This window comes from Nitrospira moscoviensis (assembly GCF_001273775.1).
GTDB classification, from domain to species: domain Bacteria; phylum Nitrospirota; class Nitrospiria; order Nitrospirales; family Nitrospiraceae; genus Nitrospira_D; species Nitrospira_D moscoviensis.
Map to the genome: position 1 here is coordinate 1280001 of NZ_CP011801.1, position 112327 is coordinate 1392327.

Annotated in this window: 107 protein-coding genes, 2 rRNA genes and 2 pseudogenes (2 of these 111 only partly in view); 57 read left to right on the forward strand and 54 right to left on the reverse strand. The window is 61.4% G+C overall.

The window, feature by feature from the left end:
- The 7 genes from NITMOv2_RS06295 to NITMOv2_RS24915 form a co-directional block, all read left to right on the forward strand.
- Positions 1-234 (forward strand): 23S ribosomal RNA (locus NITMOv2_RS06295) (it extends 2773 nt beyond the left edge of the window).
- A 113-nt stretch (positions 235-347) separates the two neighbouring features.
- Positions 348-464: ribosomal RNA gene (rrf, locus tag NITMOv2_RS06300) — 5S ribosomal RNA — on the forward strand.
- Positions 465-478: 14 nt separating this feature from the next.
- The gene (locus tag NITMOv2_RS23810) at positions 479-640 is read left to right on the forward strand and encodes a hypothetical protein (protein WP_187299376.1); all 162 of its coding nucleotides are present in this window, start codon (positions 479-481) and stop codon (positions 638-640) included.
- Between the two features lie 16 nt (positions 641-656).
- On the forward strand, positions 657-1454 hold the full coding sequence (locus tag NITMOv2_RS23305; RefSeq protein WP_145976194.1) for a hypothetical protein: 798 nt from the start codon (positions 657-659) through the stop codon (positions 1452-1454).
- A gap of 551 nt (positions 1455-2005) precedes the next feature.
- On the forward strand, positions 2006-3544 hold the full coding sequence (gene istA / locus NITMOv2_RS06305; RefSeq protein WP_145976116.1) for an IS21 family transposase: 1539 nt from the start codon (positions 2006-2008) through the stop codon (positions 3542-3544).
- Positions 3544-4308, forward strand: a complete 765-nt coding sequence (istB, locus tag NITMOv2_RS06310; protein ID WP_053378012.1) for an IS21-like element helper ATPase IstB — start codon at positions 3544-3546, stop codon at positions 4306-4308. The genes istA and istB overlap by 1 nt, the downstream gene beginning before the upstream one ends.
- A 26-nt stretch (positions 4309-4334) precedes the next feature.
- On the forward strand, positions 4335-4937 hold the full coding sequence (locus tag NITMOv2_RS24915) for a DUF5677 domain-containing protein (protein ID WP_420799881.1): 603 nt from the start codon (positions 4335-4337) through the stop codon (positions 4935-4937).
- 16 nt (positions 4938-4953) lie between these two features.
- On the opposite strand, the gene NITMOv2_RS23315 is transcribed toward NITMOv2_RS24915, so the two are convergent.
- The 9 genes and pseudogenes from NITMOv2_RS23315 to NITMOv2_RS06350 all read right to left on the reverse strand — a co-directional run bounded on the left by NITMOv2_RS23315 (position 4954) and on the right by NITMOv2_RS06350 (position 14187).
- On the reverse strand, positions 4954-5652 hold the full coding sequence (locus tag NITMOv2_RS23315) for a hypothetical protein (protein WP_145976196.1): 699 nt from the start codon (positions 5650-5652) through the stop codon (positions 4954-4956).
- 221 nt (positions 5653-5873) lie between these two features.
- A pseudogene (locus NITMOv2_RS22555) lies at positions 5874-6946 on the reverse strand (IS3 family transposase); the annotation flags it as partial.
- Between the two features lie 121 nt (positions 6947-7067).
- The gene (locus tag NITMOv2_RS06330) at positions 7068-9848 is read right to left on the reverse strand and encodes an iron-containing redox enzyme family protein (protein WP_420799892.1); all 2781 of its coding nucleotides are present in this window, start codon (positions 9846-9848) and stop codon (positions 7068-7070) included.
- Between the two features lie 12 nt (positions 9849-9860).
- Positions 9861-10175 (reverse strand): annotated as a pseudogene (locus NITMOv2_RS24920) (WD40/YVTN/BNR-like repeat-containing protein); the annotation flags it as partial.
- A gap of 275 nt (positions 10176-10450) precedes the next feature.
- Entirely contained in the window at positions 10451-11596 is a 1146-nt protein-coding gene (locus tag NITMOv2_RS22560) for a cytidine/deoxycytidylate deaminase family protein (RefSeq protein ID WP_083447803.1), read from the reverse strand.
- Between the two features lie 678 nt (positions 11597-12274).
- On the reverse strand, positions 12275-12586 hold the full coding sequence (locus tag NITMOv2_RS23815) for a hypothetical protein (protein WP_053379062.1): 312 nt from the start codon (positions 12584-12586) through the stop codon (positions 12275-12277).
- Positions 12492-12809: a helix-turn-helix domain-containing protein gene (locus NITMOv2_RS24925; RefSeq protein WP_083447805.1), complete on the reverse strand. Its 318-nt coding sequence runs from the start codon at positions 12807-12809 to the stop codon at positions 12492-12494. The genes NITMOv2_RS23815 and NITMOv2_RS24925 overlap by 95 nt, the downstream gene beginning before the upstream one ends.
- Positions 12806-13147: a type II toxin-antitoxin system RelE/ParE family toxin gene (locus NITMOv2_RS06345; RefSeq protein ID WP_053379063.1), complete on the reverse strand. Its 342-nt coding sequence runs from the start codon at positions 13145-13147 to the stop codon at positions 12806-12808. The genes NITMOv2_RS24925 and NITMOv2_RS06345 overlap by 4 nt, the downstream gene beginning before the upstream one ends.
- Positions 13148-13311: 164 nt before the next feature.
- On the reverse strand, positions 13312-14187 hold the full coding sequence (locus tag NITMOv2_RS06350; protein ID WP_083447807.1) for an exodeoxyribonuclease III: 876 nt from the start codon (positions 14185-14187) through the stop codon (positions 13312-13314).
- Between the two features lie 152 nt (positions 14188-14339).
- Here NITMOv2_RS06350 and NITMOv2_RS06355 point away from each other — a divergent pair, with 152 nt between their 5' ends.
- A complete protein-coding gene (locus NITMOv2_RS06355; RefSeq protein ID WP_053382016.1) occupies positions 14340-14786 on the forward strand; it encodes an SRPBCC family protein in 447 nt (148 codons plus the stop codon).
- Between the two features lie 167 nt (positions 14787-14953).
- On the opposite strand, the gene NITMOv2_RS06360 is transcribed toward NITMOv2_RS06355, so the two are convergent.
- The 4 genes from NITMOv2_RS06360 to NITMOv2_RS06375 all read right to left on the reverse strand — a co-directional run bounded on the left by NITMOv2_RS06360 (position 14954) and on the right by NITMOv2_RS06375 (position 19313).
- On the reverse strand, positions 14954-15574 hold the full coding sequence (locus NITMOv2_RS06360) for a hypothetical protein (RefSeq protein ID WP_053379064.1): 621 nt from the start codon (positions 15572-15574) through the stop codon (positions 14954-14956).
- Positions 15571-16599 carry a hypothetical protein gene (locus NITMOv2_RS06365; RefSeq protein WP_053379065.1) on the reverse strand — a complete coding sequence of 343 codons (1029 nt, stop codon included), beginning with the start codon at positions 16597-16599 and terminating at the stop codon, positions 15571-15573. The genes NITMOv2_RS06360 and NITMOv2_RS06365 overlap by 4 nt, the downstream gene beginning before the upstream one ends.
- 28 nt (positions 16600-16627) lie before the next feature.
- Positions 16628-17362 carry a hypothetical protein gene (locus NITMOv2_RS06370; RefSeq protein ID WP_145976198.1) on the reverse strand — a complete coding sequence of 245 codons (735 nt, stop codon included), beginning with the start codon at positions 17360-17362 and terminating at the stop codon, positions 16628-16630.
- Between the two features lie 391 nt (positions 17363-17753).
- Entirely contained in the window at positions 17754-19313 is a 1560-nt protein-coding gene (locus tag NITMOv2_RS06375; RefSeq protein ID WP_053379067.1) for an FAD-dependent oxidoreductase, read from the reverse strand.
- A gap of 158 nt (positions 19314-19471) precedes the next feature.
- On the opposite strand from NITMOv2_RS06375, the gene NITMOv2_RS06380 reads away from it, so the two are divergent.
- A complete protein-coding gene (locus NITMOv2_RS06380) occupies positions 19472-19693 on the forward strand; it encodes a KTSC domain-containing protein (RefSeq protein ID WP_053379068.1) in 222 nt (73 codons plus the stop codon).
- Positions 19694-19749: 56 nt separating this feature from the next.
- Here NITMOv2_RS06380 and NITMOv2_RS06385 read toward each other — a convergent pair whose 3' ends face one another.
- The 3 genes from NITMOv2_RS06385 to NITMOv2_RS06395 form a co-directional block, all read right to left on the reverse strand.
- Entirely contained in the window at positions 19750-20499 is a 750-nt protein-coding gene (locus tag NITMOv2_RS06385; RefSeq protein WP_053379069.1) for a Tll0287-like domain-containing protein, read from the reverse strand.
- A gap of 124 nt (positions 20500-20623) precedes the next feature.
- On the reverse strand, positions 20624-22858 hold the full coding sequence (locus NITMOv2_RS06390; protein WP_238590524.1) for an ATP-binding protein: 2235 nt from the start codon (positions 22856-22858) through the stop codon (positions 20624-20626).
- A 5-nt stretch (positions 22859-22863) separates the two neighbouring features.
- Complete coding sequence (locus NITMOv2_RS06395) at positions 22864-24606, reverse strand: hypothetical protein (RefSeq protein ID WP_053379071.1); 1743 nt, start codon at positions 24604-24606, stop codon at positions 22864-22866.
- A 414-nt stretch (positions 24607-25020) separates the two neighbouring features.
- Here NITMOv2_RS06395 and NITMOv2_RS06400 point away from each other — a divergent pair, with 414 nt between their 5' ends.
- Entirely contained in the window at positions 25021-26388 is a 1368-nt protein-coding gene (locus NITMOv2_RS06400; protein WP_053379072.1) for an OmpP1/FadL family transporter, read from the forward strand.
- 58 nt (positions 26389-26446) lie between these two features.
- On the opposite strand, the gene NITMOv2_RS06405 is transcribed toward NITMOv2_RS06400, so the two are convergent.
- Positions 26447-26743 (reverse strand): hypothetical protein, encoded by a 297-nt coding sequence (locus NITMOv2_RS06405; protein WP_053379073.1) that lies wholly within the window; start codon positions 26741-26743, stop codon positions 26447-26449.
- A 123-nt stretch (positions 26744-26866) separates the two neighbouring features.
- On the opposite strand from NITMOv2_RS06405, the gene NITMOv2_RS06410 reads away from it, so the two are divergent.
- The gene (locus NITMOv2_RS06410; RefSeq protein ID WP_238590482.1) at positions 26867-27310 is read left to right on the forward strand and encodes a DUF1284 domain-containing protein; all 444 of its coding nucleotides are present in this window, start codon (positions 26867-26869) and stop codon (positions 27308-27310) included.
- 100 nt (positions 27311-27410) lie between these two features.
- On the opposite strand, the gene NITMOv2_RS06415 is transcribed toward NITMOv2_RS06410, so the two are convergent.
- Entirely contained in the window at positions 27411-27884 is a 474-nt protein-coding gene (locus tag NITMOv2_RS06415) for a helix-turn-helix domain-containing protein (RefSeq protein ID WP_053379075.1), read from the reverse strand.
- A 102-nt stretch (positions 27885-27986) separates the two neighbouring features.
- On the opposite strand from NITMOv2_RS06415, the gene NITMOv2_RS06420 reads away from it, so the two are divergent.
- Positions 27987-28457, forward strand: coding sequence for a helix-turn-helix domain-containing protein (locus NITMOv2_RS06420; RefSeq protein ID WP_053379076.1), 471 nt, complete (start codon positions 27987-27989; stop codon positions 28455-28457).
- Between the two features lie 276 nt (positions 28458-28733).
- The gene (locus tag NITMOv2_RS06425; RefSeq protein WP_053379077.1) at positions 28734-29753 is read left to right on the forward strand and encodes a DUF2235 domain-containing protein; all 1020 of its coding nucleotides are present in this window, start codon (positions 28734-28736) and stop codon (positions 29751-29753) included.
- A gap of 7 nt (positions 29754-29760) precedes the next feature.
- Here NITMOv2_RS06425 and NITMOv2_RS24620 read toward each other — a convergent pair whose 3' ends face one another.
- The 4 genes from NITMOv2_RS24620 to NITMOv2_RS06440 form a co-directional block, all read right to left on the reverse strand.
- Positions 29761-29892: a hypothetical protein gene (locus NITMOv2_RS24620; protein WP_274519506.1), complete on the reverse strand. Its 132-nt coding sequence runs from the start codon at positions 29890-29892 to the stop codon at positions 29761-29763.
- A 602-nt stretch (positions 29893-30494) separates the two neighbouring features.
- On the reverse strand, positions 30495-31070 hold the full coding sequence (locus NITMOv2_RS06430) for an acyloxyacyl hydrolase (protein WP_053379078.1): 576 nt from the start codon (positions 31068-31070) through the stop codon (positions 30495-30497).
- A 271-nt stretch (positions 31071-31341) separates the two neighbouring features.
- A complete protein-coding gene (locus tag NITMOv2_RS06435) occupies positions 31342-31671 on the reverse strand; it encodes a hypothetical protein (RefSeq protein WP_053379079.1) in 330 nt (109 codons plus the stop codon).
- Between the two features lie 150 nt (positions 31672-31821).
- Positions 31822-32703: an acyl-CoA desaturase gene (locus NITMOv2_RS06440; RefSeq protein WP_053379080.1), complete on the reverse strand. Its 882-nt coding sequence runs from the start codon at positions 32701-32703 to the stop codon at positions 31822-31824.
- A 329-nt stretch (positions 32704-33032) separates the two neighbouring features.
- On the opposite strand from NITMOv2_RS06440, the gene NITMOv2_RS06445 reads away from it, so the two are divergent.
- A complete protein-coding gene (locus NITMOv2_RS06445; RefSeq protein WP_083447811.1) occupies positions 33033-34325 on the forward strand; it encodes a DEAD/DEAH box helicase in 1293 nt (430 codons plus the stop codon).
- A 52-nt stretch (positions 34326-34377) separates the two neighbouring features.
- Complete coding sequence (locus tag NITMOv2_RS06450) at positions 34378-34758, forward strand: PilZ domain-containing protein (RefSeq protein ID WP_053379081.1); 381 nt, start codon at positions 34378-34380, stop codon at positions 34756-34758.
- A 59-nt stretch (positions 34759-34817) separates the two neighbouring features.
- Here NITMOv2_RS06450 and NITMOv2_RS06455 read toward each other — a convergent pair whose 3' ends face one another.
- The 7 genes from NITMOv2_RS06455 to NITMOv2_RS06485 all read right to left on the reverse strand — a co-directional run bounded on the left by NITMOv2_RS06455 (position 34818) and on the right by NITMOv2_RS06485 (position 44836).
- Entirely contained in the window at positions 34818-36050 is a 1233-nt protein-coding gene (locus NITMOv2_RS06455; RefSeq protein ID WP_053379082.1) for a murein transglycosylase domain-containing protein, read from the reverse strand.
- Between the two features lie 148 nt (positions 36051-36198).
- Positions 36199-38517, reverse strand: a complete 2319-nt coding sequence (locus tag NITMOv2_RS06460) for a GspE/PulE family protein (protein WP_053379083.1) — start codon at positions 38515-38517, stop codon at positions 36199-36201.
- Between the two features lie 183 nt (positions 38518-38700).
- Positions 38701-40404: a proline--tRNA ligase gene (locus tag NITMOv2_RS06465; protein ID WP_053379084.1), complete on the reverse strand. Its 1704-nt coding sequence runs from the start codon at positions 40402-40404 to the stop codon at positions 38701-38703.
- A gap of 105 nt (positions 40405-40509) precedes the next feature.
- Entirely contained in the window at positions 40510-41901 is a 1392-nt protein-coding gene (gene rseP / locus NITMOv2_RS06470) for an RIP metalloprotease RseP (RefSeq protein WP_083447812.1), read from the reverse strand.
- Between the two features lie 81 nt (positions 41902-41982).
- A complete protein-coding gene (locus NITMOv2_RS06475) occupies positions 41983-43143 on the reverse strand; it encodes a 1-deoxy-D-xylulose-5-phosphate reductoisomerase (protein ID WP_053379086.1) in 1161 nt (386 codons plus the stop codon).
- 12 nt (positions 43144-43155) lie between these two features.
- The gene (locus NITMOv2_RS06480) at positions 43156-44046 is read right to left on the reverse strand and encodes a phosphatidate cytidylyltransferase (protein WP_053379087.1); all 891 of its coding nucleotides are present in this window, start codon (positions 44044-44046) and stop codon (positions 43156-43158) included.
- A gap of 4 nt (positions 44047-44050) precedes the next feature.
- Positions 44051-44836 carry an isoprenyl transferase gene (locus tag NITMOv2_RS06485; protein ID WP_053379088.1) on the reverse strand — a complete coding sequence of 262 codons (786 nt, stop codon included), beginning with the start codon at positions 44834-44836 and terminating at the stop codon, positions 44051-44053.
- 193 nt (positions 44837-45029) lie between these two features.
- On the opposite strand from NITMOv2_RS06485, the gene tldD reads away from it, so the two are divergent.
- The 4 genes from tldD (at position 45030) to NITMOv2_RS06505 (ending at position 49140) form a co-directional block, all read left to right on the forward strand.
- On the forward strand, positions 45030-46463 hold the full coding sequence (tldD, locus tag NITMOv2_RS06490) for a metalloprotease TldD (RefSeq protein ID WP_053382017.1): 1434 nt from the start codon (positions 45030-45032) through the stop codon (positions 46461-46463).
- Positions 46464-46532: 69 nt separating this feature from the next.
- Positions 46533-47918 (forward strand): TldD/PmbA family protein, encoded by a 1386-nt coding sequence (locus NITMOv2_RS06495; protein WP_238590483.1) that lies wholly within the window; start codon positions 46533-46535, stop codon positions 47916-47918.
- Positions 47919-47949: 31 nt separating this feature from the next.
- On the forward strand, positions 47950-48657 hold the full coding sequence (locus NITMOv2_RS06500) for a dienelactone hydrolase family protein (RefSeq protein WP_053379089.1): 708 nt from the start codon (positions 47950-47952) through the stop codon (positions 48655-48657).
- Between the two features lie 24 nt (positions 48658-48681).
- Positions 48682-49140 (forward strand): hypothetical protein, encoded by a 459-nt coding sequence (locus NITMOv2_RS06505; RefSeq protein ID WP_053379090.1) that lies wholly within the window; start codon positions 48682-48684, stop codon positions 49138-49140.
- Between the two features lie 120 nt (positions 49141-49260).
- Here NITMOv2_RS06505 and NITMOv2_RS06510 read toward each other — a convergent pair whose 3' ends face one another.
- Together NITMOv2_RS06510 and NITMOv2_RS24625 are read right to left on the reverse strand one after the other, a co-directional pair.
- Complete coding sequence (locus tag NITMOv2_RS06510) at positions 49261-49584, reverse strand: DUF5615 family PIN-like protein (RefSeq protein ID WP_053379091.1); 324 nt, start codon at positions 49582-49584, stop codon at positions 49261-49263.
- Positions 49581-49802, reverse strand: a complete 222-nt coding sequence (locus tag NITMOv2_RS24625) for a DUF433 domain-containing protein (protein WP_053379092.1) — start codon at positions 49800-49802, stop codon at positions 49581-49583. Before NITMOv2_RS24625 ends, NITMOv2_RS06510 begins: the two co-directional genes overlap by 4 nt.
- Positions 49803-49881: 79 nt before the next feature.
- Here NITMOv2_RS24625 and NITMOv2_RS23820 point away from each other — a divergent pair, with 79 nt between their 5' ends.
- Together NITMOv2_RS23820 and NITMOv2_RS23825 are read left to right on the forward strand one after the other, a co-directional pair.
- Positions 49882-50031: a hypothetical protein gene (locus NITMOv2_RS23820; RefSeq protein ID WP_187299380.1), complete on the forward strand. Its 150-nt coding sequence runs from the start codon at positions 49882-49884 to the stop codon at positions 50029-50031.
- Positions 50021-50176, forward strand: a complete 156-nt coding sequence (locus NITMOv2_RS23825; RefSeq protein ID WP_187299381.1) for a hypothetical protein — start codon at positions 50021-50023, stop codon at positions 50174-50176. Before NITMOv2_RS23820 ends, NITMOv2_RS23825 begins: the two co-directional genes overlap by 11 nt.
- A 33-nt stretch (positions 50177-50209) precedes the next feature.
- Here the strand turns inward: NITMOv2_RS23825 and NITMOv2_RS06520 are convergent, their stop codons facing one another.
- The 3 genes from NITMOv2_RS06520 to NITMOv2_RS06530 all read right to left on the reverse strand — a co-directional run bounded on the left by NITMOv2_RS06520 (position 50210) and on the right by NITMOv2_RS06530 (position 51425).
- Positions 50210-50506, reverse strand: coding sequence for a type II toxin-antitoxin system RelE/ParE family toxin (locus tag NITMOv2_RS06520; protein ID WP_053379093.1), 297 nt, complete (start codon positions 50504-50506; stop codon positions 50210-50212).
- Positions 50494-50679, reverse strand: a complete 186-nt coding sequence (locus tag NITMOv2_RS06525) for a hypothetical protein (RefSeq protein WP_053379094.1) — start codon at positions 50677-50679, stop codon at positions 50494-50496. Before NITMOv2_RS06525 ends, NITMOv2_RS06520 begins: the two co-directional genes overlap by 13 nt.
- Before the next feature lie 95 nt (positions 50680-50774).
- A complete protein-coding gene (locus NITMOv2_RS06530; RefSeq protein WP_053379095.1) occupies positions 50775-51425 on the reverse strand; it encodes a uracil-DNA glycosylase in 651 nt (216 codons plus the stop codon).
- Between the two features lie 58 nt (positions 51426-51483).
- Here NITMOv2_RS06530 and NITMOv2_RS06535 point away from each other — a divergent pair, with 58 nt between their 5' ends.
- Positions 51484-52116 (forward strand): hypothetical protein, encoded by a 633-nt coding sequence (locus tag NITMOv2_RS06535; RefSeq protein ID WP_053379096.1) that lies wholly within the window; start codon positions 51484-51486, stop codon positions 52114-52116.
- Between the two features lie 20 nt (positions 52117-52136).
- Here NITMOv2_RS06535 and NITMOv2_RS06540 read toward each other — a convergent pair whose 3' ends face one another.
- The 6 genes from NITMOv2_RS06540 to NITMOv2_RS06565 all read right to left on the reverse strand — a co-directional run bounded on the left by NITMOv2_RS06540 (position 52137) and on the right by NITMOv2_RS06565 (position 58846).
- The gene (locus NITMOv2_RS06540) at positions 52137-53462 is read right to left on the reverse strand and encodes an FAD-dependent oxidoreductase (RefSeq protein ID WP_145976199.1); all 1326 of its coding nucleotides are present in this window, start codon (positions 53460-53462) and stop codon (positions 52137-52139) included.
- Positions 53459-54319 (reverse strand): presqualene diphosphate synthase HpnD, encoded by an 861-nt coding sequence (gene hpnD / locus NITMOv2_RS06545; protein WP_053379098.1) that lies wholly within the window; start codon positions 54317-54319, stop codon positions 53459-53461. Before hpnD ends, NITMOv2_RS06540 begins: the two co-directional genes overlap by 4 nt.
- Positions 54316-55254, reverse strand: a complete 939-nt coding sequence (locus tag NITMOv2_RS06550; protein ID WP_053379099.1) for a cobalamin-binding protein — start codon at positions 55252-55254, stop codon at positions 54316-54318. Before NITMOv2_RS06550 ends, hpnD begins: the two co-directional genes overlap by 4 nt.
- A complete protein-coding gene (locus NITMOv2_RS06555; RefSeq protein ID WP_053379100.1) occupies positions 55251-55937 on the reverse strand; it encodes an HAD family hydrolase in 687 nt (228 codons plus the stop codon). The genes NITMOv2_RS06550 and NITMOv2_RS06555 overlap by 4 nt, the downstream gene beginning before the upstream one ends.
- Positions 55938-56052: 115 nt before the next feature.
- Positions 56053-56793 (reverse strand): hypothetical protein, encoded by a 741-nt coding sequence (locus NITMOv2_RS06560; protein WP_145976200.1) that lies wholly within the window; start codon positions 56791-56793, stop codon positions 56053-56055.
- Between the two features lie 319 nt (positions 56794-57112).
- The gene (locus NITMOv2_RS06565) at positions 57113-58846 is read right to left on the reverse strand and encodes an adenosylcobalamin-dependent ribonucleoside-diphosphate reductase (protein ID WP_053379102.1); all 1734 of its coding nucleotides are present in this window, start codon (positions 58844-58846) and stop codon (positions 57113-57115) included.
- Positions 58847-58947: 101 nt separating this feature from the next.
- Between NITMOv2_RS06565 and NITMOv2_RS06570 the strand changes: the two genes are divergently transcribed.
- From NITMOv2_RS06570 to NITMOv2_RS06580, 3 genes are all read left to right on the forward strand, one after another.
- A complete protein-coding gene (locus tag NITMOv2_RS06570) occupies positions 58948-59361 on the forward strand; it encodes a secondary thiamine-phosphate synthase enzyme YjbQ (protein ID WP_053379103.1) in 414 nt (137 codons plus the stop codon).
- Between the two features lie 102 nt (positions 59362-59463).
- Positions 59464-60477 carry a hypothetical protein gene (locus NITMOv2_RS06575; protein ID WP_053379104.1) on the forward strand — a complete coding sequence of 338 codons (1014 nt, stop codon included), beginning with the start codon at positions 59464-59466 and terminating at the stop codon, positions 60475-60477.
- 85 nt (positions 60478-60562) lie between these two features.
- Complete coding sequence (locus NITMOv2_RS06580) at positions 60563-61180, forward strand: cysteine rich repeat-containing protein (RefSeq protein ID WP_083447816.1); 618 nt, start codon at positions 60563-60565, stop codon at positions 61178-61180.
- A 38-nt stretch (positions 61181-61218) separates the two neighbouring features.
- On the opposite strand, the gene NITMOv2_RS06585 is transcribed toward NITMOv2_RS06580, so the two are convergent.
- From NITMOv2_RS06585 to folB, 3 genes are all read right to left on the reverse strand, one after another.
- A complete protein-coding gene (locus tag NITMOv2_RS06585; protein ID WP_053379106.1) occupies positions 61219-62610 on the reverse strand; it encodes a serine/threonine-protein kinase in 1392 nt (463 codons plus the stop codon).
- A gap of 138 nt (positions 62611-62748) precedes the next feature.
- The gene (locus tag NITMOv2_RS06590; RefSeq protein ID WP_053379107.1) at positions 62749-63600 is read right to left on the reverse strand and encodes a PHP domain-containing protein; all 852 of its coding nucleotides are present in this window, start codon (positions 63598-63600) and stop codon (positions 62749-62751) included.
- Positions 63597-64529: a dihydroneopterin aldolase gene (gene folB / locus NITMOv2_RS06595; RefSeq protein WP_053379108.1), complete on the reverse strand. Its 933-nt coding sequence runs from the start codon at positions 64527-64529 to the stop codon at positions 63597-63599. Before folB ends, NITMOv2_RS06590 begins: the two co-directional genes overlap by 4 nt.
- A gap of 274 nt (positions 64530-64803) precedes the next feature.
- On the opposite strand from folB, the gene moaC reads away from it, so the two are divergent.
- The 10 genes from moaC to recN all read left to right on the forward strand — a co-directional run bounded on the left by moaC (position 64804) and on the right by recN (position 75356).
- Positions 64804-65316, forward strand: coding sequence for a cyclic pyranopterin monophosphate synthase MoaC (gene moaC, locus NITMOv2_RS06605; protein WP_053379110.1), 513 nt, complete (start codon positions 64804-64806; stop codon positions 65314-65316).
- A 7-nt stretch (positions 65317-65323) separates the two neighbouring features.
- Positions 65324-66016 (forward strand): molybdenum cofactor biosynthesis protein, encoded by a 693-nt coding sequence (locus NITMOv2_RS22575; protein ID WP_187299382.1) that lies wholly within the window; start codon positions 65324-65326, stop codon positions 66014-66016.
- A 79-nt stretch (positions 66017-66095) separates the two neighbouring features.
- Complete coding sequence (moaA, locus tag NITMOv2_RS06615) at positions 66096-67160, forward strand: GTP 3',8-cyclase MoaA (protein WP_053379111.1); 1065 nt, start codon at positions 66096-66098, stop codon at positions 67158-67160.
- 62 nt (positions 67161-67222) lie between these two features.
- Entirely contained in the window at positions 67223-67927 is a 705-nt protein-coding gene (locus tag NITMOv2_RS06620; RefSeq protein WP_187299383.1) for a HoxN/HupN/NixA family nickel/cobalt transporter, read from the forward strand.
- A 121-nt stretch (positions 67928-68048) separates the two neighbouring features.
- Positions 68049-68885 (forward strand): acetyl-CoA carboxylase, carboxyltransferase subunit beta, encoded by an 837-nt coding sequence (accD, locus tag NITMOv2_RS06625; protein ID WP_053379113.1) that lies wholly within the window; start codon positions 68049-68051, stop codon positions 68883-68885.
- A gap of 26 nt (positions 68886-68911) precedes the next feature.
- Positions 68912-70207 (forward strand): bifunctional folylpolyglutamate synthase/dihydrofolate synthase, encoded by a 1296-nt coding sequence (locus NITMOv2_RS06630; protein ID WP_187299384.1) that lies wholly within the window; start codon positions 68912-68914, stop codon positions 70205-70207.
- A 1-nt stretch (position 70208) separates the two neighbouring features.
- Positions 70209-72650 (forward strand): LPS-assembly protein LptD, encoded by a 2442-nt coding sequence (locus tag NITMOv2_RS06635; protein ID WP_053379115.1) that lies wholly within the window; start codon positions 70209-70211, stop codon positions 72648-72650.
- Between the two features lie 11 nt (positions 72651-72661).
- A complete protein-coding gene (locus tag NITMOv2_RS06640) occupies positions 72662-73198 on the forward strand; it encodes a hypothetical protein (RefSeq protein WP_053379116.1) in 537 nt (178 codons plus the stop codon).
- Between the two features lie 110 nt (positions 73199-73308).
- Positions 73309-73656 (forward strand): thioredoxin, encoded by a 348-nt coding sequence (trxA, locus tag NITMOv2_RS06645; RefSeq protein WP_202967321.1) that lies wholly within the window; start codon positions 73309-73311, stop codon positions 73654-73656.
- A gap of 20 nt (positions 73657-73676) precedes the next feature.
- A complete protein-coding gene (gene recN, locus NITMOv2_RS06650; RefSeq protein ID WP_053379117.1) occupies positions 73677-75356 on the forward strand; it encodes a DNA repair protein RecN in 1680 nt (559 codons plus the stop codon).
- A gap of 8 nt (positions 75357-75364) precedes the next feature.
- On the opposite strand, the gene NITMOv2_RS06655 is transcribed toward recN, so the two are convergent.
- From NITMOv2_RS06655 to NITMOv2_RS06680, 6 genes are all read right to left on the reverse strand, one after another.
- Positions 75365-76507, reverse strand: a complete 1143-nt coding sequence (locus tag NITMOv2_RS06655; RefSeq protein ID WP_187299385.1) for an HD domain-containing phosphohydrolase — start codon at positions 76505-76507, stop codon at positions 75365-75367.
- Between the two features lie 207 nt (positions 76508-76714).
- On the reverse strand, positions 76715-81754 hold the full coding sequence (locus tag NITMOv2_RS22580; protein WP_083447819.1) for a sigma 54-interacting transcriptional regulator: 5040 nt from the start codon (positions 81752-81754) through the stop codon (positions 76715-76717).
- 368 nt (positions 81755-82122) lie between these two features.
- Positions 82123-83118, reverse strand: coding sequence for a hypothetical protein (locus tag NITMOv2_RS06665; RefSeq protein WP_053379119.1), 996 nt, complete (start codon positions 83116-83118; stop codon positions 82123-82125).
- Between the two features lie 43 nt (positions 83119-83161).
- Positions 83162-84040, reverse strand: coding sequence for a nuclear transport factor 2 family protein (locus NITMOv2_RS06670; protein WP_083447820.1), 879 nt, complete (start codon positions 84038-84040; stop codon positions 83162-83164).
- Positions 84041-84127: 87 nt separating this feature from the next.
- Positions 84128-84877 carry a PP2C family protein-serine/threonine phosphatase gene (locus NITMOv2_RS06675; protein WP_053379121.1) on the reverse strand — a complete coding sequence of 250 codons (750 nt, stop codon included), beginning with the start codon at positions 84875-84877 and terminating at the stop codon, positions 84128-84130.
- Positions 84874-85680, reverse strand: a complete 807-nt coding sequence (locus tag NITMOv2_RS06680) for a ribonuclease H-like domain-containing protein (protein ID WP_053379122.1) — start codon at positions 85678-85680, stop codon at positions 84874-84876. Before NITMOv2_RS06680 ends, NITMOv2_RS06675 begins: the two co-directional genes overlap by 4 nt.
- Positions 85681-85779: 99 nt before the next feature.
- Between NITMOv2_RS06680 and NITMOv2_RS06685 the strand changes: the two genes are divergently transcribed.
- The 21 genes from NITMOv2_RS06685 (at position 85780) to NITMOv2_RS06780 (ending at position 104927) form a co-directional block, all read left to right on the forward strand.
- Positions 85780-86178, forward strand: coding sequence for a cyclophilin-like fold protein (locus NITMOv2_RS06685; RefSeq protein ID WP_053379123.1), 399 nt, complete (start codon positions 85780-85782; stop codon positions 86176-86178).
- Between the two features lie 4 nt (positions 86179-86182).
- Positions 86183-86464 carry a DUF507 family protein gene (locus NITMOv2_RS24630; protein ID WP_083447821.1) on the forward strand — a complete coding sequence of 94 codons (282 nt, stop codon included), beginning with the start codon at positions 86183-86185 and terminating at the stop codon, positions 86462-86464.
- An 88-nt stretch (positions 86465-86552) separates the two neighbouring features.
- A complete protein-coding gene (locus NITMOv2_RS24635) occupies positions 86553-86828 on the forward strand; it encodes a DUF507 family protein (protein WP_053379125.1) in 276 nt (91 codons plus the stop codon).
- A gap of 25 nt (positions 86829-86853) precedes the next feature.
- Positions 86854-87297 (forward strand): tetratricopeptide repeat protein, encoded by a 444-nt coding sequence (locus NITMOv2_RS06700; protein WP_053379126.1) that lies wholly within the window; start codon positions 86854-86856, stop codon positions 87295-87297.
- Positions 87298-87319: 22 nt separating this feature from the next.
- Positions 87320-87787 carry a thioredoxin-dependent thiol peroxidase gene (gene bcp, locus NITMOv2_RS06705; protein WP_053379127.1) on the forward strand — a complete coding sequence of 156 codons (468 nt, stop codon included), beginning with the start codon at positions 87320-87322 and terminating at the stop codon, positions 87785-87787.
- 49 nt (positions 87788-87836) lie between these two features.
- Positions 87837-88700, forward strand: coding sequence for a hypothetical protein (locus tag NITMOv2_RS06710; RefSeq protein ID WP_053379128.1), 864 nt, complete (start codon positions 87837-87839; stop codon positions 88698-88700).
- Between the two features lie 340 nt (positions 88701-89040).
- Entirely contained in the window at positions 89041-90687 is a 1647-nt protein-coding gene (locus NITMOv2_RS06715) for a type I restriction-modification system subunit M (protein WP_053379129.1), read from the forward strand.
- Positions 90684-91940: a restriction endonuclease subunit S gene (locus NITMOv2_RS06720; RefSeq protein ID WP_053379130.1), complete on the forward strand. Its 1257-nt coding sequence runs from the start codon at positions 90684-90686 to the stop codon at positions 91938-91940. The genes NITMOv2_RS06715 and NITMOv2_RS06720 overlap by 4 nt, the downstream gene beginning before the upstream one ends.
- A gap of 196 nt (positions 91941-92136) precedes the next feature.
- On the forward strand, positions 92137-92625 hold the full coding sequence (locus NITMOv2_RS23320) for a hypothetical protein (protein WP_145976201.1): 489 nt from the start codon (positions 92137-92139) through the stop codon (positions 92623-92625).
- A 346-nt stretch (positions 92626-92971) separates the two neighbouring features.
- Positions 92972-93895, forward strand: coding sequence for a HipA domain-containing protein (locus NITMOv2_RS06725; RefSeq protein WP_145976202.1), 924 nt, complete (start codon positions 92972-92974; stop codon positions 93893-93895).
- On the forward strand, positions 93892-94662 hold the full coding sequence (locus NITMOv2_RS06730; RefSeq protein ID WP_053379132.1) for a hypothetical protein: 771 nt from the start codon (positions 93892-93894) through the stop codon (positions 94660-94662). The genes NITMOv2_RS06725 and NITMOv2_RS06730 overlap by 4 nt, the downstream gene beginning before the upstream one ends.
- A complete protein-coding gene (locus NITMOv2_RS06735) occupies positions 94663-97845 on the forward strand; it encodes a type I restriction endonuclease subunit R (protein WP_053379133.1) in 3183 nt (1060 codons plus the stop codon).
- Between the two features lie 116 nt (positions 97846-97961).
- Positions 97962-99323 carry a DNA repair protein RadA gene (radA, locus tag NITMOv2_RS06740; protein ID WP_053379134.1) on the forward strand — a complete coding sequence of 454 codons (1362 nt, stop codon included), beginning with the start codon at positions 97962-97964 and terminating at the stop codon, positions 99321-99323.
- 127 nt (positions 99324-99450) lie between these two features.
- Complete coding sequence (locus NITMOv2_RS06745) at positions 99451-100191, forward strand: hypothetical protein (RefSeq protein ID WP_053379135.1); 741 nt, start codon at positions 99451-99453, stop codon at positions 100189-100191.
- A gap of 6 nt (positions 100192-100197) precedes the next feature.
- Positions 100198-100977, forward strand: a complete 780-nt coding sequence (gene tsaB, locus NITMOv2_RS06750) for a tRNA (adenosine(37)-N6)-threonylcarbamoyltransferase complex dimerization subunit type 1 TsaB (protein WP_187299386.1) — start codon at positions 100198-100200, stop codon at positions 100975-100977.
- Positions 100974-101510: a ribosomal protein S18-alanine N-acetyltransferase gene (gene rimI / locus NITMOv2_RS06755; RefSeq protein ID WP_053379137.1), complete on the forward strand. Its 537-nt coding sequence runs from the start codon at positions 100974-100976 to the stop codon at positions 101508-101510. The genes tsaB and rimI overlap by 4 nt, the downstream gene beginning before the upstream one ends.
- Positions 101511-101531: 21 nt before the next feature.
- On the forward strand, positions 101532-101774 hold the full coding sequence (locus tag NITMOv2_RS06760) for a DUF465 domain-containing protein (RefSeq protein WP_053379138.1): 243 nt from the start codon (positions 101532-101534) through the stop codon (positions 101772-101774).
- Between the two features lie 51 nt (positions 101775-101825).
- Positions 101826-102602 carry a twin-arginine translocase subunit TatC gene (tatC, locus tag NITMOv2_RS06765; protein ID WP_053379139.1) on the forward strand — a complete coding sequence of 259 codons (777 nt, stop codon included), beginning with the start codon at positions 101826-101828 and terminating at the stop codon, positions 102600-102602.
- A 17-nt stretch (positions 102603-102619) separates the two neighbouring features.
- Positions 102620-103684: a ligand-binding sensor domain-containing protein gene (locus NITMOv2_RS06770; protein WP_053379140.1), complete on the forward strand. Its 1065-nt coding sequence runs from the start codon at positions 102620-102622 to the stop codon at positions 103682-103684.
- A gap of 18 nt (positions 103685-103702) precedes the next feature.
- Positions 103703-104212, forward strand: coding sequence for a peptidylprolyl isomerase (locus NITMOv2_RS06775; RefSeq protein ID WP_053379141.1), 510 nt, complete (start codon positions 103703-103705; stop codon positions 104210-104212).
- 10 nt (positions 104213-104222) lie between these two features.
- A complete protein-coding gene (locus NITMOv2_RS06780; RefSeq protein WP_145976203.1) occupies positions 104223-104927 on the forward strand; it encodes a hypothetical protein in 705 nt (234 codons plus the stop codon).
- A gap of 142 nt (positions 104928-105069) precedes the next feature.
- Here NITMOv2_RS06780 and NITMOv2_RS06785 read toward each other — a convergent pair whose 3' ends face one another.
- The 5 genes from NITMOv2_RS06785 to NITMOv2_RS06805 all read right to left on the reverse strand — a co-directional run bounded on the left by NITMOv2_RS06785 (position 105070) and on the right by NITMOv2_RS06805 (position 112059).
- The gene (locus NITMOv2_RS06785) at positions 105070-106431 is read right to left on the reverse strand and encodes a TolC family protein (protein WP_053379143.1); all 1362 of its coding nucleotides are present in this window, start codon (positions 106429-106431) and stop codon (positions 105070-105072) included.
- Positions 106428-107666 carry an efflux RND transporter periplasmic adaptor subunit gene (locus tag NITMOv2_RS06790; protein ID WP_083447823.1) on the reverse strand — a complete coding sequence of 413 codons (1239 nt, stop codon included), beginning with the start codon at positions 107664-107666 and terminating at the stop codon, positions 106428-106430. Before NITMOv2_RS06790 ends, NITMOv2_RS06785 begins: the two co-directional genes overlap by 4 nt.
- Positions 107667-107670: 4 nt before the next feature.
- A complete protein-coding gene (locus NITMOv2_RS06795) occupies positions 107671-110940 on the reverse strand; it encodes an efflux RND transporter permease subunit (RefSeq protein ID WP_053379145.1) in 3270 nt (1089 codons plus the stop codon).
- Complete coding sequence (locus NITMOv2_RS06800) at positions 110934-111374, reverse strand: response regulator (RefSeq protein ID WP_053379146.1); 441 nt, start codon at positions 111372-111374, stop codon at positions 110934-110936. Before NITMOv2_RS06800 ends, NITMOv2_RS06795 begins: the two co-directional genes overlap by 7 nt.
- A 193-nt stretch (positions 111375-111567) precedes the next feature.
- Positions 111568-112059, reverse strand: a complete 492-nt coding sequence (locus tag NITMOv2_RS06805; RefSeq protein WP_187299387.1) for a tetratricopeptide repeat protein — start codon at positions 112057-112059, stop codon at positions 111568-111570.
- Between the two features lie 204 nt (positions 112060-112263).
- Between NITMOv2_RS06805 and NITMOv2_RS06810 the strand changes: the two genes are divergently transcribed.
- Positions 112264-112327, forward strand: partial view of a hypothetical protein gene (locus tag NITMOv2_RS06810; protein ID WP_053379148.1) — the 5' end (the start) only. Its footprint extends 326 nt past the window's final position; the window shows 64 of its 390 coding nt (coding positions 1-64); it begins with the start codon at positions 112264-112266; its stop codon lies beyond the right edge, outside the window.

The following is a 112327-nucleotide window of genomic DNA, read 5'->3' on the forward strand; positions in this document are numbered from 1 at the left end:
GAAGGACGGACCTCTAGTGTGCCGGTTGTCGCGCCAGCGGCAGCGCCGGGTAGCTATGTCCGGTGGCGATAATCGCTGAAAGCATCTAAGCGAGAAGCGTGCCTCAAGATAAGCTCTCCCGGGGCTTAATGCCCCCTAAAGACCACTCGTAGACTACGAGTTTGATAGGCTGGGTGTGGAAGGCCTGTAAAGGCTGTAGCTAACCAGTACTAATCGGTCGTGCGGTTTAACATCCTTTGCTCCTGATAGACATGGTCTCAAATACCCGCGAGATCGCGGGACATGCGCGAAGCGCGGGACGAGTCTCGCAAGTCGCGCCAGTCTCGCCCATCTCGCGGAAGACTGTTCCCGGTGGCCTTGCCGGAGGGGCCACACCCGTTCCCATACCGAACACGGAAGTTAAGCCCTCCAAGGCCGATGATACTGCTGCCGAGAGGCAGTGGGAAAGTAGGACGCTGCCGGGTTTCAAAAGGGCCTGTTGGATCGCGAGATCCAGCAGGCCTTTTTCTTTTATAACCCGTTCGCGTCCGCGCTGGAGGTATTGAATATCCGCCGTGAGTTGATCGAACGCGGCGGCGTGAGCAAGCTCGGTTTGGACCTCTGCCGGGTTACAATGAACGTTCTCTTGGCTGATAAATAACGGAGCTAATGGGTTTATGATTGAGCCAACTCGCTTTGAAGAATTCAATATTGTTGTTGTCTCGGAAGGTCGACAACACAGAATCGCTAAGGTTGTGTTTCACAAGCGCGACGGAAGCATATTTGTCATGTTTCCGTCGTTTGCTCACAACGAAGGGCTGGTTGGCGAGCTGTCGATGAAAGCTGGGGCGCAGACTGCAAGCTATGGATTTGCCAATCATGGGAAAGTGGCCGGTCATCTCGTGAAGTATTCCCATCATCCGGACGGCAGAGCGCACTTTTCCCAAGATGGTTTGGTTAAGACGGAGGTCAAGAGGCAATCTGTTCCCTTAGATCGATGGCAACCTCACTTGTTTACAATTCAAGTAGAGGGTCTTGAGAGTTTTGGTGCTCCGCGCGTAAATGATGGGATTCCAGCTTTACACTTGAGGACAGAGGGAAATCCAAGAGGACTAAAAATAGTGGGGCGTTGGTATCCGCTTGATAGATTGAACACTTTAGATGAAACTCAGTCTCTTCCTGCAGCCATCCCCATTGCATTTCCAGACGGACGGCAGTTCATGGGCTGGCTTGTTGCACCGCCGTTGGGCAGCCGATACAGTCAGTTCGGCCTTTTTATGGTTCCAGAGGAAGTGGCTCCGTTATCTACAGTCGACGATCCATGTTTGGTCTTTCTTGGCGGATTTGATCCGGCAGATATGGCCTTAGACCATTCCAAAGACACCTCTTTTCTAATTCTCAAATACCCATGTTCCAATCCTGCTGAACTCAGAACGTCTATTGGCTCCATTGATTTCACAACAACAGGAAAATAGCGACGTTCTGAAGGTTTCCATCGTGTCTTCTGGTGAAAACATGGAAGCGATTGACTCGATTAAGCGGATTTGGGAAGCCAATGGTGTCTTGTGGCATCGGCGAGTTGTACCACTAATTCTCGAACCGTTAGAGAAAAGGGGAGGATTAGATACTAGTGGGCTTTGGGATCATGTTCTTGCCACCGCGTTTGGGCGTTCACAGAAGACATTTGAGTCGATTCAGCTGCTATGCGATCCAGCACTTCCTAGACGGTTTTGGGACGATGCATTTGTGCTGACCAGGTCTCATGCGTATTCCGACCCAAGCCGGCCACTGATTCCGACGCAAGTCGGCCACCCATTCCGACGGAACGCGGCCACTGATTCCGACCGGAAGTCGGCCACTGTTTCGAGTCTCCTCGGAATCGGTGGCCGACATCCCTCGGAATAAGCCGGCGATCCGCCACGGGCTCCTGTCGGAGCCGCCCGCGACACAGGTCCTCCTCAACCTGGGTATCGTGTCCCCTCCATTTACTAGGGGGGAGGGACTGATGCCAGCGGAGCGAGTGACCATGCGAAAAATCAAAGACCTATTGCGACTCAAATGGGCTTGCGGGCTCAGCAACCGACAAGTCGCGGCCAGTTGTGGGGTGGCGCGCAGCACGGTGGCGGAAACGCTCTATCGCGCCACGGCGGCTGGGCTGTCCTGGCCGTTGCCGGAAGAGCTGGATGACGCGCAGCTGGAAACCCGGCTGTATCCGGCGGCCCCCTCGCCGACCAGCCCGCCGCGGGCCATGCCGGACTGGGCCACGGTGCATCAGGAATTGACGCGCAAGGGCGTGACCCTGGCGCTGCTGTGGCAGGAATACAAAGCGCAGCACCCCGACGGCTATCAGTACAGCCGCTTTTGTGATCTCTACGGGGCCTGGCGCGCCACCCTGGATCGGTGTCTGCGGCAGGAGCATCGGGCGGGCGAGAAACTCTTCGTCGATTATGCCGGCCAGACCGTGCCGGTCCAGGATCGGCAGACCGGGACGATTCGACAGGCCCAGATCTTTGTCGCGGTTCTTGGTGCATCGAGCTACACCTATGCCGAGGCGACCTGGACCCAAACGCTCCCCGATTGGACCGGCTCGCATGTCCGGGCCTTCGCCTTCTTGGGCGGTGTGCCGGAAATCCTCGTGCCCGATAATTTACGCAGCGGCGTCACCAAGGCCTGCCGGTATGAACCGGAGCTGAACCCCACCTACGCCGATCTGGCCCGGCACTACGGCGTCGCGGTAATCCCGGCGCGGGTGCGCAAACCGCGGGACAAGGCCAAGGTCGAAGCGGGCGTGCTGCTCGTCGAACGCTGGATCCTGGCCTGCCTGCGGCATCACCCCTTCTTCAGTCTGGCGGAGCTCAATACGGCCATCGCCGCCTGTTTGGACCGGCTGAATCGCCGGCCCTTCAAAAAGCTCCCTGGCTGTCGGCAGTCCCAGTTCGAGGCCGTGGATCGGCCGGCCTTGCAGCCGCTGCCGACCGAGCCCTACGTCTATGCCGAGTGGCGGATCGCCCGAGTGAATATCGATTCGCATCTTGAGGTCGAGGGCCACTACTACAGCGTCCCCTCCGCCTTGGTCCATCAGGCCCTGGATGTCCGGCTCACGGCGGCCACCATCGAGTGTTTCTACAAGGGGCAGCGGGTGGCCAGCCATATGCGGAGTGCCGAGCGCGGCCGCCACACCACGGTCACCGCGCATCTCCCCTCGGCGCACCAACGCTATCTGGCGTGGTCGCCCTCCCGGCTGATCCAGTGGGCGGAGACCGTCGGGCCCGCGACCGGCACCGTCGTGGCCGAACTCCTGGCGCGGCGGCCGCATCCCGAACAAGGCTATCGCTCCTGTCTGGGGATTCTCCGCCTGGAGCGGACGTACAGCGCAGCGCGGTTGGAGGCCGCCTGTCGGCGGGCGCAGGTGCTGGAGGCGTTCACCTATAAGAGCGTGCAGTCCATTTTACAGACCGGCCTCGACCAGCAGCCGCTCCCCGAGCCGGTTCCGACGGTCCCACTCCCGCATGCGCACGACCATCTGCGCGGCACCACCTATTATCAACAGGAAGGAGGGTTCTGATGTTACGTCATCCCACACTCACGGCGCTGGAGGCGATGAAGCTCACCGGCATGGCCACCGCTTTGGCGGAACAACTGGAGATGCCTGAGGTGCAGCGGCTCAGCTTCGAGGAACGACTGGGGCTGCTCGTCGATCGCGAGTGCACGGTCCGGGACAATCACCGGTTGGCGCGGCGGCTGGCCCAGGCCCGGTTCCCCGGCAGTGCCACCTTGGAAGATCTCGATTATCGCCATCCGCGGGGGCTGGAGAAAAGCGTCATCGCGTCCCTGGCTACGGGGCAGTGGATTCGTCAGCATGACAATGTGTTGATTGTGGGGCCCACCGGCGCGGGCAAGACGTATCTGGCCTGTGCGTTGGCCCAGATGGCTTGCCGGCTGGGCTGCTCCGCCTTGTATTTGCGACTGCCGCGGTTCTTCCGGGAGCTGGCGGTGGCCAAAGGCGATGGCCGCTATGGGCGCCTGCTCCGGAGTCTCGCGAAGACGGACCTCGTGGTCCTCGATGATTGGGGGCTGGCTCCCTTAACTGACGAACAGCGCCGCGATCTGTTGGAACTCCTTGATGATCGCCACGGGCGGCGGGCCACCCTCGTGGCCAGTCAACTCCCGATCGATCACTGGCATACGGCGATCGGGGAGCCGACGCTGGCCGATGCCATTCTTGACCGGCTCGTGCACAACGCCTATAAGATCACGCTCAAAGGAGAATCGATGCGCAAACGGCTGGCAAAATCGGACGGAAGTCGGCCACTGAAGACAGACCACTGAGGCCCTGCGTCGCGGGGCTCCGAGGGGTGGCCGGATTCGCTCGGAATCGGTGGCCGGATTCAGCGGAATACACGTCTCACTATGAAACTTTTATCACAATGGAGTGGATAGCTCAGGATACAGATTTAAGGTCGCAGTTATTCTGGGATGAGTTTGCTCTTAAGCAAGCCCACTTTCTTGAAGCACTAGGCCCGGATCGTAATGATGTGCGTCCGGAAAGGCGAGAGGAAATAATTCGTGAGCGAGACGAAGCTCTGAAACGACACAAGAGAGGGCCTGGAACACTCCAGTTGCTACCTTCATTGCAGGAGAGGGTGCGTTCTTTGGCTGAACCATTGAAGGAAACTGTACCAAATCTTGAGTGGGAATATGAGTTTTATTATAGAGACGTTTCTGGGTTTGCGCATCCCAGTGGGTGGGGGACAGCGTTATCGCTCAGCGGCTCAGACGATTCAATTCCGACTGTGGAATGTTCCCCACGTGTTGGATATAACGCCGTGATGCTAAACGGAGGTTGGTTGTTCAGGATATTGAGATGTTGGAATAGGAAATTTCGGATTGTATCTGAGGATACGGTTAACGAATGGCACAGAGAGTGGGCTGCGCGGTCACGTGTTGCAGAGCTATAACAAGCAACAATTCGAATTACTGGACCTTCAACGCCGTTATGCCTATTCCCTCCGCAAACATTTTTGATTCATCTGTGAACCATTTTCCAGTCAGGTTCACTTCCCAGCACTTTTCTGTTGGAGGGCAATTGGCTGCAGCGACTTTTACATACAGACGGTAGTCTCCCTCTACAATTAAATGACTTAAGGTATTTGGTTCGACTTCAAGATCCAATTCAAGGATGGTTCTGCCCTGAGAAGATCCTGATGGCACAGGTTGCATAAGGCTATTCCTGAAATTCGGCTCAATGATGTGACCAAAATCACAGTGTTTTCCCATTCCGGGCGATATCCCTTCTGTAAAAATTTCGGGCGGAGAGGTGTGTGACCATCTTAGGTTCATCGGCAAGAATGAATCGACATCCTTAAAGAACCCATCGGCGTGTTTCTTTTGGAGGCGAGAAACAAATACTTGAACTTTCTCGGCCCTCTGTCGTCCCTCGTTCTGGACCCAAATTCTGAAATAGTAGCAATCCCCTCGCTGAGCCAGTTGAGCAATAGGATTATTTGTCGTCTGTTGTGTCTTGTGACAATCGGGAGGGGACAAACGAATCCGGGCGGTCAGGACCGGACGATACCACTTGGTCCGTATCTCTTCGCGAAACAATGCTACGAGAGCTGCAAGGAGTGTGGCGACGGCTGAAGCAAATACCCCATAGATTGCTAGACTGTTCACACCTTACCTTGTGCAGGTCCAAGAATTGTAACGCAAGGCGATACAATAGCACTTATCGTCGAACGTCTGCAAAGGCTAGCCGAGGCACTGGTGATGTCGTAAGCTCCCCCGTCAAGGCGACACTGCCAATGGAGAACTTCGGGCTTCATGACGTTGGTCCCGTTCCGAGACAACCCACAACTGGAGCACACCGCCTCTTCGGCACCCATGCTGACCTGATGTTGTTGCGCAAACTCCTCCGGGGTCAGGTCTCCGAGGGAGCTGTGAGGTCGGCGTTCATTATAATAATCCCGGCGCCAGGCCTCGATGATGATCTGCGCGTCGACCAGCGATGCAAACTGATGCACGTTCAAGCACTCGTCGCGCAGCCGTCCACTAAATGATTCAATAAAGGCATTTTCCACGGGTTTTCCCGGCCGGATGAAGTCCAGTTGGATGCTCCGCCAATATATCCAGTCTTCCAGCGCCCGCGACTGAAATTCGGTTCCATGATCAACGGTGATGGAGCGGGGCGCCGGGCCATTGCCGAGCACTCGATCGAGAGCCGCACCCACCGAGAGACTTGACATCCGAAAGCCGGCCTCTAGCACTGGACTCTGGCGACTCCAGTTATCCACCACGGTCAAAATCCGAAACGGCCGCCCATCGGCTAACGTATCCTGCACGAAATCCATGCTCCACCGTTCCCAAGGGCCGGCCGGTGCTGGCGCTGGCCCGCGATGCAACGCGATGTGTTTCCGCCGGCGAACACGCATGCGCAGTTGCAAGCCATCGAGGCGATAGAGCCGACGGACCCGTTTGCGATTGACCCGCCAGCCTTCTCGCCGCAGCAGGACCCACATCCGCTGATAGCCGAACCGCGGCCGCGCATGGGCCAGATCGCGAATACGCACCCGCAAGGCGGTTTGATCCTTCGCCCGGCTCTTGCGGTACCATGACGCGCGACCGAACTGTGCCAGTCGGCGCGCACAACTCACCTGAAACGTCCCCTGAAACCACTGGGCCAGTTCCCGGCGCCGGACGGGCCTTAGACTTTTTTTCTGAGCGCCTCCGTGAGCATGTGCTTGTCGAGCGAGAGATCCGCGACCAATCGCTTCAGCCGGGCGTTCTCCTCTTCGAGCTGCCGCAAGCGTCGGAGCTCGCTTACACCCAGATGCGCATATTTCTTCTTCCACGCATAGAACGTCGCTTCGGCCACGCCCAGTTGCCGACAGACGTCTGCCACTGGCGTCCCGCTCTCCGCTTGGCGGAGCGCGTAGACCACCTGTTCTTCGGTGAACTTCGACCGCTTCATGGGGCCCCTCCTGTTCCCATGGCACCGGCGAAGCGGCATTGTAGTCTAGTTTTGAACGGCCGTCGTTTTCGCGGGAGACGTCACTCTGCCGAGCCGTGAACGCGAGGCTCATATGATCGAATCAGTGGACTGCGCCTTGCCCGATGAAGGTGCGATTGTCGAGCAGCGTCAAAGCAAGGTCATCGGTGCCGCCTCTACTGTCGAGGGCGAGCAGCGTTCCAGTGGATTTGGATGGGGTGGCGCCCGCTATAATCCACTGCCTGACCGTCTCAACGTCGTCGGCTGCAAACACTCCCTCCATGGGGCCGCCGTTTTCCATGATCCGGGTCAAGAACATGCTACGTTCGGGCTCCCCCGGGACCACCCACCCGCCACGGACGAGGGCCTGCATTACTTCGGCCGGGTCGTCAAGGAGGTCAACCAAGGGCACGGGGCGGCCATGAGCGTCGGGCAGCACTAGTTTGTCGTGGGCACGCTTCGCCACGCGTGCGTAGTTCGCAATTAGCTGGGCCATTTTCTCAGGCCACGGTTGACCAGCCGGGTTGTCTAGAACTGGCTCGATGCACGGCTGTGGCTTCGTGGATAGCGACTCCAGCCAGTCGAGGATGACGTCCTTCTCTCCCTCAGTGAAGACACGGTACATCGGTCCCTCAAAAGACATTAGCTCAAAGAGCCTGCTACGCCGAGGGTTATCCACGTCGACGGTCTTCGTGGCAATAAGCCTATCGAGCAACTCCTCGGGCTTCGCGAAGAGATCGTTCAGCAGAACGCCTCCGAGCATCTTTCGGCCGTGGGCTTGTGCCGCGACCTGGGCTTTTGTTTGGATAAGCCGGATCATCCGATCGCGATAGAATGTGCTCCACTTCGGGAAGCAGTCGGAAGCCTCAGGGGTTCCGATATTGATCGATTTCCTGTCGATTAGCAGCCGACGCTCTTCGAGACCCTCACCGTTGAAGCCGGCCGTCGCCCATGTCACGTACCCATTCCAGATCCGCCGCCAGTTCTCTTCCACGGCTTGGTCGCCACCCTCCTCGAGTTTATCCTCCAAGAACATCTTCACCGCCTCTTTGGCGATTGCGCCGTGCCCTTCACTGATGTTGTCAATTGCGACGTGCAGCGAATAGAAGAGCGGATTCATTCCGCGATTGCGCAGCATGCGCACCATGGGTTGCAGTGTCGGGGTCGCTTCCCACTCTAGAAACAGAGTCATCCCGATTAGCTCAGGGAAGAACATCTGAGGGAACAGGCCGATGGCGGCCTGGAACACCGGACTTCGCCACGCACCTGGAGCTAGATCAAGCTGTAAGAAGGCGCGCGATGTAACCGGCGGAAGGTACATGCCTTGGCTGCGCAGCAAGTCCTGGTAGACGTTCGAATGATTCTGGCGTGTCTCGCCGTTGCCAACCTCGTCGGCCCAGATATCGAATAGGCGCGACCGGACTTCGTCTGAGGGCCCTGCCTGCATAATGCCTTGGAGCCAAACGCCATCCATGAGATTGAATGGTGCTAGCTGCAGGAGGCGGTCTCTTACGACGCCATCGGAAGCACGTCCGATTCTGTAACGCTTGCCGTTGCGCCAGGTGATAACATCACGGTCGTAGCGGTGCGGCTGATGCATGCCAGGCACGACGGCCTCGTAGATGGCCCGCATCCGCTCATCAAATGCCTCCGGCGTATAGTGGAACGGCTTATAAAGGCTATCCGCGTCGTAATCCGCGTTTGCGAGGTAAGCCCTGGCGAGCTTCAGTGCCGTCGGGCGAAACTCTGGATAGTCCTCAATATTTGCGAGCCGGAAGAACGCCTCTTTCTCTTCTTCCACAGTCGGAAGTGGGAGCTTTGCCTGGTTTCCGGCGGGCAGCGCCATGAGCCGCAACTCTAGCGACGCCAGAGCGTTATGAGAATGAGCACCGACGGATATTCTTGTCTGGCCGCGGCTAGGCGAGCGCAGAAAGACACGGCTTTCGACTAGATCGTCGGCATTAACTCGGTAAATGAAGTGCCCTTCCGCGTCGGGGAGGCCGGGCCGAACCTGGAAGTTCCAGTATACATGCCTTGGACCTGCAGCCGGCGCGGTCTCCTCAACGAGCGTAGCCACATGCGAGCCGAATCGGTCCCACACGTTGACAGACAATTGCTGAGTGCCTTCTGGCACATCAAGCAAAATTCCCAGTTCCTTCGTCACCACTTCCGCATGCTCGTTCAAGACCAGCCGCGTCGCACCTGTCAAAGGCTGGATCAGCACCGACTGTGTGGACTTATCGTACTTATAGACAGTATCGCCTGAGGCATAGCCGACGCGCATTGGACTACCGATGAAGCGAAAGCGATTAATGAACTTGCCCACATGGTTCGCGTTGCGCCAAGTGCCACCACCGTTGGATGTCTCGCTACTGTATCCGCCCTGGAATTGACGATCTCCCCAGCCGCCGACCCAGCCATGGTTCGCATCAATAAATCCGATGCCTTCGAGGTTCGCGTTGCGCTGAGCGTCGTTCACCGGGATGCGGGTCCAAGTCCTCCCGCCATCGACCGATTTGAGGATTGCGCCCTCATTGAAATTTTCAAGCGAAATGAAACCCGTGCCGTCCTCAAGGAACTGGATCTTCCAGCCCCATTCGCCAAATGGGAAGTTGGCGCTTTGATCCGCGAGCTGATTAACCCACGTCTGTCCGCCGTCTTCCGTATACAGGACGACAGGCTTGACCTTCGGACGAGTCGTACCACCCGTGCCTCCGACGACCCAGCCATGTAGTTCGTCACGGAAGTAAACATCGACGAGCAGCGAGGCGTGGGCTTGCATTTCGACGTTGGTCCAGGTCATACCGCCATCGTCCGACTTGATCAGCGCCGGAGGGCGGTCCGGATAGTTGGTGCCCGATGCGTACAGCAGCGTGCCGCTCACGGCCCAGATGCCACAGATCGCATTGGGCGTCGGCGGCAGGTTCGTGATCGGCGTCCAAGTCGTTCCTCCGTCCACTGTCCGGTAGAGTCGATGCGGCCCCGAGAGCGCCCCGATCCATCCGTGGCTCGGCGAAGCAAATGTGATGCAGCGGAGGTACGTCTTCGGGGGGAAGATATGCTTGATGGCCCAGGTACTGCCGCCATCGGCCGTGTACAGCGCCTGACCGTTACTATTTACGGCCCACCCATGGCCCTCATCCAGGAACCAAATGTCGTCGGTGCGGCTCGAAGCATGAGGAGCGCTCGTGGGCTTCCATGTAAACGGCATACGTCCTCCTAGAGGCTCGCTTGTCAAGTGTCCGCCTCACTATGTTTCACATAGAACCGGACCTGCGATATTTGTATAACGTTGCTAGGGAAATCTAGCCCATCCCTTGCAGGAAAGCGCGACCAGTTATAGCCCAACTCAATGTCTCGGGACTCGGACCCATAAGGGCATGGGGAGCCGGGACACCGCGCATATTTCTACCAGCTACGCCTGAGAGAACGTCACTGCCAGCAAGTTCTTCCCATTGGATACCGCGCTTTCGGTAAGCTCGCCCTTTACAGCTTATGAGGAGATCCACGGAATCCTTGTATATCTGCATATTCAAAGAAGCACTTGGCATGGTCCAAGCACATTTGATTGGTCCACCCCCCTGGTGAGCATGCTACATTCGGGTGTTCCAGTTCCATTACAGCAATCTCATCACCCCCCTTCTTGAAGATGTCCATTGCCTCGTCTGTGCATAGAAAAGATGTTATCGAATCAGTACTTTTCTTAATCTTGTGATCGCTAGAGGTAAAGAACGTTTGAGGGGGTGTTGAAAGAAACCGTTGGTAGCTGTCATTAAGCTGAGTAAAGTACTTTATACCCACTCTATCTGCGGGTATTGGAAGAGGAGACATGGATGTGCTTTTGGCAGTTTTCCTGGCCAAGTTGTACATAATGTTGCCGATTCTGTAGGCACCAGGGTCAAATTGGAGAAACACCACTTCCTTGACTCGTGCTAGAGACATCATGCCTGAACATTGGGCACACGACTCAAGCGAGGTGTAAATTGTGATATCTGTGAGGTCTAACTCCCGAGCCTTATCGCGCAACCCTTTGAAAGAGGTTCTGGGGGTTTTCCAGTGGTCGAATATCTCTGTTAAGTCAAAAAGTCTCCGGACCAATCGGGCTTCAGCATGCTCTGATGAGCTTCGAAAGAGTTCGTTGTGGTTAAATTCAAAATCTATTATTTCTCCATTTCTATCGACAGCCATGGCAGCTATGTTGTGTCCTAGATAGCGGTCCCAGATAGTTAGGTTTGGACCAGCGTATAGGTCACCCTTGTACCGGGTATAACTATTATGCTTATATTCGATTTGTTTATTTCTCTGAGGATATGTTCCGAATGGTCCATACTTATTCCCATTCCAAAACCGATGGATTAGTTTCATTAGTAAGAGACAATAAATCTTGTGGCGTTCCAGACAGCTAGGAGCGCCCAGAGAGTCTGCTACGTTAGATTCTATTGTCGCGATCATATGCAAAGGATTCTCCCAGTTCTTGGCAATTGGAGAATCTGGTTGAAGGTCGCCTGGCACAGGGGAAGCAGCATTTGCAGAAGAGAAATGGCCCCCAGCCAAGGTCAAACCCGCGCCCCCAGCAATCGTCGCTGTTCTCGCAAGAAAACTGCGCCTTGTTATTCTCGTAATAGCATCCATTATTTCTCCTTTAACATTTGTTGGTTATCCGAGCTCTTACTGCAACCTAATTGTGGATAGGTGCAGTCCTGTTCTGACTAACCATCGCCGCTTAGCGCTCGCTGTCACGTGGCCAGTCGGGAGATCTTTGCGTTTATCGAAGGGTTCTATAATCGCCAGCGGCTCCATCAGAGCCTCGGCTATTCCAGTCCGCTGGCGTTTGAGCGTCAGGTGAGCGACTCTTAACCTGGTGTCCAAGAAAACCGGGGCCAGCTCAGGAGTCTTTGTTCGATATGAGGAGAGATATTCCTCATTAGCGATGGTGCGGCGTGATAGGCGCCTCGGCACGTAGGTTGTTCCATCGCTCAGGTGTGGATGAAACATGCGCCCTCGTTTTGGAATGGCAGGGGACGCTAGCACTGCCAGATGGTTTGCTTCGATTCCTCTTTGGATTAGGTAAGCTCGCATCTATCTTAAATAGATACGTTTGGTGCAACTCCATTCCGCTTCAATTCTCAGAGAAGCGGACAGGCCGGAGTCTTCAGCAAAGAACGGGCCGCGGTGGCGCGACGGATAATTCCGTGAGTTCCAGGGCAATTGTGATGTTTGATGATGAGAGGAAGCCGCAGTAGGTGAATCTATTTGGGTTGTTGAAGGATCAAAATAGATTCAGTAAAGAGGAGATAATGTGGCTCATCGCTATTTTCTCAGGCGTGCCGCGATTCGCGATTCCGCCGAGGTCCAGCCGGCGTCGAAGGGAGTGCCGGGGTTGTCGAGGTCGATGACCAGCGGGGCGTGATCCGAGGGGATCGGTTGTCCCTTCCGCGCCTCTCGGTCGATCTCGGCCCAGACCACGCGATGTTGTAACGGCGCCGTCACGAGCAGGTGGTCGATCCGCATGCCGACGCGGTAGCGATCAGGCAGCTCGGTGCCTGTTGGATCCTGAAGTGAGGTGGATGGCCATTCGTCCTCCACAGGCACGAACGATTCTCTGAAGTGTACGAAGCTCATACCGGTCGTAGTCCGCATTTTCGTAGCGACTAATTGCAGAGGCAGTGGTTTTCGCTCGCTGCGCGACTTGGGCCTGAGTCAGACCGGCCTCTCGGCGCAGTCGAGTTAACTGCTCTCCGATCGCTAACCTCTGTAATTCTTCTTCAAATCCTCGACGGAAGCTGGAGTTGGCGAGCTTTCTGCTGAGCCACCCTTTGTCCCCGCGGCTTGGTTTCGACTTCATGTTCGTCCTCCTTGCTCGAATGCTCGCTTGCACACCTCAGCTCGTTCAATTTCGCTCTTAGGAGTCTTGTCTCCCGGCTTCCTAAACCCATGTGTCAGTATCAGCCTCTTGCCGACGAAGAAGAAACACAAGACGCGATCTGCCTTGACCTTGAACTCGAAAATGTGGTCCGTTCCGGTCAAATGCTTGAACTTGCGCTCATTCCAAATCTTCCCGGTATCTCCCATCCGAACGAACAACGCGGCAAATTTCTGTTGGCTTGCAAGCGGCAGCTGTTCCAGCCACTCTTCGGCGGGTGCCGTCCCACCGTGAGTCACGTAGAATTCAATACTGAGCATGGCGCCGCGGTAGACGAGCCGAGTGGACGAATGTCTGCCGGACGGATTCACCATGCTGGCGGGACACGATATAGCATATATGCTACTACAGGCTCAAGATGACAGCTTTTATCGATCTCACGGCGTACGCCATGGGCTAGCTTACAGTCCTGGCAGGAGAAGATTCAGGAATGCAAGCGTCCCGCAATGCGCGATTCTGCCGAAGCCCAGCCGGCGTCGAACGGATGGCCGGGGCTGTCGAGATCGATGACCACCGGGGCGTGATCCGAGGGAATGGGCTTTCCCTTTCGCGCCTCGCGATCGATCTCGGCCCAGACCACGCGGTCTGTTAGAGATGCGGTCACCAATAAGTGATCGATCCGCATGCCGAAGTTTTTATGAAACATGCCGGCGCGGTAGTCCCACCACGTGTACCGCCCTGGTTCCTGGTGATGCAGTCGGTAGGCATCGAGGAATCCCGCGCGCGACAGCCGTCCGAAAGCCTGCCGCTCGCGTTCCGACACGTGCGTCCCGCCATGACAGGCATCGGGGTCCCACACATCGATATCATGGGGCGCCACGTTGAAATCACCGCCGATGACGGCCGGTGTACCCGGAGTGATGGTCTGATTAATCCAGCGAGCCAGCCTGTCGAACCACACGAGCTTCGCTTCATAAAACGGCGAATCCACCTGCCGGCCGTTCGGCGCGTACACGCAGATGATCCGCACGCCGCCGCATTCGGCCGCGAGCATCCTCGCCTCGGCCAGCGGCTCGTCGTCGCCGGTGTCAGACGTCCGTGCCGGCCGTAACGGCTCTCCGAAATTCGCGATCACCCCGGCGATGCCGCACCGGCTTGCGATCGCCACGCCATTCCAGCGCCCCTCGCCATGGTGCACCAGCTCGTATCCGGCCTGCGCGAACGCTTCGGCAGGCGCGGCTGCGTCCGCCAGCTTGGTTTCCTGCATCAGCAGCACGTCGGGCTTCGTCCGATCCAGCCACCACAGGACCTTTTCGAGGCGAGCCTTCAGCGAGTTCACATTCCAGGTGGCAATGCGCATGGCTCAAGATTAGCTCATGCAGTCGGCACATGGCTATGGGCGCCGACAAAGAGCAGCTCTTAGATGGGTGTCGATTTCTTCAAGCTGCTTCGACTACAAGAGAAGAAGCTGCGCCAAGGCCAGCCAAGATCTATGAGATAGGAGGTATGGTGATGGGAACGAATACGATTCGACTCCATCGCGTGTTCCGCGCCACGCCGGAACGGATTTATCGCGCGTTTCTGGATGCCGACGCCATGGTGAAGTGGCTGCCGCCCAATGGATTTACCGGCAAGGTCCATCATCTGGAGCCCGAGGTCGGCGGGACGTTCAAAATGTCCTTCACCAATTTCACCACCGGCAAGAGCCACTCCTTCGGCGGCCGGTATCTCGAATTGGTGCCTCATGAGCGGCTTCGCTACACGGACACGTTCGGCGACCCCAACCTGCCGGGAGAAATTCATGTGACGGTCACGTTGAAGCAAGTGTCGTGCGGCACGGAGGTGAACATCACGCAAGAAGGTGTGCCCGATCTCATTCCTGCCGAAGCCTGCTATCTCGGCTGGCAGGAATCGCTGGTCCTGCTGGGGAAGCTGGTGGAAGCGGAGATCCCCAATTAATGCTCATGGGAGAAGAGCGCCCGGTCTTGTTCGCCCTAATGCGCCGATGGACCATCACTGGATCGTTTGGTTACCGTCTACGATCAGCGCATGGCCAATGGTGAACGCAGCTGCATCCCGATTTACCGCTGGGCAACACCCAAATCGACTTGCATGCAGCTACTCGCTCAGCCGGCTGAAAGACCGGTTGACCCCCTTGGTTTGTCCGATCCAGAGGAGGGAAGGCTCAGGCCTCCTTCGCCTCTCGGAGGGCCCCTGCGGATGGCAACAATCGACCGACGTATCAGCCGTATCAGGAGCGTCAGGAGTCCGGCGAGTACGATAATGCCGAGGGGGAAGGCGATCTCGAGCCAGTAGTACACGAGCGTGCCGATCGAGACGGCCGTCGTCCATGCCGCCATTTCCAAAGCAATCCAGACATGCTGCCGGTATTCGGAGTCCAATTGTCGATAGGCATGGCGGGTGGCGGCGGTTTCTCTTCGGATCCTTTTTTTGTCGGCGAGGAGGTCAGGCCCGCCTGTTGCGATTCCAAGGTCTCTGACCGCAAGGACCAGCCATATGAGAGACAGTACGACTGCCGCAACGAGAAGGTCTGGAAGGATGTTGGCCCAATCGCAGACGAACAGGGTGACGGGTTGCGCGCCGCCACCCATGCACACGATCGCATTGAAAAGAAACCAGACGGCGATGCCGAGCAAGGCCAGAGGGGCGAACCCCCAGCTGACAGCCCGCGCTCTTTTGCGAATCTTCGGTTGGTGGGCCATATGCTCTTCGTTCATGGGGCTCATGGGGAAACTCCATCCGACCAGCCGTCGTCAGTATCGCATGTCGGCTTGATCTTTTCCTGTGCAAAGGCTTGAACGGCCGCCTGCCGGTACAGCTTCCACACGGTGTTGCAATTGACGTCGCGCACCGTATAGCCGTCAAGCACATCTTTGCAAGTTCGGCTGAGCACGAGATCTTCGTTGCCGCTCTCGAGTGGCGGCTTATAGGGTGCCCAGATGGGGGTGTGATCGGTGCCATCGGCCCTGAGGGTGTTCAAGAAGGCGTCGCGAAGCCGTTTCTCGTTATACAAGTTGTCGCGGTGTGCTCCCGGCTGCATCTGGCTGAGTAATTCCCGCAGAGTTGTCCATCGCGACGGAGCCGACTGGCTTTGAAGCGTTTCATCAAGTGCCTGAGCATAGGCCACATAATTGTGGCTTCGATCGGGATTGAAGAGAATGAAATCGGGATCGTGATTGTCTCTGAAGTGACCCATTCCCGGTGCATACATCCGAGTGGGAGTGGACAGGCGTCGATGGGCGAAAGAGTCGCCCAGGAGATGGATGGCGAAGCCGGCCGCGCACACTCGGCTCCCATGCTCCTCCTGTTCCCCCGTCTCTAAGTCTCTCAAGAGAGCGCTTAGCGTCGCCTTGGCGGCTCTCGTCACATCTTCGGCTTTGCCGTCGGTCAGCCCGTGGAGGTAGTGATGTACCGTGACCATGTGGCAGACATCCGTTCCCCAACATGAACTGAACATGCCCCAGAATGACCCGGTTATCGACGGGATGGTCCGCACACGAAGGCTGACGGCGTCGTACTCTTTCGCGAGGTCCGGTATTTGGGCGCACAGTGCCATGAGCACCGCGTCATCTTGTGTGTGACCATTATACGGAGGGAGATGGGCATGAGCGATGCTGACGACCGTATAAAAATGTCCATCGTCGTTGTACGCCATTGCCGTCGCGGGAGCGATCTGCGTCATGAAGGCGAATGTCGCCACGATGAGCCAGATCTGTTTGTGTCGCCGTGCTGTGACGATTGGAAAATGCATGTGGGCTCTCGTGTTCCGATCTTGGTGTCTAAAAATTAAATCCCGTTCCAACTCCAACGACGAGGAATGTGCTTTTTCTTTCAGGCCCCGTGGCGTTATATCCAAATCCAACTTGAATGATGTCGCGAAGCAATCCGACTATGAATGTCGGTGCAAAATTGATCTCATCGCGACCTTGTGGTTTTGAAAAAAATGCCGTTGCTGAAAACGTGATGGCGGGAAAAGCCACTTTCCCTTCCGTCATGCTTTCAGACAGCGTCTTGGCGGAAAAGGAGGTGGCGCGGCATTCGGGTTTAATTTTCCGTAAGTCCTTGTCGCCCTTTTCATCCACTTCAGTCGGACTCTTCAGTTTGGTGGTGGTCATCCAGCTGTCCGGGTAGTATCGGGCGGCGACTCCAATTCCAAGACCTTCGGCGTTGACCGAACCGGATCCCTTCGTAAAGTTGTATTGAAACAGTCTGGCAGTCGCCGTCGTGCCGAATGACCAGTTGGAATTGATGTCTCCCCCGCCCCAAATGCCAACGCCGGCGCCGGGGACGGTGCAGGCTTTGATGCGGTCAACGATCTTTTTTTCGTCATCCGATGCTTGAGGGACGGGAACTTGGTCCATCAGCATCCTTTCTGCACCGGCGGCAGGTGATACCATCACGCATGCCGCCACGACGACCAAGGCATGCAGATCGAGTCTTCCCAATGCGTGAGGCCGGTATCGAAAAACAAAGGAACGTCTTGTCGGCCGGGTGTTCGAGAAAGCCCGATTCATCACCACTGTCCTCCTGTCTCGAGAGCTAATCGTGAAACCTTACGTACCCCCATCTCTCTCGATAGAGACGTTAGGCCTAGGTCCATTCCGCTTGGCTTTCCACAGAAGCGAATTGGCCTGAGTCTTCAGCAAAGAACGGGCCGCGGTAACTCGACGAGGGAAATAGAGCGAATTCCAAAGTAGTGCGACGTCTAACGGGAAAAGAAATGCCAAAGAGGTGAATCTATTTTGGCTTGCTGCGGATCAAATTGGATTCAATTTAGACGGAATCGGCAGCCATTATGGCCCTATGTGCCGGTCTGGCTTGGAGGTTGGGAAGGGGAGTGAGAAAAGGTATGCCTGACCAACGGTAGCGAAGGAGTGAAAACCAACGCCGGGGCCGAGCTAGTTCCTAGCTTCCCTCAACGATGGACTCCACTGCAGCGACATCTCCGCGTTCCATGGCTACCTGGATTTTCATGGAATCGACATCGCGGTTGATGGAGGCCACCGCCAGCGTCTTTCCGTTCTTCCGATAGGCCGCCAAGCAGTTGCGATCGGGGATGCTTCCGGCAATCTTCACCTCATCCCACTCATGGGCGTATCCCACGTAGCTGATCGCCATGTCGTAATGCATGCTCCAGAAGAACGGGGCGGCGGTATAGGGCTGAGTCTCACCCAACATGTTGCGGGCGGCCGCCTGGCCGTGACGTTCCGCCACAACCCAATGTTCGACACGTATGGCACTGCCTGAATAGCGGTCCGGCCAGCGGGCGATGTCGCCGGCGGCCCAAATCCCTGGGGCGCTCGTGCGCAAGTATTCATCCACCAGAACGCCGCGCTCGATTCTTAACCCTGCCTGCTCAGCCAGTTCCACATTCGGTCGGACCCCGATCCCCACAACGACAAGGTCGGCATCCAGGCGCGACCCATTCTTCAGCGTGACGGACCGCTCTGCGATCGTCGCAACGGTCTGTCCCAAGTGAAACTTCACGCCGTGCTGCTCATGGACCTCGCGCACGAGGCGGCCCAGCTCGACACCGAGCACCCGCTGCATGGGAATCTCCTCCGGCGCCACGACGTGCACTTCGAGGTTGCGTGCACGCAGCGATGCAGCGACCTCCAATCCGATGAAGCTTGCCCCGACGACCACCGCGTGCCGCGCCTTCGTGGTCCGTTCAATGATTGTCCGGCTGTCGCGCAACGTGCGTAGATAGTGGACGTGTGGCAATTGAGCACCGGGAACGTCCAGACGGATCGGCGAGGCCCCTGTGGCGAGCAGCAGGGCCCCGTATTCGAGACGGCGGCCATCGTCGATCTCCACGGCTCGCGCATCCGGCCGAAGCCGCACCACGCGGCGGCCGGTCAGGAGATCGATTCGGGTGTCCCGGTACCAATCCGGTGCACGAAGAGGAATCCATTCTTCCGGCGCAGTGCCTGCCAAATAGTCTTTGGAAATGTTCGGGCGGTCATAGGGGCCCGCGTCATCGGCCGAGATCATCGTCACCGGCTGTTGGTAGCCCAGGCGTCTGAGCATCTCAGCGGCGGCAAAACCGGCGGCTCCGCCGCCGACGATGACGACGGAGGCGGGCGGCGCTTCGAGGGGGGCACGGGCAACAGCCGCCGATTTCGTTCCCGTGACGAACACGCGGTCACCCCGCCGCTCGGCCGTATAGCAAGGCACCGGGTCGATGGCGGGAGCGTGGACGGCTTTTCCGGTTTCGGGTCGAAAGCACGCGCGGTGCCACGGACAGCGGACGGTGGTTCCATCGAAGAGGCCTTGCTCCAGAGGTCCGCCATAGTGCGTGCACTTGGTTCCCATGCCGTGGACGGCGTTTCCTTTGCGGATCAGGAGCACCGGTTCTCCGCCGAAGTGACCGAGCAACATGGCCCCCTCGCGCAGCTCGCTCAACGCCACCCCTTCTGTTCCAACATCAGGGCCAGATAACTGCCCGCCGCCTGTCTCGCTCATGGATCCCTCCTGTTCGACACAAGGAAGCACACGACTTAACTGATGTTAGGCTGGCCGCCGTCCGAAAGCAACGAAGCGGGAATCGTGCCGTCCCCTGTTGTGATTGAGGGAACCCGCCACTTGTCTCTCATGCCGACTGCTTGGTGGAATGTGAGCGTATGGAGCTGATCCCTGTCGAGTCGTCCAGCGTTCGGTACGTCGGGTACGAAGAAGATCGGCAGATTCTCTACGTGCAGTTCATCGACGGAGACCTGTACGAGTACTTTGGCGTGCCGGTGAGCGACTTCATCGATCTTCTGCACGCAGAGTCGATCGGTTGGTTTGTGAACAAGCGGATCAAGCCCTATTACGACTATCGCAAGCTCGAAGCCGCCTCATGATGACGGGCGAGTCATCACCCCGTCGATGAGGCCGTAGGCAAGTTAAGTTGTCGGGTTCATTTCACCGGTATCTTCACGCTGATCGCCCCGCCGAGATCCCCTTCTTTGGCGCCTTCGCGGGGATAGCCGGAGATATCGCGTTCGCCTTTCGGCTCGCCATGGCAGCTGAGGCACGCTTTTCCATAATAGAGCGGCAGCATGACGCGAAGCGTCTTCCCGTCATCGACGACTTCGCTGATGATCGCATTCCGTGTCCGGGCGAATGCCGGATCGGTTAGTTTTTCAAATGCCGCTGTTTCATACTCGTCGGGCTTGTTCTTGGGATTGCGGAGGAGGCTTTCCGGCGCCGTCTGTTTCAGATAGACGCCCGACCAATTTTGAAAGCGCTTGGCCGTTTCGGTGCCGAACGTGGCCGGAATCAAACCTTTATACCGAATGCCCGGCATGTTGATCACGGTCTGGTAACTATCGATCGTTTTTCTACTTTCCTCAAGCAGGCGGGCCAGCAGGGTCCTCGCCTCAGCCGAGATCGGGGCAGCGGTGAGATCTGAGAGGTCGATCCCTGTCCGCTCCCGAAACACCGCCAGCAATTGTTTCTCAAATGCCGGAGCGGTGAAGTTTTTCTGCCCTTTGGATGGATCGTTCAGAAGATCCTGATGCAATCCGACGGTGACCCGTCCGGCATCGAGCAAGATGGCGAGCAGCCGTCCGGTTTCGATGGCTTGGTCCGTGCCGTCGGCGTGGGCAGGAGCCGCTCCCCCCACTGCAAGACACAAAGCAATCAGAACGGTCATGCGATACCGCATCGTATCGTCCTTATCTGTGGTGGTTACGATAGCAGCACCGGGAGGGTGCCTTTTTCTCAACGGACTGTCCATACCCTAAACCGGGGGGGAGAGACGCGCATGACGGGAACTGTGCGAGTCCAATTTATGGTCCATAGGTTCCGGTCTGGCCTCTGAGTTGCGGAGGGATGCCGGGGAAGAAGACAAGCTTGCCGGGGGACGTGGAGGAGAGGGGAGGCGTGGGCTGCTGGTCCACCGTCGTTCTGTCGGGGAGGGCGAGGGTGAAGGTCGTGCCTTTGCCCACCGTGCTGCGGGCTTCCACGGTCCCGGCATGTTCTTGGATGATTTGATGGACGATGGACAGCCCCAGGCCGGTGCCGGCGTGCTCGGCGCTCTCATGCTTCGTGGTGAAGAAGGGATCGAAGATGTGCGGTAAATCTTCGGGTGCGATGCCGCAGCCGGTATCCGAGACCTCGATCTGCACCCAGCGCGTGCCGTCGAGGCGCGTGAGAGAACGTGTTGCGACCGTCAGCCGGCCGCCCTTCGCCTTCATCGCATCCATTGCGTTCAAGATCAAATTCATCAGCACCTGCTTGATCTGCTGCCGATCCACCATGATCGGGGCTAAGTCTTCAGCCAGGTGTTTGTCGATGGATACGCCCAGCGTGTTCGCCTTGACCTCGATGAAGTGCAGGCAGGAGGCGACGATGTCGTTGAGGGATTCCAGCGAGAACTTCGGTTTCATGTAGCGGGCATAGTCCAAAATCTCTTCAATCAGCCGTTCGATCCTCGCCAAATCGTCCGCGACCACCGCGCTGAACGAATCCATGAACTCGGGGTCCTCGCGCCGTGACGGCGCCAGTTGAATGAACGTTTTGATGGAGGTCAGCGGGTTCCGCACTTCGTGGGCGAAGCCGCCGGCGATGGTTTCCAGTGAGCGCAGCCGATCCGCGCGCCTGATCAGGAGCTGGGACCGCTTCCAGTCCTCGTAGAGCATGGCGTTGTCGAGGGCGATGGCCGCGCTGTCGGCCAAGGAGCGCAGCAGCTTGAGCTCATCGTGCGAATAGAATTCCAGCGAGGGCTTATGTCCGAGATTCACAAAGCCGATGAGGCGAGTCTTATTGACCAATGGGAGGCAAACCTCGGAATCCATCTCCGTCAATGTCTCGAGCAGCGTTGACGACAGCCCTTCTTGCTGCCCCAGGGACTCGTGCTGGAGTTCTTCCTTCACGACCGGCCGATTGCACGACAAAAGAAAGCCGGCGAATGCCTCGTGGCTCGTGAGCTGCACGGTGTTGACCTGAGCCTCGTCGACTCCGTGCGAGGCTTTCAGCACGTACCGTCCCAGCTCCTTCTCAAAGAGAAAAAGCGAAAGCTTTTCAATGCGCATGACGGTCTGGAGTGTCCGGATGATCTCGTGCTGTAAGTTGACGAGGTCGAGATTCATCACCATGGCGTGGCTGAAACGCGTCAAGGTGTTGTAGGCGTCGTACCGGCTGGGAAAGAGCGCTTTGTTGAGCGCGGATTGCAGCCACGGCTGGAAAGTCACGTAGAGAGCGGTGAACGCTACCGTGGCGCCGACCAAGACACTGGCCAACGCGGCGGCAGAGAGGTGGCTCAGTCCATGCGCGAGCAGTACGAGCACCAAGGTGAAAGGGATCAGAGGGAGATAAGTCGCACTCATGGACACGAACAGGGCCGCATCCAGCAGATGGTACCGAAGGATGGCGACCGTCACCACGACGGTGAGGAGAAAGATCGGAACATAGCCGAACGGATACAGTTCGTAGCCGAAGGCCGGCAGGAAATCCACCGAGCCCAGGTAGGCAATGACGAACGCGATCAGGACGAACTTGATCTGTTGGCGCTTGATGGGAGTTGTGACGCCGCTGTACGTGCGAACGTAGTCGGTGAAGGCGGCGGCCATATAGGCGACGAAGACGAGAAAAAACGGGACGCTGGCCGGGCCCCATCGCGGAAAATAGCCCCACCAATAATGGTGGACGCCCGCCACGAAATCGTCGCGAAGGAGGACGGCGAGGGCGAGCAGCGTCGCCAGACCATAGCCCCACCAGATCGAACGGGGGCGATGCAGCCGGAGAAATTCCGCAGAGAAAGCGTAGAACGCGACGGAAATGAACATCACCCCCACATTGTCCAACCGAAACCACGCGAGCGCCGTGTCGGGCTTGGTGGCGCAGAGGCCCAGACTGGTCGCGTCGAGCCACAGTGCGATACTGGCGCAGAGCGCAAGAAAGTGACGGTGGGCGGCAGACTGTGGGTTCGAGCGAAAAACCAGAAGACCGAGGCCCAGTGTCACGATTCCCATGAGGAACATGGGAATGGCGTGAACATTGATGGCGTAGTCCTCAGCGGTCATCGTCGTCACGCCACACGTACCTGAGCGATTTTGAGCAGATGCTCTTCGGTGATGTAGCCGGAGGAATTGCGGAAATGGGCCAGGCGGAACCCTAGGGCGCGACCGGCGGCGATCATATGTGCGGCCAACGACGGATCGGCTTTACCGAGGGAGTAATGTCCATGCCAGCCGATGGCCGTGAGAATCATGGTCTCGGAAAGGCACCCGAGGGCTTCTCCAGGCGCAAGGTCCAGGTCGAAGTGCACATCGACGCCCGGCGTCTGGACGACGGCGGATTCAATGACCACGACGTCCGGCCGCTGGCGTGGGATCTCTTCCGAGACGTTCTTCGGTTGAGCCGCATCGATGACGATGGCGCCCGGCTTCAAATGGCCTGCGGTCAACACAATGTGCGGGTTGTTGGTGGCCGCGATGACGATATCCGCGTCCCGTACTCGGTCGAGAGTCGAGGCGCCCTTCACGGCGGCCGGCTGGCGAGCCAAGTCCGTGAGCAGGCTTTCAAGCGCATCCTTTTTGATGTCGATGATAATGAGATTGGCGACCAATCGGGCCAGCATCTTTGCGCAAGCCGAGCCGACGGAACCGGCTCCACCGACGATCGCCGCCGTCGCGTGCGGCAAACTCAGATTGGTCAGTGCGGCTGCATGGAGGACGTTTTGAACGGCGATCGCGGCGGAATGGGGATTGCCAGTCGTCAGTCCCAGCCGCACCTTGCCTTCGAGATCCCGTCCGTCTCGCGTGACGATCGAGGTGAAGGCCCCGAGCCCGGCGATCCGAGCGCCCATTTTTTCCGCCAGCCGAACGGTCTGTAAGATCCGCTGCCGGGCAAGCCGGGGGTTGCGGATCATCTGTTCCGTCGTCAGCGGAGAGATCAGCATCGCGCCGGTCGTCGGTGTTCCATCCGACATGGTGAGGCCGGTGATATAGGAGGCGACGAACGGCCATTGATAGCGAAACCATCGTTCCACCACATGCGCCGGCAGGAGACGTGCGAACGGGAACTTCCGGGGAACATCGCTCAGCGTGCGGGGATGGCCGATGAACGCAAACGTAATGGGTGTGACGAAGAGGCGCGCGACAGGGCCGGGCAAAAATCTGATCACCAAATCGCGAAGGACCTGCGCGAGAAGCCCGAAGCCCTGCCAGACCAAGCTCCAGGAAAATTTCGCCACGCCTCCCGCGGGAGTCGGAGGTGCCGCCGTCGGGTCCCTCTGCAAGATGCCCGGCAGAACCGGAGACGGGCCGGCGAGCTGAGCCGAGTTTTGTGCGGGCAGGTCGGTAGCAGCCGACAAGCGGTAGGGAAGATGATACGGATTATCGGTGATGAACAAGGAGAGAATGGACCGAGGGTTGGCCGTGACCAACTCGGCACGGGCCGCTTCACGTGCGGCACTCTCCGGCGCACCCAGACTCTCCAGATAGCGTTCCAGTTCCTGGAGGGCCGACTCAAGGATGCGCCGCTCGGAATCTCCAAGGGGGAGCAGTTGGACGTCGATGCGGAACTGCGCCGGTGATGCGCCGAACTCCGCGGCCACGGCGTGCACCTTGCCGGCCAGCGGCATGTACGCCAAGCTCCGGCCAAAGTAGAAGAGCACCGAGACGGGGGTGCCGACAGAACAGGAGGAATCGGTCACAAAGGAGATGGATTCGGGGCTGAGATCCGCTGTGACTCCTCTCGACAACGTCCCTTGGAAATCTGCCACGAGCGGCAGACTCACTGCCAGTCTGTTCGTGATCGTACTCGCCATGCTCCCCACGTATCAGGTCTGAGCGCTGTCATACTGGACTCGCGGACCAGAAGCCATGGCGCCGGGACACAGACTGGGTACCGTGTCCTAACTATTGTCCGCGAGTGGTTGTTTGTCAACCAACAGCGGGCTCCTGTCAAGGGCGCAAAGGCCCGATCTTGGCCGAGAAATCAGGCTAAACGGCTCTATCAGACCAAGTCCAAATTGCGCTTCCGCGGGGGCACGGTGAGTGTGTGAATTTGTATTTGAGACGGCCCGCCGCATTGCTATCAATGATCGCTACAGTGAAGGTCGGAACAGGCCGATATCGCCAAGCAGAGCCTGTCAGCCCACGGCTGCGCAGGCGGAACATCCAGCGGGAGCCACACATCGATGCAGACGAATCCCATGACCTATCACTGTGGAAGAGGAGGAATGTGTGCGGTGGTCTGTCTCCTCCTTTCGGCGATGCCTGCGGTGACCTTCGCCGGTGCATTCCGGATATTCGACCACAGCGCCTCCGGGACGGCGCAAGGCGGGGCGTTTACCGCTCAGGCCGATGATCCCTCGGCGATTTACTTCAATCCCGCCGGCATGACGCAATTGCACGGCGTCCAAGTGAGTGTCGGGACTTTGTTGCTGGGCGGCAGCACCAGCTTCACCGGTCCGACGGGAACGACCACACGGGGGGATTTCGGCGGCAGCATGGCCTTTCCGCCGCCGAGCAATTTCTACATCACGGCGAATCTCAAGCCGACGGGAATAGCGGCGTTAGAGAATGTCACCGTCGGGATTGGCGTCGTCTCGCCGTTCGGCGTCTTGTATCGGTATCCCAATGACGCGCCGTTCGCCACGGCGGTCACGCGCCAATCGTTACCGTTGATCGACATCAAACCCACCCTGGCCTACAAGCTGAGCGAGCAACTGTCCGTCGGAGTCGGCGCGGACATCTATACCTTCGCCGGTTTTTGGGGATCTGGACAGGCGGAGACGCACTTCATCTCGTCGGGAGGACCGGGTTTGCCGACGTTTGGCATGCCGATGGAAATCAACGGGAGCGATACGGCAGCTGGGTTCAACGTCAGTCTGCTCTATACTCCGCTGCGGAATGCCGACGGGCGCCCCCTTGTGAATCTCGGACTCGTCTATCGCAGCCAGGCGACCCTGCATTTGGATGGCGAGTTTCTGGCCAACGGCGCGCGGGTGGCGAATGCCTCGACGACGCTCGTGCTGCCGCAAGTGATGACCGGCGGCATCGCTCTGTGGCCGGTCCGCGATGCGGCGCATGAGTGGAAGGTGGAGCTCGATGTCGATCACACCGGGTGGAAATCGGTGCGCAACCTCGACGTCCATCTGTCGACCGGGACCACGATTCCATTTCCACAGAACTGGCGGAACAGCTATACCGTGATGGTGGGTACGGAATACAAGTGGCTGCACCCGGCGGCGTTGCCGGATTGGGACGTGGCGTTGCGGGGTGGCTACTGGCATTCCCAAACCCCGATTCCCGATCAATCGTTCACGCCGACCGTCCCCGATGCCGACCAGCAGGCGGTGTCCGCGGGGCTTGGGTTTCTGTGCATGGGCCACGGCCGGTTTCTCGGCCTGATCGCGTGCGGGGCGGACGGAGAATCGTCCTTCGGGCCTAAAGCGATCGGACTCGACTTGGCGTATCAACTGATTTTGTATGAGCCGCGGACGGTCAGCGGCAACGTCCAGCCGGTCGCCATTCCAGGCCTCGTCAACGGTATCTACCGGACCACGTATCACGTCGGGGCGATCAATCTGCGCGTCAATTTCTGACTCGCTCCACCGGCTCAACCTCGCCGTCGTCTGAATCGGCTAGGCGCACCGCCCGACATTATGCCGCTCTATCTTCCTGAATGGAGACATCTTTGAGAAAGGCGGACAGGTCGGGGTTGGCGTAGACCCCATAGGCATCCACCAAAGTCCCGCGGGTGCCATCTTTTGCCTGGATCGCATAGACCACCGCCAGTTCCTCCGGATCGCTGGCCCCTTCAAAGCGGTGGTGTTCCACGATCGTGAGATCGCCCGGAGCGAACGTTTTTCCGCTCTCTACCGCTCGGAACGTCTTGCCGATCAACTCAAAATTAGCCGTGAACCCGCGCTGCTCTAAGGCGCGCACGGCTTCGGCCACGGTCCTGTATGCGTGGATGCTCATACCATCAGCATAAAACACCGGGAGTACGTCTGCCAGCCTGCTGCTTTTGACTTGATAAGGATGCGGGTGACACAATTTTGCAGCGAAATGGCCATGCGTATGAACCGCGACACGACCGCTCCTCTCCGCCTGCGAGGGCATACCCTTCTCTGTCTGCAAGGATTTCGCGGGGAGGGGTATAGTCTCGACTTTGTCAACAACATGGCCGAGGTGCATCGGCTCTTGACGGAGCATCCAGAGACCTGGGTGGAAGTGGTCGCGTCGCCCGATACGATCTGTGGGGCCTGTCCGCATCGACGCCTGTCGGGATGCACCTTGAACGGCGCGCGGTCCGAAGAGGAGATGCACGAGCAGGACCATGTGGTGCTTCGGAAGCTGGGAATCGAGGCTGGAAGTCGCCTCCCTTGGAGGGAGATTCTCGACCGTATCAGCCGCTCGGTGAGCGGCGGCGATTTGCCGGCCATCTGCGGAACTTGCCGGTGGTTGCCGCTCGGCTACTGCCGGGAAGGCGTCGACCGATTGCACAAATCAGCGCGCCCATGACGCCACTATCCGGTCCTTCACGCCGCTGAGTGTGTCTGATAACTGAACCAGTGAGAATGTCGAAGTGAGCCGGCTCAAGGACGAGGGGCCCGTCTCTCGGTCAATGCGCTATGCGCCGAAGCAGCGTGTCCGGCGGGATACCGAGGACGTTGTCGGGAAGGATCTTCAGGCGGACGGTTTCACGGAGCAAGAGGACGACGCGGCTCACGCCGAAGATGCGATTCAGATCGCGGTGGTGAAAATCGATCGTTCGGATGCTGACGCGGAGCCGCGCCGCCATCTCACGGTGCGTCAGACCTGCCGCCAAGCCGTACAGGACCTGCCGTTGCCGCGGGGTAATGCCGCGCATCGGTAGTTGCGTGCTTGGAACGCAAGTGCGAAGGTCGTAAAAAAACGACACCGGAACCTGCAACGCCCGCGCCAGCTTGCCGATGGAATGGGTGCTCGGTGTCCGTCGTCCCTGCTCCCATAACGAGATTGCAGACGGGCTTTTGAGGTTGAGCCTATCGGCGAGATCCTCGACCGTCAACTGAAGGGCGATCCGGCGAATCCGTATTTTTTCATGCCGGAACATGTTCGGTACTCTATGATGTGCGTGCGCGCAAGTCAATGCATAATTTGCTTATGGCGAAAAAAGATAGTATCTCTCTTCGACCGGACGTATGGAGTAGCGCCGATGCGGATCAGAGACCGGATCAGGGCGGTGATGGAGGCGCAGGGGCTCGATCCAGCCGGGCTCGCCCCGAAGCTCGGGGTGACGGCCAATACCGTCTACCGCTATCTCAAGGGGTCGTTGTACCCCTCCGCCGACGTGCTGGTTCGGCTCTGCGAGATCGGGCGGCTCGACCTGGCCGAGATGTTGGCGCAATTGGCGAAGGAGCGGCAGGCCGCGCGCCATAAGGCGTATGGTGAGCGGGGAGAGCTGCCTTCTTTCATCGGTGAGGCAGGACCGTTTCGGAAGGAAGCCCGTCCGCTGTTGGAGCTGTTGGACAAGTTGAACAGTGAGCAATTGACGGCGCTCCGGCAATGTGCGGAAGCTCTCGCGGGAGGCGATCCGGATATCGAACGGCATTTGATCGCCCAGCTCAGATTCCTCAACCGCATGGTGGTGGGGCGATCGTCCAAGCGCGGGGTCCGCTCTCGCTAGCCTCGCGGTAACACGTTGGCGGCTCTGCCAGGTTCGACGACCGGGAGTCGCGGAGAGCCGCCGCATGGCTTCGAAAACCGGCGCCGCTCTCACTCCCTCAACTGCTGCTCTCGGCGATCGTCGATAAAGCACAGGGCTTCTTGGCCGACTGTCCTCCGCACCTCTTCATTCACAGGGCTGGTTCCTTTCGTGGCCGCAGTATCCTTGAAAAGGTCAGGGACCGGCGATGTGCGGCGACCAGAGAATCCAAGCGGGCGTCTCCCGCAGGAGGGCGTTATGAAAAAGCGGCTGATTGTCTTGTTCGACGGCACCTGGAATACCCGCGATGATCGGACGAATGTCGCGCGCATGGCCGACGCGGTCGCCAAAGAGGGATTCGATGGGGTGCCGCAAGAGAAATGGTATGACCGCGGTCCCGGCACCAATTGGTACGACCGTCTCCGGGGCGGCGCGTTCGGCTATGGGTTGTCGGAAAACATTCGGGAAGCCTATGCGTGGCTGGCCGGCGAATGGGCGAAAGCGGATGACAACGAGCTCTATGTGTTCGGATTCAGCCGGGGCGCGTACACCGCTCGAAGTTTGGTGGGTCTGATCCGCAAAAGCGGACTATTGAAGAAGCCGGCGAAGGAGTTGGTGGAACAAGCCTATGCACTCTATCGCAATAAAGACCTGCGCCCCGACAGCCAGGAAGCGGCGGCGTTTCGGGCGACCTACTCGCGGGAGATCCGAGTCAAATTTGTCGGCGTGTGGGACACCGTGGGGAGCTTGGGCGTTCCGTTTACCGGCGCGCTCGTCCCTTGGGGGCGCGATCACTATCAGTGGCACGACACGGAGCTCAGCAAGATCGTCGATTATGCCTATCATGCTCTGGCCGTCGATGAACGGCGGAAAGATTATGAAGCGACGGTCTGGACAAAGCGGAAACCGGAAAATCAGGACGTCGAGCAACGCTGGTTCATCGGTGCCCATGCCAACGTGGGCGGGGGCTACAAGTACGATCGGCTCCACAACATTCCTCTGCGTTGGATGCAGGACAAGGCGGTGGCGTGCGGGTTGGGTCTGAAAGAACTGCGAACGGTGGAGGCGAGCGACTATCGGGCCAAGGTGGCCGATTCGTTCGGCGATTTCATGTTCGGACTGTACAAGGCGATGAAATTCGGCAAGCCCTTTGAACGCCCCTTCGGGACCGGGGTGAACGAAACGGTGGATGACTCGGTGTGGCAGCGCTGGAACACCATGAAGGACTACCGGCCGCCTTCGCTGTTGGAAGAGGCCAAGAAACGCGGCCTGGCCTGACGGGCCGTTAGAACATCGGCGGCTGAGGTCCCCACTGTAATCCTTCCAAGTCGGGATCGATTCCGTCCTCGGCCGGGCGCCGATCCGCCTTCTCCGCTTTGCGTTGAGCGCGGCGCTCTTCCTTCTCCCGCTGCTTCATCTGCCTGGCTTTTTCGCGATCGCGCTTGGCGATGGTTGTTTTTCCTGGTCGTCCGATGGTCCCCGTCCTTTCTCTGCCGTTTCAGGCCGATTACTTTGCTCTTCGGCTACGCGCCCCGGTGATACGTCCCACTCCGGGCCCCGAACGGTCCGCGGTCTTCTTGGCCACGGATCGCAGACGTGTTTCTTGACCGAATCCTGTGCTGGCCAGCGATGATACCTGTCGCCGAATGTCTTCGATCGATGGCGACTCATCGTCCTGAGAGGCCGGTTGGAAGCCCAGGAGGTCCCATCGAATTTTTAATCTCTGGACGGGGCGTTTACGTTTTCTGGCCTTGTTACCACCCCATGCCGTGGATATTTTCATCATGCACTCCTTCCGGGATCGTCGAACGACGGTTCGAACATGGCAACCGGTCTTTTACTGACCGAAGGGACCGGGAAGAACAGTTGTACTGAGGAGCCGGTCGCGCAGCGGTATGTCACAGCGCGAGGGAGAGGATATCGTCGAACGAGGTTGCAGCGTATCATGCGCGTCGCCGTGAGTCAAATTCCTGCAGACGAAAACCTCCGCAGAGCGGGAGCCGTCTCCTGCAGTCCGCTTCAGAAGCGATAGCCGATCTCGACGATATAGAGATCTACGCCGAGACTGGACGATCCGTAGAGGCCGGCGTCAGAAAAATGCAGCACGCGGAATCCGGCATACGCATGCGTGAACGGACGGACTTGAACGCCGGCCGTGGCGATGGCTTGTACCGGCCCGCCGAGATCTTGTATGCCGAACTTCTCCCGGCTGAACAATCCGATTCCGCCGCCGAGGTCGAACGTCACCAGATCGTTCCATCCGCCCAGTGAGAGCGCCGGCACGACTGTCGCCATCAGCCCGCTGTCGCCGGCTGCCGAGAGATGGCCCGCGCTGGTGGTCAATCTCGTGCCGATGCGCCATGAGCTGTCGCCAAGCTGCCATGTCCAAGGCAGCCGCCAGACCGCCGCAAGGTCGGTCAGGTGAAAATTGTGCTTCTGCTCTCTTCCTAGAAAAGGCGATTGTCCGCTGAACCCGAGGCGAGGGCCGATACTGATGAGCGGGCTATCCTCGGCGAAGCTCAGCGCGCCCGCCGGCGTTGTGAGTGCAAGGATTCCGATCAGGCCGATTGAAAGGCGCAGGGACAGGGCTTGCATCAGGGGTGCCTCGTTGGTGGTACAAGTGAGCGACGGCAGCGACGGAAGGACTCTGGCGGAGGACGCAGCCGCGATAGGGTGGTGTGTGACGCGAGAATAGGCGGAGAGGAACCGACGGAAGACGGGAGGGAGCGTCTCAGGTCCGGCTCAGGATCAGATTCTCGGTCCGCGCAACACCAGTAAGAGGCCGCGTAGCGGCTCATTCCATGCGAGACCCGCTAGAGAACGAGGTGATCGTCCAGCCTCGGAATGCCGGGGCCGACGACGCGCGCTAGGCCGACTTGACAAACCGGTCCTCGGAAAAAGCGGTGCGCAAGTGCATCGTCACGGAACGGCGATACGGCTCCTTTTCTCGTCCGATGATGACCAGGTTTTCGCTGTCGAGCACAATGGTCAAATTGTCTTCCGATACCAGTTGCCGCGCGCCCGGTCCGATATTGACGCGATATTGCGTCTTGCCGTCCGGATTGCGTTGCGGGCCCGTCACGATTTCCGTGAGCCCGTCGATCACGCCTTCGTAGGCTTCGACACGGTGCCGGACTTTGGTGCCGTCGGGAATGCGAACCCATCCGGAGGTGGTGCGGTGTTGATCGATGTTCATGGTGATGCTCCTTGCCTGGTCGGTGATGTCGGTTCGAGGATTGTGATGTGCGGGGTTGCCCCGGCACGTATTACTGTACCACGCGGCCGCCGACATGGCGACCCATGAGCTGTAAAAATTGTGTGAAGCCCGGCGGCCGGTCGGGCGCAATTAGGCTCGAGGCGAGCGATCCGCCGCCGCGTAGGAAGCGGTGCGTAAACCTGAGGCGAGCCCCAACAAGTACAGCGTATAGATCAGCCACTTCGACGGGTCGAAATCGTACCAGTGGGCTCCGTTGCGATAGTCGCTGGGAAACGTATGGTGGTAGTTGTGATATCCCTCACCGAATGTGATGAGCGACACCCACCAGCTGTCCCGGCTGGAATCTTTTGAGCTGAACGGCTGATTCCCCCAGATATGGCAGACGGAATTGATGCAAAACGTCGAATTCAATACGGCGAAGGTGCGGCCCACCCCGGCGAGCAGGAAACATCCGAGGCCGCCGACCAGCCCGTTCTCGACAAATCCTATGGCGAAGGTCAGGGCCAAGCCCGCCAGCACGATGGCTGTGTAGTGGCGATGCTGCCAGAGGGCGACAGGATCCTGCGCCACACGGGAGGCATACTGAATATCGTCGTGCTTGCGTTCTGAGAACAGCCAACCGCAGTGGCTGTGCCAAAATCCGAGCTTCGCGTTGTACGGATCCGCCTCCTCGTCGCAGTGGGCATGGTGCCGTAGATGATCCGCCGTCCATTTGATGGCCGAGTTCTGCAGGGCCCAGGCTCCGGCAATCAACAGCCCGGCTTTCACCCAGTCCGGACAGTCAAAGCTGCGATGCGACATCAGCCGGTGATATCCGACCGTGATCCCGAGCCCGCTGATGAGGTACAGAGAGCCAAAGAGCCACCAGTGCAGCGCCGTGTAATCATAGAGGTAGGCGTAGATCGGAATGGCGGCCAGCGCGCCGATGACGATCGAGGAAAAGAGGACGATGGTCCAGCCGACATGGAAGCGGCGAGCCAAGCGAATGGATGGGGCGGCGGTCGTCGTCATGAGGGAGTCACTCCGTGCGATGCATCAACCATCGGTGTTCCACGATAGCACACTTCCGCCAGGATCGCGAACGGTTGCGACGCAGGAGCAGGGCAATGAGCCGTCCCTCTTGTTTTTATTTTTTGCAGTGAGTTGACGCGGCAAAAATCTTCCTGTATGGTGTCGATACATTTCCCTCGTAGTAGTCCGGCGGCGGCGATGTATCAACCATAACGGACTTCGCGATCGCATCGCGACCAGGTCCAGTTTGGAGTTGCACCCGTCCCGGTTGTCTCTCCCCTCGGTTCTCTGATCCCGTCTTAATGCGATCAAACTGAAAGGATAGTGTAGTGGATACGTCTGTTCACCTCAATTTTCACAGTCTCGGTCTGTCCGATGCCCTTTTGCGGGACCTCACCAGCGCCGGGTTTTCTTCACCCACGCCCATCCAGGTGCAAGCGATTCCGCCGGCCCTTGCGGGCCGCGATGTCATCGGGTGCGCGCAGACCGGAACGGGCAAAACCGCGGCCTTCGTCGTCCCGATGATCGAACGGCTCGCCGCGCTGCCGAAGGGGCAACCGCAGGCGCTGATTTTGGCGCCGACGCGCGAGCTCGCCATGCAGATTCTGACGACGATCGACAAGCTCGGCCGCAGCCGCCGGATTTCCGCCACCGTGATCGTGGGCGGCGCCGACATGCAGGCGCAAGTGCGGGGGCTTCGGCAGAAACCGGACATCATCGTCGCGACGCCGGGCCGCCTGCTCGACCACATGTGGAACGGCACGATCCATCTGACGCCCATCAAGATGCTGGTGTTGGACGAGGCCGACCGCATGCTCGATATGGGCTTCGCGCCGCAGATCAACCAGATTTTGGATGCGCTGCCGGAAGAGCGGCAGACGCTGCTCTTCTCCGCGACCCTGCCGGCCGACCTCACTCGGCTGGTTCAGGCCAGCGTGAACAACCCCGTGCGCGTCATGGTCGCTCCGTCGGCCACCACCGCGGACGGCGTCACGCAGGCGGTGCATCACACCACGCACGACGCCAAGCCGGAGCTGCTCCTGTCGCTCCTGGGACAGGAACAGGAAACGGTGCTGGTCTTCACACGCACGAAACATCGGGCCGACAAGCTTGGGCGGGTCCTCGGACGGGTAGGCCACAAGGTCGCCGTGTTGCACGGGGACCGGAGTCTCTCGCAACGCCGGGCGGCGTTGGAAGGCTTCAAGCGCGGAACGTTCCGCGTGCTGGTCGCCACCGACATCGCCGCGCGGGGCATCGATGTGGCGAACATCGGCCATGTCGTCAACTTCGATTTGCCGAACTGTCCCGAAGACTACGTCCATCGCATCGGACGCACGGCGCGCATGAAGACGACCGGACGCGCCACCAGCTTTGTCACTGCGGAAGACCACCAGCAGCTGCGCGACATCGAGCGGTTGTTGGGCCAGGTGGTGCCGCTGGCGCCCGGCAGCGCCAAGCCGGCCTACGACGGCCGCGCGGGGGCGGCGGCAGCTCCTCGATCGCCGCGCCATGGTCATGGACGACGGGACGCTTTCAGAGACCGCCGGCCGGTGGGTCACAGCCATGCTCCGGGAACGCCGCCCCGCCAGCAGACGCATTCGGCGGTTAAAACCGGAAATTGATTCGCGAAACGGGCCTCGTGCGCTACAGTAGACCGCACGAGGCCCGTCAGCGATGCAGACCGCGTCACAACGAGAATCCGTCCTCAACGTCTTTCGCCGCCATCCCCGAGTGCGGGCCCCCATCCCCTTCACGTGTTCCGTGGCGCGGTTGGAGCGCCGCGGGTGGTTCAGCAAGCCCAGTGAAGATCTCGGCGTCGTTTACGATCTCTCGCTGCGCGGCGTGCGGATGAGCACCGAAGCGCCGTTCAAACCGGGGGATCAGGTCTCGCTGAGGTTACGATTGCCGAAGCAGGCGGCGCCCGCCGATATTGCGGTCGCTACCGTGCGGTGGACGAAAGACCAGATTTACGGATTGGCGTTCAAGAAGCTGACGGAAGCGGCGCACAGCCGCTTGCGGAAATACATGGCGCTCGCAGCCGGTACGAGGTTTTGAAGGCCACCAAAGGCTCGACGCCGCGCCCGCGCGCATCGTCCAGTCAGTTTTCTCGCCGATTATCGCACGCCCTCAGACGACGTGATGAACTGCTTGCGGAACGTGACGACTTTGGTGAGATAGTCCCTCGTTTCCTGATAGGGAAGGTGGGCCTTCAGCCGTTCGTACACGGCCGGCGGCTGCAGGCTGTTGATCTGCTGAACCGCCGCGCCGGCGTCCGTCGAAAACGCCTTGTAGACATTGCGCGGGCCGGTGTTGTAGGCGGAGATCACGCAGTACTCCCGTGAAACCTGGTTTTCGATCTGCTCCAGTTGGGTATAGGACAGCACGTTGAGATAGGCCGTGCCCAGCTCGATGTTGTTCTCCGCGTCAAACAGATAGTCCCGCGTCGGAATGGAATCGCGCCCCTTGGCTTTGCGATACGCCTCCCGGCCTCCGCTGCTCGGCACCAGCTGCATCAGGCCGTAGGCCGGCGCAGAACTGACCGCAAACGGATTGAAGTTGCTCTCGGTCCGAATGACGGCAAAGACGAGGCTGGGGCTGATGCGGTACTGCTCAGCAAACCTGGTGACGACGGATCGGTACTTCTCCGCCTGGCGGTTGGAGAAATTCGACACCATGGAAATCGTCGTGAACAGCGCCGTTTTCGCCGTTCCGTTGAGCTCGACGGTTCTCGTCTGGCTGCGGCCATCGACAAGATAGGCGGCGAACTGTTCGGCCCGATCCGGGGTGCGGACGGGATTGCCTTGGTGATCGACCACCAGACCGAGGAGATAGGGCTCTTTGTCGCCCGTCAGCGAGACGGCCTTGTCTGAAAAGAGATCGACGGCGCGCGGGTCGTGGGGCGTGAGCAGCGTGGTGACGATGGCGTTTTTGAGACTGTCCCGCGGGCTTTTGTCGTCGAGCGTTTCCACCACCACGGTGCCTTTGTCGAAATCCACGATGGCCCGGCTCATGTAATTTTGCGTGTATTTCACGTAGCGCTTCTGCTCCGGGACTTTGACTTCCTTTTCTCCCCATGTCTTCCGGACGTTCCCGGTCAGCGCGGCCATGATCGTCTCAAAGTCGCGCCGGATCGTTCGCAGATCCCGAATGGCGGCTTCCGGATCTCGCTGGTACACGTCCGCCTTTTCCTTGAGAATCTGCTTGGGGTCCTTGCCCTGCGCGATGTCGACCACGGTGCGCCCGGTGCTCGAGGTCAGCAGCCGTTCGGCCGTATTCAACGCCCTGTCCGTGCTCTCACAGCCGGCGAGGACCCCCACACTGACGATGAGCGCAAGGCGGAGCTGCATGTCAGAGCCTCCTCTCTGAAGGTCGGAAGCGGGCGCATTCTACAGAAACGCGGGCGGAAGGTGAAGGCCGGTGATCTCTATCGAGGGTGAAACGGCGAGGCCCGCCGGCCTTGCCGGCGGGCCTCGGTCTGAGAGGTGAGCTGCCGGGTTACTTGATCGCCACGGCTTTGACTTCTTTGTAAGTCGTATGGCCCTGGAGCACCTTTTGGATGCCGTCTTGCACGAGGGTCGTCATGCCTTCCGCCAGGGCGGTGTTGAGCATGTCTTCGGTGCGGGCCTTTTGTTGGATCATGCGCTTGATCTGATCCGAGCCCAGCAACAGTTCGTGTAACGCCACGCGCCCTTTGTAGCCGGAACGATTGCAGGCTTCGCAGCCCTTGCCGCGGGAGAGCCGAAAGGTATTGTCCTGCTTGATGCCGAGTTTGTCCCAATAGGCCGCGCCGTACCCTTGTCGAAGTTCTTCGTACTCTTCCGGCGTGCCGACGTATTGTTCCTTGCAATCTTTGCAGATGCGGCGCGCGAGACGCTGGGCCAGCACACCGAGCATCGCATCCGCAAAGCTGAACGGATCGCAGCCCATGTCGAGGAGACGGGTCACCGTCTCAACCGCGCTGTTGGTGTGCAGGGTGCTCAGGACGAGGTGCCCGGTGAGCGAGGCTTCGATGCCCGTATCCGCCGTCTCTTTATCCCGCATTTCGCCGACCATGATGACGTCCGGGTCGGCTCGGAGAAAGGCCCGCATCGCGGCAGCAAACGTCAGGCCGATCTTGGGTTGGACCTGCACTTGGCGGAGCCCGTATTGCGTGATTTCGACCGGGTCCTCGGCGGTCCAAATTTTGATGTCGGGCGTGTTGATGTAGCCCAGCACTGAGTGCAACGTCGTGGTTTTACCGGATCCGGTGGGACCGACGCACAGAATAATGCCGTATGGTTTCTCGGCGATGTCCTTGAGGCCCTTGAGGTTGCGGTCGGAAAACCCCATTTTGTCGAGCGGCAGCGGCTCGCTCGCGGCCAGAATACGCATGACTACGTCTTCGTTGTAGCCGGCCGTGGGCAGGGTCGCGACGCGCAGCTCGATTTCCTTGGTTTCGCTGAGCTTGAATTTGATCTTGCCGTCCTGCGGCTTGCGGCGCTCGGCGATGTCCAGGCTCGCCATGATTTTGAGGCGGGACACGATGGCGCGCCGATAGCTCTGCGGAATCTTCATATACTCGAAGCAGTCGCCGTCCACGCGGAACCGGACCAGCGTTTCGCGCTTTTCGCCGTACGGTTCGATGTGAATGTCGGAGGCGTTCTGGCGGTAGGCGTCGGCGATGATCTGGTTGGCCAGTCGGACGATCGCACTGTCGTTCTCATCCAGGCCGCCGCTGCCCGCCGCGTCCTCCATCGCCTCGGCTTGGGCTTCCGTGACGAGCTCGCCGAGAATGTCCGAGACGTTTTCATCGAGTTTCCGTCCGCCGCCGTCCCCCTGGCCCGTCGCCGAGCCGAGGAATTGCGCGATGTCGCGGCGCAGGCTGACGGCGAAGCGGATGTTGAGGCCGGGAAACGTCCGTTTGATGTCCTGCACGCGGTCGAGATCGCCCGGGTCGTCGGTGAGAATCTCGATGGCCGTCCGGTCCCGCTTGAGCGGCATCCAGTGATTCTTCTTGAGATAGTCGACGTTGAGATTCTTGAGCAGCTCGATGTCCACCAGTGTCCGCTCGCTGTATTCGATGTACGGGCACTTGAAGAACTGTGCGAGGGACTTGCCGAGCTCGACCTTCGGAACCTTGTATTTTTCGATCAGGATGCTTTCCAGATCGGAGGTGCCTTTGCGGGATTCCGCGATGGCGTTGTCGAGCTCCTGCTGTTTGATGCGGTTGTTGCTGACCAGCAGATCGAATTTGGTCGGGTTCTTTTTGGCGGTCTTGCGGAGATTGAAGAACGCGATGCCGAGTGCCTTGGCGATCTCCGCCACACATTCTTCGTCCTTCCGCGTGAACCGGCTGCCGCTTTTCTTGTTGAGTAACTGCAGCACGCCCATCAAATACTTGTTGTCCGCGACGATCGGATACGTGAGGACTTGTTTCGTCTTGAAGCCGGTGCGCTTGTCGTAGGACGTGTCGTGCAGCAGCGAGGGGTGGATGACCTGCAGCTCCGCCATGTTGTAGGCGTCCGCGATGTTGACGGGCCGCAGATATTTGGCGCAGAAGCCGGCCAGGCTTTGCTCGGTGATCGGGATGCGAACCTCCTCCACCGTATCGACGTGCGGGACTTTGGAAAAGATTTCCTTCTTCTCGGCGTCGAAGGCGAAGAGCGTCAGATCTTCGGCGTCAAAGAGGCTCAGGATGTCCTTGTGGAGGTCCAGCAGAATCTGATCGAGGTCGCTGGCGGCATGGATCTGACTGGTGATCCGCTTGACGTGCTCGGCATACTCGGTCTTGAGCTGCAGCTCCTGGGTGCTCTGGGGCAGCGGTTTGGCTTGCATGCGGGGCTGTGTCCTTCGGGCTCAGCGCGACATCGTCATCGGCGGTGGTGTGGCTGAGACTCGGTCGTGGGAACGTCCACGGTTGAGAACCGAACCTCAGTCTAGCCCAACGGCTTGGGAAGGCAAGGAAAAGCCAGTTTTACAATCATCCGGAGCAAAACGGAGGCGGTGTGGCTTTCGGCGCTAAGCGGAGGCGGATACGAGGGCGCGGAGATGGTTGACGATCTCGGCCGGCGCGACGCGCGACTTGGCGCCGGTGCGCCGCACTTTGATTTCCACGACGCCGTCGGCCAGCCCCTTGTCGCCGACCACGACTTGGAAGGGCGCGCCGATCAAGTCTGCGTCGTTGAATTTGACGCCGGCCCGTTCTTCCCGGTCGTCCCAGAGCACCTCGAAGCCCGCCGCCTGAAGAGCATCATAGAGCGCGGCCGTGGCTTGCGCCGTTTTTTCCGACTGGCTGACGGGAAGCAGATGGAGGTGGAAGGGAGCGATGGGGTAGGGCCAGATGATGCCGCGCTCGTCGTGGTTCTGCTCGATCGCGGCGGCCGCAGTGCGACCGACGCCGATGCCGTAACACCCCATGATGGCCAACCGTTCCTTGCCCTGATCGTCGAGGATCGTCGCATTCATCTTCTGGCTGTATTTGGTGCCGAGGAGAAAAACCTGGCCCACTTCGATGCCCTTCGCCACCACGAGGGCTCCGTCCCCGCGCGGCGAAGGGTCGCCGGCCTGCGCGTTTCGGAGGTCGGCGAACCGATCGACGGAAAAGTCGCGGTCCAGGTTGGCGTCGACGTAATGCGTGTCCGGCTGATTCGCCCCGACTACAAAATTTTTCATGCCCTTCACCGCATGGTCGGCCAGGATTCTGACTTTGAGACCGACCGGGCCGGCGAAGCCGGGAGGGGCGCCGGTCAACTCCTTCACCTTCTCCGGCGTCGCCAGCTGGATCTCGTTGACGCCGAGCAGGCGGGCCACCTTGACTTCGTTGACCTCGTGGTCTCCGCGAATCAGCACCGCGACGGTGTCCTTTTCCGCCGTATAGAGCAGCGTCTTGACCAGCTGCCGCGGCGAGACCTTCAAAAACGCCGTCACCTCGTCGACCGTCCGCCGCTGCGGCGTGGCGGCCGGGGCAAGCGGGCGCAGGGGGCTGGGATCCGCATCTGCGGGGGGCGGCACTTCGGCCCGCTCCAAGTTCGCCGCATAGGCGCCCTTGTCCGTATAGACGACCGTGGCTTCTCCGGTCTCCGCCAAAACCATGAATTCGTGCGAGACATCGCCGCCGATGAGGCCGGTGTCTGCTTCGACGGCGCGGAACGTCAAGCCGCAGCGCGTGAAGATCCTTGTATAGGCGTCGTACATCTTCTGATAGCTGAGCTTGGCGCCGGCTTCGTCGACGTCGAAGCTGTACGCATCTTTCATGATGAATTCGCGCCCGCGCATGAGGCCGAAGCGCGGCCGGATCTCATCCCGAAATTTGGTTTGGATCTGATAGAAGTTCACCGGCAGCTGCCGGTAGGAGCGGACTTCCCGCCGGAACAGATCCGTGATGACTTCTTCATGGGTGGGTCCCAGGCAGAAGTCCCGCTCGTGCCGGTCCTTGAAGCGGAGCAGCTCCTTGCCGTAATAGTCCCAGCGGCCCGTTTCCTTCCACAATTCGGCGGGGGAGGCGATGGGCATCAGCAGTTCCTGCGCGCCTGCGCGGTTCATCTCTTCCCGGATGATCTGCTCGACTTTCCGGATGATACGCAGTCCGAGCGGCAGATAGGTGTAAATGCCGGCCGCGACTTTCCTGATCAGCCCTGCGCGCAGCATCAGCCGGTGGCTGACGGTTTCCGCCTCACCGGGATCTTCACGGAGCGTTGGAATGAGCGTTTGGGAGGTGCGCATGCTGGGATAGAGTAAAGCTTAGTGATGAGTGATGGGTGATGAGTGATGAGCGAGAAGATGAAATTCTAGCCGATCACACATCATGGAATCACTCATCGCAAGCTTCTATCTGTAGAAGATCCGCTCCAGATCATTCCAAAACGCAAAAATCATCACGCCCACCAACAGCACCAAGCCGACTTGTTGGGCCAATTCGCGTTGCCGCTCGCCGAGCGGTTTGCGCAGGATGCCTTCAATGAGGAAAAAGAGCAAGTGCCCGCCGTCCAGGATGGGGATGGGAAGCAGATTCAAGACGCCGAGGTTGATGCTCAGGATGGCGATCAAAAAGACGACGCTCGATGCCCCTTGGGAAGCCGCTTCGCCGGAGATATTGGCGATCGTGAGCGGGCCGCCGATGTTCTTGCTGGAGATGTCGCCCACGATCATCTTATAGAGCCCGATCGTCGTGAGCTCCGTCCATCCCCAGGTGGCTTCCAGGCCGTGATAGACCGCTTCCAGCGGATTGTCCGAGCGCATGAGCGAGCGGCCGGGCCCCGAAATGCCGATTTTGCCGACTTCGACGGTCTGGCCGTTCACCGTGACCTTTTCAGCCGTGGGGGTCACGGTGAGCGGCACCCGTTGGCCGTTCCTCAGCACCTCGACGCGCAGCGGTTTCAACGGATGGTCCTTCACGTGGGTCGTCATTTGCGCCCACGTATAGATCGGCTGTCCCTCGATGGCCACGACGCGATCGCCCGGTTGAAATCCGGCCGCCGAGGCGGGCGAGCCATGCATCACCGAGGTGACCAACGGAGGCGTTTCTTCCACGCCGATCGTGTAAAGGACCTCTTCTCCTGCGGCTGCCTCTCCCGGCGCCGGGATCGGGGTCACCGTGAACGGCTTGGCCTGGCCCTCCCGCCGCACTTCCAGGGTGATCGGTTGCCCCTTGCTCTTGGCTACGGCGTCGAGCAGCTCGGTTTTTGTGGAGATGTCCTTGCCGTTGACCTTGACGATGCGGTCGCCGATCTCCACCCCGGCGTTGGCGGCCGGCGAGCCGGGCACCAGCGCTTCGACATCGGCGCTCAGGTCGCGGAAGGTGGGGACGAACAGCGGCGCCCCTGTCGAGAGCCACCCGGCGAAAATCAGATAGGCCAGAATGAAATTGAACCCGGGGCCGGCCGCCACGATGAGGACTTTTCCCCAGAGATGTTGATGGGCAAAAGAGCGGCGGCGGTCGTCCGGCGTCGCGGCTTCCGTTTCATCCTCTCCGAACAGCTTGACGTAGCCGCCGAGCGGTACGGCGGACACCAGATATTCCGTTTCGCCGACCTGGCGGCCGAAGAGCTTCGGTCCGAAGCCCAGCGAGAACTTGAGCACCTTCACGCCGACCCAGCGGGCCGCGAGGAAGTGGCCCAATTCGTGGAACGCCACCAGGACGCCCAACACGACCAAAAACCACCAGGCCTTTTGCATCAGAACCCATATCGTATCGGGGGACCAGGTCAATGCGGACATCATAGTGGTACTCGACGGGTGAAAGGGTGAGGGGTCATGCCTCGATCACGTTAACATTGATTCTGGAAAATTCAAAATGATCCGTCAGTGGGGCAGGGCGTGAACGAGGGCGTCGGCTTTCTCACGCGCCCAGCGATCGGTTTCGAGCGCGTCGTCCAGGCCGCGGATCTCGCGGGCCGCGTGCGCGTCCATCGTGCTGCGGATGACGTCCGCGATCTCGACGAAGCGGATGCCGCCGTTCAGGAACGCCTCAACCGCCACTTCGTTCGCCGCGTTCATCGCCGCGGGCATCGTGCCTCCGATGCGCAGCGATTCATAGCCCAGCCGGAGACAGGGGAAGCGGTCGTGATCCGGCTTGGAGAAAGTCAACTTGCCGATCTCCGTCAGATCGAGCGACGGCAGATCCAAGGGCATCCGTTCCGGATACCCCATGGCGTAGGAGATGGGCGTCCGCATGTCGGGGAGTCCCAGCTGCGCGATCATCGAACGGTCTTCGTATTCTACCAGAGAATGGATGATGCTTTCCCGATGGACCAGCACGTCGATGCGGGACTCCGGAATGTCGAACAGCCAGCGCGCTTCGACGACTTCCAGACCCTTGTTCATGAGCGTCGCGGAATCGATGGTGATCTTGGATCCCATCTTCCAATTCGGATGCTGCAGCGCGCGTTCGGGGATGACGTCCCGCAGCTCTTCCTTGGAAAGCGTCCACAGCGCGCCGCCGGAGGCCGTCAGGATCAGTCGCCGAACATCTTGCAGCCGGTGGCCTTCCAGGGACTGAAAGATCGCGCTGTGTTCGCTGTCGACCGGGAAAATTCGCACCTGATGCTTGCGCGCTTCTTCCTGCATAAGCTTGCCCGCCATCACCATCGGTTCTTTGTTGGCCAGCGCGATGTGCTTGCCGCTGCGGATGGCGGCGAGCGTCGGCACCAGGCCGGCCGCGCCGACGATCGCGGAGATCACCAATTCGGCGCCCGGCATGGCCGCCACCCGGGCGATGCCGTCTTCCCCGTAAACGATGTCGACCGGCAGGCCCGTGCACCGGCGCTTCAGTTCGATCGCGGAGGCTTCCGTGGACACGGCGACCGCTCGAGGCTTGAACTGCCGGATCTGTTCTTCCAGCTTCTCGATGTTGCCGCCGGCTGTCAATCCGATCACACGAAATTCTTCCGGAAAGCGTTGGACGATATCCAACGTATTGGTGCCGATCGAGCCGGTGGAGCCCAGAATGATGATGGTCTTCATGCCCACTCCTTGTCAGGGCAGCGTCGTCACGCCGCGCACTAGTGCGACATAGTAGTAGAATGCCGGGGCGGTGAACAAGAGACTGTCCAGCCGATCGAGCATGCCGCCGTGGCCGGGCAGGATGCCGCCCGAATCCTTCACGCCGGCGCTGCGCTTGATCGCCGATTCGGAGAGATCGCCCAGCAGTCCTCCGCCGGTCAGCAGGATGCCTAGGATCAGCGCATCGGCCAGGGAAAAGCCCGGAAGGAACCACGCGCGCGCGAGCAGCGCCGCCAAGACCGAAAGCACCAATCCGCCGAGCAGGCCTTCCATCGTTTTCTTGGGACTGACGCGGGGCGCCAGAAGATGCCGGCCCCAGAGACTGCCGGCATAATAGGCGCCGGTGTCCCCGGCCCATGTGACCAGCGCCACGAACAGAACCAACCATTCGCCGCCCGGCAGGGCGCGGGTTCCGGCCAATGCGCCGAGCGTCAGTCCCACGTAGAGCACGCCGAACAACACGGTCGCCGTGTCCTTGAATCGGTGCTCAGCCGGAGCATCCGTAAACAGCATGGCTAGAATGAGGGCCATGGTGCCCGGCAGCAACACGTCCGCGGCCGTCAGGCCAAGGTGCGCGCGCGAGATCACGAAGGCCGCCAACGTCAATCCCAAGCCGACGAGCATGCGGTTCGTCCGCCCACCGAAGGCCATGCGATACAACTCGAACAGGGCGATCGAACCGCCTGCCACGAGGAGCAAGGTGAAGGTCCACGGAGGCAGATAGCGGATGACGGCCCAGATCGCGGGCGCGAGGACGACGGCGGTATAGACACGCCGCGGGTCAAAGCGCCGGCCGGTCGAGGACTTGGAGGCGATGGGCGGAGGAGCGTCGCCGGCGGCCTGTGCGGAGTGCGGCGTGGCCACAGGGCTACGAAGATACGGTGCTGAGGACACGGCCAAAGCGGCGCTCCCGCCGCTGGTATTCGATCAGCGCCAGCAGGAATTCGCGCCGGCGGAAGTCGGGCCAGAGGGTCGGCGTGAAGTACAGCTCCGTATAGGCGAGCTGCCAGAGGAGAAAATTGCTGATCCGGGTCTCGCCGCTGGTGCGGATCAACAGATCGGGATCCGGCAGCGGGTGAGTGGAGAGATACCGGTCGAACAGAGCTTCGTCGATCCGATCCGGCTGCACCGTCCCGCTGGCGGCGTCCCGCAGCAGGCCTTTGACCGCGTCGACGATTTCCGCACGCCCGCCGTAGCTCAACGCCACGGTGAGCGCCATCTTGTCGAGATGGGCGGTTTCCTTCTCCGTGGTCCGCACCCAATGTTGCGCGGATTCCGGCAGCAGCTCCAGGCGCCCGACGGCCCTGAAGCGGACTTGCTGTTCGATGAGCTTGTCCCGTTCGGTGGAGAGATAATGTTCCAGGAGCCCCATCAACGCATTGATCTCCTGCGAGGGGCGATTCCAGTTTTCCTGGGAAAAGGCGTAGATGGTGAGAGCTCGGATGCCGAGCTCGAGGCACTGCGCGATCATCTCGCGGACCGAATTGATCCCTTCACGGTGCCCGGCGATGCGCGGCAGCCCGCGCAACTCGGCCCAACGCCCGTTGCCGTCCATGATGACCGCGACGTGCTTGGGAAGCACCTCTTGGTCCAATCTGGCCGTGAGCTCGGATTCGGAAAGGTGGTCGAGGCTTGAACTCGGCGTCTGTGCCATGGAAACGGGTTGTGTTCCTTCTTAGAGATGCCCCTAGGGTAGGCGAACAAAGTCTACTGGCGGGGGTGGGGAATGTCAACGAGAAGCAGGAAACTACGTAGAACCGGCGTGGAGGCCGCATCATTGCATTGCGGCTGCGGAAATGGATCAGTTATACTTTGCGCTCATTCTCCTGGAGCAGAGAGGAACCGGCATGACGATAGACGCAGTGCAGTTGGCGACCTTCGGCCTGACCGAGCGCGAAGCGCAGCATGCGCTCGACCGGCTGAATGTGCGGGATGTCGACTACGCGGACCTGTATTTCGAGTCGCGGGTGTCCGAATCCGTGTCGATGGAAGAAGGGATCGTGAAGCGGGCGGCGAAGAGCATCTCCCAGGGCGTGGGGGTGCGCGCGACGGCCGGGGAAAAGACCGGGTTCGCCTATTCGGACGAGCTCACGAAGAAGGATTTGGAGTTGGCGGCCGATACGGCCCGCTACATCGCCAACAGTCCCAAAGGCGACCATGCCGTGCCGGTGCCGGCGCAACGCCGGCCGACCAGGGATCTCTATCCGATTGAACGGGCCTCAGCCGAGGTGGCGACGGCCGAGCGGGTGGCGTTGTTGAACGAGATCGACGCGGAGGCCCGGCGCTACGATCCGCGCATCAAGAATGTGATGGCGTCGTTCAACACCGAGTATAAGGTCGTGGCGGTCGCGACCTCCGACGGGACGCTGATCGGCGATATCCAACCGCTCTCGCGCCTGCAAATCACCTGCATCGCCGAAGACAACGGCAATCGCCAGGTGGGAAGCTTCGGCGGCGGGGGACGGGTCGGCTTCGAGTTCTATCGCGAGCAGAATCGCTATCTGGAATACGCGCGAGAAGCGGCGCGGGAAGCGATTCTCAACCTGTCGGCCATCGACGCGCCGGCCGGAGTGATGCCGGTCGTGCTGGGAGGCGGCTGGCCCGGCATCCTGCTGCACGAGGCGATCGGGCACGGGCTTGAAGCGGACTTCAATCGCAAGAAGACCTCGGCCTTTTCCAGTTTGATCGGCAAACGCGTGGCTTCCGATGTCTGCACGATCGTCGATGACGGGACCCTTCCGTTTCGCCGGGGGTCCCTCAATATGGACGATGAAGGGACGCCGACCACCCGGACGGTCTTGATCGAAAAAGGTATTCTCCGAGGCTACATCACCGACAAGCTCAATGCCCGCCTCATGGGCATCCCGCTGACCGGCAACGGCCGGCGCGAAAGCTATCAGAGCGTCGTGCTGCCCCGCATGACCAATACCTTCATGCTGGCCGGCGAGTCGGACCCGCAGGACATCATCCGGTCCGTGAAAAAAGGCCTCTATGCCGTCTCGTTCGGCGGCGGGCAGGTGGACATCACGAACGGCAAGTTCGTGTTTTCCGCCAGCGAGGCCTATCTGATTGAAGACGGCCGGATCACCAAGCCGGTCAAAGGCGCCACGCTGATCGGAAACGGGCCGGAGATTCTGACGAAGGTGTCGATGGTCGGCCACGACTTGAAACTCGACAACGGCATCGGCACGTGCGGGAAGGACGGCCAATCGGTTCCGGTCGGTGTCGGCTTGCCGACGATCAAGATCGACGAAATCACGGTCGGCGGGACACAGGGATAAGGAATAGTCATCGGTCACTTACAGCCCCTTTTCCCGATAGCTGATGACCCATGATTGTGAAAGGATAACGTGCTGGAAAAGCTGACATCGATAGATTCGGCCGAGACGGCCAACGGCTATGCCGAGCTGGCCGCCGATGTGTTGGCGCGGGCCCAGGCCTGTGGCGCCACGGAAGCGGACATCATCGTGGCCGATGGGGAAACCTTCTCTGTCCAGGTGCGCGTGGGGGCGGTCGACCGGCTGACGAAAGCCCGGGAGAAGCGTCTGGGCCTGCGCGTCTTCGTCGGGAAGCGGTCGGCTACGACCTCGACATCCGATTTTTCCCGCGACTCCCTCGAGCGGTTGGTGTCAGAGACCTGTACGCTGGCGAAAGCCGTGGTTGAGGACGAGGTCTCCGGGCTTCCGGAGGCCGCTCAGATGGCGAGGGACTGGCCGGTTCTGGATCTCTATGATGAGACCAGGCTGGACACGGAGACGCAAATCGAGTTGGCGAAGCGCGGCGAAGCGGCGGCTTTTGCGACCGATCAGCGCGTGACCAATTCGGAAGGCGCGGAGTTCGATTCGTCGTCGGGCCGCGTTGTGCTGGCCAACAGTCACGGATTCATCGGGTCCTACAAAAGCTCCAGTTTTTCGCTGTCCGTGTCGCCGATCGCGACGGAGCCGGGCACCGGCGCGATGCAGCGGGACGCCTGGTACGAAGTGCAGCGCAAGTTTGCCCGGTTGGCTTCGGCCGAATCGATCGGGCGCGAGGCGGCCAGGCGGGCGGTGCGTCGGTTAGGCGCGCGCAAGGTGGCCACGAAACGGGTGCCGGTCGTCTTCGATCAAGAAACCGCCGGCAGTTTGCTGGCGAATCTCTGCAGCGCCGTATCGGGCTACGGCCTCTACAAGCGCGCCTCGTTTTTGCTGGATCAGCTGGGGCGGACCATCGCCTCGGATCTCATCACGGTGTATGACGACGGCCGGATGGAGGGCGGGCTGGGGTCGCGCCCGTTCGATGGGGAAGGGTTGGCGACGCGCAAGAATACGATCGTCGAACGGGGCGTGCTGAAGAGCTATCTCCTCGACACCTATTCGGGGAAGAAACTCGGGCTGCCCTCTACCGGCAATGCGTCCCGCAGTGTGGGGGAAAGCCCGTCCGTCGGACCGACGAATTTTTATCTTGTGCCGGGCAACAAGAGTCCCGAAGAAATCATCGGGTCGGTCACAGAAGGGCTGTACGTGACCGAGTTGATCGGATTCGGGATCAACATGGTGACCGGCGACTACTCGCGCGGCGCCTGCGGGTTCTGGATCGAGAACGGCGAGCTGGCTTACCCCGTGGAAGAGATCACCATCGCGGGCAATTTGAAACAGATGTTCAAGGATATCGAAGTCGTGGGCAACGATCTGGTGTTTCGTGGGCGCATCGCGAGCCCGACGTTGAAAATGTCCGAGATGATGGTGGCGGGGAGCTAGCTATCGGCCATCCGCTCAGAAGAGGTGATCTATGGCGGACGCAATCAGAGAAACGATGGTGCAGTATCCGAGCGGGCAGGTTATGACCGTCCGTGCTTTTGTGGCGGCGCCTCAGACGAAGGAGAAGCGGCCGGCCGTCATCGTCGTCCAGGAATGGTGGGGGCTCACCGACCACATCAAAGACATCGCCAAACGCTATGCGGCGGAGGGCTACGTCGCCATCGCGCCCGATCTCTACTCGCGATTAGGCAACGCCCTCACCACCGATCCCACCGAAGCCGGGAAGTTGATGAACACGTTGAAGCAAGAGGACGGGCTCAACGATTTGAGCGCCACGGTCACCTATCTCCAATCGGTGCCGGAAGTGAATGCCGCTCGCATCGGGGTCACCGGCTTCTGCATGGGTGGGTCCTATGCGCTCATGCTGCCCTGCGTCAATCCTGCGATCAAAGCCGCGGCGCCCTTTTACGGCCAGGTGCCGAATCCGGACACACCGCTGCAAAAGCTCGCCTGTCCCATCCTCTATATCTATGGAGAAGACGACGGATGGATTACCAAGGCCGACGTGCAACGGCTGGCGGCGGCATTGAAGAAATACAACAAGCAGGGTGAGATCAAGACGTATCCGGGCGCGCCCCACGCCTTTTTCCGCGACGTCGACAAGTCGGTGTATCGGCCGGAAGCGGCGAAAGACGCGTGGGCGAGGGCCAAAGCATTCTTCAAACAACATTTAGGCTGACGAAAATGAACACAGGGAGCCGCAATGCCGCTTGATGCCGAGCTTGGAAAGAAGATGCTCCAGTTGATTACGTCACGCTACGACGATCGGCACTGGCGCAAGAAGATCGAGAAGACGCTGAGCCTCACCCAGTCGGGCGTAGCCGATCCGATCCAGCAGCAGATCTTCATGTATCTGAAGATCAATTTGAAGGCCTACAAGTCGCGCCGGGCCGATCCGGACTCCTGGATCATCGGCGGCTACGCGACCAAGGAAGTCATCGACCGCGCGAAGTTCCAGCCGCATTTGGTCGGTCCCTCGGTCACAAAAGACGACGTGGCGTTCCTCGGCACCGACCCGGGCGACGACGTTACCGAAGCCTGGTGGGACGAGATGCTGGTGCAGTGGTTCGAAGTGCCGGAAGAAGAGAAGCCGGAACAAGGAGAAGAACCAGCTTCAGAGTCCGATTCTGCCGACCCAAAAGAAAAGACCACGAAGGCTTAGCGACACAGATCCATCTACGCTGGCTGGGGTCCGATTTGCAGCGGGTCTTCGGTTCGGCGGGTTTGGTGTAGCCCTCGATCTCTCCTTGAAGTATCCCTCTCAGCGAGTGCGGCGCCTGACTTAGTCCAGGCCCACGCTGCTCACCTGTCCCTTCGGGGCCGTAGACAATAGCAGTTGCAGCTTTGGCAACAGCGGCCGAAGGTCCTTCAATCGATTGGTAGCCGCATGCAGCACGATGACCGCGATGGTGAACTGGCGGATGTTCTGTTGAAAGGCCAGATTGCGGTCCATGGTGACGAACGTGTCGAATTGGAGCTGCGCCCTGGAAAGCAGCTCTCCATTCTTGATTCCAGCCCAACCGGCCTGCGGAACCGTCAAAACCTCGTGGCCTTCGATGTCTTTCGCAAAACGCCGGTCGATGCACTCGTCGAGCAGGATTCTCACAAGGTTTTGGCGAGCATGCGTGTCTTGGCTTCTTCCAAAAAGGCGATCACCTGATCGCGGGTGACGGTGGGGAACCCTTCCAGGAAGTCGTCGATCGTTTCGCCTCCCTCCAGATAATCGATCAGAGTCTGGACAGGCACGCGAGTTCCTGCAAAGACAGGTGTCCCGCCGAGGATGTCAGGCGAAGATGTGATGAGGGGTGGGTTTGCGCCAGTCATGCTGCACAAGGATAGCGGCGCCCGGTATCATTTACAAGCGCTTGTGCTGCACGTGAGAACCGGGACGTGAAAAACCAAATTGAAGGCCTACAAGTCCCGCCGGGCCGATCCGGACACTTGGATCATCGGCGGCTACGCGACGAAGGAAGTCATCGACCGCGCGAAGTTCCATCCGCATTTGGTTGCCCCCTCAATCAAGAAAGACGACGTGGCGTTCCTTGGGCACTGACCCCGGTGACGAGGTCACCGAAGCCTGGTGGGACGAGATGCTGGTGCAGCGGTTCGACGTGCCGGAGGAAGAGAAGCCGGTTGATGAAGAACGCGATAAGGCACCCGATTCAGACCCGTCTTTCACGACCAAATCCAAGGCGTAGCCGGTCGCGCCTCAGTCCTGCCTGTGCTTGCTCCTACAACAAGTAGCGGTCGATGTTGAGTGCGCCATGGAAGACGCCGAGAATATCGATCGCGCTAGATTGTTTGATGATATAAGCGATCCGATAGTGCCCGTGGAGAAGAATGCGGATGTGTCGCTCTCGCTGCGGCCAGTAGCGATAGCCTGATTCGGGAAACTCTCTGAGGACTTCTACTTTGCGGTAGAGCGCTTCTACCGTGCGGGTGGCAGCGGCAGGATTGTCTTGTGCGATGTAGTCGTGGATGTCACGTAGCCATTGTTCAGCTTCGGCCGTCCAGGTCAACTCCGCCATGTCTTGATGCGGCGTCCCATCTCTTCATGACTGATAGTTCTTCCCGCATCGGAGTCGGCAAGTCCCTTTTCGATCATTCGCGCAAAGGCGAGCTCTCGAAGAATTTCATCGTATGAGCTGTCGTCGGGCTGCTCTTGGAGGATCTTGGCGATCTGTTCTTTCGCTGAAGCCATGATCACCTCGTTGATGGAGTCACTGACTCTCAAGCTTTACATCGAAAGAATAGCGGTAAGTCCATTGATTTACAAGCGACGATGAACAGCGGATATCAGCCGAACAGATCCATCTGTGCTGCCTGAGGATTGTCGATTTGCAGCGTCGGCGCAACGGGGGTGGTGGTCGTCGGTTCGGCGGGCTTGCTGTGCTTGTCGAGAAATTCTTTCAGCTTCTTGAAATCTTCCTTGAGGGTGTCGAGGAGGTTGCCTTGGTGTAGCGCCGCGGCGGGGTGGAGAAGGGGGAAGATGACGAAGTCCTTCATGTAGAAGGCTTGCGCCTTCACTTTCGTGATGCCGACTTTCCGCTCCAACAGCGTTTGCGTGGCCCAGTTGCCGAGTGTGCAGACGAGTTTGGGACGGATCGTCTGAATCTGCTGCATCAGGAACGGCTTGCAGGTTTCGACTTCGTCCGGCTCGGGATCGCGGTTGTTCGGCGGACGGCACTTGATCACGTTGGCAATATAGATTTGCTCGCGCGAGAGGCCGGCTGATGTGAGCAGGTCGTTCAACAACTTGCCCGCCGCGCCGACGAACGGCTCGCCTTTCTGGTCTTCGTTGAACCCCGGCGCCTCGCCCACGAACATGATGCTGGCATGCGGGTTGCCTACTCCAAAGACGACCTGCGTTCTGCCGAGCTTGGCGAGCTTGCACCGCTGACAGTTGTGAAGCGATTGGGCAAGTTCTTGGAGGGCGGTCGCCGTCATGGTGAAATGGGGTCAGGAAAAATTGGCGGCATCTTAGGAGTGTCCGGCGAGGTTGTCAATGTACGAAAAACAGCGTTCCGTGCCGGTTGTGTTGGGACTGCTGGTTGTGGGGCTCTCCTCGATCGCCGGAGCTGGGTCGATAGACATCGTGGCAGCGAAGGCCATGCCCTTGTGTGAGAAAGTGGTGAAGCTCTTCGATGCCCGTCTGACCCCCGACGCCGATCTTCTAAGGAGCATCCAGTGGGCTCCGGTGGAATTGAAGGGGCAGGGCCCCAAAACAAGGCGGTGTTCGAGCCTCGATAAGGCCCTGTTCGACGTGAACAACGATGGAGCTCAAGATCTGGTGGTGAAGACGACGTTCTGTATGAAAGGCGCGCCCAGCGATAGCTTGTACATTTTTCCCGCGGACAGTCCGGTGCTGGAGCAGGCGAGTTGGCAGGATTTGTCCCCGTTGCTCGCCACGCCGGATAAATTCGAGCGGACCGGAGGCACCTATACAGCGGCCTCGCTTCCCGTCAAAGAGGGCGGGGCTCCTGCCCTATCGACGCTCTTTACCGTTCACCCGTTCGTTCTGGACGGGGTCACGTATGTCGGCTTGACGGATGGGCGCCGCCAATGGATGGTGATTGCCAGGTATCTCGGAGGCGAGCGGTTCGACGACCAGTGCTATCTGCGGGCCACCCCCTCCTAGGCGCGGTTCCATCTATACGCTCAGGAACGGAGACCCGCCACGATGGCTTCTGCGCATCGTCCGGCGCTGACGAGCGCGCTTTCCACATTCGCCGGCCAGCCCGTGTCCGTCCAAGGGCCTGCGACCAGAAGATTCATGCAGGGACTTTGTTGAATCGGTCTGAGCCGGGCCGTGCCGGGCTCCAGCGACAGGGCGGCCGATCCATGATGAACCACGGTCACCGAGCGGATATCGCACGGGCCTATGACCGCGCGCAGCGCCGTGATTGCCTCGGAGCCGAGCGTCGCCAGTCGGTCGTCGGGCAGTCGGTCGGTCGACGCGTCCGCGGTGATCGTCAGCCGGCAGCGGATCTCTTGCGAACTATAAGCGGAGACCGTCATCCGATGAAACGGCTGGTCGGCCAGCAGGAGCAATCGAGGAGGGCGAGCCGCGGAGCGACAGATCGCCTCGACAACGGTTTCCTCCAGCATGCGCAACTCGCCGATCTGTGCGAAATAGGCGTAGCGCGTCAGCAGCCGCTCGGGCAACAGTGCCGGGAACGAGCGGAGCGGGACGGCGGCGACGTATCGTGCCGCGTGGAGTTCCGTCTGGCTTTCCGTCCGCAGGCCGGCGACGCCCGCCGTATCGAAGCGGAGCAGTGGCCGGCTCTTGAGCCGCCGGACTTCGCCGCCCATCCCTTCGACCTCGCGGCGCAGCGGCGTCACCAACCGCTCCTCTATCGAGCCGCGCAAGGCGGTGAGTCTGGCGTCCATCGCCTGGCCGAGGAAGAGGGTGGAGAGCAGGTGGACGAAGACGGCGGCCGAAAGGCGGGTCAAACTGTTGCCGGTCAACCACAGCACCAGCGGGTGCCAGACATACGTCCGCGCCTGTTGGCTTTGCCCGATCGAAGCCAGCCACTCATCCGCCACCCGATTGTCCAAATCAGATGGAAGGGCTGCCGCCTGCTCCCAGATCTGTTCCAGGTGGGAAAACAGCCGCCACCGATCATGCCAGCCGAGGCCGCGGAAGTTGAAGAGGCTTGTCATCCACTGCAGCGCTCCGGGCAGGTGGCTGGAGCGGTAGGCGGCGACGCGGCCGTTGGGAAGCAGAAATTCGAGCGGCACCGGGCGGTCTCCCGCCGCAGGCTGGCCGTGCTCCAGTGCGCGCAGCAGCCGCCAGGTTTCCTGGTGCCGTCCGAACACGATCGGCGCGTCATCGGAGGGGTTGCACTGGAAGCCGTCCTGCCAGTCCGGATGATCGAGGAGGGTGATTCGACAGCCGTGCCGTCCCAGATAGTAGGCGGCGGCCAGTCCGGTGAGTCCGGCGCCGAGAATCAAGACAGACCGTGCGGCAGCGTGCGCGGTCACGAGAACCGTGAACGGAGCCAGATGCCCAACGCGACCGCCAACCGGTGCGATGTGGACAGACCGATGCGCGGGCCGAATACCTGATAGTCCGACTGCTCGATCTTCCTCAAAATGCGGCTGTAGACGCCGCGCATGATCTCCGCCACCGTGAGGGCCTGGCGCTCTCGGCGCGAGAGGCCGGCGAGGGCCGCACGGGCTTTGTCATAATAATGGCGCGCCCGCGCGCTTTCCTGTTGCATCAAGTGCTTGAACTCCGGCGAATAGGTCCGCCGCAGCATCTCCTTCTCCGGATATTTGCACGCGCGCAGGTCGTCCAAAGGCAGATAGATACGCCCTTGCTCCGCATCGGCTCCGACGTCCCGCAGGATGTTGGTGAGTTGAAACGCCATGCCGAGATCCACGGCATAATCCTGCGCGCGCGGCGACGTCACCCCGAAAATGTGGAGGCAGATCAGACCCACCACCGAGGCGACGCGATAGCAATACAACGACAGCTCGTCGAACGTGACGTAGCGGTTGTGCAGGAGGTCCATCTCGACGCCCTTGATCAGCTCTTCGAAGTAGGCCTTCGGGATGCCGAGCGTCTTCACATGATGCGCGAGGCTCACGGCAATCGGGGAGATCGGTTTCCCCTTGTACACCTCATCCAGTTCGGCTCGCCAGCGCTTCACTTCCTCCTGAGGGTTGCTGCCGGCCGGCGGCTCGTCCACCGCGCTGTCCACCGCCTTGCAGAAGGCGTAGACCGTATACATCGCGTCGCGGCGGGCTTTCGGTAGAAAGAGGAACGAGTAATAGAAGTTGCTGCCGCTTTTTTTGGTGTAGGCGGTGCAATAGGCTTGCGAATCGGCGGCGGTCATGTCGGCGATTCCATCGCGAGGGCCGCGGGCTCCACCGTCACGGCGCGTGCCGGATCGAGCGGCCGGCGCGGGTCCGGGTGCAGGATATCGGCCAGGAGTTCCACCCCGTCCACCAGCCGGGGCCCTGGCCGACTGAAATAAGAGGCGGCGTCCACTGCGTAGAGCGTGGCTCCCAGGTGCCCGGCGCGGCTCCACTGACTGCGGACGCCGTCGGCCTGCCCCAATTCCCTTATCGTCCGGTCGACGGAATAACCGCACGGCATGATCGCGAGGATGTCCGGCCGCGCCGCGGCGACGGCTTGCCAGGTCGTTTCGCGCGACGGCGCATGCTTCACGCCCAGCACATCATGGCCGCCGGCCAACGCCGCCATTTCGGGGACCCAGTGTCCGGCGACATATAAAGGATCGAGCCATTCCAGGCACGCGAGGCGCGGCCGCGGCCTCCCCGACACCCGCGCGGCGATCCGGTCGAGCCGCTCTTTCAGCGAACGCACGAAGGCCTCGCCCCGATCCACCCGTCCGACTGCTTGCGCGACCCGCTTCACATCGTTGAGCACGTCGGTCAGTGAGGAGGGACTGAACGTCAACACAAGCGGCTCCGACGGCAGCGAGCGAACGGCCTCGGCGAGTTGATCGGGGGTGACGGCGCAGACATGGCAGAGGTCCTGGGTCAGGATCAGGTCCGGCTGCGCCCGGCGGAACGCGTTCTCATTCAACCGATAGAGCCGCCGCCCCGCCGCGGCCAGTTGTTTCACCTGCCCGTCGATCTCTCGGCTGGAGGCGGGCTCTTTGCCGACTACCGGCTCGATCATGACCGGGACGTGCCGGACCGAATCCGGGTAGTCGCATTCGTGGCTGATGCCCACCAACTGCTCGGCCAGGCCGAGCGCGGCGACGATTTCGGTGACGCCTGGGACGAGCGAGCAGATTCTCATGGCAGTCCCGGCCAGAGTCGGCCCCGCAGCTCGGCAAGGCTGATCTCATGGAGTCCATGCGCGATCGCATGGGCTTCGTGTAGATCCTGAACGGTATGCGTGTTGGCGACCGCCAGCACTTTCATGCCGGCCGCTCTGGCCGCTCTGATGCCGGGCAGCGAATCCTCGATCACCAAACAGGCGGCCGGCGGGATGGCCGATCCATGCGCCCGGTTCAGTCCGCTCAAGGCATGGAGGAACGGTTCGGGATCGGGTTTGCCCCGGGTCACGTCTTCTGCGCTCGTGATGTGACAGAAGGCTTTGCGGATCCCGGCTTGCTCCAGAATCAATTCAATTTCCGTCCGCAACGCCCCGGACGCGATCGCGAGCGGATAGGCCGCCGAGGCTTCCTCGACGAAGGCCGTGACGCCTGGAAAAATGACGAGGTGATCCGTGATGGAGGTCAGGTAGGCCTCCGCTTTTTTCTGCATGAGGTCCTGAACGAACGAAGGCGGAGCCGGACGTCCGTTGACGCGGAGAGCCTCGAGAATGCAGCCCCGATCGTCGAACCCCAAATAATTGGCGTAGTAATCGGACTCCGTCAGGGTAATGCCGATGTCGTGCAGCGTCCGGCGCAGTCCTTCGAAGTGCAGCGGCTCCGTGTCGGCGATGACGCCGTCAAAGTCGAAGATCAGGGCGCGCATGGACTCCTTAATCGGATGAGGTGGCCTGAGAAATGCGGGCGGCATTATAGCACAGGGGGCGGCGGCCCCGGCTGGTGCCGCCGCCCCCTGTGCGCGACCGACTCTGCCGGCGGCGTTACGGCTTCAACTTCAGCCGTTGTTCTCCGATCCACCCCTTGGCACCCTCGTCGCTGCGAACGGAATAGACCCATCCGCTCGGTTGAAGGTCTCCATCCAGAATCGTCAGGGTGGCTCCCGGGCGAACGGTGGGACCGGGTTTTGTGCCGGCGGGATCCTGCATCAGCGTGATCATATCTCCCGGCGTTCCGGGCGCGAGCACCGCCGTCACTTTTTGTCCTTCCCCGAACAGCGGCGACGGTGAGGCCACAACGGAAGGCGCCGCGGCAGGCGGAGCCGCCGGTGCGGAAGCCGAGGGGTTTGGGGCCGCGGGCGCCGGCTGAGGCGCCGGAGAGGGGGTCGGCACCGAAGCCGGCGCAGAGGCCTGAGGCGGTGGGGAGGCCGGTGCCGGGCCGGAGGCGCCCGGCGTGGGCACGGAAGGGGCCGGCCGTGTCGTGACAGGCGGCTGCTGGGCCGGCATCGGTGATTCGCCGAGCAGAGGACCGAGGAGATCCGTGATCATCTCCGGCTCCATCGCGACGTAGGCGCCGCCGGCAACCAGGAGCAGTAACAGCAGCCACATGATCGGTCGGCCGCCCGATTTTTTCGGCGATTTCATCGGAGAGGAGGATCGGACATTCGTCGTCTGTTCCAGTTCCTCTTCGGTAAATTCCAAATCCGGCTCGGGCTGGCGCGCGAACAGGAGACTCCACCGCAGAGGACTCCCGGCCAACGACAAGCCTGCAGTTCCAGCGGACATCGAACACCTCCCTGTGGCGATCGGAATCTGATACAAGGCTGGGAAATTACTTATCACCAAGCCCCCGAGGAGTCAATTTTTGTGAGGCAATTCCACCGGATGATTCCCGGCCATCGGCGTGGCCGCTCGGGCTGTTCAAAAAGGCCGTCCAGCAAGGCCGCAGCAAGCGAAGAGGCGAAGCGTACTCTGGGCCGTACGTTGAGCCTCCGAGGTTCACGCCGCGCCGAATAAGGCGCGGCACGTTTGTGAACGCCGCCGAGATGGTGAGGCGGCAGTGTCCCCTGCAAGAACGCCGCTGGCGGGCTTTTTCAACCGCCTGTCAGCAGGACTGCACGTGCGTACAGGCCAGCACTTGGTGCGCTCGGCTGCCCGACCGGTAGACCGTCAAGCCTTTGCATCCTAACTCATGCGCCAGTTGAAAGGCGGCGGCTACATCTTTCGGCGTGGCGGTCGGCGGCAGGTTGATCGTCTTCGAGACGCCGCTGTCGCTGGAACGTTGGAACACGGCCTGCATGCGGACATGGTGCGCCGGAGAAATATCGTGCGCGGTCACGAACAGGCGCCGCATGTCTTCCGGGATCTGCGTCAGGTGCCGGATCGATTCGCTGTGCGCCATTTCCCGGCGCAGCGTCTCGAGCGCCAGGCCGCGGGCGCGGGCTTGCTTCAAGAATTCCGGATGGAAGCTCTCAAGGCGGATGTCTTCCATGATCGTGCGGGTCACGCTGATGCCGTACAGCGGTTCGATGCCGGCCGAGCAGTCGGCGATGATGCTGATCGTGCCGGTGGGCGCGATGGTCGTCACCGTGGCGTTGCGCCGCCGACGTCCTTCGTCCTGGAGCCGGCTGCCCTGATAAGCCGGGAAGACGCCACGCTCGGTCGCCAACTGCTCCGAGGCCGCGTGGGCCTGCGACTGAATCGCCCGCATGAGCTGATCGCCCACTTTGAGCGCCTCCTCCGTGTCGTAAGGGATGCCGAGCCGGATCAGCAGATCGGCAAAGCCCATGATGCCCAGACCGATTTTCCGCGTCAGCTTCGTCTGCCGGTCGATGGCCGGCAGCGGAAACCGGGTGCGATCCAGCACGTCGTCGAGAAACCGCACGGTGAGCGGGACAATCGCCGCCAACATGTCGTAGTCGATGGCGCGGCCGTCGCGGGTGAGACAGCGCGCCACGTTGATCGATCCGAGCGTGCAGGATTCGTAGCCCAGCAGCGGCTGCTCCCCGCAGGGATTCGTGGCTTCGATGGATCCCAACTGCGGCGTCGGATTGGCCCGGTTGATCGTATCCAGAAACACGACGCCCGGTTCGCCGGATTGCCAGGCGGCTTCCACCAATCGATTGAAGACCAGCGCCGCGGGCAGCCGCTTGACGGGCCGCTTGGTCCGGGGATTGACCAAGGCGTACCTCCGGCTGTGGCGGACAGCTTCCATGAACTCGTCCGTCAGGCCGACGGACAAGTTGAAGTTCGTCATCTCCATCGGATTCTGCTTCAGCGCGATGAACTCCAGAATGTCGGGATGGTCCACGCGCAGGATGCCCATGTTCGCGCCGCGCCGGGTGCCGCCCTGTTTGATGACGTCGGTGGACAGATTGAAGACACGCATGAACGACACCGGTCCGGAGGCGGCGCCGCTCGTGGTGGCGACGGCGTCCGCCGCCGGCCGGAGACGGCTGAAGGAAAATCCGGTGCCGCCGCCGGACTGGTGGATGAGGGCCTGGTACTTGACCGCGTCGAAAATCGATTCCAGCGAATCGTCGACCGGCAGCACGAAGCAGGCCGACAATTGCTGCAGCGGGCGGCCGGCGTTCATCAGCGTGGGCGAATTCGGCAAAAACGTCCGGGAGGCCATCACGTCGTAAAAGCGGCGCGCGGCGAGAGCCAGGCGCGTCCCCGGCGGATAGAGGCGTTCCGCCGACGCGATGTCCGCAGCGACCCGCTGGAATAACGCGGCCGGCGTTTCGGTGACGACGCCCTTGGCGTCCCGCGCCAGGTAGCGCTGGCGCAGCACCGTGCGGGCGTTCGGCGTGAGTCGGGGCGATAGCGGTCTGGTCATGATGCTACGATTATAGTCCTTTATGGCGGGCAGTACATCGTGGCCGGCTCTTGAATCTTGCGGCGGCCGGTAGGCACAATGCCCTCCTCGCGGGCGCCCGTATGAGATCCTATCGCGAAGAGCTCTGGTTTGAAACCGCCACCCGGCGAGCCTACATCAACATCACTCCGCGCGTTGAAGCCGTCGTGAGCAAGAGCGGCGTGCGGGAAGGTCTCGTGCTGGTGAACGCCATGCACATCACCGCGAGCGTGTATATCAACGACGACGAGCCGGGGTTGCTGCGGGACTATGACGATTTTCTCGAACGCATGGCGCCGCAGAACGCGGGTTATCGGCATAACGAGACGGGCGAAGACAACGGTGACGCGCACATCAAACGGCAGCTCATGGGGCGGGAGGTCGTGGTGGCCATCACCGGCGGCAAGCTCGACGTCGGGCCATGGGAACAAATCTTTTACGGCGAGTTCGACGGGCGGCGCCGGAAGCGGGTGCTGGTCAAGGTGATCGGTGAGTAGACGAGCCGGAAGCGCCTTCCCGCTTGCTCCACGTCCGAAAGTTTGGCAACATGGATTGTGCGCGAGGCCGCGACGCCATGCGCGGACTCGGAAGGAACTTCGATGCTAGCCTGGTCGCGTCCCGATCCGCTCACCCGGGATCTTATCCATCTGATCAATGCGCGCCGCCACGATCATGGCGACACCGACGCCGCGATCGACACGCTGCAAGCTTTTCTGGAGCAGGGCCGCGAGCATGATCTGCTGACGGTGTTGGCCGCGCTCGACGAGGAGATGGCGGAGTGGCTGTTCGACCTCGTCGCCGAGGCCAGCTGCACCCTGCTGCTGGACGGGCCGGACGACGAGAAGCCGTCTTACGCGACGATCGCCGCGTTGGAATTGCCGCTGCAGGCGAATCTCACCGCGCCCCTGAAGCTGAAGATCGATCCGATCGCCACGGCCGATCTGCTGCACCGGCATCTGCAATTGTCTGCCGGGACCGTGGTCCGTGTGGAGTCCCGGCTGTTGACCGACGCGACGCTCGACATGCTGAACCTCCAGATGCTCCACGACCATCTGGCGACCGTGGCCGATTCCCGCCGCGCGCAGGCCGTCGCCGCGCGCGTTCATCCGCCGGTGGAAAACACCGCCTTCCTGTTGTTCGAAGTGATCGGCGCGCCCGATCCGGGATTGCCGGATTCCTGGGAAGACCGGCACCGCCGCGCGATTCTGGAGGGCCTGGTGGAGCAATGTCCCGAGCTTGCGCGGGCGCCCGATACGATCGACGCGCCGGTCTATGCCGCCTATGCCATGTTCGACGCGCAAAACGCCGTGCGCCTGCATCACCTGGCGGACGAAACGGCGGCGGTATGGCGCGAGTTGGACCCGCTGGTGCGGTCACGCACGATCGTTCATCTCCATACCCAATGCGGCAACGGCGTCTACATGCCGGTCTGGACCGATTTATTCGATCCCGAATTGCCCGAGGAGCATGGCCCGGTCTGGACCTCACCCGACGTCTGGGTCTTCACGGCCGATTTGCCCATCGAATGGCCCGGCGAGATGCTGACGAATCGCTTGCTCGCCGAAGGCTGCACGCGATTTGAAAATCATATCGTCGAGACGCCTGAAAATTAATCCGACCCTTCGCTCGCCGTTTCCCTCTGCCTGGAAATATGCGTTTCGGTGATTTTTCTCCGGCTTTGTCCTATCCTCAACTGCGATGAAATCGGCCAGTCCACCAGCGGCGTCCGGCAAGGCGACGGCGATCCTTGTCTCCCTTGTGGGGCTCATGCTCGTCTGGGGCATTGTATGGGCCAATCTGCCTTCCCAGTACGAGCTTCTGTCGGGGCAACCGAAAGAGGCGGCGTCGGCGGCGCCGCCGCCCGCCGTTGAGCTGGATCTCAGTATCCCCGGCGTCCCGCCGCCGTCGGTTCGTACGGGAAGACCGAACCCCGAGCGCTTGTCGGAGCCGGGAAGAGGGCGGGAATTCGCTGGGACGGGCAATGCCCATGCCCGCCAGATCGCCGAAGTGAAATGCGAAGCGGAAGTGCAGCAGGCCTGTCCCGAGTCGTTGGGCGGTGAAGAGCGGCGCCGCTGCGTCGCGCAACGCATGAAGCAGTTCCCGCCGTTTTGCCAGCAGATCGTCCGGCAGCGGGTGGTGCGCTGGAAAGCAGCCGAAGGGTACAAGGCCGCGTGCGCCGACGACCTGAAACGGCTTTGTCCGACGGTGGAGCCCGGCGAAGGACCGCTCTTGCAGTGCCTCCAGGAACACGCGCAGGACATCTCCGAGTCCTGCTATCAAAGCCTGCCGAAGGGACGATTGCTCCTGAGAAGATAGTCGTCGCGCCGCCGCCGGGCGATCCAATGCGCGCGCCGTTACGCCGCGAGGCCTTCGAAGCAGGACCGCAGCTCCTGGGCGAATTCGATGGCGCGGCGATAGCGATGGACGGGATCTTTCTGCAGGGCGCGCTCGACTACGTCCTGCAGTTGTGGCGGCAGATCCGAGCGGAATGCCGAGAGCTTGGCATGCGGCGAGTGGGCGATGGCGAAGAGCAGGGCTGAGACATTGTCGGCGGTAAACGGGGGGCGGCCGGTGAGCAGCTCGAACATCACGACGCCGAGCGAAAAGATGTCCGACCGCCCATCGACCTTCTTGCCGGCGATCTGCTCCGGCGACATGTAGATCGGCGTCCCCAGTACGAGATCGCTTTGCGTCTTGGCGGACGAGGCCATCTTGGCGATCCCGAAGTCCATCACCTTCACGACCTGGTCCTTCGTGAGCATGATGTTCGCCGGCTTGATGTCGCGATGGACCACCCCCTGCTGGTGCGCATAATCCAACGCCTCCGCGACGGTCGCCAGGATGGCGGTCAACTTGTCCGGCGGCAGGAGGTTCGGCTTGCGCGACCAGTGCGTGAGGGTGGTGCCTTCCAAGACTTCCATCGCGATGTAGCCGAGATCCTGCTCTTCGCCGGCGTCATAGATCGTCACGATGTTGGGATGCGACAGCCGTCCGGTCGATTCCGCTTCGCGGAAAAACCGGGCCTTCACGTCCTGGAGCTTGTCGGCGTCGTCGATCTGGTCCAGCCGCATGGTCTTGATCGCGACGAAGCGCTGGATCGTCGGATCTTTGCCCAGGTACACCACGCCCATCGCCCCGCGGCCGATTTCCTTCAGGATCTTGTAGCGGCCCAGTGTCGCCGGCGGACCGGTGTTATTGCCTATGACGGCGGCCGGTGGTGCGTCGTCGCGCTCCTCCGGCGCGCCGGTATCGTGGTTGTCATCGGCGGGGGCCGCCGCGTGGCGGCGCGCGGGCTTCGGCGGGCCGGCGAAAAACCGGTGGAGCGCGTCGAGGTTCAGCAGCCAGGCGGAGGAGATCCAGATGCCCCACAGCATGAGGCCAGCGGTGTAGACGATCGTGTACCGCTGTGATCCGATGCGTTCGATCAGCGACAAGCCGACGACCCGCAACGTCTTGTCCGTGGCGATCCAGACAAACAGCCCCGTCGCGGGCAGCACCAGCCGCCGGACGAACGCAAAGCCTCGCCCGTTGTCCGGCATGAGGCGGAACGCGCGGATCGAGAGGATTCCCAAAACGACGAGGCCGGTTTCCGCGATGACCAGACGGAGCGTCTGTGCGCCGGTCAATCCGAACAATGTGATCGGAAAGGTTTGGGCCGCCGGCAATTTGCTCAGCAGGGGACCGGCGAAGAGGGCCGCTAAAATGACGATCAGAAATTGGATGGCCCAGCTGGCGGTGTTGGTCATGGAGGTTCGGGTGTGCGGCTGGACAAAGTCTAGCGGATCGCGATGCGGAGTCAACGAATAGCAGAAAATATATGGGTGAGGGGTCAGGCGTCAGGCGTAAGAAGGTGAAGGGGGCGGGGGGAGGGATGAAAGAAAGGGTCACAGACGCGCAGCGGCGTTCTTCAGTTTGTGCAGCAGGTGATCGGGTACGTACAGCTCGCCTTTGCCGACGCCGACCTCGATGTCCGGTTTCGTGACGCCGTGGAAGTCGCTGCCGCCTGTGACGAGCAGGTCCGCCTGTTTAGCCAGGCTGAGAAATTCCCGCGTTTGCCGGGGCGTGTGGGTGCTGTAATGCACCTCGATCCCGTCGAGGCCGTCGGCTTTGAGTTGTTTGGCGAGTGACGCCAGTGTGCTGTCCTCGGTGGTTTTGACCCACGTGGGATGGGCGAGCACCGCCAGTCCCTGGGCGTCTTTGATCCATCGAATGGCCTCGGACGGAGCGGGTAAATCCCGCGGAACATACGCCGGCTTGCCGTTGGCCAGGAACCGATCGAATGCCTCCTTCGCGGAGGTCACCACTCCCTTATCCATCAGGACCCGCGCAATGTGCGGGCGGCCGACTGAGTCGCTGCCGGCGACGGCGCGAACCTCGTCGTAGGTGATGTCGATTCCCAAAGCCTGCAGCCGTTCGACGATCATCGGATTGCGCCGATGCCGGCTTTCACGCAGCGTCACGAGCCGTTCATGGAGAAGCGGATCCCGCCAGTTGAGGAAATATCCCAAGACATGGAGCTCAGAATCGCCTAGCAGGGAACTGATCTCGATTCCTGGAATGACTTCGATGCCCAAGGTCCGGCCGGCTTCTGTCGCCTCGGGAATGGCCGTGGTGATGTCGTGATCGGTAATGGCGAGCGCGGTGACACCGGCTTTGTGCGCCAGATTGACTACTTCGACCGGCGCCAAGCTTCCGTCCGAATGGGTGGTATGAAGATGGAGATCGAGGCGGCTCATAGAGGGCTCGGGCGGGCCGGTTTTTGCGCCACGAGTTGGGCTGTATAGACCGATCCGTGTCCGCCCTCATGGGCCCCTTCGTCATAATGCAAGACCTGGAGCGTCGAGGCGAGACGCAGCAGCTCATTGGGCGCCAAACAGAATTCCCAACGCCTCGGGTGTTTGTGGTGGAAATAGTTGTCGATCGTGAACGTCTCGTAGATCAGCACTCCGCCCGGCTTGAGCGCATCCATCAGATGGGGAACGAGCGACCGATACAAGTAGAAAAAGACCACGATCCCGTCGTACGTTTCTTTGCCCAGGTTCGGCTCGTGCGGAGCGGGCCGCTCCAAATCGAGCGTACGTGTCGTGATCGTGGACAAGTGGCGTTCCCGGGCCTCGGATGCCAGCCGAGCCAGCGCTGGTTCGTCCCGGTCGATCGCGTCGACGTGATAGCCTTGCGCAGCGAGGAAGAGGGAATGGCGTCCCCCCCCGGCGGCGACGTCGAGCACCGTGCCTTTCGGGAGCCGATGGAGTTGTTGGACCAGAAACGGCGCGGGTGGGGGATCGATCTGCTGGAGCCGATGGGCGAGCCTGGATCGTTCGAGCGACACGCCGACCGATCCGGTGACGTAGACGAGAGGAGGATGGAGCTTCCGGAGCCAGAGCTTCACGCGCTCCACCGGAAACTCCCGAAAGAGCATCTCGAAGAGCCGCTCGGCCATCGCCTCCAGCAGGTGTGTGTCTTTCTCCGTACCGACTTCGACGAGGCGGCGCGCGATTGTGGCATAATCGACGGTGTTCTCCAGCCGGTCGGACCGCCCCGCTGCGTCGAGCTGGCAGTCCAACTCCACGTCCACCGCCAGGGGCTGGGGCCGGCTCCGTTCCTCCGGCGTGATGCCGACGCGGCCGCGGAACTCCAACCGTTCGATAAAGATTTTCCCTGACATAAGGGCATTGTCGAGGATGGGATTTCGGCGTGTCAAGAAGAGGGGGAAGCGGGGGCGCGAGCCGGATGGTCTTCTTGCTCGCTGTCCGCGCGCCGGTGATCTATCGGATTTTTATATCGAGGGCGGCGCTCGGCCAATGCGCGCAGGGAAGACCATCCGACTCGCATCCCAGGGTGAGGAGGGCAAGAAGAGGAAAGTGTCCCTTGACCTAGGTTTGATCCGGCACCTATAATCACGGGCCGGCGTTGTCTAACTGTCTGATTCGTCGAAAGAAATGGCTGAATTCACGCATTTCAATGAGTCGGGTCGGGCGCGCATGGTCGATGTCGGCGCCAAGGACTCGACCGAGCGGGTGGCGACGGCGCAGGCCACCGTGTTGATGCAGCCGGAGACCTTGGAGAAGATTCAGCGCGGCAAGATCGCCAAGGGCGACGTGCTTGCCGTCGCGCAAGTCGCCGGCGTCCTGGGGGCCAAGAAGACGCCGGACCTCATCCCGATGTGCCATCCGCTCCTCCTCACCAGCGTCGACATCTCGTTCAAAGAAGAATCCCAACCCAGTCGGGACGGCCTGTGCGCCGTCCATATTCTCGCCACCGTGAAGACGACCGGGCAGACGGGCGTCGAAATGGAAGCGCTGACGGCCGCGTCGGTGGCCGCGCTCACGATCTATGATATGTGCAAGGCCGTCGATCGCGGTATGAGCTTCCACGATGTCTGTCTATTATCCAAATCAGGAGGCAAATCGGGCACGTACATCAGGGAAGGCCACGGTCGAGCTAAAGAGTGAGGCGCAGATGGTGACGGTCAAACTGTTCGGCATGACGAAATCGCTCGCCGGGAATCAGGGGTCGCTGTCGATTCCCATGACGAACGGGCGCCGCGTGAAGGATTTGGTCCAGCTGCTCGACGGCAGCTATCCGCAGATCGGGGAGCTGATCCATAAGAAGAAAGTGCTCGTGTCGGTGAATCAGGACATCGCGCACGAGGAGACGGAGATCAAGGACGGCGACGAAATCGCGTTGTTGCCGCCCTTTGCCGGTGGAGCCATGGAAGACATTGACGAGAGCCAGTTTGTCCGCGTGCAGCGGGAGAATTTTTCGATCGATCGGGAGTTGGACCGCGTGCGGAGCCGCAGCAAGCGGATCGGGGGCATCGCGACGTTTCTGGGCATCGCCCGCGATCGGTCCAAAGGGCGGGATGTCGACGGCATTACGTTCGAGTATTACGAGGGGATGGCGCAGAAAAAGCTGCGCGAAATCCGCGAGCGGGCTCTGAAAGATTTCGATATTCTCGAGCTGCTGATCATCCATCGGTACGGCGAGATTACGATCGGCGAGAATATCGTGCTGATCATCGCCGGGGCCGAGCATCGCGCCGAAGCGTTCCGCGCCTGCAAGTGGGCGATCGACGAGTTGAAGCAGATTACGCCGATCTGGAAATTGGAACATACGCCCGAAGGAGAAGTTTGGGTCGAGGAGCATCCGTAAGCAGCGGCGAGTGACGGGTGACGAGTGACGCCCATCGGCACAGCTGAGGGCGGGCGTGACGGGTGATGAGGCAAAGACGATGACCCCATTACACACGGGCCAGGCGGCGGCGCCGGTCACCGACACCTACGATCGCCCGCTCAAGAGCCTGCGGTTGTCGGTCACCGACCGCTGCAATCTGCGCTGCCAGTACTGCATGCCAGAAGAGGACTATGTCTGGCTGCCGCGCGAGGACGTGCTCACGTTCGAAGAAATGGCGACGCTCGCCGGCTACTTTGCCGATCTGGGTGTCGACAAAGTCCGGCTGACGGGCGGCGAGCCGTTGCTGCGCCGCGATCTCCCGCGCCTGGTGCGGCTGCTGCTTCAAGACCGGCGCATCACCGAAATCGCCCTCACGACCAACGGGATTCTCCTCGCGAACCAAGCGCAGGACCTCTACGACGCGGGGCTGCACCGGGTGACCGTCAGCCTGGATACCCTGCGGCCGGAGCGGTTCCGGCAGTTGACGAGGCGCGATGAGTTTTCGCGGGTCATCGAAGGCATCGAGTCGGTGGGGAAAGTCGGGTTCACCAACCTCAAGCTCGACACGGTGGCGATCCGCGGGTTCAACGATGATGAGCTGGTCGCGCTGATCGAATTCGCCAAACATTATCGGGCCGAGGTCCGCTTCATCGAATATATGGACGTGGGCGGGGCGAACGAATGGTCGCTGGACAAGGTCCTGTCGCGCGCCGCGATGCTCGAGCAGCTGGGCCGGCACTATGGCCCGATCGAGCCGCTGCCCGAACGCGGCGCCGCGCCCGCGCAGCGGTTCCGCCTGCCCGACGGCACGACGTTCGGGATCATTCCCTCCACCACCACGCCCTTCTGCGCGCAATGCGACCGGAGCCGCGTGACGGCCGACGGCATGTGGTACCTGTGTCTTTACGCCACTTCGGGAACGGATCTGCGGAATCCGCTCCGCGCCGGCGTCGGGGCCGACCGGATGCGCGCGATGATCAAGGCCGGCTGGGAAGGGCGGCGGGATCGCGGCGCCGAAGAACGCAAGGCGCTGGAACGGGTGGGGCTGCGGGACGGCGGATTGATCGGAATCGACCGGCTGCGCGAGGATCCCCACCTCGAAATGCACGCGCGCGGCGGCTGATGCCCCTCTCCGCTTCAGTCCTCGGACCGCGTGCTGACGTGGTCACGGGAACGACGGCGCTCATGGCAGATTCCCTGCTCACCATCCTCGGAGTCGGATTCCTCCTCGGCCTGCGGCACGCCCTCGACGCCGATCACCTTGTCGCGGTCTCCACTGTGCTGGCCGAGCGGCCGTCGCTCCGGGCGTCGAGCGCGGTCGGCTTCTGGTGGGGAATCGGGCATACCCTCACGCTCATGCTCGTCGGCGCGGTCGTGCTGGCCTGGGGGCTGCGCATTCCCGAGCCGTTCGAAGCCGTCGCCGAGTCCGGGGTGGCAATCGTGCTGATCGTCTTGGGCGGCGCCCTCGCGGTGAAGCTCTCGCGCGAGCGATGGCATGCCCACAGTCACCGCCATGACGGCGAGCGGCACGTCCACCTCCATAGCCATCAGCTGCGCGACGATCACCGGCATCGGCATTGGATGGCGCGCTCCGTCCGGCCGCTCTGCATCGGAATGGCGCACGGCCTGGCGGGATCGGCGGCGGTCATGCTGATGATCGCCGCGACCACCGACCGGATGGCGGACGGTCTCTTGTCGATCGCCGTCTTCGGCGTCGGCTCGATCGTGGGAATGACGGCGATCGGGGTGACGATCAGTCTGCCGCTGGTCTGTTCCCGCACGGTGAGTCGGCGCCTTTTCCTGGTTCTACGGGGCTGCGCCAGCGCCGCGAGCCTTTGCGTAGGGCTGTGGATGTTGGCGAGGCAGACCTCGGCGGTCTTCGGGCACTGAGCCCCGCCTCAGCCGTCGCTCCAAGATCGCTTTGAGCGTGCGCGGGGTGCGCGGCTGTGCTATTCTGCGCCAGCTTTTGCGGCTGTCCGCCGCGGGGACCGCACCGGATCGAGGGGACGACATGGCTTGGTTCAAGAAAGAGAAGGCGCCGGAATCGGCGGCGCCGCCGCGCTCGAAGGGCGGCGAGGGCATGTGGCTCAAGTGCAACCATTGCCGGGAAATCGTCTATCGGAAGGAAGTCGACCGCAACAACAAGGTCTGTCCGAAGTGCGACTATCATTTTCCCATTTCGGTGATGGAGCGGATCGGCCTGCTGGTGGATCTCGGCACCTTCAAGGAATGGGATAAAGAGTTGGAGCCGAGAGACCCGCTGGATTTTCACGACACCAAATCCTACAAGGAGCGGGTGAAGGCGCAGCAGGAGAAAACCGGCCGGAAAGACGCGCTGGTGATCGGCGAGGGCCTGATCACGGGCCGGCGCGTCGTCTTGTGCGTGTTCGACTTCAGCTTCATGGGCGGCAGCATGGGATCGGTGGTCGGGGAGAAGCTCTGCCGGGCCATCGACCGCGCTCTGGCGGACAAGCTGCCGGTCATCCTCGTCACGGCCTCCGGCGGCGCGCGGATGCAAGAGGGGATCCTTTCGCTCATGCAGATGGCCAAGACCTCGGCGGCGGTCGCCAAATTGGGCGAGGCGAAGCTGCCCTTCATTTCCATCCTGGCCGACCCGACGTTCGGCGGCGTCACGGCGAGCGTCGCCATGCTGGGCGACGTCATCATCGCGGAGCCCAAGGCCCTGATCGGCTTCGCCGGGCCTCGCGTGATCGAACAGACGATCAAGCAGCAGTTGCCGGATCAATTCCAACGGGCCGAGTTCCTGCTCGAACACGGGATGATCGATATGATCGTCGAGCGCAAGCAGTTAAAAGACACGCTCAGCACCCTGGTGAACCACTTTTAGTCCTGAGCGCCCCGCCCGGCATGGTGATGACCTACTCCTCGGCGATTGAGTATCTCTACGGACTCCAAAAACACGGTATCAAACTCGGTCTGGAGACGATGCGGGTGCTGTGCGACCGCCTCGGCCGTCCCGACGCCGGGTTTCGCTCGCTTCATATTGGCGGCACCAACGGCAAAGGCTCCACCGCCGCGATGGCCGCCGCCGTGCTGCACGCGTCCGGTCTCCGGGTGGGCCTGTACACGTCCCCGCATCTCGTGGAGTTTCGGGAGCGGATCCGGGTGAACGGCGAGATGATTCCCGAAGCGCGCGTCGCGGCTCTCACCGCACGCCTCCGGGCGGCCGCCGAACCGGACCTTGAGCCGACGTTCTTCGAAATCACCACGGCGATGGCCTTCCTCCATTTCGCGGAATCCGGCGTGGACGCGGCGGTGTTGGAGGTGGGGTTGGGCGGGCGATTCGACGCGACGAACGTCGTGACGCCGATGGCCTGCGCCGTCATCACGATCGGGTTGGACCATCAAGAGTATCTGGGCCATACGGAGGAGGCGATCGCCTTCGAAAAGGCCGGCATCATCAAGCCCGCCGTGCCGGTTGTGATGGGGCGGCTGGGGGCCGCCGCACAGGCGGTCGTGCGCCGCACGGCCGAAGAGCGATCGGCTCCCTTGTGGGAGTTGGGGCGAGACTTCCGGACTGAGGGAACGTCCCCCGAGCGCTTTTCCTATCACAGCCGCCGACGCCTGCTCGAAGACCTCTCGTGTAACTTGCCGGGCCGGCATCAACTGGACAATGCCGCCTGCGCCTTGGCTCTGCTCGAAGCGGCCGGGCAGGAACGGTGGCTGGACGATGAGCGCGCGGTACGCCGAGGCCTGCAGGCCGTCCAGTGGGAGGGACGGCTGGAGGTGATCGAGCGCGATCCGCTCGTGGTGCTCGACGGCGCGCACAATCCGGCGGCCGCCGAGGCGCTGGCCGAGTACCTGCGCGGATTCCGCGCGGCTCATCCCGACGCGCGCGTGCTCCTGGTGTTCGGCATGATGCGCGACAAGGATCTGCGGGGCTTTCTCGCTCCGCTGCACGCGGTCGTGTCGGACGTGATCCTGACGCAGGCCGGCTTGGCGCGCTCCGCCTCCGTGGAGCAATTGCGGCCGGCGTTCGCCGCCTGGCGCCAGCCGATTCATGACGCGCCGGTTCCGGCCGAGGCCTTGGCGCTCGCCAAACGCCTGGCGTCGCCCCGGGATCTGATTTGCGTCACCGGCTCGTTGATGCTGCTGGGCGATATGAAAGCGGCCCTGCGTGGCTGTGGGCTGTCACCGCTCCGGGGCTAGCATGGCAGATCCGGCCCGGTGGATCTGTCGTCCCGACCTCGTCACCCTAGCCCTTCTGCTCTCTTTCTTTTCCTCCTCCGCCTGGGCAGCCTCCCAGCAAGTCGGCGCAGGCGGCTCCGGCGCCCTCCCACTCGATGTCACCGCCGAGCGCATCGACTACCGCCAGGATCAGGAAGTTTACGAGGCCGAGGGTTCTGTCGTCATCCGTCAGGGCAATATTCGGCTGACGGCGGATCATGCGACGATTCAGGCCCTGCCCGGGATTCTGACTGCGACGGGTCAGGTGCATCTGGTGGACTCGCAGGCCGACCTCACCGCGGAGCGTTTGGAGCTCAACATCAATACGGAAGCCGGGATCGTGACCCATGGGCGGCTGTATCTGCCGACCAGCAACTCGCTGCTGACCGGCAGGCTGATACAGCGGTTTTCCGAGTATCACTATCGGGTGAAAGAAGGGACCTTCACCAACTGCGACGCCGACGAAGGCCAGGTGCCGGCCTGGCGGATGCGCTTCGACGACGTCGATCTGACGGCGAGCGACACGCTGGCGTTCAAGGGGGCCTGGCTCTGCGTGCTGGACGTCCCCGTCCTTCCCTTGCCGACGTTGAGCTATCCGCTGTCGAGCCGGCAAACCGGCTTCCTCGTTCCCTTTGTCGGATACGACAATCGGTTCGGCCTGCACGGGCAGGAGACGTTTTACTGGGCGATCAATCCGAGCCAGGACCTCTTCATTTCCCCCTCCTATTACAGCAATCTGGGGTATGGGTCCGATTTTGAGTATCGCTATGCGCTGAATCGGCGGTCGCGAGGCCAGTGGTTTCTCAGCTATCTGCAGCAGACCGAGCTGCCGAACGTGTCTGGTGTTACGGACACCGGTCAGGATGCGAAGAAAGCGCGGGGCGTGTTGGCCGGCACCCATACGCAGTACCTGACGGAGAGTCTGTTGTTCCGCGCCAACGTCAACCTGGTGTCCGATCCGAATTATCTCCAGCAACTCAGCAACTCAGGCGCGCAACGGGCGTTGCCGAGCAACGAAAACAACCTCCTCGCCACGCAGCTGCTGCCTTATGGAAACGTGTATCTATGGGGGCAATATCTGCAGCCGCTCCAGCTCGGAGGGAAGGACACCTTCCAGCGCTTTCCGGAAGTGGGCTATAACCTCCCGTATACCTCGCTGCTCGGGTCGCCGCTGTTGTTCGGAACGGAGAGCGACGCCGTCCATTTCTATCGGGAGGAAGGGTTTACGCTGAGCCGCGTGGACGTCGTGCCCGGCCTTTCGACCGACGTGATCGATCTCGGGCACGTGATCGGCATCACGCCGCAGGCGAAGTTCCGGGAGGTCTACTACACCAGAGGGGTGCAGTCCAGCGAGGGCCAGCATCGCGAAACCTTTTGGACGGGAATCAACGCCGCCTCCAAGTTGACGCGGCGGTTTCAGCTGGACGAGGGCGTGGGGCTGTTGCATACGCTCGAGCCGAGCGTGATCTACGAGTACGTGCCCAAAACGAACCAGTCCAACCTGCCCCAAATCGATCAGGTGGACGACCTGCCGGCCAAGAATCTCCTGACGTACATGGTGCGCAGCCGGGTGTTGGAGCAGAGCGCGACCAAGCTGTTCAATTGGCTTGATCTGATGGTCGCGCAGAGTTATCACGTCGGCGCGGTGCAAACCCGAGCGCGCGACTTTACGCCCGGTGCCAGTCCGCTGTTTGGAACGCTCACGCAGCCGTTGCAACCGGCGACGGTCGACATCCAGGGCAGACGGTTTTCCGATTTCTGGCTGCGGGCAGTCGTCGGCAACAATCTGCCGCAGTTCGTCCAGGCCCAGACAGCCAGCCAAACGTTCGCGCGCGGAGCCGCGCCGATGACCGGCCTGCGGCCGTCGATCAGCCAGTATGTCGTCGTGGACGCCTTTTTCGATCCCTATCGCAACGGAGAACTCACACAGTTCAATACAGACCTTCGCCTGCAGGACGACACCGACTGGTATGTCGAGGTGGGCCAACGCTATGCCCGTGAAGGACCCAGGCCTCGGCGCGGCGACATCTGGAACCCCTTTTCATTGAACGAGGTCTATGCGCCGACGCCGGAAGTTCAATTTGTGACCGCCGGAGGAGGGTTCCGCACCCCGTGGGGTTGGACGATCGGCGGCAAAGCCTACTATGATGTCAAGAACGGCCGGAGTCCGGAATACGACATCTTGGCGTTGTACCAGAATCCATGCAAGTGTTGGTCGCTCGGCCTGTACTACCTGCAGTTCCCCGACCGCGCGCAATACAACTTTATGCTGAGCCTCACGGGCATCGGGTGGACGGAAAATTTCGGCACCGCGCTCATGCGGCAGCTGTTCACGCCGCTGCTGTGGGGGGAGCGCGGACTGCCGTGGGCGTCGCCAGGCGGCCCCTACGGGCGGCCGCAAATCGGAACCTTCACCGCCCCGTAAAGGAGCAGGGCATGGACTCGCACAGAGCGACGCGGCACCTCATGACCACGTGTCTCGGCGTGATCGTGCTCGGTCTGATGAGCTGCGGCACGTCCGGCATACCCGCTTCCGATCGTTCGGCGGCGTTGTCGCGGGCGAAGATTTATCTGGCGGCGGCCGACTATCGACGGGCCATCGAAACGTGCCAGGTGGAGCTGGCGGAACGGCCCTCGGCGGCGGGCTATGTCTACCTGACCTACGTCTATCAAGCGCTGGATGCCTACGTCGATTCGCTGGCGAAGGCCGATCGGTGGGTGCTGGTGGAGCAGTTGGCGCGAAGCCTGTCGTCGCAGCGGCCGGACGAATTGCTGGAGGCGCCCGACGTCCTCGCGCGCATCGCGAAGGAATTGATTCAGGACGCGGCCAAGCGGCAGGCGGACGTGGCGGCCGGGATGGCGACGCGGTTGGACGGCGGGCAGGTGGCCAAGCTGTGGGACGAACAGAAACGCTGGCGGGAGCAACGGCCTGACGGATGGTGGCTCGGCGTACCGCCGGAATGGGGATGGTGAGACCTGTGCGTGCGGTGGCGCCGCGGTTCATTTGACACCCAAAACCGGGGTGGGGTACGATGCCCACTCGGTTCGGAGAAGCTCTCATAACTCTGAAGGAGGGTGTGGACGTGGCTGGTGATACCTTGAAGGTCGAGGACTCTACTTGGGATGCCGAAGTGATGAAGGCGCCCGAACTCGTGATGGTCGATTTTTGGGCGGTCTGGTGCGGCCCCTGCCAGATGGTGGCCCCCATCATCGATGAGTTGGCCAAGGAATATGCCGGCAAAGTGAAGGTGCGTAAGCTCAACACCGATGAAAACCCCGAAGTCGCGGGCCGCTATCAAGTCATGAGCATCCCGACCATCCTGTTCTTCAAGAACGGCCAGCCGGTGGAAAAACTCGTCGGCGCCCGTCCCAAACGCCAGTTCAAAGAAGTGATCGACTCGCTGCTGGCTCAGCATGCCGGCACCGCCTAGCAGTCGGCGACTCCGCAGCCATGCTCACTGAGCTGCGCCTCGTCAATTTTGCCGTTCTTGAGCAGCTCAGTCTGAGCTTCCAACCAGGTTTCACCGTCCTGACCGGGGAGACCGGGGCAGGGAAATCGCTCCTGATCGACGCCATCGCGCTGCTGGTCGGCGGACGGGCCTCCACCGACCAGATCCGATTCGGCGCGGAGGAGGCGCAACTCGAAGCCTCGTTCGACATTCCCGACGATCATCCCGTCCTCGCGCGGTTGCGCGCGCAAGACTTCGTGGGTCCCCGTGACTCCCAGCTCATCGTTCGGCGGGTGATTGCCCGATCAGGGAGAAACCGCGTGTATCTCAACGGGAATATGACACCCGTGCACGTGCTGGAAGCGTTCGGCGGGACACTGGTCGACATTCACGGCCAACACGATCAACAAAGTCTGCTGTCGCCTTCCACCCAACTGGACGTCTTGGATGCATTCGGAGGCTTGCGCGGACTGCGGGCCGAATATCAGGATGCCTATGGTCTCTGGAAACAATCGTGCCGGGAACGGATCGAACTGGAGGAGCAGATCCGGCAGAGCCGGCAGCGGGAGGATCTGCTTCGGTTCCAGCAGCAGGAGCTGGCGGAGGCGGCGCTGCGTATCGGCGAGGAAGAAGCTTTGCAGGCGGAGCGGCGTCGCTTAGGAGCATCGCAGCGCCTCGGCGCGCTGGCCGCCGAGGCGCTGGAGCGGCTGCAGGCGGACGGCCATGGAGCGACGCCGAACGTCGCGGCCGTCGAACGGGCGCTGGCCGAGCTGATCCACATCGATCCGACGGAAGAGGAGACGGGGCGACTGGTTTCCGAAGCGAGAGTGTTGCTCAAAGAGGCGGCCGGCCGGATCCGCGACTATGCCGAACGGCTGGAGACGGACCCCGGGCGTTTGTCGGCGATCGAAGACCGGCTGGCGCTGATTCACCGGCTCACGAAAAAATACGGCGGAACCGTCGAGGCGGCGTTGCAGGCGCAGGCCCGTGTGCAGGGCGAGTTGCAGGGGATCGAGCATGCCGACGCGCGGTTGGAGGCTTGCGACAAGCGCGTCGACGCGCAGCGGCGCGTGATGGCGGAGCTCGCGCAACAGTTGTCCAAGAAACGTATCGAAGCCGCCAAACGGATGACCAAGGCGGTTCGGGAAGAATTGGACGCCCTCAAGATGGAGCAGACGCGGTTTTCGATTCAGGTCGCGGCTGCCGAGGGGGAGGGGGGCTACGGAGCGGAGGGGGCGGATCGGGCGGACTTCCTGCTCTCCGCCAACCCCGGAGAGCCGGTGAAGCCGATGGCACGCATCGCCTCGGGCGGGGAGTTGTCGCGCGTGATGCTGGCGCTCAAGTCCGTGCTGGCCGAGGTGGATCGCGTGCCGGTGTTGATCTTCGACGAAATCGATACCGGCGTGGGAGGCGCCGTCGCGGCGGCGATCGGGAAGCGCCTGCGCGCCCTGGGCCGGTTCCATCAGGTCTTCTGCATCACGCACCTGCCGCAGGTCGCCTCGCAGGCGGACCATCATCTATGCGTGGAAAAATCCCTGGTGAAGGATCGGGCGGTGACGACCGTGAGGCCGTTACGCGGCGTGCAACGCGAGCACGAAATCGCCCGTATGCTCGGTGGGGAAACCGTGACGGCGAAAGTACGGGCGACGGCGGCCGAGTTGATTGCCGGGGCAAACGACTGATCGGGCGGCTAAGGTTCGGAGACGCGGCTGGGGGCGGTGGCGATTGCCATAGCGGGCAGAGAGGCCTTGCACTCCGTGATCACCTGGGTGAACAACGCGGCAAGCTGCGGATCGAATTGGCTGTGCGCCTGTCCCGCGATGTAGCGAACGGCGTCGTCGATCGGTAAGGGAGATCGTCCCGGCGTCTCGGCCGTGAGATGGTCGAAGGCCTGCGCGATGCAGACGATGCGAGCGAGGAAAGGAATCCCCTCACCTTGGAGGCCGTGCGGATACCCTTTTCCATCCCACCGCTCATGGTGATACGAGACGATTTGTCCGACCTCGGCCGGCAGCCCCAGCGGCAGGATCATGCGGGCGCCGATGTCCGGGTGTTCTCTGCAGGAGGCCGCTTCGCCGGAGGGGAGAATCTGGTCGTCGGCAAATCGATAGGCCGGCAAGCTGGTTTTTCCGAGATCGTGCAGGAACGCCCCCATCGCCAAGGATTTCTGCTCGGCGGCAGTCAAATTGAGGCGGTTGGCTACGAGCGTCGCATAAAAGCTGACGCGGCTCGAGTGATTCAATAACTGCCGGTCCTTGGCTTCCAGAAGATCGGACAGCAGGGGAAGCCAATCGCGGGTGTCTTCCCCGGCGGGGCTCTCCTCGTGCGAAGGGTTACCGATCGCGGCGTATCCGTTCCGGAACGCTTCCCACGCCCGGGCGCTGTCCTGTTCATTGCCCCACAAGGCCGAAGAGGAGTGCAAAAACTCCCGGATAAAGTCCAGCCGCCGCTTTTTGTCGAGCGTTTGATTGATGAGGGTGATCAACTCGGTGACGTTGAACGGCTTCAACAGATAGCCGGCGGCGCCATGGCGAATCCCTTCCATCGCCGATTTCAGGCTGCCGTACCCCGTGATGATGATGACTTCAATGTCGGCGTGGTCGTGCTTGATATCCTGCAGCAGATCGATGCCCTGCCGGTCGGGCAGTTTCTGATCGAGGGTGATGAGATCGACCGGTTGTTCGTTCAGGATGTCCAACGCAGCCTGCGCATTGTCCGCCGAACGAATGTTGAAGAACGGGCGCAAGATCACCTTGAGCGCGTCGCGCGGGCCCGCCTCATCATCGACGACCAACACCGTCGGCTTGGTCCTGTCGGCTGCATCCGTCATCATGCCCATGCTCTCCTGTACCCCCAACTACGTATTCTGTCAAGCAAAAGCTATTCCGATTCAGCTACTTAGCCGAAGACCATCTATACAATGGGGGGTGCCTACGTAGTGAAACTATATGTAGTTTTCTTGAAGGGGACGCGACTCAAGCGATCTCGCCGAGGATCGGAAAAAGAGTGGGATAAATCACGCAATGGAGCGACGCGTGTATTATTCCTGCACCATCGGTTCCGGTTCGGGCTGAGGACCGTTGTCCGGCCGTCCGATGCCCAGGGTGTCCATCCGATATTTGAGCATGCGCCGGCTGATCCCGAGGAGATTGGCGGCGTGGGTTTGCACGTAGTTCGTCCGCTTGAGCGCGTCCTGGATGATTTCCCGTTCGAACTCCATGACGGCTTTTTCCAGCGACATGCGGCCGGCCAAGGTGTCGTCGCGCAGGGATGAGGAGCGCGAGTCGCTCTTCAGGATGGCGGGGAGGTGCTCGGGGGTGATGTGCGAGGCATTCTGCGACCAGATGAACGCCTGCTCGACGATGTTTTCCATCTCGCGGACATTGCCCGGCCAGGGATACCGCGTGAGCAGCTCCAGCGCGTCCTTGGCGAACTCGATGGGCGGGCGCTTTTCTTCCTCGATCCGTTTGGCCAAAAAATGTTTCGCGAGCAGCGGCACGTCTTCTCCCCGATCGCGCAGGGGCGGCAGATAGAGGGCGATGACGTTGATCCGGTAATAGAGGTCTTCGCGGAACTGGCCTTTCCGCACCAGCTCGTCCAGATTCTTGTTGGTCGCGGCCACGATCCGCACGTCGACCTTGATGGGCTGGACCCCGCCGATACGCGTGAATTCCCGCTCCTGGAGCACCCGGAGCAGCTTGGCCTGCGTCATCGGGCTCAAATCGCCGATTTCGTCCAAAAACAGCGTCCCGCTGTTCGCCAGCTCGAATTGGCCCACACGCCGCGCGGTCGCGTCGGTGAAGGAGCCCTTTTCGTGGCCGAAGAGCTCGCTTTCGATCAACGTTTCTGGGAGCGCGGCGCAGTTCAGGGCGACGAAGGGCCGTTCCCGCCGCGCGCTGTTGTAGTGCAGCGCCTTGGCGACCAACTCCTTCCCGGTTCCGCCGAAGACCGGACGGATCAGGAGGGGCGCCGCGCCGGCATGGATCATGAGCGTGTTCAGCGCCTCGCGCTCGTATCGGTGGAGCAATCCATGGCGGATGGCTTCACGCAAGCGGCCGAGATAGTGGAGCAGGATCTGGACGGGCGCGCTGAATTCGTCGTGCCCGGCCGCGCGCAGGTGGCGGCGATAGAGGGTCGTGAGGTCGGTCTGCGGCTGCAGGCAGGTCACGAGCAGCATACCGTGCGGAGCCACGACCCGCCATGCGTCCCGGAGAATTCTCAGCGGCGAGGGACTGAAGCAGAGAGAGAGATGGGACACGATCCGATCGAACGACCCGTCCGCAAAGGGAAGGGCGGAGTCCCACTCATACGAGATCCAACCGGCATCCAATAACCAGCCGGGAGGAATGGCGGGGGCGAACGTGGTCGCCAGCTCCCGCTGGAGCGCATCCACCGCGTGCTGCGCGGCAGCGACCGAATCGGGAGAGTGGCCGAGGCCGATGTAGCGGAGCGGCGCCTGCGGCGGTCCGCTACGGTGCGCCAGCGCATAAGCCCGGTTCGTGAGCATCGCGCGCGCCACATCGCCCTGTCCGCAGCCGATGTCCAGAATCTTCGCGCCCGGCTCCAGCGGGAGCGACAGCCGGTAGAGTTGCTCGCGCAGCACCCAATAGTCGTGAAGGTTGCCGAGTTGGGGCAGTTGGGCTTCGTGGGCCACCCAGAGGGCTTCTCTGGTCGACTGCGAGACGTGATGGCGGAGCCGCAGCCGTTCCTGCTCGAGCTGGCTCTGGCGGTGGATTTCCCGCAGCGGCGCGTCCCGGAACTCGTCCGCTGCGCGCGGTGGTTGCGAGGAGGCCGAGATGTGTTTGTACAGGATCTGAAAGGCGGCGCGGTGCCGTTCGCCGGAATCCGGATACGCCGATGACAGCTCCGCTCCGAGCGCGACGACGGCCGGCGCGCCGGCCAGCCCGCGGAGCGACGGTTCGAGTTGGCCGCGGGCCGGCTCGGCGGGGTGCGGCGTCGTGAAGACAACCGGGGGATTCTGCAGGGCGGCGAGGTCCGCCGCCGAGTCGACCAGTGTCCGGTAGTCGCCGGCCCGCGCATCGTCGAGGAAGTGATCGAGATTGACGTTCAGCCCCCAGAGATTGGCGGCGCCCCGTCTGAGCCCTTGCTCATGATCCGCCACCACGTCGTGCCGGTACGTCGCCCGCAGGGCGCCTTCCAGGTCCAACAGGGGATTCACCAACAACAGACGGCCGCCGGCGCCGGGCATCCCCGCCGCCTTCAGCGCCACCCGCGCGCCGACGTCTTCCGCCACCACCGTCAACGGCGCCGACGGCCAGGTCGTGCGCGCGAAATCGAGGACCTGCTCCAGATCCACCTGCATGCCACGCAGCGTCGTTTGCAACATGTCCCCGTCGCTTTGCCCGACGTGGTTGGTGTGGTCGTACCGCAGCACGCGCAGCCGATTGGCGGCGAGGAAAAACGCGAGGGGCAGATAATCGGTCTGCGTTTTCCCGAATCCGGGCACGAGAACCACGACCGGGGTGGCGGGCGAAATTTGGTGGCGTGCATGGTCGTCGGTGACCGCGATGACTTGCCGGCGGGGGTTGCGGCATTCGCGCCGTGCGCTCACGATCGACGACCGTCCCGCGATGCCTTCGAGATCCATCGAAGATCCGCTATGCTGCGCGACGACCCGATTGATGTCCCGCTCGGCGAACGGCGTCAAGCGGACGAATCGGACGCCGATGCGCCGGCCCGGCTGCGAAGGCGCCGGACGCAGCTCCGAAGGAGCCGCGGGGTCGGGCGCCGTCCAGACGATCTCAGCGGAGAGCACGGCTTCGGGAGCTTCCGGTTCATGCGCCCGCGGGCGTCCCGCGGCGGAAAAGTGAAGGAACAGACGTTCGCCGACCGCGCCGGGTGCGTCTTTCATTTGGAGCGCGGCGCCGCTGCGACTCAGGTTGACCAGGAGAGCCAGCGGCCGCTGAGCCGCCGCATCGAGGCCGGCCGGCTCGACTCTCGCCGGTAAGGCCACTCGGACGCGAAGGGCTTCGCGATGATCCTGTCCGCGCACGTCACCCTCTGCCGGCGCGGGCCGGGTCGGTCGGTCTTCGGGCAGCGACAGGAGCACTTCCATGGTCAGAGGCAGGGTCCGCTCCCGGGCCTCTTCGATCAGGGATGCCAACACCTTCCGCTCCACTTCGCCGGGTTCGGTGAAGCGCAGGGCCAGATGCGAGACGGCCTGCTGCGGAGCGGCGCCGGCAGCAGACCGGCCCCTGTCGTAAGCGGTGGCTTGGAGCTCGAGGAGGCCCGCCGCAGTCTTGAGAATCACGTAGGCCGGCTGCTCATCTACATTGAAAGGAGGCAAGGCATGGGCGATGTGGAGTCCGGCGCCGCCGGGGCCGAGCCAGTCCACCGTGCCCTCGTACGTGACGCTGCCGATCGTGACGGTCGCGGGCAAATGGACCGACACGCGCACCGTCCGTCGCCGGTCCGGCAAAGGGCCCGCCGGTTTGGGCGGCGTGGCGGCCTCTGAAGGCCGGGCCACCTGAGGGGAGCCTGAAGGCTCAGGTGATGTGTCGATCACAGGAGTCGGGGGCGCCGGTTCACCCGCTCCGCCGGTACGATCCGGCCCCCGCCCAACCGGAAGCCAGAGGGTCATGGACAAGCGGCCGCTCACCGGAGCCTGAAAATCCAATCGTCCACCGAGCCGGCGCACCCACCGATAGATTTCGAACAAATCGCCGGACTCTTCCAGCGGCGGCGTCTCGCCTGCGGCCGGGAGGTCGGTTTCTTCGATCGAGATACGGAATTCCGCCGCCTGGACCGATGGAACCAGCGCCGGCTGTTGGCCGAGCACCGCGCCGTCCTGTCCCACGGCCGCGGTGCTGATACGGAGACGATGGCGGCTGCCGATCGCGGCGAGGTATCGAAGGGCATGCGTGAGCAGCGTGCGGAACAATCTGGCGGCCAGCTCCGCGTCGCCGGTGAAGGGCGGCAAGTCCGCTCCGTACCGCCGCTCGATCCGGTCGGTCTCCAGCAACGGCGGCGTCGTCGAGCCCAAGACGCCATCCAGGATGGCCTGAAGGGTCTGGTCTCCGGCGCCCGTGTCGCGCGCCGTCCGGGCCAGCTCTTCTCCGCGGCGAACCGCTTCCGTCGCCTGGCGTAGAAGCGATTCCACCTGGTCGTCGAGTTTGGCTTCCCGCATCGCGCTGAGGAGCTGCCGCGATTGGGACAGGACCGCGTTCAACGGCCCCTGCAACAGCGTCGACAGACTGGAGAGACGCTGCGCCGCCTGTACGAGGCGCTCGTGTTCCTGGAGTTGCCGCTCCAGCCGCCGGATCTCCTGTTCCCGTTCGCGCCGGCGCGAAATGTCGCGCAGGATCCCCACCGTCCCGAGATACCGCCGCTGAGGATCGTAGAGTCCCCTGGCGCTCAGTTCAGCCGGGATTCGCGGCGGCCGTCCCCCTTGCGTCGTTTTGGGCGCGAGCTCGATCTCGATCCGCCGGGCGGCGCGCGCGCCCGTCCGGCGATCGTCGAACCGATGGCGGACGCCGGCCAGGTGATCGGGAGGAATCACGGTCGAATAGGGAACGCCGGTCAATTCTTCAGGCGCATATCCCAACAGCGCCGTGATCGACGGGCTGAGATACACGAACCGGCCCTCGGCATCCAATTCATACAGGACGTCGGCGACGGTATCGGCGAGCCGGCCGTAGCGTTCCTGCATGCGTTCCAGCCCGATGCGCAGGCGGCGGGTTTCGACGGCACCCTTGGTGTACAGCATCAACTCCGTGAGAAATGCTGGGGACTTCTTGTAGAGCAGGAAATCCGCGCCGGCCTGCAGGGCGTCGATGGCGGCGGTCGAATCACTCCGCTCGGTCTGCAGCACCAGCGTCGCGTACGGCGCCAGGCGTTTCAGCTCGGACACGATCGGGATGTCGCGCGACGCGGTCAGGCGCTCCTCGAGGAGGATGAGGTGCCAGTCGGCGCGCGGCGTCCACTGGAGCGCTTCGTCGAGCGAGTAGGCGACTTCGACGCGGCAGCCGGGAAAAAATCCGCGGAAACTGAGCGTGACGAGTTTGACTTCCTCTCCCAGGTCGTTGATGAGCAGAACGGTCAACGGCTCGTGCTCGGGCATAGGGCAACTCGAAGATCTGGCGGGCGGAGAGGACCGCTCACACCGGCGCCGGTGTTTCGTCTTGAATACCACACTGGCTGGCGAGAAACCCAGGCGGGGCGCCGCTTAAACGAAAGCTTCTTTCGTAGGGGAGCCCCGGCTTCGGGGATTGGGATGAACAATTTTGGACGAGGGACGGGAGGCTGTTCAGAAAGGCCGGCAATCTAGCAGGATGTTGCAGACTATTTGGGAATTGTGGGAAAGCGGGACTGCAAGGGGCCTGAGACGTTCTTGGAATAGCCCGCAGGCGGTTCAAAAAGCTCCGTCCGGCGAGGCCGCAAGGAGCGCGGCGACTGAGAACGAAGCTGGCGGGCTTTTTCAACAGCCTGTTAAGGAGCCATGGCGGTCTTCGGAGAGGGGCAGGCTCCGGGCGTCATATAGAGGAGGTAGTTTCCCATCCCGTGTTGGACGACCTCTTTATGCAGAGGATGGTGATGGACCATGACCATCTCATAGTCGTCCGTCGTGGTCACGGGGAAGCCGTGGGCGTCTTTATAGACCTGATGGGGCTGGAATTGCCGGAAGGTGCCGTCGAGGTCCACATCGGGAACCGTCCGCAAGAGCGTTTGCTTCTTCGTCTTGTTCTCCAGCGCGATCATCAGCAATTCATCGTGCCCGTGCGGATAGGCAAATTTGACGCAGCCGTCCATCAGGAACTTCAAGGGCGCCGTATGGACCTGCACGCCGGGCTTGATTTCGATGCCCTCGTCCGTTTGATCGGCGCCCCGCTGCCCGAACTTGCTGTAGCACACGATATTCACTCCGACCTGGTAGACGTCCATTTCCTTCACCGGCTTCGATTCGGGCGCCATATACATCGTGAAGGTCGCCATGACGTTCTTCGTCGGCGGCGCCTTATGATAGAACGCGACGACGGACATCAGATGCTCGCCCTTGCCCAACTTCACGCCGTAGCCTTCCGGGAATCGCGCTTCGGTCATTTCCAATCCCGCGCCGCCGAAGAATAGCGGTTCGCCGGGGCAGGAGACGCTCGGCTTGTCGTTGTTCAGCATCAGGATGTGGTGCAGATAATTCCGCGGCAGCTCCTTACCCTCTTTGGTAAAGACGGCCGACTTGTAGCCCACCAGATACATGTCTTTCGGCAACTGAAAAATATGCTTCGGCATGGAGGCGGCCAGCTCGCCGTCGTGACCGCTCGGCAGGTCGATGGGGCCGAAGGTCAGCGTCACGGTGTTGTCTTGAATGCTGACGGTCGTGGTGGTCTGGTTCTTGAGCGTCGGCACGGCATGGTGGTCGTGCCCACCGGACGCCAGGGCCGAAGTCGCCGTACTGAACAGACACAGCATCGCGACGAACCAACGCATATATCCTCCGCAAAGGTGAAGAGCCAGAGAAACAGACTCGGGGTCAAGGAGCTGCGGGGGGCGGCGTGATCCGTTTCCATTGGTAGGTCCCGCCGTGTTCCCGCGGAGGAATGTTCCTGTGGGTGCCGACGCGGGTGTACCACCACACGCCTTTGGCCTGGGTTCCATCCTCCGAGAGCAACAGTTCGAAGCCGCCTTCGCGATCGTTCCCCGGCTGATGCCAGGTGCCCTGCCAGAGACGATCGGCGACTTTCGTCGTCGTGAACCGGCCGCCCTGTTGGGTGTAGGGGCCGTTGCCCTGTTTATCCAACGTCGCTTTGTAACGTTTGTCGTCCTCGACTTCGAGGATCTCCCAGTCGCCGCTCAAGTCCGGCATCGATGTGGAAGACGCCGCCCCGACGAGATGTTGCGAAGGCGGTCCCGGCCGCTGGGCGGTCTGGACTCCGTTCTGCATCGTCCGGAAGGACTCGTGCCAGGACAGGAGGGTCCATTGTCCCTCTCGGCGCTCCAACACGCCGGTTTCGCGCAACGGCAGCACCGTCCGCTTCTGCTCGTGCCCCTCTCCGACAAACCGGATGTAATCGAGCTCCATGGCGAACCACGCGAGGTCCCCTTTGGTCCACACCTTCAGCTCGCGGATGGGAATCTCCAGTCGCTGGACCGCGGCGAACTCCTCCCGCATGTCGCGCTCGAACTCCCGCCATCCCACGTACTTGCGCCCGCCGATCGTGTAACTGACGATGTCGGCGTCATGCGCCATGAGACGCGCCAGCGTCGCGATGTCCTTGTCCACGTTGGCGCGCACGAGGGTGCGTATGGCGGATTCCGGGTCCGAAGCCCGGGCGACCGTCACGCTGGAGGGGACAGAAACCGCCGAGAAGAGGACAAGACTCCACACCGAGACAAGGGCACTCCGCATCATCGACGACTCCGGGTAAATCTTCTCGCGGGCAAGCAGCGACGCAGCACTTGAAGGCAGGCTACACGGGTAGGGGGGTGAAGTCAACGGCTACGGACGCGCGACGACGACCACGGTGACGTTGTCGTCTCCGCCTCTCGCCAGCGCTTCCGAGATGAGCGCGTCGCACGCGCGAATCGGATCGCCCTTCGCTTTCAGGCACAGCCGTTCAATGTCGTGATCCTCCAACATCTTGGTCAAACCGTCGGAGCACAATAGCAGGAGATCCGCGGGCTCCAGCGGATAGGCCGCGATATCGGGCTTGACGGACGACGGCATGCCGAGCCCGCGGGTCAAAACGTGCCGTTCCGGATGCGAGCGTGCGGCGTCCTTCGTGAGAATCCCCCGCTCCAAATACCGTTCGATCAAGGTGTGGTCGCGGGTCAGCGGCGAGAGTGCGCCGGATCGCAGACGATAGGCGCGGCTGTCGCCGACGTGGGCGACGTGCGCGACCGGCGACGGGTCGGTGACGACGAACAGCAGCACGATCGTCGTGCCCATGCCTTTTAACTTGGGTTCGACCTTCGCGCGTCCGAGGATGGCCTGCTGGGCCTGCTGGATCAGATCGGCGAGAAACGCCGCCGGTTGGCTGTGACCCTGGTGGACCGGTCCCGCGAAGACTTCCGCCCGCGCTTTTACGGCCGCGATGGCCGTTTGGGCCGCGATATCGCCGCCGATATGGCCGCCCATGCCGTCAGCCACCGCCCACAGTCTCAGATGGTCGAGCGTCAGGAAAGCGTCCTGATTCGACTTGCGCATGAGCCCGATATCGCTCCGGCCGATGCCGACCCAGCCGCTCACGAATGCGTCTCCGCGAGGGGACGTGGAACGATCGCGCGCCCGACCGGCGGGGGGCCGAAGCGCAATCGGAGATCGGCTTGGAGCCACTCAGCCAGCGGGACGAGGTTTTCGACGTCGGCCCGATTGTAGGCCAGGAGGAGATCCAACGCCTGCCGGTTCCCGGTGGCGTTCCATTGCGCCCAGAGCCGCACCGCGTCCCAGCCGTCGAGTCCGTGGATCGCCGGGTCGCGGGCGATCCCGACCTCCCGTTCGATCTGCTTGAGCCCGCCGCTCAGGCCCAGGCGCCGGGCGGCAAAGCAGAGATCGAAGTGCGGGAGATCCAGGCGGAGGCGGGGAAAGCGCGCGCGGAGATAGGGGACGTCGAACCCGGCGCCGAAAAACGTGACCAGCAATTGACCCTGATCGAATTCTTCCTGCAGCCGGTCGGTCGTCAGGTTCTCGCCGTGGACCAGGGTGATCGTGCGGCCGCCGCGATGCAGGCCCACGACGGTGACGTGTCCGTGGTCCCGGGTCGCGCCGGTCGTTTCGATGTCGAGGTAGATGATCCGCGACCGGCAGACGTCGTAGAAGCGCCAGTGATCCCGGCTGTGCAGCCGCGAGGCGAAGAACCGCAGGTCTCCGGCCGCCAGCTGCGTCTGCGCGATCGTGAGCTCCCGGTCATACCAGGACTTGCGCGCAGCCGACAGGCCGGGCACGGTGGTTTCACTGAGGAACCGGTCCCAGTGGAGAAATCCCTCTTGCCAGAGCCGGCGTTCCGTGGCGGGTCCGATGCCTTGGAGATGGACGAAGGTCGAGGTCAACATGCACGCCGATTCTACAGGAGCCGATCCGCGCGCGCCAGCAGCCAGGCCGATCGCCGGGCGCCTTGATTTCACCCTGACGACCGGTTACAGTCCGCGAAGATGAGCACGGCGCACCTGACGGAGCCCGCGAAGCGTATCCGCATCACGATCGGCGGCCTGCAACTCGAGGCGGAATTGAAGCAGACGAAGACGGCCGGCGAGGTGTACGCCGCGCTGCCCGTGCAGGCGGCCATCAACACGTGGGGCGAAGAGTTCTATTTCAAGCTCCCGGGGGTGAAGGACTATCGGGAGACGGCGACCACGCAGGTCAAGGTGGGCGACGTGGCCTATTGGGGAGCGGGCCAGGTGCTCGCCATTTTTTTCGGCCGGACTCCGATGAGCCTGGGGCCGGATCCAGTGCCGGCGGACCGCGTCAACGTCATCGGCCGGATCGTCGGCGACGCCACGCAGTTGCGGCGGGTGATGGACCACACCACCATTCGAGTCGAACGGGTGTGAGACCATGCGTCTATCGAAGGAGCGGGTGAAGCATCTGGCGGAGAGTGTGGCCGCGCGTCTCCAGCAGGACGGGCATATTGAAGTGACCGGCGATCGCAAGGCGCTGGTCGACGCCGTCAACCACGCCGTGACCGACGAGCTCTCCGTGGAGGATCGCCTGAACGCGGAAGTGCGGCAGTTGCTCAAAGCCTACGGACAGCAGATCGAGCAGGGGCAGGTCGACTACCAGAAGATGTTTACGATGATCAAACAGAAGCTCGTCCGAGAACGGGGAATCATACTGTGATGAGTGATCAGTGATGGGTGATGAGCTGAGACAACAGAAGATCTTCCGAACTGATCACTGATCACCCGTCACGCATCACCGGTTCATCATGCTCAGCGAAGACAAAGCCAGCCATCTTGCACACGTCATTCTGCAGGCGGTCAAACAACATTCGGCCGTCCGGCTTACCGGCGAGGACGGCAAAGCCCTGCGAGCCATCAAACAGGTCATCGCGGCGGAGCTCGCGCAGGAAGAAGAGATCGATCGCAAGGTCAAGGCCAAGCTCTCGTCCTATTCGCGCGGCATCATCGAAGGCAGCGCCGAGTGGGACGTGTTGTATCGGAAGACGTTCGAAGAAGAGTCGAGGAAGCATCTCAAGCCCTGACGGCGGTCCGGAAGCGAGAGGGACTATGAAATATCTGTCATTCGTGCTGGCCGTGTGCGTGGCGATCACGGGAGCGGCCTGCTCGTCGAAGCCGAAGGCGAAACAGTTGAGCCCGCTGGCGCTCATGGAGGGCGGAGTTAAGCCGCAAGCGATCACGCTGACGGAGCAGGGGACTCACGCCTATCAGGCAAAGCAATTCGAGGAGGCCAAGGGATACTTCGCACAAGCGATGGCGGCGGCGCCGCAATCCGGACAAGCTCATTATAATTATGCGCTGGCCTTGAACGCGCTGGGCGACGCCGAAGCCGCGCGGCAGCATTTCCTGGAGGCGGCCAATCTGGCGCCGGGAGATAAAGTCATCTGGGACTCGCCCGCGTTGGCGCCGTTCGGCAATCCGACGTCGCCGAAGGCGTACAAGGAGCATCCGTACGGGACGAGCCGTCCGACGATCGGCGGCGGACCGCGGTGATCATGAGAAAGGATCGACGCTGATGGCGAAGGAACTGACGGTCGGAGACAAGGCGCCCGAGCTGGGGATCCCCGATCAGGACGGGAAGCGGGTTACGCTGAAAGACCTGAAGGGCAAGCAAGTCGTGCTGTATTTCTATCCCAAGGACGATACACCCGGCTGTACGAAAGAAGCCTGCGACTTTCGCGATTCGGTGGCGGCGATCAAAAAAGCGGGGGCCGTCGTGTTGGGCGTGAGCCTCGACGGCCAGGCGTCGCACCAGAAATTCATCAAAAAGTTTTCGCTGTCCTTCCCGTTGCTCAGCGACGAGGACAAGAGGGTGGCGACCGCGTACGGCGTGTATAAAGAAAAAAGCATGTACGGCAAGAGGTATTGGGGGATCGAGCGCAGCACGTTTGTCATCGACACGGACGGCACGCTCAAGAGCATATTCAGAAAAGTGAAAGTCGACGGGCATGTCGACGAGGTCCTTGCCGCCTTGAAGGCGTGAGCCGACTGGTCCGCCGCCGCTCCGATCGTTCCACTCTCCTTGAGCCTGCATGAGCGTTTTTTCCCACAGCGCCCGGTTCTTGCCCCTCGTCGGGCTCTTGCTCTGCGCCGGGGAAAGCCTGTCCGCCGAGAAGAATACGGGGACGTTGCTGGTCAAGGACGGTTTGGGCGTACCCCATCAATCGGTGACGATTGAGGCCAAGCTGGTCGGCAAGGGCCTGTTTGCCAGGTCGGGGATGGGGGGAGAGCCGCTCGAGTTGGTGATCGATGGCCGGGTGGTCGGCACCGCCATGACCGGCGGAGACGGCAAAGCGCGTCTCGCCTACGTCCCCAAGAAGCAGGGCATCGTTCCGATCACCGTCCGCGTCGGTAACAGTCCCCGCGTCGCGCCGGCCGCAGGCGAAGCCAATCTGGCGGTGTGGGAGCGCCGCAGCCCCATCATCGTGGTGGAGCAGGCCGCGTTGATCGAGCAGCCGTCCGTTCCAGCGCCGCTGCCGGGCATCGGACTCAGTGGTGACATCGGGCCCAAGCCGCTGCCGGATGCCGCCGAGGAGCTCGCGAAGCTCACGCAATTCTACTATCGCGTCATCTACGCCGTGCCGGCGGCCGGCGGCATGGACGGCTTTGAAGCCGGCGAGGACGCGCGGGCCTGGTTGAAGCAACATCGCTTTCCGGACGGGTACGTGCTGGCGCTGCCTCCCGGCGAGCAGGCTATGGGCGAGAAGATCGACGAGCTGCATGCGGCCGGATGGACGACGGTGAAGATCGGCATCGGCCGGACCAAAGCCTTCGCCGAGGCCTTCCTCCAGCGCCGCCTGGAGGCCGTGATCGTGCCAGAGCCGAAAAAAGGCGACGCGCCGCGCAAGGCCAAGGTAGCGAAGGATTGGAAAGAGGTGCGGAAGAAGTTGTCGTGACGGTTCCATCAGGTCCATGTAAAATGGCCCCATGAAACCATCCTCTTCACCGCCCTCTTCGCGTCCTCATTTCAATCGTGCACGCCGTCCCAGCAAGCTGGGCCGGAAGCTGGAGCAGAAGAAGATCGACGAAGCGCGGCAACTCACCCCCTGAGCAACGGCTGCTGCTGGCTCTCGAACTCTCCGACGTCGCCGCCGCGTTGAATCGAGCGGGTTCCAAGAAGCGTTAATTCAGAGCCTCAAGGCCGGTATTCTCGCCATCCCCCCTTCGAAATGATTGCTTTTTCGCCGCCACCAGGGTATTCCACTGGTCCGCTTCCGCATAACCTGGAGGTAGCGGATGCTCTGGGTCGCTCCTTCCGAAAAAGACACCGCGACGGGGACTCTTGAGAAGCGACTGTGGGATGCCGCTGATCAATTGCGGGCCAACAGCGGCCTCACGTCCGCGCAATATTCCACCCCGGTCCTTGGACTCATCTTCCTGCGCTTCGCCGACGTACGTTTCGCGAAAGTGCGAGCCGGCCTGGAGAAGATCGCCTCGTCGTCACGGCGCGGCTCTCGCGTTGACGAACCAACGGCCTATCACGCGGAAGGAGTGCTCTATCTCACGCCGAACGCCCGCTTCGACAAGCTCCTGCATCTGCCGGAAGGCAGCAATGCCGGCAAGGCGATCAATGAAGCGATGCGCGACGTTGAAAAGCGCAATCCGCAACTCAACGGCGTGTTGCCCAAGACCTATGAGATCTTCACCGGCACGCTGTTGAAGGAACTGCTCAAGCGCGTCTCCGAGATCCCTGCCACCATCGACTACGACGCCTTCGGCCGCATCTACGAATACTTTCTGGGAGAATTCGCCAGGACGGAAGGGCAAAAGGGCGGCGAGTTCTACACGCCCTCCAGCATCGTGCGCCTGTTGGTGGAAGTGTTGGAGCCGTACCATGGCCGCATTCTCGACCCGGCCTGCGGCTCCGGCGGCATGTTTGTCCAGAGCGCCCGCTTCGTGGCTGAGCACAAAAAGAACCCGTCTTCCGAACTCGCCATTCATGGTCAGGAGAAAGTCGCTGCCACCGTTGCCCTCTGCCGCATGAACTTGGCCATGCACGGTCTCGAAGGGGATATCAAAGAAGGCATCACGTACTACGACGATCTCCACAACAGCACCGGCAAGTTCGACTTCGTCCTCGCCAATCCACCTTTCAACGTGAATGCCGTCGATAAAGAACGGCTGGAAGCCGAGGTGGGCAAAGGCCGCCGCTATCCCTTCGGCCTGCCGCGCACGGACAACGCCAACTATCTGTGGATTCAGCTCTTCTATTCGACATTGAACGCGAGCGGTCGAGCCGGGTTCGTCATGGCGAACAGCGCCTCTGACGCCCGCTCCTCCGAGCAAGAACTCCGGAAACAACTTATCGAAGCCCGCGCCGTCGATGTCATGGTCGCCGTCGGGTCGAACATGTTTTACACGGTAACTTTGCCATGCACGCTATGGTTTCTAGATCGAGGCAAGCAGCGAACGCCGCGAGCCGACAAGGTTCTTTTTTTGGATGCAAGGCATATCTACCGGCAGGTGGATCGAGCGCATCGAGACTGGGCGGAAGGCCAGATTGGATTCTTGGCCAACGTCGTCCGTCTTTATCGCGGCGAAGACCCGGACTTCACCCTCGGTGGAGCGGATGCAGAATCCAAGCTCAAGGAGCTATTTTCACCCTCGCCTTCCAAGGGAGAGGGGAGGGGTGAGGGTAAGAAACTTCGCTATCGTGATGTGCCAGGCTTATGCAAGGCCGCCACGATCAAAGAGATCGAAGCACAGGGCTGGAGTCTGAATCCAGGCCGCTACGTCGGCGTGGCACCAGGCGAAGAAGTCAGCGATGAAGATTTCAAGGAACAGCTCGAAACACTCAACGAAGAATTTGAAGTGCTCAAGGCTCAGGCCCGTGAACTTGAGCAAACCATTGCCTGCAATGTAGCGGAAATTCTCGAAACGTGACGGCTGCAACCTGGCGAAACTGCAAGCTTGGCGATCTGCTGGAAATCAAGCATGGCTACGCCTTCCAGGGTGAATACTTCGCCGGTGCCGGTTCACATATCGTCCTCACACCTGGAAACTTTCATGACGAAGGTGGGTTTAAGGACAAAGGCGGCAAGGAGAAGTGGTATACCGGGCCGGTTCCCTCAGACTATGTTCTGAAAGAAGGGGACCTCATCGTCGCGATGACAGAACAAGCGGAAGGGCTTCTTGGTAGCAGTGCAATCATCCCACGCAGTGGGCTTTATCTCCACAATCAACGACTTGGTCTTGTCCAAGTCCGTGACCAATCCCAAGCCGACAAACGATTCCTATACTACCTCTTCAACTCAAAGCCAGTTAGGCAGCAGATCCGCGCCTCTGCGAGTGGCACAAAGATTCGCCATACCGCACCGTCGCGGATTGGCGAGGTGAAGGTCAAGGTTCCCTCACTTCCGGTACAACACCGGATCGCCGGTATCCTGTCGGCCTATGACGACTTGATCTCGAACAATCAGCGGCGCATTAAGATTCTCGAAGAGATGGCCCGCTCCCTCTACCGCGAGTGGTTCGTCCACTTCCGTTTCCCGGGCCACGACAAGATCAAAATGGTTTCCTCCCCCCTCGGCCACATTCCTCAAGGTTGGGAGGCGAAGAAGCTCGGCGACATAGCTGATGTAAATCGCGCCCAAATCAATCCGCGCATCGCGCCCGATGAGGTGCACTACATCGATATCTCATCCGTCAGCCCAGGGCAGATTGAAACCGTCACAACGTATCTCTTTAGCGAGGCACCAGGCCGTGCTCGCCGAATCGTACAACACGGCGACATCCTTTGGTCGTGCGTTCGTCCTAACCGCCGTTCTCACGCGCTCGTGATGAAGCCTGAACCGAATACGATCGCCTCAACCGGTTTTGCCGTGCTCACGACAACCAAGATACCTTTCACATTCCTCTACCTTGCAACAACAACGGATGATTTCGTCACATACCTTGTGAACAATGCTACCGGGGCCGCTTATCCAGCCGTAACCGCCAAGATATTTGAGGATGCTACACTGCTCGTTCCAACGGCACCTCTGTTGAAGAAATTCGGCGAGGCGACCATCCCGATGGCTGAGCAGAGCAATAGTCTCCAGCGGCAAAATCAAAACCTCCGCCGCACCCGCAACCTGCTGCTCCCGCGGCTATTGTCGGGGCAAGTCGATATTCGATCCACGGAGTCTATCGCTTGAGCCTGCGTTAACGCTCCAAGGTTGAGAAATACATGCTTGCAGCTACTTGGGCAGCTTACTACGAGATGCTACAAAGCAGTGCGCGGGAGAAGCACGGATTCGATGCGTTATACAGGCCTGCCGGATCATATTTAGAAACCCTGCAGAGACTCAGCCCATACTCAGGATTCCATTCACGGAGCTTTCAGGGGAAGACATGCAGAAGGTGATCGGATATGAGGTTGGAGGTTACGACTACGGTTGGTTTGGCTCTATAAGGAGCAACGGACAAGGTTGGCATGAATTGCTCCATAATGATGGCCTGCGAGATTTTGTCCAGGAGGCGCTGGCGCAAATTGGGCGTGGTGCAACTGAAGCAGCTGCACTAAGGGTTGCCCAAGAAGTGTTCGAACGATGCGTATCCATCCCGCGGGTCGGGCCGGCGACACCAACACGGTTGCTTGCCATCTATAGGCCAGATTTATTTTTCTCTGTGAACCGGAACTCTATTAAGAACCTCAGCCAACTTTTTAGGGAAACACAGGGACATTTAAGAACTTGGGGTGGGTACAAGCAGGCATTACAAGTGACATGGAGAGCCACCTGGTATCAATCACCGCGCCCAGTTGGAAATGATGAACAGCGTGCTTGGGATGCCCGTGTGGCGTTGCTTGATGCTTACTGCTATGCGGACGAATCCGAATAGATGCCGCACTGAGGGTAAGCTAGCGACTCGTTCCCACCCGGTGATTACTCCGAAGACGTCTTGGTCGAGTAACCTGCCATTGCCCTCTTCTCCAGCATGGGCTGGTAGACGGTGTCATCTCTGGAGGAGGTCTTTAGTGTTGGCCTTACACTTGGCCGTGAAACCGAGAGTGAGGTGGTATTACTACCTCGTCCTTGTGCTAACCATGAACATCTGAATCCTTCTCTCCCACGGAAGCCATCTTGGGAACCATCGGTCAACTGATTCAGAACTGTTCGGTAATGATCTCTTGCGGCGGAAAATCTGACGCTGCCGATTGGACAGCGTTCGTATCCACCTGATTCTCATGCCGTCGCTTGAGCCTTATCCCATTATTTCCCTTCGCAACGAAGACGTGCTGGCTCCGGAAGAAATGGGGAGCAAGCGTAAGGGATGGGTGCAGGTCGGCAATGATTCAGAGCCGTGGCTGTTTAAGTATGCACGCCTGAACAATGGCGAAATAACAGGAGAGCATTGGGCCGAAAAAATTGCGGCTGAGCTAGCTGGGCTTTTGGAGATTCCCCATGCTCAAGTCGACCTAGCTACGCTCGATGGAGCGATTGGTTGTATCAGCCGAAGGTTTGCGGATCTCTCCCGCTCGGGTACCGAGTTGATCCATGGTAACGATCTCTTGGCCGGCGCGGTGCTCGGTTATGATCGGGCAGGGCGTCGTGCGCAACCAGACCATACAATCGAAAATATCGCTAAGGCGATTACTGCCGTGATCGCCGATCGTGAAGAGCGAGACATGGCGTTTCTCCAACTGGCCGGTTTTGTCACGTTGGACGCGTTGATTCTGAATACCGATCGGCATCATGAAAACTGGGCGCTCATTCGGACTCGTTCGTCTGACGGCAGGCTCATTCATCGTGTCGCGCCGACATTCGATCACGCGTCGTCTTTGGGCCGCAATGAGCCGGTAGAGAAACTCGGGCAATGGCTACAGGAGCCGCACCGCTTCGAATGGTATGCGGTGCGCGGGCGCGGGGCGATCTTTATCCAACCGACGGACTCGCACGGCGCCAATCCTTTGAGACTGTTTGAGGTCGCGGCCCGTACCTGGCCCAGGTACTTCCAACCGTGGTCGATAATGTTGCACAATGTCGGCCTTGACCGCATACTTGCGGTCGTGGATCGAGTGCCTGAACATATGATTGATCCACGGCAACGCGCCTTTGCCAAAGGCCTTCTTGGAGTGACGTTTCGGCGGGTTTCGAGAGCAGTCACATGAAAACGCTGTTTCTAGCTTGGCAGGATGTGAGACCCGACGGAGGGACGCGCTCCGGCTCGCGCGCCTGGTTCCCGATCGGTCGTTTGGAAGCTGAACCGGGCCAGGATTGGTTCCGGTTTCTCTATACCAAAGGTGTGTTGGACGCGCAGGCCAAGGCCGGCTTTCAACCGTTGGATGCGTTTCCCACGCTTGAGAAGGTGTATGAATCCGGTGAGTTATTTCCGCTATTCCAAAACCGGCTGATCAGTCCAAAGCGGGAGGATTATGCGGAATACCTCGAACGGCTTGCGCTGCCCCCCGAAGAGACCGATCCCTTCGCGATTTTGGCCGTCTCAGGCGGGGGGCGACAAACCGATAACTTGGAAGTCTTTCCTCAAATCCGTCCCCATCGGGATGGAAAATTTTCCTGCCGGTTTTTCTTGCACGGATGGCGACATGTCAACGTACCTTCGCAAGAGCGATTGGGAACTTTGGAAGTAGGGTCTCGCTTGCAAGTCGCCGTAGAGTTGAATAATCCGGCTACGGGTGCGGCGATCCAACTCATGACAGCGGACGACTATTTCATGGTCGGGTGGGCACCTCGGTATCTCATTAAAGACATGTTGGCCGCCATTGCTGGTGGTGTCGAGAACATGCGTGCTCATGTGGTGCGGAACAATCCTCCTCCGGCGCCGCACAATCAGCGCGTGCTGGTCGAACTCGAAGGCATGTTTCAGGTCGGGTACCAACCGATGAGCAGTGAGGAGTTTCTTCCCCTCGTTGCTTAAATGGCGCAAGACTATTCCGAAGCCCAACTCGTAGAACAGCCAGCGATCGGTCTGCTCTCAAAGATTGGGTGGCGGACTCTGTCAGCGGTAGAGGAGAGCTTCGGTCCGACCGGCACACTGGGGCGCGAGACCAAAAGCGAGGCGGTCCTCGTTTCTCGACTCCGTGGCTGCTTGGAACGCCTCAACCCGTCACTTCCTCCGGAAGCGATTTCTGCTGCCATCGATCAACTGAGCCGTGATCGCTCGGCAATGGGCTTGTCGGCGGCGAATCGGGAAATTTATGGCCTACTCAAAGATGGCATCCCGGTTTCTATCCAGGATAAGGGCGGAGGGCAGAAGACGGAGCGGGTGCGGGTCATTGATTGGGAGAATCCCGCTGCCAATGATTTTCTCCTCGTCAATCAATTCAGTGTAACCGGTTCGCTCTATACCCGTCGGCCTGACCTTGTCGGATTCGTGAATGGTCTCCCTCTCATCGTCGTTGAGCTGAAGAAGCCCGGCGTGCCTGCGCAGCAGGCCTTTGACGACAACCTGACCTGCTACAAGTCCGACATTCCACAGCTCTTCTGGTTCAACGGCCTGATGATCGCCTCGAACGGGACGGAGAGCCGGGTAGGATCGCTCACGGCCGATTGGGAGCGGTTTTTCGAGTGGAAACGGATCGAGCGTGAAGATGAGCCGCGCCGCGTGTCGCTTGAAGTCATGCTGCGCGGGACTTGTGAGCCTTCGCGGTTGCTGGACTTGCTCGAAAACTTCACCCTCTTCTCCGAGCATAAGGCCGGGCTGGTGAAAGTGCTGAGCCAGAATCACCAGTTCCTCGGGGTGAACAACGCGATTGCCGCCACACTGACAGCAAGGAAGCAGGGCCACGGACGGGGAGGCGTGTTCTGGCAGACGCAGGGTTCCGGCAAGAGTCTGGCGATGGTGTTCTTCGCCCAGAAGATCCTGCGGAAGGTGCCCGGCAATTGGACCTTCGTGGTTGTGACGGACCGTGTCGAATTGGACGACCAGATTGCCAAGACGTTCAAGGCCTGCGGCGCGGTCAGCGAGACGGAAAGCGACCTGTGCCACGCGCGGAGCGGCGCGCAGCTCCGCCAGCTTCTCAGCGAGAATCACCGGTATGTCTTCACGCTGATTCACAAGTTCCAGACCCCTGAAGTGCTGTGCGACCGGTCCGACGTGATCGTGCTCACCGACGAGGCGCACCGCAGCCAGTACGACACGCTGGCGCTGAACATGCGAGCAGCACTCCCGCGAGCCTTGTTCCTGGCCTTCACCGGGACGCCGTTGATCGCCGGGGAGGAACGGACCCGCGAAGTATTCGGCGACTATGTGTCGATCTACGACTTTCAACAATCGGTCGAGGATGGCGCCACGGTCCCGCTCTTTTATGAGAACCGTACGCCGGAACTTCGATTGGAAAACCCGAATCTGAACGACGACATCTACAACCTGATCGAGGCCGCCGGACTGGACGACGAGCAGGAAAAGCGGCTGGAGCGCGAGTTGGGCCGGCAGTATCAAATCCTGACCCGCGACGATCGGTTGGAGACGATTGCGAGAGACATCGTGCAACACTTCCTTGGGCGCGGCTTTCAGGGCAAGGCGATGGTAATTTCCATCGACAAGGCCACGGTGCTGCGAATGCTCGACAAGGTCAAGAAGCACTGGCAGGCTGAGCAGAAAAAAGTCGAGCAGGAACTGGCGAGGCTGACGACCTACGGGGCGAAGGATGCTCGTCCTGAAAAAATTCGGGAACTGACGGCACGACTGGATGTGATCCGGACGACCGACATGGCCGTGATCGTCTCGCCGGGTCAGAACGAGATCGAGCAGATGAAGAAGCTCGGCTTGGATATCGCTCCTCACCGGAAGCGGATGAACGACGAGTCATTAGACGAAAAGTTCAAAGATCCGGACGATCCTCTGCGGCTCGTCTTCGTCTGCGCGATGTGGCTGACCGGATTCGACGCGCCGAGCTGTTCGACCGTGTATCTCGATAAGCCGATGCGAAACCATACGCTCATGCAGACGATCGCCAGGGCCAATCGCGTGTTTCCCGGCAAGCACAGCGGTTTGATCGTGGACTATGCCAACGTGTTTACCTCGTTGGAGAAGGCGCTGGCGATCTATGCGAAGGGCAAGGGCGGAGAACGGCCGATCAGGGACAAGCAGAAGCTGGTCGAAAGCCTCCGCCAGGCGATCAGTGCCGCCACGGCCTTCTGTCAGGTCCACGGTGTGAGTCTGGAGGTGATAGAGAAGGGTGCTGCCGGAAGCCTGGAGCGGCTCACCCAAATTGCCGAGGCCGTCGAAGCCTTGATATCGCCGGACCCGCTCCGGAAGGACTTCCTGGCCCAGGAGCGTTGGGTGCGGACCCTCTTTCACGCCGTGAAGCCGGACCCCTCGGTGCTGGAATTCGCGTCGCGGGTGGCCTGCCTCACGACGATCGCCGAGACGATCCGTGAACGAACAGGCGAAGGGCCGGTGGATATCTCGGCCGTGATGACCGATCTGAACAAGATTCTGGATGCCTCGGTGGCCGCTGACGGCTTCCATATTCCGGAGGGCACGTCCGGCCATGCGGTGATCGACCTTGCCAAGATCGATTTCGAAGCATTGAGCAAACGATTCGGCAAGTCCAAGACGAAGAACACCGACTTGGAGCAGCTCAAGGGCGCGATTCGCGCCCAGCTCGACAAGCTGGTTCGCCTGAACCGGACGAGGGCCGACTATTTGGCGAAGTTCGAAGAATTGATCGAGTCCTATAATGCCGGCAGCCGGAATATTGAAGAGCTGTTTAAGGAACTGCTGGCGCTCAGCCGCAGCCTCAACGAAGAGCAGGAACGGCATGTCAGAGAACATCTCTCGGAGGAGGAATTGGTCATCTTCGATATCCTCACGCGGCCTGCTCCCGAATTGAGCGTGCAGGAACGAGCTGAGCTCAAGAAGGTGGCCAAAGACTTGCTGGAGAAACTGAAGCAGTTGCTCGTGCTGAACTGGCGACAGACTGTTGCGGCACGGTCGCGGGTCAAGCTGGCCATCGAAGATCTCCTGGATCAAGGCCTCCCACGAGCCTATACGCCCGACCTGTACAAACAGAAATGCTCGGCGGTGTTCGAGCATGTTTACGAAGCATACGGAGATCGCGGTACGAGCCTCTATCGCAGCGCCGGTTTGCGATAACTGCTGTGGACCGACGATCTCGCGCACACGAACTTTACGGTAACCTCCTCCTGCTACGTCCTTTCATTCCCTCCCGGCATCCATTAAGATAAGCGCGCCGTTCGTTGAGGCCTTCCATGAAATCCAAAACCATCTTTTCCTGCCAGGCCTGCGGGCATCAGGCGCCGCGGTGGCTGGGGCGCTGCCCGGATTGCGGTGGCTGGAATACGATGAAGGAGGAGCGCCAGGCGGCGACGGGCAAGGGCCGGCCTGCGGCGATGAAGACCGTTCAGGCCCAGGCGACGCCGATCGCGGAGATCGAAGTGGTCGGAGAAGACCGCCGGCTGACCCGCATCGGTGAATTCGACCGGGTGCTGGGCGGCGGCGTGATTCCCGGCGCGGTGATCTTGATCGGCGGCGATCCCGGCATCGGCAAGACGACGCTGCTGTTGCAGGCCCTGCCGCGGCTGGCGGCGAAAGAGGCGCCGGTGTTGTACGTGTCCGGCGAGGAATCGCCGCGCCAGATCAAGATGCGCGGGCAACGGCTCGGCATCGAACATCCGAACCTGCTGATTCTCGCCGAGACCTCCCTTGAGCAGGTCTTGAAGGCGATTCATGATATCCAGCCGGCGGCCGTCGTCGTCGATTCGATTCAGACGGTCTATACGGAGCAAATCACCTCGGCGCCGGGCAGCATCAGCCAGGTGCAGGAAGTGGCCGGCCAGCTCATGTGGTTCGCGAAGCGGGCCGGTGTGCCGGTCTTCATCATCGGCCACGTCACCAAGGAGGGGGCGATCGCGGGGCCCCGGCTGCTGGAGCACATCGTCGATACGGTCCTGTACTTCGAAGGAGACAAGGGCCACAGCTATCGCATTCTGCGCGCGGTGAAGAATCGCTTCGGGTCCACGAACGAGATCGGGGTCTTTGAAATGAAGGACAGCGGATTGGAGGAAGTCGGCAATCCGTCGGAGCTGTTCTTGGCCGAGCGCCCGCAGCGCAGCACCGGCTCCGTCGTCGTGTCCAGTCTCGAAGGGACGAGGCCGATCCTGGTGGAGTTGCAGGCGCTGGTCTCGTCCACGAGCTATGCCATGCCGAAGCGGATGGCGAACGGCGTGGATTTGAATCGGGTGTCGCTGCTGCTGGCGGTGATGGAAAAGCGGCTCGGCATGCACCTGTCGGGACAGGATGTCTATGTGAACGTGGTCGGCGGCCTGCATATCGACGAGCCGGCGATCGATCTCGGCATCGTCGCGGCGGTGACGTCGAGCTTGCGCGAAGTCCCGGTGGAACCGGGATTGTTGGTGCTGGGCGAAGTGGGACTGGGCGGCGAAGTGCGGGCCGTCAGCCAGGCGGAGCTGCGGATCAAAGAGGCGGCCAAGATGGGGTTCAAACGCTGCCTGCTGCCCGACCGAAATCTGGCGAAGATCGAACCGGTGGACGGGATGGACCTGATCGGCATCAACGAAGTCGGCGAGGCGCTGGATGTGGTATTGGCGTAGCCAAGGCAAAACTAAAAATGAAAAATTAAAAATTCCGAGGGGGCTCCTTTTTGCAGTTTCCATTTTTCATTTTACATTCGCGCTCACTGCCTGCGCGCTCTTCGCCCCGAAAGAAGAAGCACCGCCCTTGAAGCAGGCGACGGCCGAAGAGCTGACCGCGCTGCTCCGCCAGCGGGAATCCGCCATTGAGTCGATCAAGGGCCTGTTCAGCGCCAAAATCCGCGGCGGGCTCATTCCCATCGCCTCGCGCGTCGAAGGCGCCGTGTATTACCGCCGTCCGAACGCCTTGCGGCTCAGGGGGTTTACGCCGGTCGGGGGCGAACTGTTCGAGCTCGTGCAAGTCGACGATCAGTACAAGCTGCGGCTGCCGACGATGGGCCGCGTCCTGGCGGGCCGCCAATCCGACATGGGTGAGATGGGCAAGCTGGCGCGACCGTTTCAGTTGAGCGTCTGGGCCATGGGCGGCCTGCTCGGCACCGGTTCCATTGCGAAAGGCGAGACCGTCAAACTGGTGGAAGACGGCGAGCGCTATCGCTTGGATGTCTCCGGACCGCCCGGAGATCAGACGAAGAGGCCCGTCCTGCAGCGCCGCCTCTGGTTCGATCGGCACAATTTGCTGGTGGTCCAAGAAGAGCGCCTGGGATCGAACGGCGAGGTGGAGGCCACGATCCGCTATGAGGATTTCAGGCCCATCGATGACGGAGCGGTCGAACCGGTTGCGGCGCACGCCCCGGCCCCGGGCCGCCTGCTGCGCCCCTTCAAGATTTCCCTGGAAGACGGCCGAGGTCAGGGGAGCGTGCAGGTGACCTTCCATGAGATCATCCCCAATCAAGCGTTGAAGGCCGAAGAACTCGGCCATATTTCTTGAATGACGATGAAAGTGCTCGCGGTGGAAACCGCCACCTCATGGCAAAGTGTCGCGCTGCTGGAAGACGGCCACGTGTTGGCCGAGCATGAGCAGGACGCCGCCGGCTCTCACGCGGCGCTGTTGTTGCCCGCCATCGATCAGTTGCTGAGCAAGACCGGCCTGCGATTGACGGATCTCGACGGCCTGGCCTGCTCCATCGGCCCCGGGTCGTTCACGGGCATTCGTGTCGGCTTGTCGACCTGTTTGGGCTTGCGCGCTGCGACCGATCTCCCGCTCGCCTTGGTGCCGACATTGGAAGCGATGGCGTGGAGCGTCAAGCGCGATCACCGGACGCTGTGCCCCGTCCTGACGAGCCGAAAGGGCGAAGTCTATTGGGCCCTGTTTCGCCGGGCGAAGAACGGGCTGGAGCGGGTGCTCGCCGAGCATGTCGGCTCGCCGCAGGCCTTGGCGAGGAGTCTCGCCGACGACACGCTGCTGTTCGGCGACGGCTGGTCCGCCATGGAAACCGAGATCCGCGCCGCCTTGCCTTCGTCGGTCCGGGCGATCGAAGGGCCGCCGTCCGCCGTCAAGCCGTCTGCGGTGGCGGTGGCGCTCATGGGGATCGAGCGACTGCGGAGAGGGGAACGCGCGCCGATGCAGGTCGTCCCGCTCTATGTCCAGCGGGCCGAGGCGGAGCTCAAGTACGAGCAGTCGGGCGGGGTCTCTCCGGTGGCGCGCCGGCAAGAACGGGTGAAGAGAAAGGTCGCCGAGCGGCTCGCGCGGGGGGGCCGCGGAGGCCGGCGATGACCGGGGGAACGATGGCGGACGACCTGGTGATTGTCCCAGCTTCCTCCGGCATGGTGTCCGACATTCTGCGCCTCGAAGAGGCTTGCTTCTCGGCCCCCTGGACGCGCAAAATGTTGGAGGCCGAGCTGAGCGGCAATCCCTTTGCGCACTTTCTGGTGGCCCAGGATGGTGCGGGAGCGATCGTCGGCTATCACTGCTTTTGGATCGTCTTTGAAGAGCTTCGGTTGATGAATCTGGCGGTCTGCGAATCGAGGCGCCGGCAGGGCCTTGCCCGGCGGCTGGTGATCGAAGCCCTGCAGACGGGGCTTTCCCGGTCCGCAACGCGGGCCGTGCTGGAGGTCCGGGCGTCCAATCAGGCCGCGCTCGCCTTGTATCGACAGCTGGGTTTTGCGCCGGTCAGCACACGCCGCCAGTACTACACGAATCCGATTGAAGATGCCGTCCTCATGGAATTGGACCCCCTGGCGGTTCCCGCACAACGACTGCAAGGCCGCGTACCGAATGTCGGAGGTGGATCAGTCCCCGCACACTAACCTAACGTAGGAGGTGTCGCAATGCTGACGGAACACATGATCGCGGAACGGCTTCGCCAATCCAACCATGAATTCCGGGAGCTGGAAGAGTCGCATCATCGGCTCGATGCGGAACTGAACGAATTGCAGAAGCGCCACGTGCTCACGCCGGCGGAGGAAGTCGTCAAGAAACGGTTGCAGAAAGAAAAGCTCGCGAAGAAGGACAAGTTGGCGGAATTGATCCGGCTGTATCGCGAGCACGATATGCAGCACGCCGCCCATTAACACACGGAACGTTTTCGGTCGCCGGTCCGCCCGGCGACCGCCTCGGTCGTCATGGCCCAGATCATCAATCCCCTTGCCGCACATATCAGGACCGTCAAGCGGCGATTGATCATCATCGGCGCGACGATCCTCGCCGCCCTCGTCGTGGCCTTCTCCTTCTCGGCCGACATGGTCGCCTGGCTGAACCGCCCGTTCCCGAATCAGCTCGTATTCTACGGCCCGACGGAGGCGCTCTTCGCCTCCATCAAGGTGTCGTTCCTGGCGGCGGTGATCCTCAGCCTGCCGGTCATCTTCTATCAATGTTGGAAGTTCGTCGAGCCGGCCCTGTTGCCGAAGGAGCAACAGTGGGCGATCCCGCTCTTTCTCCTGGCCGGCGGCCTGTTCGCGCTCGGATTGGTCTTTTGCAATCTCGTGATCCTGCCGCTCGTCATCGATTTCTTCGTGAGCTTCGGGCTGGATCGCGACATCACGCCGCAGTTGGGCGTCGGAACCTATATCGATTTCAACGTGAAATTTCTGCTGATTTTCGGCTGTGCGTTCGAGCTGCCGCTGGCCATGACGCTGCTCGCCGTGGCGGGGGTGGTCACGGGGCGTGTGTTCGCCCGGTACCGTAAACACGCCGTGCTCCTGTGCCTCATCGTGTCGGCCATCGTGACGCCGGATGCCACGCTGTTTACGATGCTGTTGATGGCGGTGCCGATGATGGTGCTGTACGAGATCGGCATTCTCGGCGCGCGCCTCTTCGGCCGCGAAAAGGACGGCGGCGGGATGGACTTGCCTCTGGACCCCGATCTGCCCATGGGAACGGCGGGGACCAGAGTCCGCTGATGACAAGGAGCGCGATCATGCGAACCCTCGCGTCGGTCGTTGTGCTGATCCTCGCGGTGGCGGCGCCGGGCCGGCTTTCGGCGGAAGCGCCGCCGGCCGGGATTCCCGCACCCCATGCGGGTCCCCAAGGTGGAACGAAGGCGCCCGGCCCGTTCGATCAAACGGCCGCCAGCGTCCAGGCCCTCACGATGGCCGGCAAGGATACGCTCTATGCCGGATCGTTCGGCCACGGCATCTTTCGCAGCAGCGACCGGGGCGCCAACTGGGCTCCGGTCGGAACCGGCGTGTCGGATCCCTTTATTCTGAGCCTGGCGACGGCCAAAGACGGCGCCGTCTACGCAGGGACGTTCCGCGGGGGCGTCTTCCGCACGCGCGATGAAGGCAAGACCTGGCAGCCGGTCAATGCCGGATTGAAGCGGTTCGAGGTCAAAGCCCTGTTGGTGTCCGGGGAGGAGCTTTACGCCGGCACGGGCGACGGAGTCTATCGGTTGAACGAGGCCGGCGATCGCTGGTCGGTCGTGACGTCCGGATTGGACGACATTCTGGTCCATGCGTTGGCCCGGTCGTCGGACGGCACGCTCTTCGCCGGCACGTCGGGCAAGGGCGTGCTGCGGTTCAAGCACAATGCCGACGGCTGGGTGCGGATGCGGCATGGCCTCAAAGACCATGAAGGCATGGTCGAGAACTTCATTCGCGTGCTGGTCATCGGTCGCGATCAGAGCATCTTTGCGGGGACCTTCGACGGCGGCGTGTTCCGCAGCACGGACGGCGGCGCGACCTGGCGGCCGATCAGCCGGGCCTTGCCCAACGATTCGATCCGCGGGATCGTGTTGGGCGAGCAGGAAGTGATCGTCGCCACCGGCCACGGCGTGTTCAAGAGCGTCGATAAGGGCCGGCAATGGATGCCCGTGAACAAGGGCCTCACGAATCTGGCGATCCAGGTCTTGATCGGTTCCGGAGACGGAGGCCTCTATGCGGGAACCAGCTCGGGAGTATTTCGAAGCGACGACGGTCTCACCTGGGTGGCCGTCAATCAAGGGCTGGAAGGGGGACTCGCTCCGCCGCCCTTTTTATTCCGATGACCAGAAAGGATTGAAGGCATGTCGGATGTAAGCGAGAAGACGACCGCGACGATCGCGGTCAGCAGCAAGGGCCAGCCGTTGGGGAATATCGTCCTGCGCTTTTTCCCGGACGTGGCGCCGGGCCATGTGAGGAATTTCGTGAAGCTCTCCAAAGAGGGCTTCTACAACGGGACGACGTTTCACCGGGTGATTCCCGGCTTCATGATCCAAGGCGGCGATCCGAACAGCAAGAGCCCCGATCGGGCCTCCCACGGGATGGGCGGGCCCGGCTACAAGATCAAGGCGGAGTTCAACAGCAAGCCGCACAAGCGCGGCATCGTGTCGATGGCGCGGGCGAACGACCCGGACAGCGCGGGCTCCCAATTTTTCATCTGCGTGGCGGATGCGCATTTTCTCGACTGGCAGTACACGGTCTTCGGCGAAGTCGTCAGCGGCATGGACGTGGCCGACAAGGTCGTCAACATGAAGCGCGACGGCCGCGACAATCCGCTGGAGCGGGTGGAGATGACGGTCACCGTCAGTGAATGAAAAATTCAACATGAAAAATGGAGGTCGAGCTCTTTTTGCACTTGGCATTTTAAATTTTTCATTACTCATCGCCGCCTGCGCCATTCCGCAGGTGCCGTCGCGGACGGTGTATGAAGACCCGGTGAACTACGTGCGGCTGGAGGAAGATCCGGGCGTGCTGCCGGAATGGCCGCCCAGCCACCACGCCCATCCGGCCGCCATCTCACCCGACACGTTGCGGACCATTTTGTCGGGCCTGAAAATCCAGGAGCATCGCATCGCGCCCCAGCGATGGATTCAGGGCGACGCCCCGTTGGTGCCCGCCTTTACCGACGAACAGGTGGCGCTGTTGTCCGTGCAGCTTGCCGAGGCGCTGGCCGAAGCGAAGTACGACGAACGGGTGACCTTTTATCTCAGCCAGCCGCAGACCTCGGCCAAGCGGATCATCACGTCGGGCGGCCTCTATGTGCAGGACTCGGAGCTGCATTTCCTGCTGGGGAATTGGCAGATCGTCTACGGCATCCCGACATACGGCATGATCTACGATCGGCGCTATCCCATGCGGCCGACCGCCGCGAAGGGGTTCGACTTGTTTTTCGAGCAGCCGGAGGCGGTCAAGCATGTGAAGAGCAGCTGGATCGACGGCCTGTTCGCCAACTCGACGGACGAGCTGGTTTTGGATTTGACCAAGATCAAGCACGCCGATCCTGCTCCCACCGCCGCCCCGGTCACGTAGGATGGCAGCAGTCTAGCAGGCTGCTCAAAATCGCACCCAACGAGGCCGCAGGCGAGGCGAACACCGCAGGCGTACCCTCAGGGGTACGTTGAGGATTTCGACGAGTCGAGAACGAAGTTCGGTGCGATTTTCAGCAGCCCTGTCAGCGGAGCGTCGGATCGATTTGCAACTGCGCGCTCCCGCCCGCCGCATAGGCGAGCGTCACCTCGGCGATCTTGTAGTCATACTGGGCTTCCGCCAGTTTGGTTTGCGCCAGCGTGACCGCCACTTCCGACTGCGTGACCTCCACGATCGAGCCGAGCCCGAGCTTGTACCGCTGCCGCGCGAGGCTCAGCGCTTCCTGCGCCGTCTTCACTTGCTCTTCGGCCAGTTTGATCTGCTGTGCGAACGTAATCGTGTCGAGATAGGCGTTCGTGACCTGCTGGGTCAACGCCTGCTCGATGTTCACGCTTTGCGCGGTCGCGGCCGCCTGCTGCGCCGACGCTTCCTTGACCTGGTTCTCAATTAAGCCGCCGGTGAAGATCGGCATCGAGACGAGGCCGGCGGCGGCCCACCAGCTTCCGGTATTGGCGTCGCGGTTCGGATCGAAGGTGTCGTAGTAGCCGCCGCTCGCGATGGCGGACACAGTGGGAAGGTACTGACTTTTCATCGCCCTGGTTCGCGCCTCGGCCGAAGCCGTCTGCTCCTTGGCGCGTTTCAACTCGGGGTGGCTCAGGCTTTCCGTGATGAGATCCTCCAGGGTTCGCTGCGGCCGAACGTCGATGGCGATATCCTCCAATGTGTAGTCGTCCGATCCCTGCACGCCCATGGTCCGATTGAGATCGGCGAAGCTCGACTTGAGATCGTTCCGGCTCCTGACCAAGAGCGATTCCGCATTCACCAGTTCGACGCGCACCAGATCCAGATCGAGCTTCGATTTCAACTGCTGCCGATACAGCGCCTCGATCTGCCCGGCGATGATGCCCCGCTCCCGCACCGTTTCCTCCGCAATTTGCACCAGGCGGCGGCGTTTCAGGCTGTTCAGATAGCTGCGCTGCACGTTGACGATGATGAGCGCCCGCCGCGCGTTCACGTCCTGCTCCTGGGCCCGCTCCCCGTACCGGGAGGATTCCACCAGGTTGCGGGTATAGCCGAAGTCGTAAATCCGCTGGCTTGCCAGAACGCCGGCGGCGTACGCGCTCACATTGGGCCGCAGCATGGCCCCTGCCGGGGCGACGAATCGCGGATTGATTCCGGCGGCGCCGGCCGCTCCGTCCGCGTTGGCGTACACCTGCGGATAGTACAGTGACTTGGCCTGCTCGGTTCGGGCGGATGAGGCCAGCAGGCCGGCCGTGCCTTCCTGGACGATGGGATGGTTTTGGAGGCCCGTTTCGATCGCTTGCTGCAGGCCGAGAAATCGGCCTTTTCCGGTCATGTCCGGTGAGCCGACCGCCTGGGTGGCGACGAGCGGCGCCGATGCGAGCACCAGACCGATGCAGACTATCGAGGAGAGGGATCGTTTCATCGTGCGACTCCTGGTTCATGAGGCGCCGTTGCTGACGGCGCCGGTTGAGGGAACGGTCCGGGAGAGCGCCGTTCGAATTTCTGTTGAGAGGGTTTGGCCTCCGGCAGTTTGAACGGCGCGGCCTGTACCGGGAGACCTTCAAGCAGCCGGCGCTTCCCGACGACCACCACGTCTTCCTCGCCGGTGAGGCCGGAGAGCACTTCAATCCATTGTCCGTCCGTGATCCCGGTTTGGACGGGGACCGACTTGGCTTTGCCCTGATCCACGATGAACACGGCTTTGCCCTTCGGTCCGCTGACGATGGCTTGCGGTGGAAGGACCAAGGCGTTCGGGATTTCGCGGAGAGCCAAGACAACCTCGGCATAGGTGCCCGGACGCAGCGCATGGTCGGGATTGGGGATATCGATCTCGACCAGCAGGCTGCGGGTGGAGGGATCCAACGCCAGCGTGGAGCGCGTGACCGCCCCGGAGTAGGATCGTCCGGTCAGTTCCTTGACCAGCAGCGTTGCGTGCGTTTTGCCGGGCACGATCCACGGGGCATCGTCTTGGGGCACGTTCGTATAGACGCGCACCGTGTCGAGATCCATGATGGTGAAGAGCGGAATCGCATTGGTCGCCGACGAGGTGGCGACTTGGATGAGCGCGCCCGGATCGGCGAACCGCGCCGTGACGATGCCGTCGTAGGGCGCGCGGACCTTCGTGTAATTCCGCATGGCCGCCCGTTGCTGCATCACATTCTTGGCGCTTTCGTAGGCGGCCTCCGCCACGTCGACGTCCTGCTTGGCGATCACATCCGGCGATTCCCTCCAGACGTCGGCGAGCCGCCGGTGCGTCAGTTTTCTGATCTTGTAGTCCGCCACCGCCTGCTGATACTGCTCTTCGACTTCCGGCGCATCGATAATCGCCACGACCTGATCTTTTTTGACGGCGTCGCCCTTGTCGGGCCCGATCCACTTCAGATAGCCGGACACCTTGGCGTAGAGGGTGGTCTGATAGAGCGGCGAAATATTGGCCGGCAGCGTCACGGTGTAGCGGAGCGTCTGGCGAACCGGCTTGGTCACCTGCACGTCGACGGGGTGCGTGGGATCAACGTCCAAAGGAGCGCCGTTGGCGACGTGCTCGTAGGAGCCCGCCGGGGCCGCGGCCGGCTTGGCCGGTTGCGGGCGATCGTCGCGCTGACAGCCGGCGACGGCTGCGAAAAGGATCAAGAGCATCGACGTAAGATGAACGAACATTCCGCTAGACCCCCTCGAAAGACGCGGCCGGCGTCTCGGACCCCGGTAGTATCGTCCGCCGCGACAACACCATGGCGTGCATGACCGGCACGACGAACAGGGTCATGATCGTCGACACCGCCAGCCCGCCGACGACCGCGCGGGCCAGCGGCACCATCGTCTCGTTCCCTTCGCCGAATCCCAACGCCAGCGGCAGCAATCCGAGGATCGTCGCGAGCGCCGTCATGAGAATCGGGCGAATGCGGCGCCGGCCCGCCTCCAGGACGGCCCGTTCCGCGTCGGCGCCGGCGTCGGCCATGCGATTGGCGAAATCCACCAGGAGAATACTGTTCGACACGACGATGCCCATCATCATCAGCGTGCCGATCATGGATTCGACGTTGACCGACGTGTTCGTGAAATGCAGCATCAGGACCGTGCCGATCCAGCCGAGCGGCACCGCGACGAGGATGATGAGGGGATCGACGAAGGAGCGGAAGAGGCCGACCATCACGAGATAGATCAGCAGCACCGCGAGCGGCAGGGCCAGTGCGAAATTGCCGAAGGCGGCGCGCATGTTCGCCACTTCGCCTTTCAGGTCCACGGTCACGTCTTTGGGGAGCGTGACGCCGGCCAGCACGCGTTCGATGTCTTTGGCCACGCGGCCCAGGTCGTTGCCGACCGGCGTGACCAGCACGTCGATCAGCCGCGACAGGTCGTAGTGGTCGACGGAGTCCGGGCCGGTCTTCATCTGCAGGGACGCCACGTCGCGGAGCAACACCGGCGGGCCCCGCCGTTCGTCGCCCGAGGCGTAGAAGCCGTTGGAGAGGTCCAGCGCGCGCCCGGCGAACGGCGTATTCTGCAGCGCGATGCTGGAGCCGCTCAGGCCGGCCGTGGTGAGCGACGCCGTCGGAGCCAGCGAGGTCCGCGCGCCGATGATGGGAATGTTGAGCAGGTCTTCGGTCTTCGTCAGCGACTGTTCCGGATACTGCGCCAGCAGGAAATAGCCGTTGGCCGTCTTCGGATCCAGCCAATAGTTCGGGCTCAGCGCGAGGTTCGAGCTGATGCCGGTGATCACGTCCACGATCACCCGATCCTGGGTGATGCCGTAGTAGGCGGCTTTGGTGCGATCCACGTTCATGTGGAGCTCGGGATAGTTCTTCCCCTGCTTGATGCGCACGTCCGTCGTGTCGGCCACCCGCGCCACCTTCTCGCGGATCTCCTCGGCCACCGGGCGGATGACGTTCAGCGAGGGCCCTTTCACCTGGATGTCGATGGGCGCGCGCAGACCGAAGTTCAGCACGTCGCTGATGATGCCGCCGGTCTGGAACGAGACTTCGACGCCGGGCAGATGCTCCCGCAGCCGCGCGCGCAGGAGGTTCACATAGTCTTCCGTCCGGCCCTCATGGCCGGTGACCAGATTCACCAACACGAAGGCCGTGTGGTTCCCGGTATTGGGCGCGAAGCGGGCCGCGTCGCCGAAGTACAGGCCGGTGTTCGAAATCACTTCCTCCAACTCGTGCTTGGGGATCGTCTCCTGCACCAGCTGCTCGATCTGCGCGACGATGGCGGTCGTCTTTTCGATGCGCGAGCCTTCCGGCGCGCTGACGATCATCGTGAAGTTGCCCGCATCGACCTTGGGGAAGAACTCGGTATGGAGGCGGGGCAGGAGCAGTCCGGCGGTGCCGAGCAACGCCAGCAGGGCGGCGACGATGACCGCCGCTTTGAACCGGACGCCGAAGCGGAGCACCGGCTCATAGAGAGCGAGCACGAACCGAAACCAATCGTTCCGGTCGTCCCCCTCGCCTCCGGCCTCGTGCCCCGCGCCCCGCCGATAGAGCCGCGCCAACACGACCGGCGTCACCGACATGGACACCGCGTAGTCGGCCGACATGGCGAAGGCGACCGTCATCGCGAGCGGCACGAACAGATACTTGATGATGCCGGAGAAAAACACGATCGGCAGATAGACGATCAAGATGCAGACGGTCGCGACGAAGATGGGGAGGGTGAGCTCCGTGGCGCTGTCCTCGGCGGCCGAGCGGCCGTCCTTGCCCATCTCCAAATGGCGGTGCAGGTTCTCCTGCACGACGATGTTGTTGTCCAGCAGCGTGCCGATCACCAGCGCCAAGCCGCCGAGCGTCATGATGTTCACCGTCTGGCCGGTCAGGTACAGCGCGACCAATGCGGCGGTGAGCGACAGGGGGATGGCAAGCCCGACGACCAGCGCCGCTTTGATGCTTCGCAGAAACAGAAATATCATCAGCCCGGCCAGCCCGGCGCCCAACAGCCCTTCTTTCTGGAGGTTCGCGATGGCCTGCCGGATATAGAGCGATTGATCGTAGATGAACTTCACTGTCGTGTTGGCCGGAATCTCCGTGAGCTTCGGCAGCTTCGCGCGGATGCCGTCCGTCACTTCCAGCGTATTGGCTCCTTCCTGCCGGGTGATCGGAATGTAGGTCGCCTCGCGGCCGTTGACCCGCACGATCGACGTTTGGATCGCCGCGCTGTCCGCCGCGGTGCCGATGTCGCGGATCAGAATCGGCGTGCCGTTCACCACCTTGATCGGGATGTCGTTGATCTTGTCCACCAGGTCGATCAGGCTGTTCGAGTAGACGTAGTAGTCGAGGTCGCCGATCTTGATGTTGCCGGCGGGAATGATGGCGCTTTGCGCATTGATCGCCTTGACGACCTCCGACGGAGAGATGCCGCGCGCCAGCATCCGCTGCTGATCCATGAACACGGTGATTTGCCGGACCTTGCCGCCCAGCGGCGGCCCGAACGAGATGCCGGGGATGGTCGCGATCTGCTGGCGCACCGTGAAGTAGGCGAGATCCCGGATTTCTTTCGGACCCAGCGTCTCGCTGCTGATGGACAACAGCCCCACCGGCAGGCTGGACACGCCGAATTTGTAGACCGACGGCGGGTACACGCCGGGCGGCAGCAGCCGGATGATGCTGTACGCCAGACTGGTGAGCTCGGATTGCGCCGCGTCGATTCCGTATTCCGGCTGGAAAAAGACTTTGATGTAGCTCATGCCGGCCAGCGACTGCGATTCGATGTGCTCGACGTAGCTCGCTTCCACGAACCGCTGTTCCATCTTCAGCGTGATCGCGCCTTCCATCTCGGTGGGGCTCAGGCCGCGATAGAACGTCGTCACGAGGATCGTCGGGATCTTGATTTCGGGGAAGATGTCCACGCGCATCTTCTTGTACGACACGGCGCCCAGCACGAGCGCGATCGTGCAGAGGGCGAAGACGGCGTAAGGATTTTTGAGCGCGGCGCGGGTCAGCATCGGGTGGTCGCCTGATACACGGTCCGGTTCCAGCTCAGCCAATATCGGCACAAATCTCCCGTGAATCGAATCAGTTCGTCGAACGTCCCGGGCTTCACCACATAGCCGTTGGCGCCGCAGCCGTAGCCGGCGGCGACATCGAAGGAGTCGTCGGATGTGGTGAAGACCACGACCGGGATCGAGGCCAGGCGGGCGTCGGATCGGAGCTTGGCGAGGAACCTGTCGCCGCGCGTCTTCTGCAGGTGCCAGTCGAGCAGAATGACGGCCGGGAGCTGTCCGTGCGCGGCGCGGTCGGCCAAGAAATGCAGCGCGCCCTCCACATCGTGCTCGGTATAGAGCGGAGCGTCCACGCCGGTCTGCGCCAGCGCCAGCCGAAACAACTCGCACTCGCCCGGGCTGTCTTCGATCAACAAAATGGAGGCGTGCGGGTGCATGGCCCAGATGCAGCAGCAGTATCCGTGCCGGAGTGAACCGAACGGGGCGAAAAACCGGATGGCATAGGAATTACGACGGTTCTTGCGATCAGGTGAGGCGATTCACGAATAACGATTCACGATTCACGGCCATCCGGTTGGGGAGGAATTCCAGAGCGGAAGGGAAAATTTCCAGAACGGCGCGTCATCTCCGTTATGGAGGTCCGGCGGCCGGTTCCCGGGAGTTCGGCTTCCAGTTGCGGGCCAGGAATTGCGCTTGGGCAATTTGGGTCCGAGTCATGTCGGCTGCGAGCCGATCCCGCCATTTGGTGGCGGCGTGATAGCCGTTGGCCCCCGCCAGGTTGTACCATTGATGGGCTTGGATCAGGTCCCTGGGAACGCCATGGGCATACTGGTAGTGGAACCCAATGGTGAACATCGCGCGCCCGTGCCCCTGATCGGCCGCCAGCCGGCACCAGCGCAAAGCCTCCTCATAATCCTGCGGCACTCCACGCCCGATGTCCGACAGCGCGCAGAGCCGGTAGAACGCACCCGCGTGCCGTTGCATGGCCGCCGACCGGTACCAGCGGACGGCTTCCCGGTAGTCCTGCGGCACCGCCAGCTCGTACCGCCGGCCAAGCTGATACTGATCCTCCGCATTCCCTTGCTCGGCCAGCGCCCGCAGCTCATCGATGGGAGGCGACATGTCATGCACGTTCACGTACGGCCGCAACCGCGGCTCAATGCAGCCGGGCAGCACAGAGAAAGTGATGCCAAGGGTGAGAAGACGCAAAGCGGCTCTCATGGTTGCTTTGTAGTCATGGAGCCGCCAAGACTTCGAACTAGGTAAACCGACAGCCGGCCCGCCATTGGACCCCAGCCGTTCAGTGAGGTATATGATTAACCGGTTATGGCTGACACCCAAGAACCGCCTCACCTTCCACTGGCCGAATTAGTCGTGAGCGTCGAACGGC

Excerpts from the sequence above, each read along its gene's own strand:
- NITMOv2_RS23305 (WP_145976194.1), top strand. The coding sequence starts at position 657 with ATGATTGAGCCAACTCGCTTTGAAGAATTCAATATTGTTGTTGTCTCG.
- istA (WP_145976116.1), top strand. The coding sequence starts at position 2,006 with ATGCGAAAAATCAAAGACCTATTGCGACTCAAATGGGCTTGCGGGCTC.
- istB (WP_053378012.1), top strand. The coding sequence starts at position 3,544 with ATGTTACGTCATCCCACACTCACGGCGCTGGAGGCGATGAAGCTCACC.
- NITMOv2_RS22560 (WP_083447803.1), bottom strand. The coding sequence starts at position 11,596 with ATGGATGCTATTACGAGAATAACAAGGCGCAGTTTTCTTGCGAGAACA.
- NITMOv2_RS23815 (WP_053379062.1), bottom strand. The coding sequence starts at position 12,586 with ATGAGCTTCGTACACTTCAGAGAATCGTTCGTGCCTGTGGAGGACGAA.
- NITMOv2_RS24925 (WP_083447805.1), bottom strand. The coding sequence starts at position 12,809 with ATGAAGTCGAAACCAAGCCGCGGGGACAAAGGGTGGCTCAGCAGAAAG.
- NITMOv2_RS06345 (WP_053379063.1), bottom strand. The coding sequence starts at position 13,147 with ATGCTCAGTATTGAATTCTACGTGACTCACGGTGGGACGGCACCCGCC.
- NITMOv2_RS06350 (WP_083447807.1), bottom strand. The coding sequence starts at position 14,187 with ATGCGCATTGCCACCTGGAATGTGAACTCGCTGAAGGCTCGCCTCGAA.
- NITMOv2_RS06355 (WP_053382016.1), top strand. The coding sequence starts at position 14,340 with ATGGGAACGAATACGATTCGACTCCATCGCGTGTTCCGCGCCACGCCG.
- NITMOv2_RS06360 (WP_053379064.1), bottom strand. The coding sequence starts at position 15,574 with ATGAGCCCCATGAACGAAGAGCATATGGCCCACCAACCGAAGATTCGC.
- NITMOv2_RS06365 (WP_053379065.1), bottom strand. The coding sequence starts at position 16,599 with ATGCATTTTCCAATCGTCACAGCACGGCGACACAAACAGATCTGGCTC.
- NITMOv2_RS06370 (WP_145976198.1), bottom strand. The coding sequence starts at position 17,362 with ATGAATCGGGCTTTCTCGAACACCCGGCCGACAAGACGTTCCTTTGTT.
- NITMOv2_RS06375 (WP_053379067.1), bottom strand. The coding sequence starts at position 19,313 with ATGAGCGAGACAGGCGGCGGGCAGTTATCTGGCCCTGATGTTGGAACA.
- NITMOv2_RS06380 (WP_053379068.1), top strand. The coding sequence starts at position 19,472 with ATGGAGCTGATCCCTGTCGAGTCGTCCAGCGTTCGGTACGTCGGGTAC.
- NITMOv2_RS06385 (WP_053379069.1), bottom strand. The coding sequence starts at position 20,499 with ATGCGGTATCGCATGACCGTTCTGATTGCTTTGTGTCTTGCAGTGGGG.
- NITMOv2_RS06390 (WP_238590524.1), bottom strand. The coding sequence starts at position 22,858 with ATGACCGCTGAGGACTACGCCATCAATGTTCACGCCATTCCCATGTTC.
- NITMOv2_RS06395 (WP_053379071.1), bottom strand. The coding sequence starts at position 24,606 with ATGGCGAGTACGATCACGAACAGACTGGCAGTGAGTCTGCCGCTCGTG.
- NITMOv2_RS06400 (WP_053379072.1), top strand. The coding sequence starts at position 25,021 with ATGTGTGCGGTGGTCTGTCTCCTCCTTTCGGCGATGCCTGCGGTGACC.
- NITMOv2_RS06410 (WP_238590482.1), top strand. The coding sequence starts at position 26,867 with ATGAACCGCGACACGACCGCTCCTCTCCGCCTGCGAGGGCATACCCTT.
- NITMOv2_RS06415 (WP_053379075.1), bottom strand. The coding sequence starts at position 27,884 with ATGTTCCGGCATGAAAAAATACGGATTCGCCGGATCGCCCTTCAGTTG.
- NITMOv2_RS06420 (WP_053379076.1), top strand. The coding sequence starts at position 27,987 with ATGCGGATCAGAGACCGGATCAGGGCGGTGATGGAGGCGCAGGGGCTC.
- NITMOv2_RS06425 (WP_053379077.1), top strand. The coding sequence starts at position 28,734 with ATGAAAAAGCGGCTGATTGTCTTGTTCGACGGCACCTGGAATACCCGC.
- NITMOv2_RS24620 (WP_274519506.1), bottom strand. The coding sequence starts at position 29,892 with ATGAAGCAGCGGGAGAAGGAAGAGCGCCGCGCTCAACGCAAAGCGGAG.
- NITMOv2_RS06430 (WP_053379078.1), bottom strand. The coding sequence starts at position 31,070 with ATGCAAGCCCTGTCCCTGCGCCTTTCAATCGGCCTGATCGGAATCCTT.
- NITMOv2_RS06435 (WP_053379079.1), bottom strand. The coding sequence starts at position 31,671 with ATGAACATCGATCAACACCGCACCACCTCCGGATGGGTTCGCATTCCC.
- NITMOv2_RS06440 (WP_053379080.1), bottom strand. The coding sequence starts at position 32,703 with ATGACGACGACCGCCGCCCCATCCATTCGCTTGGCTCGCCGCTTCCAT.
- NITMOv2_RS06450 (WP_053379081.1), top strand. The coding sequence starts at position 34,378 with ATGCAGACCGCGTCACAACGAGAATCCGTCCTCAACGTCTTTCGCCGC.
- NITMOv2_RS06455 (WP_053379082.1), bottom strand. The coding sequence starts at position 36,050 with ATGCAGCTCCGCCTTGCGCTCATCGTCAGTGTGGGGGTCCTCGCCGGC.
- NITMOv2_RS06460 (WP_053379083.1), bottom strand. The coding sequence starts at position 38,517 with ATGCAAGCCAAACCGCTGCCCCAGAGCACCCAGGAGCTGCAGCTCAAG.
- NITMOv2_RS06465 (WP_053379084.1), bottom strand. The coding sequence starts at position 40,404 with ATGCGCACCTCCCAAACGCTCATTCCAACGCTCCGTGAAGATCCCGGT.
- rseP (WP_083447812.1), bottom strand. The coding sequence starts at position 41,901 with ATGATGTCCGCATTGACCTGGTCCCCCGATACGATATGGGTTCTGATG.
- NITMOv2_RS06475 (WP_053379086.1), bottom strand. The coding sequence starts at position 43,143 with ATGAAGACCATCATCATTCTGGGCTCCACCGGCTCGATCGGCACCAAT.
- NITMOv2_RS06485 (WP_053379088.1), bottom strand. The coding sequence starts at position 44,836 with ATGGCACAGACGCCGAGTTCAAGCCTCGACCACCTTTCCGAATCCGAG.
- tldD (WP_053382017.1), top strand. The coding sequence starts at position 45,030 with ATGACGATAGACGCAGTGCAGTTGGCGACCTTCGGCCTGACCGAGCGC.
- NITMOv2_RS06500 (WP_053379089.1), top strand. The coding sequence starts at position 47,950 with ATGGCGGACGCAATCAGAGAAACGATGGTGCAGTATCCGAGCGGGCAG.
- NITMOv2_RS06505 (WP_053379090.1), top strand. The coding sequence starts at position 48,682 with ATGCCGCTTGATGCCGAGCTTGGAAAGAAGATGCTCCAGTTGATTACG.
- NITMOv2_RS24625 (WP_053379092.1), bottom strand. The coding sequence starts at position 49,802 with ATGACTGGCGCAAACCCACCCCTCATCACATCTTCGCCTGACATCCTC.
- NITMOv2_RS06520 (WP_053379093.1), bottom strand. The coding sequence starts at position 50,506 with ATGGCGGAGTTGACCTGGACGGCCGAAGCTGAACAATGGCTACGTGAC.
- NITMOv2_RS06525 (WP_053379094.1), bottom strand. The coding sequence starts at position 50,679 with ATGGCTTCAGCGAAAGAACAGATCGCCAAGATCCTCCAAGAGCAGCCC.
- NITMOv2_RS06530 (WP_053379095.1), bottom strand. The coding sequence starts at position 51,425 with ATGACGGCGACCGCCCTCCAAGAACTTGCCCAATCGCTTCACAACTGT.
- NITMOv2_RS06535 (WP_053379096.1), top strand. The coding sequence starts at position 51,484 with ATGTACGAAAAACAGCGTTCCGTGCCGGTTGTGTTGGGACTGCTGGTT.
- hpnD (WP_053379098.1), bottom strand. The coding sequence starts at position 54,319 with ATGACCGCCGCCGATTCGCAAGCCTATTGCACCGCCTACACCAAAAAA.
- NITMOv2_RS06550 (WP_053379099.1), bottom strand. The coding sequence starts at position 55,254 with ATGAGAATCTGCTCGCTCGTCCCAGGCGTCACCGAAATCGTCGCCGCG.
- NITMOv2_RS06555 (WP_053379100.1), bottom strand. The coding sequence starts at position 55,937 with ATGCGCGCCCTGATCTTCGACTTTGACGGCGTCATCGCCGACACGGAG.
- NITMOv2_RS06560 (WP_145976200.1), bottom strand. The coding sequence starts at position 56,793 with ATGTCCGCTGGAACTGCAGGCTTGTCGTTGGCCGGGAGTCCTCTGCGG.
- NITMOv2_RS06565 (WP_053379102.1), bottom strand. The coding sequence starts at position 58,846 with ATGACCAGACCGCTATCGCCCCGACTCACGCCGAACGCCCGCACGGTG.
- NITMOv2_RS06570 (WP_053379103.1), top strand. The coding sequence starts at position 58,948 with ATGAGATCCTATCGCGAAGAGCTCTGGTTTGAAACCGCCACCCGGCGA.
- NITMOv2_RS06575 (WP_053379104.1), top strand. The coding sequence starts at position 59,464 with ATGCTAGCCTGGTCGCGTCCCGATCCGCTCACCCGGGATCTTATCCAT.
- NITMOv2_RS06580 (WP_083447816.1), top strand. The coding sequence starts at position 60,563 with ATGAAATCGGCCAGTCCACCAGCGGCGTCCGGCAAGGCGACGGCGATC.
- NITMOv2_RS06585 (WP_053379106.1), bottom strand. The coding sequence starts at position 62,610 with ATGACCAACACCGCCAGCTGGGCCATCCAATTTCTGATCGTCATTTTA.
- NITMOv2_RS06590 (WP_053379107.1), bottom strand. The coding sequence starts at position 63,600 with ATGAGCCGCCTCGATCTCCATCTTCATACCACCCATTCGGACGGAAGC.
- folB (WP_053379108.1), bottom strand. The coding sequence starts at position 64,529 with ATGTCAGGGAAAATCTTTATCGAACGGTTGGAGTTCCGCGGCCGCGTC.
- moaC (WP_053379110.1), top strand. The coding sequence starts at position 64,804 with ATGGCTGAATTCACGCATTTCAATGAGTCGGGTCGGGCGCGCATGGTC.
- NITMOv2_RS22575 (WP_187299382.1), top strand. The coding sequence starts at position 65,324 with ATGGTGACGGTCAAACTGTTCGGCATGACGAAATCGCTCGCCGGGAAT.
- moaA (WP_053379111.1), top strand. The coding sequence starts at position 66,096 with ATGACCCCATTACACACGGGCCAGGCGGCGGCGCCGGTCACCGACACC.
- NITMOv2_RS06620 (WP_187299383.1), top strand. The coding sequence starts at position 67,223 with ATGGCAGATTCCCTGCTCACCATCCTCGGAGTCGGATTCCTCCTCGGC.
- accD (WP_053379113.1), top strand. The coding sequence starts at position 68,049 with ATGGCTTGGTTCAAGAAAGAGAAGGCGCCGGAATCGGCGGCGCCGCCG.
- NITMOv2_RS06630 (WP_187299384.1), top strand. The coding sequence starts at position 68,912 with ATGACCTACTCCTCGGCGATTGAGTATCTCTACGGACTCCAAAAACAC.
- NITMOv2_RS06635 (WP_053379115.1), top strand. The coding sequence starts at position 70,209 with ATGGCAGATCCGGCCCGGTGGATCTGTCGTCCCGACCTCGTCACCCTA.
- NITMOv2_RS06640 (WP_053379116.1), top strand. The coding sequence starts at position 72,662 with ATGGACTCGCACAGAGCGACGCGGCACCTCATGACCACGTGTCTCGGC.
- recN (WP_053379117.1), top strand. The coding sequence starts at position 73,677 with ATGCTCACTGAGCTGCGCCTCGTCAATTTTGCCGTTCTTGAGCAGCTC.
- NITMOv2_RS06655 (WP_187299385.1), bottom strand. The coding sequence starts at position 76,507 with ATGATGACGGATGCAGCCGACAGGACCAAGCCGACGGTGTTGGTCGTC.
- NITMOv2_RS22580 (WP_083447819.1), bottom strand. The coding sequence starts at position 81,754 with ATGCCCGAGCACGAGCCGTTGACCGTTCTGCTCATCAACGACCTGGGA.
- NITMOv2_RS06665 (WP_053379119.1), bottom strand. The coding sequence starts at position 83,118 with ATGCGTTGGTTCGTCGCGATGCTGTGTCTGTTCAGTACGGCGACTTCG.
- NITMOv2_RS06670 (WP_083447820.1), bottom strand. The coding sequence starts at position 84,040 with ATGATGCGGAGTGCCCTTGTCTCGGTGTGGAGTCTTGTCCTCTTCTCG.
- NITMOv2_RS06680 (WP_053379122.1), bottom strand. The coding sequence starts at position 85,680 with ATGTTGACCTCGACCTTCGTCCATCTCCAAGGCATCGGACCCGCCACG.
- NITMOv2_RS06685 (WP_053379123.1), top strand. The coding sequence starts at position 85,780 with ATGAGCACGGCGCACCTGACGGAGCCCGCGAAGCGTATCCGCATCACG.
- NITMOv2_RS24630 (WP_083447821.1), top strand. The coding sequence starts at position 86,183 with ATGCGTCTATCGAAGGAGCGGGTGAAGCATCTGGCGGAGAGTGTGGCC.
- NITMOv2_RS24635 (WP_053379125.1), top strand. The coding sequence starts at position 86,553 with ATGCTCAGCGAAGACAAAGCCAGCCATCTTGCACACGTCATTCTGCAG.
- NITMOv2_RS06700 (WP_053379126.1), top strand. The coding sequence starts at position 86,854 with ATGAAATATCTGTCATTCGTGCTGGCCGTGTGCGTGGCGATCACGGGA.
- bcp (WP_053379127.1), top strand. The coding sequence starts at position 87,320 with ATGGCGAAGGAACTGACGGTCGGAGACAAGGCGCCCGAGCTGGGGATC.
- NITMOv2_RS06710 (WP_053379128.1), top strand. The coding sequence starts at position 87,837 with ATGAGCGTTTTTTCCCACAGCGCCCGGTTCTTGCCCCTCGTCGGGCTC.
- NITMOv2_RS06715 (WP_053379129.1), top strand. The coding sequence starts at position 89,041 with ATGCTCTGGGTCGCTCCTTCCGAAAAAGACACCGCGACGGGGACTCTT.
- NITMOv2_RS23320 (WP_145976201.1), top strand. The coding sequence starts at position 92,137 with ATGCAGAAGGTGATCGGATATGAGGTTGGAGGTTACGACTACGGTTGG.
- NITMOv2_RS06725 (WP_145976202.1), top strand. The coding sequence starts at position 92,972 with ATGCCGTCGCTTGAGCCTTATCCCATTATTTCCCTTCGCAACGAAGAC.
- NITMOv2_RS06730 (WP_053379132.1), top strand. The coding sequence starts at position 93,892 with ATGAAAACGCTGTTTCTAGCTTGGCAGGATGTGAGACCCGACGGAGGG.
- NITMOv2_RS06735 (WP_053379133.1), top strand. The coding sequence starts at position 94,663 with ATGGCGCAAGACTATTCCGAAGCCCAACTCGTAGAACAGCCAGCGATC.
- radA (WP_053379134.1), top strand. The coding sequence starts at position 97,962 with ATGAAATCCAAAACCATCTTTTCCTGCCAGGCCTGCGGGCATCAGGCG.
- tsaB (WP_187299386.1), top strand. The coding sequence starts at position 100,198 with ATGAAAGTGCTCGCGGTGGAAACCGCCACCTCATGGCAAAGTGTCGCG.
- rimI (WP_053379137.1), top strand. The coding sequence starts at position 100,974 with ATGACCGGGGGAACGATGGCGGACGACCTGGTGATTGTCCCAGCTTCC.
- NITMOv2_RS06760 (WP_053379138.1), top strand. The coding sequence starts at position 101,532 with ATGCTGACGGAACACATGATCGCGGAACGGCTTCGCCAATCCAACCAT.
- tatC (WP_053379139.1), top strand. The coding sequence starts at position 101,826 with ATGGCCCAGATCATCAATCCCCTTGCCGCACATATCAGGACCGTCAAG.
- NITMOv2_RS06770 (WP_053379140.1), top strand. The coding sequence starts at position 102,620 with ATGCGAACCCTCGCGTCGGTCGTTGTGCTGATCCTCGCGGTGGCGGCG.
- NITMOv2_RS06775 (WP_053379141.1), top strand. The coding sequence starts at position 103,703 with ATGTCGGATGTAAGCGAGAAGACGACCGCGACGATCGCGGTCAGCAGC.
- NITMOv2_RS06780 (WP_145976203.1), top strand. The coding sequence starts at position 104,223 with ATGAAAAATGGAGGTCGAGCTCTTTTTGCACTTGGCATTTTAAATTTT.
- NITMOv2_RS06785 (WP_053379143.1), bottom strand. The coding sequence starts at position 106,431 with ATGAAACGATCCCTCTCCTCGATAGTCTGCATCGGTCTGGTGCTCGCA.
- NITMOv2_RS06790 (WP_083447823.1), bottom strand. The coding sequence starts at position 107,666 with ATGTTCGTTCATCTTACGTCGATGCTCTTGATCCTTTTCGCAGCCGTC.
- NITMOv2_RS06795 (WP_053379145.1), bottom strand. The coding sequence starts at position 110,940 with ATGCTGACCCGCGCCGCGCTCAAAAATCCTTACGCCGTCTTCGCCCTC.
- NITMOv2_RS06800 (WP_053379146.1), bottom strand. The coding sequence starts at position 111,374 with ATGCACCCGCACGCCTCCATTTTGTTGATCGAAGACAGCCCGGGCGAG.
- NITMOv2_RS06805 (WP_187299387.1), bottom strand. The coding sequence starts at position 112,059 with ATGTCGCCTCCCATCGATGAGCTGCGGGCGCTGGCCGAGCAAGGGAAT.